This is a genomic window from Halopseudomonas pelagia CL-AP6 (genome assembly GCF_000410875.1).
GTDB lineage: Bacteria > Pseudomonadota > Gammaproteobacteria > Pseudomonadales > Pseudomonadaceae > Halopseudomonas > Halopseudomonas pelagia.
In genome coordinates this window covers 1-115,343 of sequence record NZ_AROI01000010.1, presented here as the reverse complement: position 1 = coordinate 115,343, position 115,343 = coordinate 1, and the positions used below count along the sequence as shown (strand labels likewise).

General features: G+C 57.2%; 103 protein-coding genes, 2 tRNA genes and 1 pseudogene (1 of these 106 running past the window's edge). 62 read left to right on the top strand and 44 right to left on the bottom strand.

Features of this window, described 5'->3' with window-relative positions; all coding sequences use genetic code 11:
- Positions 1–779, top strand: partial view of a DUF2855 family protein gene (locus tag K787_RS0110345; RefSeq protein ID WP_022962733.1) — the 3' portion only. Its footprint begins 343 nt before the window's first position; only the last 779 of its 1,122 coding nucleotides appear in the window; its start codon lies off the left edge, out of view; the stop codon is at positions 777–779.
- Here the strand turns inward: K787_RS0110345 and K787_RS22760 are convergent.
- Complete coding sequence (locus tag K787_RS22760; RefSeq protein ID WP_022962732.1) at positions 758–1,402, bottom strand: TetR/AcrR family transcriptional regulator; 645 nt, start codon at positions 1,400–1,402, stop codon at positions 758–760. The genes K787_RS0110345 and K787_RS22760 overlap by 22 nt on opposite strands.
- Positions 1,403–1,591: 189 nt before the next feature.
- Positions 1,592–2,539: an AraC family transcriptional regulator gene (locus K787_RS22755; protein ID WP_022962731.1), complete on the bottom strand. Its 948-nt coding sequence runs from the start codon at positions 2,537–2,539 to the stop codon at positions 1,592–1,594.
- Positions 2,540–2,748: 209 nt separating this feature from the next.
- Between K787_RS22755 and K787_RS0110330 the strand changes: the two genes are divergently transcribed.
- The 3 genes from K787_RS0110330 (at position 2,749) to K787_RS0110310 (ending at position 6,728) form a co-directional block, all read left to right on the top strand.
- Positions 2,749–3,486 carry an SDR family oxidoreductase gene (locus K787_RS0110330; RefSeq protein ID WP_022962730.1) on the top strand — a complete coding sequence of 246 codons (738 nt, stop codon included), beginning with the start codon at positions 2,749–2,751 and terminating at the stop codon, positions 3,484–3,486.
- A 24-nt stretch (positions 3,487–3,510) separates the two neighbouring features.
- Positions 3,511–3,993 (top strand): nuclear transport factor 2 family protein, encoded by a 483-nt coding sequence (locus K787_RS0110325; RefSeq protein ID WP_022962729.1) that lies wholly within the window; start codon positions 3,511–3,513, stop codon positions 3,991–3,993.
- Between the two features lie 569 nt (positions 3,994–4,562).
- Positions 4,563–6,728, top strand: coding sequence for a methyl-accepting chemotaxis protein (locus K787_RS0110310; protein WP_028614825.1), 2,166 nt, complete (start codon positions 4,563–4,565; stop codon positions 6,726–6,728).
- Positions 6,729–6,817: 89 nt separating this feature from the next.
- On the opposite strand, the gene K787_RS0110305 is transcribed toward K787_RS0110310, so the two are convergent.
- On the bottom strand, positions 6,818–8,053 hold the full coding sequence (locus K787_RS0110305) for a cyclic di-GMP phosphodiesterase (protein ID WP_084672021.1): 1,236 nt from the start codon (positions 8,051–8,053) through the stop codon (positions 6,818–6,820).
- A gap of 235 nt (positions 8,054–8,288) precedes the next feature.
- On the opposite strand from K787_RS0110305, the gene K787_RS0110300 reads away from it, so the two are divergent.
- The 7 genes from K787_RS0110300 (at position 8,289) to K787_RS0110270 (ending at position 13,673) form a co-directional block, all read left to right on the top strand.
- Entirely contained in the window at positions 8,289–8,972 is a 684-nt protein-coding gene (locus tag K787_RS0110300) for a class I SAM-dependent methyltransferase (RefSeq protein WP_022962724.1), read from the top strand.
- Between the two features lie 332 nt (positions 8,973–9,304).
- Entirely contained in the window at positions 9,305–10,684 is a 1,380-nt protein-coding gene (locus K787_RS0110295; protein WP_022962723.1) for a trimethylamine monooxygenase, read from the top strand.
- Positions 10,685–10,766: 82 nt separating this feature from the next.
- Positions 10,767–11,168 carry an MbcA/ParS/Xre antitoxin family protein gene (locus tag K787_RS0110290; RefSeq protein WP_022962722.1) on the top strand — a complete coding sequence of 134 codons (402 nt, stop codon included), beginning with the start codon at positions 10,767–10,769 and terminating at the stop codon, positions 11,166–11,168.
- Positions 11,168–11,860 carry an RES family NAD+ phosphorylase gene (locus K787_RS0110285; protein ID WP_022962721.1) on the top strand — a complete coding sequence of 231 codons (693 nt, stop codon included), beginning with the start codon at positions 11,168–11,170 and terminating at the stop codon, positions 11,858–11,860. The genes K787_RS0110290 and K787_RS0110285 overlap by 1 nt, the downstream gene beginning before the upstream one ends.
- A 108-nt stretch (positions 11,861–11,968) precedes the next feature.
- Entirely contained in the window at positions 11,969–12,640 is a 672-nt protein-coding gene (locus tag K787_RS0110280; protein ID WP_040640938.1) for a CsgG/HfaB family protein, read from the top strand.
- Positions 12,641–12,660: 20 nt separating this feature from the next.
- Positions 12,661–13,023, top strand: a complete 363-nt coding sequence (locus K787_RS0110275) for a DUF4810 domain-containing protein (RefSeq protein ID WP_022962719.1) — start codon at positions 12,661–12,663, stop codon at positions 13,021–13,023.
- Positions 13,020–13,673: a DUF799 domain-containing protein gene (locus tag K787_RS0110270; protein ID WP_022962718.1), complete on the top strand. Its 654-nt coding sequence runs from the start codon at positions 13,020–13,022 to the stop codon at positions 13,671–13,673. Before K787_RS0110275 ends, K787_RS0110270 begins: the two co-directional genes overlap by 4 nt.
- A gap of 64 nt (positions 13,674–13,737) precedes the next feature.
- Here the strand turns inward: K787_RS0110270 and K787_RS0110265 are convergent, their stop codons facing one another.
- The 6 genes and pseudogenes from K787_RS0110265 to K787_RS0110240 all read right to left on the bottom strand — a co-directional run bounded on the left by K787_RS0110265 (position 13,738) and on the right by K787_RS0110240 (position 22,652).
- A complete protein-coding gene (locus K787_RS0110265; RefSeq protein ID WP_022962717.1) occupies positions 13,738–15,300 on the bottom strand; it encodes a GTPase family protein in 1,563 nt (520 codons plus the stop codon).
- Positions 15,278–16,390, bottom strand: a complete 1,113-nt coding sequence (locus K787_RS0110260) for a YcjF family protein (RefSeq protein WP_022962716.1) — start codon at positions 16,388–16,390, stop codon at positions 15,278–15,280. The genes K787_RS0110265 and K787_RS0110260 overlap by 23 nt, the downstream gene beginning before the upstream one ends.
- A gap of 145 nt (positions 16,391–16,535) precedes the next feature.
- A complete protein-coding gene (locus K787_RS0110255) occupies positions 16,536–18,644 on the bottom strand; it encodes a sulfatase-like hydrolase/transferase (protein WP_201765103.1) in 2,109 nt (702 codons plus the stop codon).
- 302 nt (positions 18,645–18,946) lie between these two features.
- Positions 18,947–20,341 (bottom strand): annotated as a pseudogene (gene eat / locus K787_RS0110250) (ethanolamine permease); the annotation flags it as partial.
- Positions 20,342–20,365: 24 nt separating this feature from the next.
- Entirely contained in the window at positions 20,366–21,247 is an 882-nt protein-coding gene (gene eutC / locus K787_RS0110245; RefSeq protein ID WP_022962713.1) for an ethanolamine ammonia-lyase subunit EutC, read from the bottom strand.
- Positions 21,240–22,652: an ethanolamine ammonia-lyase subunit EutB gene (locus K787_RS0110240; RefSeq protein ID WP_022962712.1), complete on the bottom strand. Its 1,413-nt coding sequence runs from the start codon at positions 22,650–22,652 to the stop codon at positions 21,240–21,242. The genes eutC and K787_RS0110240 overlap by 8 nt, the downstream gene beginning before the upstream one ends.
- Before the next feature lie 221 nt (positions 22,653–22,873).
- Here K787_RS0110240 and K787_RS0110235 point away from each other — a divergent pair, with 221 nt between their 5' ends.
- Both K787_RS0110235 and K787_RS25215 read left to right on the top strand, forming a co-directional pair.
- Positions 22,874–23,854: a helix-turn-helix domain-containing protein gene (locus K787_RS0110235; RefSeq protein ID WP_028614817.1), complete on the top strand. Its 981-nt coding sequence runs from the start codon at positions 22,874–22,876 to the stop codon at positions 23,852–23,854.
- A gap of 67 nt (positions 23,855–23,921) precedes the next feature.
- A complete protein-coding gene (locus K787_RS25215) occupies positions 23,922–24,092 on the top strand; it encodes a hypothetical protein (RefSeq protein ID WP_022962710.1) in 171 nt (56 codons plus the stop codon).
- A gap of 78 nt (positions 24,093–24,170) precedes the next feature.
- Here the strand turns inward: K787_RS25215 and K787_RS25055 are convergent, their stop codons facing one another.
- Complete coding sequence (locus tag K787_RS25055; protein WP_152486818.1) at positions 24,171–24,779, bottom strand: hypothetical protein; 609 nt, start codon at positions 24,777–24,779, stop codon at positions 24,171–24,173.
- 151 nt (positions 24,780–24,930) lie between these two features.
- The gene (locus K787_RS0110220) at positions 24,931–26,853 is read right to left on the bottom strand and encodes a methyl-accepting chemotaxis protein (RefSeq protein WP_022962708.1); all 1,923 of its coding nucleotides are present in this window, start codon (positions 26,851–26,853) and stop codon (positions 24,931–24,933) included.
- 152 nt (positions 26,854–27,005) lie between these two features.
- On the opposite strand from K787_RS0110220, the gene ypfJ reads away from it, so the two are divergent.
- Positions 27,006–27,905 carry a KPN_02809 family neutral zinc metallopeptidase gene (gene ypfJ / locus K787_RS0110215; protein WP_022962707.1) on the top strand — a complete coding sequence of 300 codons (900 nt, stop codon included), beginning with the start codon at positions 27,006–27,008 and terminating at the stop codon, positions 27,903–27,905.
- On the opposite strand, the gene K787_RS24300 is transcribed toward ypfJ, so the two are convergent.
- The 3 genes from K787_RS24300 to K787_RS0110200 form a co-directional block, all read right to left on the bottom strand.
- The gene (locus K787_RS24300) at positions 27,889–30,150 is read right to left on the bottom strand and encodes a putative bifunctional diguanylate cyclase/phosphodiesterase (RefSeq protein ID WP_022962706.1); all 2,262 of its coding nucleotides are present in this window, start codon (positions 30,148–30,150) and stop codon (positions 27,889–27,891) included. The genes ypfJ and K787_RS24300 overlap by 17 nt on opposite strands.
- A gap of 76 nt (positions 30,151–30,226) precedes the next feature.
- Positions 30,227–32,539 (bottom strand): ATP-dependent DNA helicase, encoded by a 2,313-nt coding sequence (locus K787_RS0110205; RefSeq protein WP_028614816.1) that lies wholly within the window; start codon positions 32,537–32,539, stop codon positions 30,227–30,229.
- Positions 32,536–34,167, bottom strand: a complete 1,632-nt coding sequence (locus K787_RS0110200; protein WP_022962704.1) for a VRR-NUC domain-containing protein — start codon at positions 34,165–34,167, stop codon at positions 32,536–32,538. Before K787_RS0110200 ends, K787_RS0110205 begins: the two co-directional genes overlap by 4 nt.
- Positions 34,168–34,278: 111 nt before the next feature.
- On the opposite strand from K787_RS0110200, the gene K787_RS0110195 reads away from it, so the two are divergent.
- Both K787_RS0110195 and K787_RS0110190 read left to right on the top strand, forming a co-directional pair.
- Positions 34,279–35,364 carry an Lnb N-terminal periplasmic domain-containing protein gene (locus tag K787_RS0110195; RefSeq protein WP_306361138.1) on the top strand — a complete coding sequence of 362 codons (1,086 nt, stop codon included), beginning with the start codon at positions 34,279–34,281 and terminating at the stop codon, positions 35,362–35,364.
- 28 nt (positions 35,365–35,392) lie between these two features.
- Positions 35,393–35,770 (top strand): hypothetical protein, encoded by a 378-nt coding sequence (locus K787_RS0110190; protein WP_022962702.1) that lies wholly within the window; start codon positions 35,393–35,395, stop codon positions 35,768–35,770.
- A 30-nt stretch (positions 35,771–35,800) separates the two neighbouring features.
- Here K787_RS0110190 and K787_RS0110185 read toward each other — a convergent pair whose 3' ends face one another.
- A complete protein-coding gene (locus K787_RS0110185) occupies positions 35,801–36,862 on the bottom strand; it encodes an AI-2E family transporter (RefSeq protein ID WP_022962701.1) in 1,062 nt (353 codons plus the stop codon).
- A 264-nt stretch (positions 36,863–37,126) separates the two neighbouring features.
- Here K787_RS0110185 and K787_RS0110180 point away from each other — a divergent pair, with 264 nt between their 5' ends.
- The 9 genes from K787_RS0110180 (at position 37,127) to arfB (ending at position 46,172) form a co-directional block, all read left to right on the top strand.
- Positions 37,127–37,567 carry a nucleoside deaminase gene (locus K787_RS0110180; protein ID WP_022962700.1) on the top strand — a complete coding sequence of 147 codons (441 nt, stop codon included), beginning with the start codon at positions 37,127–37,129 and terminating at the stop codon, positions 37,565–37,567.
- Positions 37,568–37,662: 95 nt separating this feature from the next.
- Positions 37,663–38,172: a TRAP transporter small permease subunit gene (locus K787_RS0110175; protein ID WP_028614814.1), complete on the top strand. Its 510-nt coding sequence runs from the start codon at positions 37,663–37,665 to the stop codon at positions 38,170–38,172.
- On the top strand, positions 38,169–39,494 hold the full coding sequence (locus K787_RS0110170) for a TRAP transporter large permease (protein WP_022962698.1): 1,326 nt from the start codon (positions 38,169–38,171) through the stop codon (positions 39,492–39,494). The genes K787_RS0110175 and K787_RS0110170 overlap by 4 nt, the downstream gene beginning before the upstream one ends.
- A gap of 129 nt (positions 39,495–39,623) precedes the next feature.
- The gene (locus K787_RS0110160) at positions 39,624–40,673 is read left to right on the top strand and encodes a TRAP transporter substrate-binding protein (RefSeq protein ID WP_022962696.1); all 1,050 of its coding nucleotides are present in this window, start codon (positions 39,624–39,626) and stop codon (positions 40,671–40,673) included.
- A 215-nt stretch (positions 40,674–40,888) separates the two neighbouring features.
- Positions 40,889–42,301, top strand: a complete 1,413-nt coding sequence (locus tag K787_RS0110155; RefSeq protein ID WP_022962695.1) for a glutamine synthetase family protein — start codon at positions 40,889–40,891, stop codon at positions 42,299–42,301.
- A 117-nt stretch (positions 42,302–42,418) separates the two neighbouring features.
- Positions 42,419–43,807 carry an aldehyde dehydrogenase family protein gene (locus K787_RS0110150; RefSeq protein WP_022962694.1) on the top strand — a complete coding sequence of 463 codons (1,389 nt, stop codon included), beginning with the start codon at positions 42,419–42,421 and terminating at the stop codon, positions 43,805–43,807.
- Between the two features lie 9 nt (positions 43,808–43,816).
- The gene (locus K787_RS0110145) at positions 43,817–44,980 is read left to right on the top strand and encodes an iron-containing alcohol dehydrogenase (RefSeq protein ID WP_022962693.1); all 1,164 of its coding nucleotides are present in this window, start codon (positions 43,817–43,819) and stop codon (positions 44,978–44,980) included.
- Positions 44,981–45,035: 55 nt separating this feature from the next.
- Positions 45,036–45,749 carry a glutamine amidotransferase-related protein gene (locus tag K787_RS0110140; protein WP_022962692.1) on the top strand — a complete coding sequence of 238 codons (714 nt, stop codon included), beginning with the start codon at positions 45,036–45,038 and terminating at the stop codon, positions 45,747–45,749.
- Positions 45,750–45,758: 9 nt separating this feature from the next.
- Positions 45,759–46,172, top strand: coding sequence for an alternative ribosome rescue aminoacyl-tRNA hydrolase ArfB (gene arfB, locus K787_RS0110135; protein ID WP_022962691.1), 414 nt, complete (start codon positions 45,759–45,761; stop codon positions 46,170–46,172).
- A gap of 142 nt (positions 46,173–46,314) precedes the next feature.
- Here the strand turns inward: arfB and K787_RS0110130 are convergent, their stop codons facing one another.
- The 3 genes from K787_RS0110130 to K787_RS0110120 all read right to left on the bottom strand — a co-directional run bounded on the left by K787_RS0110130 (position 46,315) and on the right by K787_RS0110120 (position 50,128).
- Positions 46,315–47,172: a PA4780 family RIO1-like protein kinase gene (locus tag K787_RS0110130; RefSeq protein ID WP_022962690.1), complete on the bottom strand. Its 858-nt coding sequence runs from the start codon at positions 47,170–47,172 to the stop codon at positions 46,315–46,317.
- An 88-nt stretch (positions 47,173–47,260) separates the two neighbouring features.
- Positions 47,261–49,018 (bottom strand): alkaline phosphatase D family protein, encoded by a 1,758-nt coding sequence (locus K787_RS0110125; protein ID WP_022962689.1) that lies wholly within the window; start codon positions 49,016–49,018, stop codon positions 47,261–47,263.
- A 72-nt stretch (positions 49,019–49,090) separates the two neighbouring features.
- A complete protein-coding gene (locus tag K787_RS0110120) occupies positions 49,091–50,128 on the bottom strand; it encodes a M14 family zinc carboxypeptidase (protein ID WP_022962688.1) in 1,038 nt (345 codons plus the stop codon).
- Positions 50,129–50,329: 201 nt separating this feature from the next.
- Here K787_RS0110120 and K787_RS0110115 point away from each other — a divergent pair, with 201 nt between their 5' ends.
- From K787_RS0110115 to K787_RS0110105, 3 genes are read left to right on the top strand one after another with little or no spacing between them, the layout of a single operon-like run.
- Complete coding sequence (locus K787_RS0110115; protein ID WP_022962687.1) at positions 50,330–52,006, top strand: carbon starvation CstA family protein; 1,677 nt, start codon at positions 50,330–50,332, stop codon at positions 52,004–52,006.
- Between the two features lie 3 nt (positions 52,007–52,009).
- Complete coding sequence (locus tag K787_RS0110110) at positions 52,010–52,294, top strand: cory-CC-star protein (RefSeq protein WP_022962686.1); 285 nt, start codon at positions 52,010–52,012, stop codon at positions 52,292–52,294.
- A 15-nt stretch (positions 52,295–52,309) separates the two neighbouring features.
- Entirely contained in the window at positions 52,310–53,317 is a 1,008-nt protein-coding gene (locus K787_RS0110105) for an ArsA family ATPase (protein ID WP_022962685.1), read from the top strand.
- Here K787_RS0110105 and K787_RS0110100 read toward each other — a convergent pair.
- Positions 53,314–53,952: a TetR/AcrR family transcriptional regulator gene (locus K787_RS0110100; protein ID WP_022962684.1), complete on the bottom strand. Its 639-nt coding sequence runs from the start codon at positions 53,950–53,952 to the stop codon at positions 53,314–53,316. The two genes, K787_RS0110105 and K787_RS0110100, sit on opposite strands and share 4 nt — an antisense overlap.
- Positions 53,953–54,090: 138 nt before the next feature.
- On the opposite strand from K787_RS0110100, the gene K787_RS0110095 reads away from it, so the two are divergent.
- The 3 genes from K787_RS0110095 to K787_RS24295 all read left to right on the top strand — a co-directional run bounded on the left by K787_RS0110095 (position 54,091) and on the right by K787_RS24295 (position 59,463).
- On the top strand, positions 54,091–55,149 hold the full coding sequence (locus tag K787_RS0110095) for an efflux RND transporter periplasmic adaptor subunit (RefSeq protein WP_022962683.1): 1,059 nt from the start codon (positions 54,091–54,093) through the stop codon (positions 55,147–55,149).
- On the top strand, positions 55,146–58,208 hold the full coding sequence (locus K787_RS0110090; protein ID WP_022962682.1) for an efflux RND transporter permease subunit: 3,063 nt from the start codon (positions 55,146–55,148) through the stop codon (positions 58,206–58,208). Before K787_RS0110095 ends, K787_RS0110090 begins: the two co-directional genes overlap by 4 nt.
- Before the next feature lie 70 nt (positions 58,209–58,278).
- Positions 58,279–59,463, top strand: a complete 1,185-nt coding sequence (locus tag K787_RS24295) for a GGDEF domain-containing protein (protein WP_022962681.1) — start codon at positions 58,279–58,281, stop codon at positions 59,461–59,463.
- 50 nt (positions 59,464–59,513) lie between these two features.
- On the opposite strand, the gene K787_RS0110080 is transcribed toward K787_RS24295, so the two are convergent.
- Positions 59,514–60,737, bottom strand: coding sequence for a substrate-binding protein (locus K787_RS0110080; protein ID WP_022962680.1), 1,224 nt, complete (start codon positions 60,735–60,737; stop codon positions 59,514–59,516).
- Between the two features lie 123 nt (positions 60,738–60,860).
- Entirely contained in the window at positions 60,861–61,289 is a 429-nt protein-coding gene (locus K787_RS0110075) for a hypothetical protein (RefSeq protein ID WP_022962679.1), read from the bottom strand.
- A 371-nt stretch (positions 61,290–61,660) separates the two neighbouring features.
- On the opposite strand from K787_RS0110075, the gene K787_RS0110070 reads away from it, so the two are divergent.
- Genes K787_RS0110070 through K787_RS0110030 form a run of 9 tightly spaced genes read left to right on the top strand, consistent with a single transcriptional unit; the run spans position 61,661 to position 69,845 of the window.
- Positions 61,661–62,770: a BMP family ABC transporter substrate-binding protein gene (locus K787_RS0110070; protein WP_022962678.1), complete on the top strand. Its 1,110-nt coding sequence runs from the start codon at positions 61,661–61,663 to the stop codon at positions 62,768–62,770.
- Between the two features lie 3 nt (positions 62,771–62,773).
- Positions 62,774–63,886, top strand: a complete 1,113-nt coding sequence (locus tag K787_RS0110065; RefSeq protein WP_022962677.1) for an ABC transporter permease — start codon at positions 62,774–62,776, stop codon at positions 63,884–63,886.
- Positions 63,879–64,799 carry an ABC transporter permease gene (locus K787_RS0110060; RefSeq protein ID WP_022962676.1) on the top strand — a complete coding sequence of 307 codons (921 nt, stop codon included), beginning with the start codon at positions 63,879–63,881 and terminating at the stop codon, positions 64,797–64,799. Before K787_RS0110065 ends, K787_RS0110060 begins: the two co-directional genes overlap by 8 nt.
- An 11-nt stretch (positions 64,800–64,810) precedes the next feature.
- Positions 64,811–65,818: a formamidase gene (locus tag K787_RS0110055; protein ID WP_022962675.1), complete on the top strand. Its 1,008-nt coding sequence runs from the start codon at positions 64,811–64,813 to the stop codon at positions 65,816–65,818.
- 5 nt (positions 65,819–65,823) lie between these two features.
- Entirely contained in the window at positions 65,824–66,513 is a 690-nt protein-coding gene (gene biuH / locus K787_RS0110050; RefSeq protein ID WP_028614812.1) for a biuret amidohydrolase, read from the top strand.
- 2 nt (positions 66,514–66,515) lie between these two features.
- Complete coding sequence (locus K787_RS0110045; protein WP_022962673.1) at positions 66,516–68,051, top strand: ABC transporter ATP-binding protein; 1,536 nt, start codon at positions 66,516–66,518, stop codon at positions 68,049–68,051.
- Positions 68,048–68,737, top strand: a complete 690-nt coding sequence (locus tag K787_RS0110040) for a cysteine hydrolase family protein (RefSeq protein WP_022962672.1) — start codon at positions 68,048–68,050, stop codon at positions 68,735–68,737. Before K787_RS0110045 ends, K787_RS0110040 begins: the two co-directional genes overlap by 4 nt.
- Positions 68,734–69,129 (top strand): oxalurate catabolism protein HpxZ, encoded by a 396-nt coding sequence (gene hpxZ / locus K787_RS0110035; protein ID WP_022962671.1) that lies wholly within the window; start codon positions 68,734–68,736, stop codon positions 69,127–69,129. Before K787_RS0110040 ends, hpxZ begins: the two co-directional genes overlap by 4 nt.
- 29 nt (positions 69,130–69,158) lie before the next feature.
- Complete coding sequence (locus K787_RS0110030) at positions 69,159–69,845, top strand: GntR family transcriptional regulator (RefSeq protein ID WP_040640933.1); 687 nt, start codon at positions 69,159–69,161, stop codon at positions 69,843–69,845.
- A 14-nt stretch (positions 69,846–69,859) separates the two neighbouring features.
- Here the strand turns inward: K787_RS0110030 and atzD are convergent, their stop codons facing one another.
- From atzD to K787_RS0109985, 9 genes are read right to left on the bottom strand one after another with little or no spacing between them, the layout of a single operon-like run.
- Positions 69,860–70,954, bottom strand: coding sequence for a cyanuric acid amidohydrolase (gene atzD, locus K787_RS0110025; RefSeq protein ID WP_022962669.1), 1,095 nt, complete (start codon positions 70,952–70,954; stop codon positions 69,860–69,862).
- Positions 70,955–70,989: 35 nt separating this feature from the next.
- Positions 70,990–71,415 (bottom strand): DUF3830 family protein, encoded by a 426-nt coding sequence (locus tag K787_RS0110020; protein ID WP_022962668.1) that lies wholly within the window; start codon positions 71,413–71,415, stop codon positions 70,990–70,992.
- Positions 71,416–71,452: 37 nt separating this feature from the next.
- Positions 71,453–72,055 (bottom strand): LOG family protein, encoded by a 603-nt coding sequence (locus tag K787_RS0110015; RefSeq protein ID WP_022962667.1) that lies wholly within the window; start codon positions 72,053–72,055, stop codon positions 71,453–71,455.
- Positions 72,056–72,074: 19 nt separating this feature from the next.
- On the bottom strand, positions 72,075–72,836 hold the full coding sequence (locus K787_RS0110010) for an ABC transporter permease (RefSeq protein WP_022962666.1): 762 nt from the start codon (positions 72,834–72,836) through the stop codon (positions 72,075–72,077).
- On the bottom strand, positions 72,833–73,717 hold the full coding sequence (locus K787_RS0110005; RefSeq protein WP_022962665.1) for an ABC transporter ATP-binding protein: 885 nt from the start codon (positions 73,715–73,717) through the stop codon (positions 72,833–72,835). Before K787_RS0110005 ends, K787_RS0110010 begins: the two co-directional genes overlap by 4 nt.
- Before the next feature lie 54 nt (positions 73,718–73,771).
- Positions 73,772–75,220: an allantoinase AllB gene (allB, locus tag K787_RS22740; RefSeq protein ID WP_022962664.1), complete on the bottom strand. Its 1,449-nt coding sequence runs from the start codon at positions 75,218–75,220 to the stop codon at positions 73,772–73,774.
- A 10-nt stretch (positions 75,221–75,230) separates the two neighbouring features.
- Positions 75,231–76,022 carry an SDR family NAD(P)-dependent oxidoreductase gene (locus tag K787_RS0109995; protein ID WP_022962663.1) on the bottom strand — a complete coding sequence of 264 codons (792 nt, stop codon included), beginning with the start codon at positions 76,020–76,022 and terminating at the stop codon, positions 75,231–75,233.
- Between the two features lie 19 nt (positions 76,023–76,041).
- On the bottom strand, positions 76,042–77,091 hold the full coding sequence (locus K787_RS0109990; protein ID WP_022962662.1) for an ABC transporter substrate-binding protein: 1,050 nt from the start codon (positions 77,089–77,091) through the stop codon (positions 76,042–76,044).
- Between the two features lie 5 nt (positions 77,092–77,096).
- Positions 77,097–77,906, bottom strand: a complete 810-nt coding sequence (locus K787_RS0109985) for a cysteine hydrolase family protein (RefSeq protein WP_028614810.1) — start codon at positions 77,904–77,906, stop codon at positions 77,097–77,099.
- Between the two features lie 318 nt (positions 77,907–78,224).
- Here K787_RS0109985 and K787_RS0109980 point away from each other — a divergent pair, with 318 nt between their 5' ends.
- The 8 genes from K787_RS0109980 (at position 78,225) to K787_RS0109945 (ending at position 86,393) form a co-directional block, all read left to right on the top strand.
- Positions 78,225–79,133, top strand: coding sequence for a LysR family transcriptional regulator (locus K787_RS0109980; protein WP_022962660.1), 909 nt, complete (start codon positions 78,225–78,227; stop codon positions 79,131–79,133).
- 74 nt (positions 79,134–79,207) lie between these two features.
- Complete coding sequence (locus K787_RS0109975; protein ID WP_022962659.1) at positions 79,208–79,753, top strand: hypothetical protein; 546 nt, start codon at positions 79,208–79,210, stop codon at positions 79,751–79,753.
- Between the two features lie 2 nt (positions 79,754–79,755).
- Positions 79,756–80,100 carry a winged helix-turn-helix domain-containing protein gene (locus K787_RS22735; RefSeq protein WP_022962658.1) on the top strand — a complete coding sequence of 115 codons (345 nt, stop codon included), beginning with the start codon at positions 79,756–79,758 and terminating at the stop codon, positions 80,098–80,100.
- 11 nt (positions 80,101–80,111) lie between these two features.
- Positions 80,112–80,990, top strand: coding sequence for a MotA/TolQ/ExbB proton channel family protein (locus K787_RS0109965; RefSeq protein WP_022962657.1), 879 nt, complete (start codon positions 80,112–80,114; stop codon positions 80,988–80,990).
- Positions 80,991–80,992: 2 nt separating this feature from the next.
- The gene (locus K787_RS0109960) at positions 80,993–81,427 is read left to right on the top strand and encodes a biopolymer transporter ExbD (RefSeq protein ID WP_022962656.1); all 435 of its coding nucleotides are present in this window, start codon (positions 80,993–80,995) and stop codon (positions 81,425–81,427) included.
- 407 nt (positions 81,428–81,834) lie between these two features.
- Positions 81,835–82,152 (top strand): TonB family protein, encoded by a 318-nt coding sequence (locus tag K787_RS24685; protein WP_084672015.1) that lies wholly within the window; start codon positions 81,835–81,837, stop codon positions 82,150–82,152.
- 19 nt (positions 82,153–82,171) lie between these two features.
- Complete coding sequence (locus tag K787_RS0109950) at positions 82,172–84,784, top strand: lysozyme inhibitor LprI family protein (RefSeq protein ID WP_022962654.1); 2,613 nt, start codon at positions 82,172–82,174, stop codon at positions 84,782–84,784.
- A 67-nt stretch (positions 84,785–84,851) separates the two neighbouring features.
- Positions 84,852–86,393, top strand: coding sequence for a phospholipase D family protein (locus K787_RS0109945; protein ID WP_022962653.1), 1,542 nt, complete (start codon positions 84,852–84,854; stop codon positions 86,391–86,393).
- Here K787_RS0109945 and K787_RS0109940 read toward each other — a convergent pair.
- Positions 86,388–86,567, bottom strand: a complete 180-nt coding sequence (locus tag K787_RS0109940) for a hypothetical protein (RefSeq protein ID WP_022962652.1) — start codon at positions 86,565–86,567, stop codon at positions 86,388–86,390. The two genes, K787_RS0109945 and K787_RS0109940, sit on opposite strands and share 6 nt — an antisense overlap.
- A 133-nt stretch (positions 86,568–86,700) precedes the next feature.
- On the bottom strand, positions 86,701–88,143 hold the full coding sequence (gene cls, locus K787_RS0109935; protein WP_022962651.1) for a cardiolipin synthase: 1,443 nt from the start codon (positions 88,141–88,143) through the stop codon (positions 86,701–86,703).
- A 97-nt stretch (positions 88,144–88,240) separates the two neighbouring features.
- Here cls and K787_RS0109930 point away from each other — a divergent pair, with 97 nt between their 5' ends.
- A complete protein-coding gene (locus K787_RS0109930; RefSeq protein WP_022962650.1) occupies positions 88,241–90,208 on the top strand; it encodes a CASTOR/POLLUX-related putative ion channel in 1,968 nt (655 codons plus the stop codon).
- Between the two features lie 2 nt (positions 90,209–90,210).
- Here K787_RS0109930 and K787_RS0109925 read toward each other — a convergent pair whose 3' ends face one another.
- The 5 genes from K787_RS0109925 to K787_RS0109905 all read right to left on the bottom strand — a co-directional run bounded on the left by K787_RS0109925 (position 90,211) and on the right by K787_RS0109905 (position 92,348).
- Positions 90,211–90,549 carry a TusE/DsrC/DsvC family sulfur relay protein gene (locus K787_RS0109925; RefSeq protein WP_022962649.1) on the bottom strand — a complete coding sequence of 113 codons (339 nt, stop codon included), beginning with the start codon at positions 90,547–90,549 and terminating at the stop codon, positions 90,211–90,213.
- Positions 90,546–90,845: a sulfurtransferase complex subunit TusB gene (gene tusB, locus K787_RS0109920; protein WP_022962648.1), complete on the bottom strand. Its 300-nt coding sequence runs from the start codon at positions 90,843–90,845 to the stop codon at positions 90,546–90,548. Before tusB ends, K787_RS0109925 begins: the two co-directional genes overlap by 4 nt.
- Before the next feature lie 28 nt (positions 90,846–90,873).
- Complete coding sequence (gene tusC / locus K787_RS0109915; RefSeq protein WP_022962647.1) at positions 90,874–91,227, bottom strand: sulfurtransferase complex subunit TusC; 354 nt, start codon at positions 91,225–91,227, stop codon at positions 90,874–90,876.
- A 1-nt stretch (position 91,228) separates the two neighbouring features.
- Positions 91,229–91,618, bottom strand: coding sequence for a sulfurtransferase complex subunit TusD (gene tusD, locus K787_RS0109910; RefSeq protein ID WP_022962646.1), 390 nt, complete (start codon positions 91,616–91,618; stop codon positions 91,229–91,231).
- Between the two features lie 64 nt (positions 91,619–91,682).
- On the bottom strand, positions 91,683–92,348 hold the full coding sequence (locus K787_RS0109905) for a Bax inhibitor-1/YccA family protein (protein WP_028614803.1): 666 nt from the start codon (positions 92,346–92,348) through the stop codon (positions 91,683–91,685).
- A gap of 165 nt (positions 92,349–92,513) precedes the next feature.
- On the opposite strand from K787_RS0109905, the gene K787_RS0109900 reads away from it, so the two are divergent.
- Positions 92,514–92,604, top strand: a tRNA-Ser gene (locus K787_RS0109900).
- A 190-nt stretch (positions 92,605–92,794) separates the two neighbouring features.
- On the opposite strand, the gene adhP is transcribed toward K787_RS0109900, so the two are convergent.
- Together adhP and K787_RS0109890 are read right to left on the bottom strand one after the other, a co-directional pair.
- Entirely contained in the window at positions 92,795–93,826 is a 1,032-nt protein-coding gene (gene adhP / locus K787_RS0109895) for an alcohol dehydrogenase AdhP (protein ID WP_022962644.1), read from the bottom strand.
- 68 nt (positions 93,827–93,894) lie between these two features.
- Positions 93,895–95,277, bottom strand: a complete 1,383-nt coding sequence (locus K787_RS0109890; RefSeq protein ID WP_022962643.1) for an NAD-dependent succinate-semialdehyde dehydrogenase — start codon at positions 95,275–95,277, stop codon at positions 93,895–93,897.
- Between the two features lie 313 nt (positions 95,278–95,590).
- On the opposite strand from K787_RS0109890, the gene K787_RS0109885 reads away from it, so the two are divergent.
- A complete protein-coding gene (locus K787_RS0109885; protein ID WP_022962642.1) occupies positions 95,591–96,349 on the top strand; it encodes a Crp/Fnr family transcriptional regulator in 759 nt (252 codons plus the stop codon).
- A gap of 275 nt (positions 96,350–96,624) precedes the next feature.
- On the opposite strand, the gene K787_RS0109880 is transcribed toward K787_RS0109885, so the two are convergent.
- Positions 96,625–98,559 carry a metallophosphoesterase family protein gene (locus tag K787_RS0109880; RefSeq protein WP_022962641.1) on the bottom strand — a complete coding sequence of 645 codons (1,935 nt, stop codon included), beginning with the start codon at positions 98,557–98,559 and terminating at the stop codon, positions 96,625–96,627.
- Positions 98,560–98,786: 227 nt separating this feature from the next.
- Positions 98,787–100,988: a heavy metal translocating P-type ATPase gene (locus K787_RS0109875; protein ID WP_022962640.1), complete on the bottom strand. Its 2,202-nt coding sequence runs from the start codon at positions 100,986–100,988 to the stop codon at positions 98,787–98,789.
- A 77-nt stretch (positions 100,989–101,065) separates the two neighbouring features.
- Between K787_RS0109875 and cadR the strand changes: the two genes are divergently transcribed.
- Both cadR and K787_RS0109865 read left to right on the top strand, forming a co-directional pair.
- Positions 101,066–101,524, top strand: a complete 459-nt coding sequence (gene cadR / locus K787_RS22730; protein WP_022962639.1) for a Cd(II)/Pb(II)-responsive transcriptional regulator — start codon at positions 101,066–101,068, stop codon at positions 101,522–101,524.
- A 284-nt stretch (positions 101,525–101,808) separates the two neighbouring features.
- Complete coding sequence (locus tag K787_RS0109865) at positions 101,809–102,060, top strand: YebG family protein (RefSeq protein WP_028614801.1); 252 nt, start codon at positions 101,809–101,811, stop codon at positions 102,058–102,060.
- Between the two features lie 118 nt (positions 102,061–102,178).
- On the opposite strand, the gene K787_RS0109860 is transcribed toward K787_RS0109865, so the two are convergent.
- The 3 genes from K787_RS0109860 to K787_RS0109850 all read right to left on the bottom strand — a co-directional run bounded on the left by K787_RS0109860 (position 102,179) and on the right by K787_RS0109850 (position 106,178).
- Positions 102,179–103,402 carry an OmpP1/FadL family transporter gene (locus K787_RS0109860; protein WP_022962638.1) on the bottom strand — a complete coding sequence of 408 codons (1,224 nt, stop codon included), beginning with the start codon at positions 103,400–103,402 and terminating at the stop codon, positions 102,179–102,181.
- Between the two features lie 128 nt (positions 103,403–103,530).
- A complete protein-coding gene (locus K787_RS0109855) occupies positions 103,531–104,247 on the bottom strand; it encodes a 3'-5' exonuclease (protein WP_022962637.1) in 717 nt (238 codons plus the stop codon).
- Positions 104,244–106,178 (bottom strand): putative nucleotidyltransferase substrate binding domain-containing protein, encoded by a 1,935-nt coding sequence (locus tag K787_RS0109850; RefSeq protein ID WP_022962636.1) that lies wholly within the window; start codon positions 106,176–106,178, stop codon positions 104,244–104,246. Before K787_RS0109850 ends, K787_RS0109855 begins: the two co-directional genes overlap by 4 nt.
- Before the next feature lie 128 nt (positions 106,179–106,306).
- Here K787_RS0109850 and K787_RS0109845 point away from each other — a divergent pair, with 128 nt between their 5' ends.
- From K787_RS0109845 to K787_RS25505, 9 genes are all read left to right on the top strand, one after another.
- Positions 106,307–108,232 (top strand): propionyl-CoA synthetase, encoded by a 1,926-nt coding sequence (locus tag K787_RS0109845; protein ID WP_022962635.1) that lies wholly within the window; start codon positions 106,307–106,309, stop codon positions 108,230–108,232.
- 122 nt (positions 108,233–108,354) lie between these two features.
- Positions 108,355–108,999, top strand: a complete 645-nt coding sequence (uvrY, locus tag K787_RS0109840) for a UvrY/SirA/GacA family response regulator transcription factor (protein ID WP_022962634.1) — start codon at positions 108,355–108,357, stop codon at positions 108,997–108,999.
- Positions 109,000–109,001: 2 nt separating this feature from the next.
- Positions 109,002–110,831 (top strand): excinuclease ABC subunit UvrC, encoded by a 1,830-nt coding sequence (uvrC, locus tag K787_RS0109835; protein ID WP_022962633.1) that lies wholly within the window; start codon positions 109,002–109,004, stop codon positions 110,829–110,831.
- Positions 110,832–110,864: 33 nt separating this feature from the next.
- A complete protein-coding gene (pgsA, locus tag K787_RS0109830; RefSeq protein ID WP_022962632.1) occupies positions 110,865–111,434 on the top strand; it encodes a CDP-diacylglycerol--glycerol-3-phosphate 3-phosphatidyltransferase in 570 nt (189 codons plus the stop codon).
- Between the two features lie 62 nt (positions 111,435–111,496).
- Positions 111,497–111,572: transfer RNA gene (locus K787_RS0109825), tRNA-Gly, on the top strand.
- 224 nt (positions 111,573–111,796) lie between these two features.
- Complete coding sequence (locus K787_RS22725) at positions 111,797–113,605, top strand: tyrosine-type recombinase/integrase (protein WP_022962631.1); 1,809 nt, start codon at positions 111,797–111,799, stop codon at positions 113,603–113,605.
- Positions 113,606–113,732: 127 nt separating this feature from the next.
- Positions 113,733–114,314 carry a hypothetical protein gene (locus K787_RS0109815; protein ID WP_022962630.1) on the top strand — a complete coding sequence of 194 codons (582 nt, stop codon included), beginning with the start codon at positions 113,733–113,735 and terminating at the stop codon, positions 114,312–114,314.
- Positions 114,311–115,039 (top strand): hypothetical protein, encoded by a 729-nt coding sequence (locus tag K787_RS0109810; RefSeq protein ID WP_022962629.1) that lies wholly within the window; start codon positions 114,311–114,313, stop codon positions 115,037–115,039. Before K787_RS0109815 ends, K787_RS0109810 begins: the two co-directional genes overlap by 4 nt.
- 2 nt (positions 115,040–115,041) lie before the next feature.
- A partial coding sequence (locus tag K787_RS25505) for a hypothetical protein (protein ID WP_235801920.1) occupies positions 115,042–115,343 on the top strand: 302 nt, incomplete at its 3' end.

Below are 115,343 nucleotides of genomic sequence, written 5' to 3'. Positions count from 1 at the left end.
TTGCGGACAAGGTCAGTGCTGGTGGCTTTGTCGAGGTATCAAGCCACCGCCAGAGTTTGCCGGCCGCCTACAATTACTACACCAATTACGCCGGTAAGGATGCCACTACCGCGGAAAGCGATTACCGGACCCTGCTGCGCCCGCTGTTTCTGACCTCGTACATGCTGGCCGATTACCTGATCGTCAATGACTTTTTCGGTGCTCGGCAGATCGTGATTTCCAGCGCGTCGAGCAAGACCGCCTTCGGCTCGGCATTCTGCATCGAGGGCACCAGCGATGCCCGCATCATCGGCCTGACCTCAGCTAGAAACCGGGGCTTTGTGCACCGTCTGGAGTGTTATCAGTCTGTGGTTACCTATGATGAGCTGGCTTCTATCGATGCCGATATCCCGACCCTGTATATCGACTTCTCTGGTGATAATCCCTTGCGCGAGCGTATTCACCAGCACTTTGGCGACAACCTGGTGCACGACTGCTATGCGGGGTCGGCATCCAATCTGGAATTCAATTTCGACAGCATTGGCGATGCCGAGCGCAAGACGCATTTCTTCTTTGCCGCGCCGCACTACCGCAAGCGTGTTCAGGAGCTGGGCGGGCCTGCTGTGCTGGGCGCCATGGATGCCAAACAGGCTGAGTTTATTCAGGCGTTGAGCAACCCGCAGGCGCCCTGGATCAAGTTGTGCTTCAGCGAGGGTTTTGAGCAGGCGGCGCAGGTGGTGGCGCAGTTATGCCACAACCAGGTTGCGCCGGACGAGGGTCATATTGTGGTGTTGCCCTGAGCGGCGTTTGCCCCGAGCTGGCTCAGGCACATGGCATAGGTGGAGTCGAGCCAGTCGCCTAGCTCTTGACTCTCGATCTGGGCCAGCAGCCGATAGCGCCGGGCACCCCATACCAGGGTGAACAGGTTGCGGATGCTGTCGGGTGTTGGCGGGTTGGTCAGATCTGGCCAGCCGGCGATGATCTCGACCCAGGTGTCAGAGAGCTTTTCAAAGGCGCGGCGGTGGTGGGTGTCGAGCGCTATCTGGCCTTCCTGCAGGAGCATGCTGCGGTCCAGGTAAGGCGCCTCTGGGTCGGCCCCCGCCGTTATCCGCACCAGCTCAAACAAGCGCTCTGTCCAGGGCGCCTGACAGAGCAGTTGGTCCCTGGCCCTGAGTCTGTCCATCTCCCATTCGATACAGTGCCGCACGTAGCCCGAGAGCAGCGCTGTGGCATTGGGGAAGTACTCGTAGATGGTGCCAACGGCGAAGCCAGTCTCCTCGGCGATCGCCCGGGTGTTCACCGCACTGGGCCCCTGCCTGCGCCAGATCTGCACAAAGCCATCATAAATAACCTGCACCGTGAACTTGGCCCGGTCCTGGCTCGCGCGCTTTCTGGGCAGATGTACCACAGGTTTCTTCTGCAATGTGTTTTGCCTCTTGGTTGCAGGGCCTTTGGCGGGCGATGAGCTCCTTTGAACCTTAACTATGCGTTTTGTTGGAGCCAACTGTCCGTTTCTGCAGATTTCAATGCGCATCTAAATGGGTTGATATTGATTGTGTAACTGCATAAAAAATAATATTAATATTAATTTATGAGCGCCAATATGCGGATTTTATTGCTGATGGTTTAGAGGATGCACCCTATTCCTGGCGCAGGAAAGCTGCTCGGCTGCTATTTCATTCACTGGCCCTGCAATTGCCAACACCTGCTTCAAATACCGCGCCTCCTCTACAGGGCTGCGGCCAAACAGACGCTTGAACTCGCGGCTGAACTGCGAGGCGCTTTCGTAGCCCACCCGATGCGAGGCCGTGGCGGCACTGGAGCCTTCGCGGATCATCAGCAGGCGTGCCTGGTGCAGTCGGATGGCCTTGATGTATTGCAGCGGCGAGGTGTTAGTCACCGCTTTGAAGTGGATGTGGAAGGTAGGAATGCTCATGTTGGCTTCCTTGGCCAGGGCGCCGACATTCAGGCTGTGCTCATACTGGGTATGAATGCTTCTCAGCACTTTGGCGATACGGCCAAAGTTGCCACTTTGCAGCAGCGCTGCGCGCAAACCGCCACCCTGTTCACTGATGAGTACGCGGTAGGTGATTTCCCGAAAGATCGAGGGTGCCAGCACTGCTGCTTCCAGCGGTGAGCTGAGCGCCTCGAGCAGCCTGAGCGTGGCGTCTTCCAGCTTGTCATCCAGGGGTGTTGCATAGAGGGTGGCCGGTTTGATCGGGGGTTGAGACAGGGTTTCATCTACGTCCATGGCCAATTGCGCGGTCAGTGTCTGGTTTATGCGCAAGGCTAGGCCAAGCATCGGTTCTGCCTCGCTGGCCTCGGTTTCGGTAACAAAGGGCAGAGGCACAGATAGCACCAGATAGTGCCCTGCGTCGTATAGGTATCTGTGGCCGCCATGAAAGCCGCGCTTTTTACCTTGCAGCACGATCACAATACTTGGCTCATACAGCGCCGGCGTCACCGGGATTGAGCGATTGGAGCGCATGAAGGTGACGCCATCGAGCATCGACTGGGTATAGCCTTCAGCCGGCGCCAGACGTTTCACCAACTCGATCATGCGCGCCCGCGGCAAAGAAACACTGTTCACCTGACCACTCCCGATTAGACAACCAGGCTATATATCAGCACATATTCCGGCGTTATGCAGGCCCGTTGATACAAATAGGCAAGACTCGAATACGAACAGGGCTTAGCACCTGGCGCTGCGCTCCCTAGCATGTCTTCTGTTGTGATTATTCACGTTCTTAACCGGCAGGAGTGCAAGTAATGAGCAATCTCATCGATGGAAAGGTCATCCTGATCACTGGCGCCAGCAGCGGCATTGGCGAGGCGACTGCGTGGTTGTTGGCAGAGCAGGGTGCGCGCGTGGTGCTTGGGGCGCGGCGTACCGAGCGGCTGGAGAAACTGGTGGCGGACATCACTGCCTCGGGTGGCGTCGCCAGAGCCTGCTGCCTGGATGTAACGCAGCGTGACCAGGTGCAGGCCTTCATCGACTACGCGCTGGGCGAGTTTGGCGGTGTCGATGTGCTGATCAACAACGCGGGTGTTATGCCGCTGTCTCCGCTGGCTGCACTGAAGGTGGATGAGTGGGAGCGCATGATCGATGTGAATATTCGGGGTGTGTTGTATGGGATTGCCGCCGTGCTGCCGGCAATGCAGGCGCAAAATCACGGGCAGATCATCAATATTGCTTCCATCGGAGCCCATGCGGTGTCGCCGACGGCGGCGGTGTATTGCGCCACCAAGTATGCGGTGTGGGCTATTTCTGATGGTTTGCGTCAGGAAAACTCAAAGCTGCGGGTGACCACTATCAGCCCTGGCGTAACCGAATCCGAACTGGCCGACAGCATTTCGGATGAGCAGGGGCGTGAAGAGATGAAAGCGTTCCGGCAGGTTGCTGTCAGCCCCTTCGCTATCGCCCGTGCGATCCGTTTTGCCGTCGAGCAGCCCGAGGATGTGGATACCAGCGAGATCATTGTGCGGCCTACCGCAAGTGCCCATTGAATATTTGATTCCGAGGAGAATGATATGAACTTCAGAACGTATTTCAGCAAGGTCAGATACCTGCTGCCAGTCTTGTTGCTACTGGCTTTTACCGCGCAGGCGGAAAGCCATAAATCGCTTGAAGACACCAATACTGCTCTGGTGCAGCAAGCCTTTGAGAACTGGCAGCAAGGCCGCGGCAGCGTGTTTGATTTGCTCGCTGAGGATGCGCAGTGGACGGTAGCGGGCGTTAGTCCGGTGTCTGACACCTACAACAGCAAACAGGCCTTGGTCGAAGGCGCGGTTGAGCCCATTCATGCCCGGCTGCAGACAGCCATCACACCGACGGTGAGGCACCTGATAGCGCAAGGTAACAGCGTTGTCGTTCTATGGGATGGTGCTGCCACGGCGATGGATGGTGCGCGCTATGCCAATAGCTATGCCTGGCACCTGGTAATGAGGGATGGAAGGATCACCCAGGTCACTGCGTTTCTGGATACCTGGGCACTGACAGAACTGATGAAGTGATATGGCAGGACATCTCCGACTTACACGAGCGCAGCTGGTCGGAGATGTCTGTCACTCGATCCCAGATATCGGATGTGGGCGGGTTACCCCTCTGAAACCTCTGGAATCTTGGCAATCATCTTGATCTCAAAATCAAAGCCATACAGCCAAGCTACCCCGATGCCACTCTATGTGGCCTATCCGCCCAACCGCCATATCAGCGTCAAACTGCGGGTGTTTATCGACTGGGTTGCGGAGCTGATGACGGAACATGCGCCTAGAGGAGATGTGATGCTAAAGGCGGTAATGCGTTGTTACTAAGTACTATGTCCGCCAAATTTTGCTCCTGATAATATCGCTGCGCCATCACAGGAGCCTCATAAAAGACTGATGTTGGTGATCTATAAATCCGCTTTGCCTGCCGCCCTGGCAGCGCTGTTTATTACCTTTTTCCTGCAGTTGAGCTGCCATTTAAAAGAATAGGTAATTATTAGAAAGCTGTTGATTTGATCGTAATTCGTTAATTGCTCTAAAGACACAAAGGGCCGTCGTATTTAACGTAGGCAAAAAAATAGTGGGCATGTCATATCATGAAGCTTAAGTCATTGCAGGCACGTATTTGTGTAACGGCAGGTCTATGCTTGCTTGTTTCATCTGCTAGCCTGGTCATATATGGGCTGTTTACCTCTCGGGCAAATGACCAGTATGTGTCTGTGGAAGTATCGGCGCTCGTTGAAGAGTCAACCATCCGCGAGATTCAAAATCTGGCTGAGTCCCGTGCGAATGCTATCCAGTCCAAATTGCAGAATGCCCTGGATGCTGCTCGCACTATGGCCAGTGCCTTTGCCGCAAGCAAAACCTCACAGAGCCCTTTAGATCTGGGGCGTGAACAGATTAATACTGTGCTGCTTAACGTCTTGAAGGATAACCCTGACTTCAACGGCACCTATTCATGCTGGGAGCCGAATGCGTTGGACGGGAATGATTTTGCGTTCACCAACGGCGAAGACGGCAGCAACCCGTCGACCGGGCGCTTCACGCCTTACTGGACACGCAGCGCAGACGGCCATGTTGCGGTGCAGCCTCTGGTGGAATATGACTCCACAGACCGCCATCCCAATGGTGTTCTTAAGGGCGGCTGGTACAGCGGCCCGCGCTCAACGCTGACAGAAAGTGTATTGGATCCGATTCCGTATGTTGTGCAGGGCAAAAAGGTCTGGCTGACAACCTTGTCGGTTCCGATTATCGCTGATGGCAAATTTTACGGTGTAGTCGGTGCTGATTTCGATATCGCCTTCATCCAAAGGCTGAGCGAACAGATGTCGGCGGACCTTTATGACGGTAAAGGCTCTGTGACCATTATGAGTAATCAAGGGTTGGTGGTGGCTGACAGTCAGCACATAGACCTTATTGGTCAGCCGATCAAAGCGTTGCTGCCTGAATCCTGGGAAGAGGTTTTAGCCAATATTCAAAGTGGCCGCGGTCAAAGCCTGCTCAATCAAGCAACTGAAAATATTGAAGTGCTGATGCCGATTCAGCTCGGGCGCACCGGTAAGCCATGGGCATTGTTGATTCGTCTGCCTAAAGCAGTAGTCATGAGTCAGGCAATCGCCTTGGATAGTGAGTTGGGCGCGCGCAGCGTCAGTAACAGTATCTGGCAGGTGATAGTAGGATTGGGCATTTCGCTGTTGGCTTTGGCAGTATTATGGTTTGCAGCAGCGAAAATCGTTGGGCCGATCCGGGACGCCGCAGCACTGGCAGCCAATATCAGTTTAGGTGACTTCTCCAGCCGTCTAGTTCAGCAATCTGAGGATGAAGTAGGGCAGCTGTCGCTCGCTTTGAACGATATGTCTGAAAGCTTGCAACGCCAGGTTAGGGTGGCAGAGCGCATTTCTGAAGGCGATCTTGATTTGGAGGTCAGGTTGTCCTCACCTCATGACACCCTTGGCAAGTCGCTAGAGAAGATGGTCAGCAACCTGAATAACCTTATATCCGAGGTACAGGGTAGCGCCACCCAGATTACCGGTAGTTCGGACCAGGTTGCCGACCTGAGTCAATCGCTATCAGACGGAGCGTCAAGTTCTGCCTCTTCCATTACCGAAATCAGTGCGGTCATGACACAGATGGCCGCTCAGACGTCGGATAACGCTGAGAACGCCAAAAAAGCCGATGAGCAATCCGAAGCTTCACGGGCTGACGCCGGCGAAAGTGACAAGCTGATGAGCGAACTCATTGCCGCCATGACGGAAATCGACAATTCGGGCAAAGACATCACTGCGATCATTACCACCATCGATAACATTGCTGCGCAAACTAACCTGTTGGCGTTAAATGCCGCGATTGAGGCTGCAAGGGCAGGCGAGCTTGGGCGTGGTTTTGCAGTGGTGGCCGACGAGGTGCGTAGCCTCGCCGCACGAAGCGCTGAGGCAGCCCAGCAGACGGCAGCGCTGATCGCCGACTCGGCGACCAAAACGCAACGCGGAATGATCATCGCTGGTCGAACTGCGGAGTCGCTTAAAAATATCGTCAGTGGAACCAGCGCGGTGTCTACCTTGGTTTCTCTAATCTACCAAGCTTCCAGTGAGCAGGCTTCTGGCTTACAGCAGGCCAGCATTGGCCTTGAGCAGATCGATGAAGTGACGCAGCAAAACCAGTCTAATTCGCAAGATTGTGCGGTGGCAGCAAGGGATCTTTCTGCGCGGGCTTCGGCGATGCAGCGCGAGCTAAGTCGCTTCAAAGTTAAAAAAGCATCATGACTGTGAAGTACTCAGTACTGTGCAAAATCGTTCAGACCTTTCATCCGGAAGCAGCACGCTGATTTCGATAAGATTCTCAGTTACCCTGTTTATAGATTGGCCGGGATTAGCAGGCCCTTGCGACGGTAGGCGTCGATATCAATACCAAAGGCACCACTGCTGTGTACCTCGTGAATCCTGTAAGGCTTGCCACTGGCATCGGCAGTCGTATTGGCCAGGTCGATAACGATTTCCCTGCAGATTTCTTTGTTGGCATCCAGCACGCGCAGTATTTTCGGTTTGAGTTTGTTACTGGGTGGGCAGCCAATAATGATGCCCACCTCGCCATTGGTCAGCTCGACAATTTCCCCGGGTGGGTAGATACCTATCAGACGGATAAAGTGACCTACTATTTCTTCATCGAAATGACTGTTGGCGGCGTCAAGGAGAATGCGTAGCGACTCCAGGCTGGACTTGCCTTTGCTGTAGACCCGGTCGCTGTTGATGGCGTCATAGGCATCGACTACCGCGATAATTTTCGCAAAGTAGGGGATTCTGCTTGCGTCGAGGCCGCGTGGGTAACCCTTGCCATCCAGGCGTTCATGGTGGGAGTAGGCGACATCTACTGTGGCTGGGGTGATCTGCTGATTACTCATTAATAGCTTGCGCCCTTCAAGCGCATGGCTCTGCATAATGCGCAGTTCCTCTGCGGTGAGTGCGCCGGGTTTGTTGAGAATCTCGTTAGGTACTTTAATCTTGCCAACATCATGCAACATGCCACAGACACCAATCTGTTCGAGTTGGTAATCCGGCAGTCCAAGTTCTCTGGCTAAGGCTATAGCGAGTATGGAGACCCGCAGCGAATGTTCGGCGGTGTAATCGTCGCTGTGTTTGATTCTGGCCAACCAGAGCATGGCAGCAGGGTTGCGAAGAATACTGTCAACGCATTCCTTGACCACGGCTTTCACCGCCTGGACGTCCAGCTCTTGGCCCATCCTGACTGCGTCGAGAATGCGCAATGATTCTTCGCGTGCAGCATGCCAGGCGGGGGAGGCCTGATCGACCTCTTGATTGAATTCGACCTTGCCAACAATAGGCTGCAAACTGGCTGACTGAGCATGGTTTTCTATCAGTTGCTGTTTCACGCCTACGGTACGTCTGGAATCAACCCAGACATGTTTACACACTTCCTGCAGCAACCATATTTCCTGCTGCTGGCGAATGCGAAAACCTTGAAATAAAAAGCTGGTGTCTGTCCAGGGACGGTCCAGTTCGAATACATACATCCCAATGGTGAGTTGGGTTACGTCGATTTTCATGCGGTCCGTTCTGGCGTTTTCGGACATGGGGTTTCTCGCTGAGGGCGCTAGGACTTTTTTTTGTTCTTTATAACCTATCAAGCGTCGAGTTGCCTGAAGCAGTAAACCTCTGTAACAAAAGGGCCAAATTGATGGATGTCTTTACTTCGGCCAAACTGGCAAACCCGCGTATTACGCGAGTGTATTTGTCATACGGTTGAGCATGTTCGGCTCTAACGCGCTAGTCTATGACCGATGATTACAGCTGGAGCCAAGCCACCCCATGTCTGACCGCCATAGCCTGCAACGCCTTATCGACGCGCAATCCGACACCCACGCCAAACCGCAGGATGAGTTGGCCGGGCTGGCCCGGCAGACGCTGAAACACTATCAGCAGAATGCCGAGGGCTTTCGCGAGGGTACGCGCGATCATGATGTAAGCCAGAACATTGATGCCTTGCTGCGGCATATTCAGGCGCCCGCGCCGCTGCAGATACTGGATATGGGCTGCGGGCCGGGGCGGGATCTGCGCACCTTTACGGCGCTGGGGCATGTGGCGGTGGGGCTGGATGGTTGCGAGCGCTTTGTCGAGATGGCCAAGCAGGACAGTGGTTGCGAAGTATGGCTGCAGGACTTTCTGATGCTGGATTTGCCGGCGGAGCGTTTCGACGGGATTTTTGCCAACGCGACGCTGTTTCATATTCCCAGCAAGATATTGCCCGCCGCGTTGCGGCAGTTGCATCACACGCTGAAACCGGGCGGCGTGTTGTTTAGCTCCAACCCGCGCGGAGATGATCAGGAAGGCTGGACGGGTGATCGCTATGCGGCCTATTACCGGCTGGAGACCTGGCGCGCGTTTATGCAGGCGGCGGGTTTTGTCGAGATTGAGCACTACTACAGGCCTGCCGGTTTACCGCGTGATCAGCAGCCGTGGCTGGCGACCGTATGGCGGCGTGCCCCGGCCTGAGGCCGCATCTGTGTTACCATAGCCCCTCGCTTATTCACTAGAGCGCCACGGAATACAGTATTGCGCTGCTTCTTCCGGTCATCTCGAGCCCGTCTTTCTGGCGCGGTTTCGACGTTATGCGACACAGCCCCCGCGGCTTACAGTTCGACTTTTATCTTGATGCTCCTTGCCTTTGTAGACTCTGGTTCACATGGCCTGGGAGCGTTAACTATCCGCAGTTAATCCTGCTTTTTTGCACGCCACTGCGTGCATCTTTCTCGTTGCCGAGAAAGTCGTCTGCCCGCTGGTTTTATGGGTGGGTTGGACCTTGCTAATTTGAATAGAGGAATACCATGAGCTTACGAATCGCCATTCTTGGGGCTGGCCCAAGTGGATTAGCCCAAATTCGCGCTTTTGAAGCGGCCCGCCTTGGCGGCGCCGAGATACCCGAGATTGTGTGTTATGAAAAACAGAGCGACCTGGGTGGGATGTGGAATTACACCTGGCGCACCGGCCTGGATGCCTACGGCGAGCCGGTTCACGGCAGCATGTACCGTTACCTGTGGTCCAACGGGCCGAAAGAATGCCTGGAGTTTGCTGACTACAGCTTTGAAGAGCATTTTGGCCGGCCGATTCCCTCGTATCCGCCGCGCGCCGTGTTGCGTGATTACATCATGGGTCGGGTCGACAAGAGCGGCGCTAGAAAATACATCCGCTTCAATACCGCAGTGCACTGGGTAGATTACTCAGAAGACACCGGCAAGTTCGCGGTGACCGTGCGAGACCTGAAGCAGGATGTGCTGTGCACCGAAGAGTTCGATTATGTGGTCTGTGCCACCGGGCACTTTTCCACGCCTAATGCGCCCTGGTTCGAAGGCCTGGAGCAGTTTCCAGGGCGGGTGATGCACGCGCATGACTTCCGTGATGCCTGCGAATTCAAAGGTAAGGATCTGCTGCTGGTGGGTAGTAGCTATTCCGCTGAGGACATAGGCACCCAGTGCCACAAGTACGGAGCCAAGTCGGTCACTTTCAGCTATCGCACCCAGCCTATGGGTTTCGACTGGCCCGATTCGTTCAAAGAAGTACCTTTGCTTATTAAAGTGGTAGGCAAAACAGCCTATTTCAAGGACGGTAGCAGCCAGGACGTGGATGCAATTGTGCTCTGTACCGGTTACCAGCATCACTTTCCGTTCCTGCCCGATAACCTGACGTTGAACACGGCGAACCGCTTGTATCCGCAGAGCCTGTATAAGGGCATCTTCTTCGAGCAGAACCCGAAGCTGATGTTTCTCGGCATGCAGGATCAGTACTACACCTTCAACATGTTTGACGCGCAAGCCTGGTACGCACGGGATGTGATCCTGGGGCGCATTGCGTTGCCGGACGAGAACCAGCGCGCTGCCGATATGGCGACCTGGGTGGCGCGTGAAGCGCAGGTGGAAGATCCGTTCCAGGCGATTGATTTTCAGGCTGCCTATATCCGCGATCTGGTGCAGCCCACGGATTACCCGGACTTCGATGTAGAAGGCGTAGCGGTGATCTTCAAGGAATGGGAGCACCACAAGGAGCAGGACATCCTTGGCTATCGTAACAAGAGCTACCGTTCAACGTTGACGGGCACCCTGGCACCCACGCACCACACACCGTGGATGGATGCGATGGATGACTCGCTTGAGACCTTCTTGAGCGAGAAGGTTGATGTTGCTGTGAAAGAGCCAATGCTCGATCGCTGATGGCATGTGCGCTTGATGTATTTACAGATATTATTATTGGCGTATAGTGTTTGTAGATACATTTTTAGTCGGAGTCATTGCCATGCTGACTGCACTCGCCACATCCGAGAACAAAGCTACCTCTGCCACTGGCCTGCGGGCCGCTGTCGCCATCCTGGATAAATGGGGTGCGACGGGGGAGCAGGGGGAGGCAATACTGCGGGTATCGCATAGCACCTATGCCCGGGCCAAGCGCAAGGATGGGTTGGCGTCGATCAATCTGGATCGCGATCAGCTTGCGCGGGTGAGCTTTGTTTTGAATATGCACGCGGCGCTGCGGACGATTTTTGATAACCCGGAGAACCTCTACGGCTTTATGCGCATGCCCAACGACAACGCGTTTTTCTTTGGACGCTCGCCGCTGCAGGTGATGGGCGAGGGCGATATTGTCGCGGTGTATGAAACCTTCCGGCGCATCGATGCGTTGCGGGGCGGGCAGTGGTAGTGGCGGCTGATCTGCAGGTGTTGCCTGGCAATACCGTGCGGGCCTATCGCCTGGTGCATTCCAAGTTTCCGCCGATTGCGATCTTTGATGACGTGGCCAGCGAGGAAGAGTTTGAGCAGCTGTATGCCCTTCAGGCCTTGACCAATCCGCGTATGCTCAGCCAGGCCGGCCGTTTGGAATTGTTACCGCGCGAGCAAATCCCCTTTGGTATACAGGGCTGTTCCTATGCGGCGGCGCCTTTTACCCATGTGAACCCGGAAGGCTCGCGCTTTAGCGATGGCAGCTTTGGTGTGCTGTATTTGGCGGACTCGATGGAGACCGCGATTGCTGAGGTGCGCTATCACCAGCAGGCCTATTGGTCGCACGTGCCGGATCTGCGTTACGAGCGCTTTGTGTTTCGCGGGCTGACCACGCGGTTTAATGAGGCGGGTGCTTTGGATGCCTTGACCATTCCCCGTAACGATCCGATCTACTCGTCCACCGACTACAGCGCATCACGCTTGCTGGGCCGCAGCGCCCTGGATGCTTCGGCTACGGCTCTGCGTTATCACTCAGTCCGCCAGCCGGAAGGCGTGTGCTGGGGGCTGTTTACACCCAAGCAGGTCAAATCGATAGTGCAGACGGCGCATTACGAAATGATTTGGAGCGGTGAGATTGCGGCGGTGCACAAGTTGTCTACGCATATTGGCTAGTGTCGCTTGCTGAATAGGTTATCTACCCTAGAGCGTATTCCCGCGGGACAAGGGACCTGATAATATCGCCCGGCCACTACTCATTTACAGAAAGGACTCTTATCCGTGATTTATAAATCCGCGTTGCCGGCCGCACTGGCAGCTTTGTTTGTGCTTGGTGGTTGTGCCACCGAATCCTCCCGTACACTTGAAGTCCCCAAAGTCACCAGCTACGGCACCGCTTATCAGGGCGAACGCTCCTTGATTGCTGTGGGCCAGTTTGATAACCGTTCCAGCTACCAGCGCGGCATCTTCTCAGATGGGGTTGATCGTCTGGGTAATCAGGCGAAAACGACGCTAGTGACGCATCTGCAGCAGACCAACCGTTTCAATGTGCTTGAGCGGACCAATATGGCCCAGTTGCAGAGCGAAGCTGGCTACAGCGGCGTGACGCAATCGATCAAAGGTGCAGCCTACGTGCTTACCGGTGACGTGACTGAGTTTGGCCGCAAGACGGTTGGCGATCAGCAGTTGTTTGGGATTCTCGGCCGGGGCATGTCGCAGGTGGCCTATGCCAAGGTCAATCTAAACGTGGTGAATGTGGCTACGTCCGAGGTGGCTTACTCGGTTCAGGGTGCTGGCGAGTATAGCCTGTCGAATCGTGAGGTGATTGGCTTTGGCGGTACTGCCGGGTATGACGCCACACTCAACGGCAAGGTACTTGATCTGGCCATCCGCGAAGCGGTGAATAATTTGGTGCAGGGTATGGAAACCGGTGCCTGGAACCCTTCCAGGAACTGATCAACACAAAAGGATTTGTAATGAACGCTATTTTTTCCAAAGCGGTTCTCCTGGCGGGCGCTTGTCTGTTGGGTGCCTGCGCGCCGGTTCAACAACCGCTCTACCACTGGGGCAGCTACCAGCCGGCACTCTATCAGCACCATAAGGATGGCATTACCGACTATGCCGCGCAGATAGATGCACTTGAGGCGACGCTGCAACGCGCTGAGGCGCAGGGCCAAAGTGTGCCTCCAGGTCTTCATGCGCACCTTGGCATGCTCTATTTCAATACTGGCCGTGAAGTTGAAGCGCGTGAACAGTTTGGTATGGAGAAACAGTTGTTTCCTGAGTCGGCACATTTCGTCGATTACGTGATGAAAGCCCAGCCGGAGGTATCCCAATGACGTTACGCATGATGGCCGTTGTGGCTGTGCTGACTGGCTTACTGACAGGTTGCGCGACAACCACGCCGTATGATTACACGGCGTTTCGCGAGAGCAGTCCGAGATCGATTCTGGTATTGCCGCCGGTCAATGAATCCTTGGACACCAGCGCCAGCTACAGCTTTCTGACCCACGTCAGCTTGCCGCTCGCCGAAGCCGGTTACTATGTTTTTCCGGTTGCGGTGGTGGAAGAAACCTTCCGTGAAAATGGTTTGACTAACCCAGAGGAAATTCACTCATTGGGTCTGGATAGGCTCAACGAGGTTTTCGGCGCTGACTCGGTGATGTATATCAAGATCACCCGATACGGTACCAGTTATCAGCTGCTGGCCAGTGATACGCGCGTCACTGCCGAGGCTTCCTTGGTTGACAGCCGCTCCGGGCAGCTGTTGTGGAAGGGGCAAGCAACGGCCTCCAGCACCGAGCAGAACAATAATAGTGGTGGCGGGTTAGTCGGGCTGCTGGTTGTCGCTCTGGTGGAGCAGGTAATTAACTCGACCACGGACCGTAGTTATCAAATCGCTGGCATGACCAGTGGGCGTTTGTTGTCCGCGCATGCGGTCAACGGCGTACTGCCTGGGCCGCGTTTGCGGGACCGGCAGTTGCAGTAACGACATGGGCGCCCTGGAAGTAGCTGATCTCTCAGCTGCTTCCAGGTTTACCCAGCCCGCTTGGTTAGTCCCGTTTTTTGATCAACTCCACCAACGACCCTGCCGCCTTACGGGCACGCTTCCATTCCCGCGATGCGGAAAAACGGCTGGCTTCGCGCCTTTTGCGATTCAGTTGCACGTTGATGGCTTTGTCATAGCGCTTGCTCAGTAGCGCGCGCAGGGTGTCGACGTTGTATTGCTCGCGCTCGGGTGAAACGCAGAGCGGCAGTATGTCATCCAGCTGCAATACATCCTGATTGAAATCCAGTGCTTCGCGAATCAGCTCGGCCTTGCTGCCGGGCTCGGGGCTGTCCAGATCATAGGGCGGCTGCCAGTCGTTCGGGAGGCCCAGACGGTCGACCTGATTGAGCAAGCCGATCAGCGGTGGTGGTTGGTAGTTGATGCGTTTGCTGTGCCATTGGCGGAAATGCTCGCCGAACTCCTGGTCGAGTTTGCGCGCGGGCTGGTTGGCGCGCAGGACCCAGAGCACCATATCGGCCTGGATCATTTCCTCGAACAGCACCTTTTCGATCTTCGCATCACCATTCAGGCCGGGTAAGTCGAGCAGGCGCAAGAACGGAATGCCATCCACCTTGCATTCATAGACCAGGCCGCGATCGGTTGAGGGCAGGGCGCTGGTTTCGGCTTGCCAGCCTTCGGTCAGGGCATTAATGACTGAAGATTTGCCAGCGCCAGTCTGGCCAATCAGGCACACGCGCACCGGTTCGGGCCTGCCGACGGTGCGCTCGTCATCCTTGCGAGTGGCGGCAGTGATGGTCAGCTCGTCATCGTCAAAGCGGAAGTGGCCGCCGTACAGGTCGATTGCCGAGCGCAATACTTCAAGCAGCAGCAGGCGTTTCATGCGTTGCTGCATTTCATCGCTTAGCCCTTCAAAGGATTGCCCTAACGCCTGGCTGCCGAGTTCAGCGAGCATGCCTTCCGGGGTGAGCATACGCACCTTGCGGTAGACGTTAACCAGGGTCATGGCCGGCGCGAACTGGTCGACCTTTTCTTCCAGCCAGAGTACGTGGGAGACCTTCAGATGATTAATCCCGGGCACGTTGTTCTTGAGCGTGCTGCGGTAGCGCTGGGTCAGCTGTTCGGTGATCGCCAGCAGCGCAATGGGCGAGAAGGCCCACTCGGAATGGCGTTTGCCCTTGCCGTACTGCGCAGCTACGCTGCGGGCTAGCTCGAGGGCGCTTTCAGGCACATCGCGCCAGGTTTCGGTGCGCTGCACCAGGGTGATAACGTCAGGCAACAACGTCTGCTGGACTTGTTTGTCCCAGGGCGTCCAGTAGGCGGGGGTTTCCATCTCCTTTTCCAGGCTCGCTTCCAGGCTGGCTTCGAGCTGTGGGGCTTTTTTGCGCCGTCTGCGCGCGGCCAGAAAGTAAGGCAGCATGGCGGCCAATGTCGACAGCCCGAGCAGACCAACGAACGTCAGAATGTAGTTGTAACGCAAGATCGCATACAGGCCAAAGAGCGCCAGCAGCCCGATAGGCAACAGTATGGCGATCAACAGAAAGGGCGTCAGCCGGTCAGAGAACTGGGTGGCGGCGCGTACCGCGCTAAGCGTCGTTTTTAACGTCATTTTTCGCCACTGGCATGATGTGTTCGAAGGCTTTGCGGTAGGTCGCTTTAAGCTCTTGCGCAGACGTGGGCTCGCCGCGTTTCTTGTTGAAGAAATAGATGCAGCCGACCCGGCCCAGGGCGTAGGTGACGCAGTAGCTGGTAACGGCGGCGGAGGCGGCGCCAACCGTCTGGCCGTAAACCGGGATCAGCTTGACCAACTGCTGAATACCCAGCCGTGAGGCGTACTGCACGCCAAAGCCGACGCCCAGGGTACTGACCAGCTCGGTAATCAGGCGTTTGTCCCACTCCAGGCCGTACTCGTTGGCCAAGCTGTGCAGCATCTTGGTCTGGATGGTGGGTACTGTGACCAGGCCGAGCACCGGCACGGCATCCGTGGCACCGGCCGCGCCGGCATACCACATGATCTCGCTCTTGAGTTTCTGGAAGTTGGCTTCTTCGGCGCTGCTGTTGCCCTGGCGCTCGAATAGTTCAGCGACAATTGGCAGAAAACTGCCGAGCTTTTCAATCAAGCCCTCAATGCCTACCGGGGTGCCATCGCGGCCAACCAAATCGACTGCGGCATGCTCAATCTCGCCCCAGACTTTTTCTATTGCCTGCTGATTGTGCAGTACGCAACGGCGTTGCTCATCCGGGGTGTCGAGCAGTTCGATCCCGGTATGCACTACCAGAGCGTTGTTGATCTTGCCGGAGCGCTTGATCTGTTTGATTGCGCGGAGCAGTTCCGATTGCTCGGGGTCATCGGCGCGCATGATGATCACCAGCGCGTGACTGCTGCCTTCGCAGGCCTTGATGTCGGCCGAGGCGTCATAGCCGGCCTCGGCCAGACCGCGGGTGTCCATAAAGGTCATTACCGGGGTGTTGGCGGGAAAGTCGTAGCGCACGGCGGTCTCGGTGCAGGGGCGAAAGCCGCGCCCGACCTCGATGTCGCTCTGGCCGGTGACCGCGCGGATAAACGAGGACTTGCCCGCGCCGGTCTTGCCGATCAGCCAGAGCGCCGGCAGGTGCTCAGCGCTGTAGCGAAAGGCGGGTTCCAGATCAGCCTTTTTCTCCGGATTGAGCCGGCGGTAGGCCCGTTGCAAAAAACTCATCGGTGCTCCTGGTTGCGGGTGACTCGCGGTGTTGCCCTGGGCTGATGATGCCATCAACGCAAGACTACCCTATGTATGACCGCGATAACCCGCAACATTTCCTTGCGAATGCGATAACAGAGCTGTTTGCAACGCTTCGTTCAGCTTATAGGCAGTCCAGCCCCAGGTTGTCTTCGATGATCTGCAGGTCTGCCGCATCGGTCAGGCCATCCAGATTGAAGTCGTACCAGCTCGAGCGTCCGCCGTTGAGCTGCGAGAAGTAGGTCCAGCCCTCCACATCCTGCTGGTCGATAACGCGATCCAGATTGCCGTCGCCAGGGCAGCTGGGCTCCGAGGCGACAATGCTGTCGAGCTCGGCCAGTAGGGCGTCGTAATGCTGCTGTTGTTCTGGCGTCAGTGCAGGGCGGGTCAGCAGGTCCTGGGCCGCCAGGTTATCCAGCCCCAGCGGTGAGCCGCTTTCGTTGATGGCATAGAACTCGAAGCGCTCGGTCAAGCCGCCGGCATCGCAGTTGGGTTCTTCCAGCTGCAGCAGCTTGAAGCGGTCGTCACGCACGGTGCGTTGGGTTTCGGCAAGGATGTCGAAGGGTGCTTCACCTTCGTTCACCCGATAGGTGTTGACTGCACAACAGGAGCTGAACGACTGGCCGGGCACTACGCCTTCGTCGCCGTACCAGGTGCCGCCTTCGGATAGGCACAGGCCTTTTTGCGGGAACAGTTGCAGGCAGATATTCACGTCAGTCAGCACGCAGGGCTGTGGAATGGCACCGGCCAGGTTGCGGCCGGACATGGAGAAGTTAGTGTCGCGTATCGGTGCAGCGTCAGCGCTGGCGAGGTAATCGTCCATGGCTTGCGCATCCAGCCGATCGGCCACTTCAGGCGCGCTCAGATCAGCACCGCCCAGTGTCGCGAACAGGTGATAGAGATCGGTGGAGTTAATCATCGCGGCGACTGAGCGGCCGGGCTGCTCGACCGCTGCACCAGTGACGATCAAGGGCACCCAGATACCGCCCTGGTAAACCGTGCCTTTGCTGCGCGCAGGCAGAAACGGTGCCTTGACCACGGGACCGTAGGTACCATTATCGCCAATAAATGCCACTACGGTATTGCTCGCCGGATTGTATTCCAGCTCACCATTGGCGTTCTCGATGTACACGCCTACCGACAGCAGTACGCGGCGAATCTCGGTATCCATTGCCTCCATGTTCTGGTTCATCAGTTGCCGGGTATCGGCGCCGTTGTCACAGGCGATGCCGCTATCCAGCGCGCCGGTTTCCGGTGCCAGGCTGGCCGGCGCTGGTTGCAGCGGCGCGTGCGAGGCGGAATAGCCGAGCGAGAGCATCCACGGCTGATCATCCGAGTGTGACTGAATCCAGTCGATGGCGAAGTTGGATTCCAGCTGCGTGCGGTACAGGCGGCTGGCGGGATTATCCACATCCAGCCGCTGCGAGCCACTCTCTTCACTGATCACTACCTCAGCAGTGTAATAGGCGTTCTGACGGGTGAAGTCCAGATACGCCGGCAGTGGCGAGGCGCATTGCTGGTTGGGATCAAACAGGCCGCCGCGCTCCAGGCACATCTTGCCTGGTACCGAGCTGCCGTCGGTGCTCAACGCTTCGCACGCGCCGCTGGGCTGATAGCAAGCGCCGTTATCGGCTCCTTGCGGGTGGTCGGTAGCCAGCGGCACAAAACCGCAGGTGAAGGGCTCGGCGCTGCTGTCGAGATTATCTAACCCGGCGGTCACGTCGATCGGCCGTGGGCCGCCGTCAAAGTAGCCGGCAAAATAGTCAAAGCCCAGAGCCCTGATGGCTTCGTCGCCAAAGGGGTGGTTGGCCGGATTCACATCCGAGCCGGTGACATGAATCTTGCCGATATAGGCGCTGACATAACCCTGATCAGCCAGTACTTTCGGCAGCGAACGCTCGAAGGGCGACATCTGCGAATTGGCGAAATCGGTAGAGACAATAGCGGTGTTTACATTAGTGCGCGGCGGATAGCGCCCGCTGAGCAAAGCTGCGCGCGTGGTCGAGCAGGTGGGCATGGACCAGGTATTACTGAAGCGCACGCCGGTGGCTGCCAGACTATCGATGGTCGGCATGGCCGGTGGCTGCACGCCGCCGAAACCGAAGCTGGCTAGCTGATCCACACCCACATCATCGGCGATGATCAGAATCAGGTTGGGTTTGGCGCTGGCCGGTGGCGTTGCGGCGCTGTTGTCTGATGAAGAGCCGCTCCCGTCAAGGCACGACGTCAGCAACAGAGAACAGGCGACAATGACAAGTGAGTGTAGAAGAGGGGCGTTTTGTTGTTTTTGTGAGGTGCCTGGCTGGCTGTTCAATTGAGCTCTGCTCCGCAGCGGATGTAAGTCCCTTGATAGTAGCCCTATGCCAGATGAATGTAATGAGATACTTGAACGCGCAAAGTCCAGCGGCGAATAACCAGAACGATCCCGAGCGCGATCTTTCTGCGCCCAGGGTCATCCTGAATAGGCTATCAGCCTTGGCTAACCACTGTGGCTCCTAACAGCGGCGTAGCATCAGTATCCGCAGCATCAGTATCCAATGCCGATTCCGCATCAGCCAGCAAATCGAACTCTTCCTCGGCAGTCTTGGCGACCAGATGGTGCTTGCTGTAGAAAAAGTAGTAAGCACCGCCGATCGCGAACAGGATCAGTGTGTAGTTGAATGCGCGCGGGTCGAAGGCGTATACGCCAGTGAGTGCGACCAGCGACAGCATCAGCGCAATACCGGAAGTGACCACGCCGCCGGGGGTTTTGTAAGGGCGGGGCATGTTCGGTTGGCGGATCCGCAGCAGGATATGACTCAGTGCCATTAGCGCATAGGAAACGGTAGCACCAACTACGGCCATGGCCAGTATCAGATCGCCTTCACCGCTCAGCGATACCAGAAAGCCGAAGATGCCAGGCACAATCAATGCGCGGGCCGGCACTTTGCGCGCGCTGGTCAGTGACAGGCTGCGTGGCAGGTATCCGGCGCGGGACAGGGCGAACACCAGCCGGCTGTAACCGTAAATAATCGAAAAGAACGAGGCGACCAGACCGGCCAGACCCAGTACGTTGACCACGGTAGCCAGGGTGCTGTTACCGTTGGCGTTCAGCGCATCGACCAGGGGCACGGCGCTTTGGCCGATCGCGTCGGCACCGGCGGAGCCGGCGGTTAGTACCACCACCAGCAAAGCGGTAAACAGCAGAAAGATCATGGCGCCGATAATGCCCTTGGGCACGTCTTTGGCCGGATCCTTGGCTTCCTCGGCGGCCAGCGGTACACCTTCTACCGCCAGGAACAGCCACATGGCAAAGGGCAGGGCGGCCCATACACCGTACCAGCCGAGCGGCAGTGCAGTAGACGCACCAACAGCATCGGTCACGGCCATGTCGAACAGGTTGTTCACGTCAAAACTGCCGATCAAGGCCACACCGGTCGCGACAATCGCGAATACGGCGAGACCACTGATGACCATCATGGCTTTCAGCGCCTCACCCACACCGGCCAGATGCACGCCGATAAACACCAGATAGAACGCGGCATAGACCCAGGGACCGTTAAAACCCAGTAGCTCCTGCACTGCTGAACCGATAAAGATGACAATGGCCGCAGGCGCCAGTGCGTATTCAATCAGTACCGCGAGGCCGGTCAGATAGCCGCCGGTCGGGCCCATGGCCTGGCGGGCGAAGCTGTAGCCGCCACCCGCAGCCGGAATCGCCGCGGACATTTCCGCCAATGACAGCACCAGCGTGAAATACATGATCGCCATCAGCACGGCGGCAATCGCAAAGCCGCCCCAGCCGGCCTGTCCGATACCGAAGTTCCAGCCGGCGAAATCGCCGGAAATCACGTACGACACCCCAAGGCCTGCCAACAGTAGCCAACCTGCGGTGCCTTTCTTCAACTGGCGCTTGGCCAGATAGTCACTGTCAATCTGCGTTTTTTGCATGGTTTGTCTCTTAAATGGACGGTTTTAGTTGGTCAGGAAGTTGCTGCTTTTGTGCTGCTGATGCTCGATAACCTGGGACTCGCTGCGGTCTTTCAGCTTGACGCCCGACAAGCCCAGACGCCGGGCCTCCTGCAGCAGGTAAAGGGTGCGTTGCGCGGCGTCGGTATAGCTCTGGCCGGCGGGGCGAATGTTGGATATGCAGTTGCGGGCGGCGTCGTTGAGACCCTTGCGTGGCCCCCAGGTCAGGTACAGTCCGAGGCTGTCTGGCGAGCTGAGGCCAGGCCGTTCGCCAATCAGTACCAGCACTGCATCGGCGCCCAGGCGCTCGCCGATGTCATCGGCAATCGCCACGCGGCCCTGCTCGACGATGCACACCGCACTCAGCTGCCAGTCGGTCTGGCTATCGGCGCTCAGTTCCTTGCACAGTGCCTGCAGAAAGGGCGCGGCGTTCTGTTGCACGGCATGGGCGGACAAGCCATCGACGATGACGATAGCCAGGTGACGGCTGTTGTTGCCGGTTGCCGCACGATGATTCAATTTGGCTTGCGAGGTCTGATCCAGCTGGCGGCCGAGATCCGGGCGTTGCAAATAACTCGTACGGTCGGGTGCCTGGCTGCTGAGTTGGTAAGGTGCGCAGGCCGGCAGGCCATGAATGTCGCGCAATTGTGCACATAGCTGCAGGATACCCAGCGGCATATGCACTGCGTCTTTGGCGCGGGCATGGGCCAACTGGAACGCCAGCAACTCGTTGGTTGGCAGGCTGATACCGGTACGGCCCAAACCAATGCGGGCATCGGTGAACTCGCGTAGCTGGCGCCACGGGTTGTGCACCACGCCGGTGTACTGCTCGGGGCTGGAAGCGCTGTTTGGCTCGGGTGCGACCAGGACATTGTCGAGTTCACGCATGGCCGGTCCCCCTCGGCAGGCTCGCCAGTGAGCGACTGAAGGCGGGCGGCAGCTGATCATGCAGGACATGCCCTGCGCCCTTCTTGAAGATCGCCATTTCGCGTAGCCAGCGCTCGAATTCCGGCGCGGCCGCCAGCCCCAGTACGCGACGGGCATAGAGCGCGTCGTGGAAAGAGGTGGTCTGGTAGTTGAGCATGATGTCGTCAGAACCGGGGATGCCCATGATGAATGAGCAACCGGCTACGCCCAGTAACGTCAGCAGGTTGTCCATGTCGTTCTGGTCGGCTTCAGCGTGGTTGGTGTAGCAAACATCGCAACCCATCGGCAGGCCGAGCAGCTTGCCGCAGAAATGGTCTTCCAGCCCGGCGCGGATGATTTCTTTGCCGTCGAACAGGTATTCCGGGCCGATAAAGCCGACTACGGTGTTGATCAGCAGCGGATCGAAGCGCCGGGCCACGGCATAGGCACGGGTTTCGCAGGTTTGCTGGTCTAGCCCGTGATGGGCATTGGCCGACAGCGCGCTGCCCTGGCCGGTCTCGAAATACATCACGTTATTGCCCACGGTGCCGCGTTTGAGGGCCAGCGCGGCTTCCTGGGCTTCGGCGAGGATCGCCAGGTCGAAGCCGAAGGAGCTATTAGTGGCTTCAGTACCGCCGATGGACTGGAAAACCAGATCGACCGGCGCGCCCAGCTCGATCGCCTCGAGCGTATTGGTTACGTGGGTCAGCACGCAGGACTGGGTGGGTATGGCGTACTTCTGGATTACGTCGTCCATCAGCTTGAGCAGCTTGACCGTCTGCGCCACGTTGTCGGTGGCGGGATTGATGCCGATCACCGCGTCGCCACTGCCATACAGCAAGCCGTCGAGCATGCTGGCGGCAATGCCGTTCATGTCATCGGTGGGATGGTTGGGCTGCAAGCGGGTAGATAGGTGCCCAGGCAAACCTATGGTGTTGCGAAAGGCCGTAGATACATGGCATTTCTTGGCCACCAGAATCAGGTCCTGATTACGCATTAGTTTGCTGACGGCCGCCGCCATCTCCGGGGTGATGCCCAAGCGGATACTGGCGAGCACTTCAGGTGTGGCGCGGTCGCTGAGCAGCCAGTTGCGGAAATCGCCAACGGTCAGGTGCGCGATAGGAGCGAAGGCATGCAGATTGTGACTGTCGATGATCAGCCGCGTGACTTCGTCGCTCTCATAGGGGACCAGCGCTTCGTTCAGAAAAGTCTTCAGCGGCAGATCGGCCAGGGCCATCTGCGCCACGGCGCGCTCCTCTGCAGACTCTGCGATAACCCCCGCCAGCCGATCGCCAGAGCGTGCTGGTGTGGCCTTGGCCATCAAGTCGGCGAGGTTGCGAAACTGATAGGTGCTGCTGCCCAGTACGTAGCGGTATTGCGTGCTCATAGGCTGAAGACTCCCGCCATAGGTGTTCAATTTGACTAAATAAACACTACGGGAAGCGCCTGAAGGCCCGCTATCGAGTTTTGGCAAATCGTACAGCGGCCGCAGTGCCATGGACTGTGAATTGCATGATTACGGGCATTGCAAACCCGCATTCCAACGTTTTTTTGCCCCAAGGGCAGGGCTGGCGGGTGCTGAACGCTTATGCCGTTACGGAGACAAACATGCTTTGGGCGCAACCGGATGCACCGCCACATCGCAGCTACCCACATGCTGCACTAGATAAGTGCATTGCCGAGTCGCGGGATGCAGATAAACACGCGGGCAATCTGACCAATTGGCTGCAGGAATATGATCAATTGGGCGAGGGTGAATTCTATGGCCGCGTTGAAGAGCTGACGTTCGATCGTCTGCAAGTATTCAGTGAGCACACCAGCAAGGCACTACGCCAACAATGCAATGTTTGGCCGAATGCGCTCTGGCTGGGCATTCCGGCTAATGACCAGGAATGCCGTATCAATGGCATGCCGGTCAGCGATAACACCATCATGTGCCGCCCGGGCAACCGGGATTTCGAGCTGGTGACGCCGGAGGCCTTTGATATTCTCGGTATTGTGGTGGATCGCGACTTGCTGCACCGGGCGGCCGATATTCAGGGCGTGGCGCTGCCGGAGCAGCGGCTGGAGCAGCCGCGCCTGGCCTTGCCTGAAGGCACTGTCAAGGATCTGCGCTATGTGCTGACGCGGCTGATTGATTCGGACATGCCGCTGGCGGCGAAAAAGCACTCGCAGGACCTGGTGATGATGGCGCTGCTCCAGGTGTTGCAGCGGGAAGGGCCGGCGCCAGAGCAAATCCCCAGCTATGCCCATCGCAAAGCCGTGGTGGACCGGGTGAAGGGGCATATTGCCGAACATGGCGAAGCGCCGGTGACCATGACCGAACTATGTGAGCTGGCACATGTCAGCCGGCGTACTTTGCAGTACAGTTTCGAGACCATTCTAGGCGTTAGTCCTTTGCGCTTTCTGCGGGTTACGCGCCTGAACCAGGTACGCCGGGCTTTGGGCGAGGCGGGAGCCGGACGTACGGTGACCGATATCTCGGCAGAATGGGGCTTCTGGCACGCTGGCCAATTCGCCAAGGATTACAAACAGCTGTTTGGGGAAAGCCCGTCGGATACGCTGAAGCGAGGTCAGCGAACCAATTAAATCGAACTTGCCGCGCGTTCCTGCATCCCATTATTAAGGCCAACCCATTTCCGGCCTGGGAGAGATAATGATGAGCAATGAACAGAAATTGCCTGGCGAAAAGGGCACTATCGACGAGAAATTCCCTGGCAAGGATCAGGAGAAAGACCTGGAAGGCCCGGTGGAAGGTGATGATCTGGATGTGATTGACGCCGAAAAGATTGGCGAGAACATGGATGAGGTTGAGCGCGGCAAATAATCCGCTCACCTGGTCTGAAACGAGAAAACCCGCGCTCGGCGGGTTTTCTGCTATCTGAGTCTTGGAACCCTTGCCTATTCAGCGGCGCTCTAAACTCTGCTGTCGGCTGCCGCTACCGTAATTGCGATTCTTGTTGCCTTGCCCCTGGTTATGACCCTGGCGCTGCTGCTCACGACGCGGCTGCTGAGTTATGCGCTCGCGGTTCTGGCTCCAGGTTTCGCGCTTTTCAATACGCTGAGCGCGATTCTGCTGTTGCTGGGCGCTGTAGTCCGGCCGTTGGTACTGTTCGTGGCGTTGTTGATTGGGGCGCTGCTGCTGCGGCCGGGTGTCATGGTATTTGTTGTAGGGCTTGTGTTGCTGCGCATTTTTTGGTTGTTGGTATTGATTTGGCCGTTGTTGATGCTGCCTTGGCTGCTGATATTGGTAGCCTGGGTAATAGTTATACTGGCGCACCTGATGCGGCTGGGTATATACCCGCGAAGACTGGCTGTAGGTCTGGCGGTGCGGCTGTTGCACGACAATCACCCGGGGCTGCGATTGATAGGCTTGCGTGTGATGAGGATATACGCCCTGATTGTACCCACCATGGTGCACAACCGACTGGGGGCTGGCATAGGGATTATTCGCGCAGGCACTTAACACCAGCGTTGAAAGGCCCACAAGAGCGGCCGTACGGAGTATATTCATGTGGCTGTCTCGCTTGGGTCGGACTGCTTGATTACCGGCGTTGCAGCGCGGGGATTATTCATATGACCGCAAAATGAAGCTGAAAACTGCATTGTAAATAGAACTTTACATAGATTTACTCTGCGCTTGCGCTAGGTAGGTGCTCAGGCGTTTATACCTTGTAGTAAGCTAGAAGGGTGCGCAGCTTCTCGGCCAGTTGCGTCAAGTTCTGGCTGGCATCCCGAGTTTGGACCACTAACTCGCCATTCTTGAGCGCTTCATCGCTGATACGCAGCACATTGCGGTTGATGTCCTCGGCAACGTGGCTTTGTTCTTCTGCTGCGCTGGCGATCTCGGTATTCACCTGATTGATACGCGAAACTGCTTCTATAACATCGCCAAACGCTTTGCCTACGTCCTGAGCAGCGTCAGCATTACTGACGGCTAGCTTGTGGTTTTCAGCCATCATGGTCGAAGATCGTTTTACGCCCTGTTGAACGCGTTCAATCATACTGTGAATTTGTTGCGTCGATGCCTGCGTACGCTGGGCCAGTGAGCGCACCTCATCAGCCACTACCGCAAATCCGCGGCCTTGTTCGCCGGCTCGGGCTGCTTCGATTGCCGCGTTGAGCGCCAACAGATTGGTTTGGCCAGCAATATTCACGATGACTTCCAGCACTGAACCAATGTCTTCGCTTGCAGAAGCCAGCTCTTCGATTACCGCCATCGAAGCCGAGATTTCCTGGGCTTGTATCTGGATGCTAGTGATGGTCGTGGTAAGCGTTTCTCTGCCCTCTAGAGCCTGGGTGCTGGCATGATTGGCAGCGTTTTCACCAGTTGCGGCGCTTTGCGCAACGTTTTGCGCAGTCAAGCTCATCTCATGCATCGCGGTGGCGACCATCTCGGTCTCGCGATTTTGCACGCCGATTGATTTGCTTGACTGCTCTGCAACCTGTGCCAGTTCAGTGGCTTGTTGCAGAAGCGTATTGGAGGAGGCTAGTGCCTCACGAATGGTATGTTGAATACGATCAAGCAAACGATCAAACGCGCGGGCCAATATGCCGAACTCATCCTTGTTGGTACTGTGAAAACGCACGGTCAGGTCGCCATTACCATCGGCGATGTCCTCAATCGCCTTGATGTTGGCATGCAGTGGGCGGCTGATCATCAGGTTCATTAAAAGGCTGATACAGATGGCCAGTACAACGCCCGCTAGAATGATCATGCCGGCGACCGATAGCGAATTGGACATCACCTGCTGACGCACCTCGGCGACCGAGTGCCCGGTAATGATGTCGTAACCCCATGGTGCGAAGGTGCGTTGTTGGATATGCCAAACGCTGCTGTCGCTCTGTAACGCGTCGTTGATTTGCTGCTCGTCCAGATGACTTGAACGCGCCCGAATATTGCCCTGGGAGTCGCGTAGAGCAACAAACCCAGTGTCCAGAATACGTGCGCTGGAGATTGCCTGCGAAAGCGCGCTAAGGTCGGCTGAATATCCGACGTACCAGATGCCAAGCGTCTCGCCTTGCGCATTTCTGATCGGCTCATAGCCGGTTAGGTAGGGCTGCCCCAAAATGTCGACCTGGCCATAAAATGCATTGCCAGCCAGAATGGACTTGATGGCGGCACCGTTGGGATCAAGCTGAGTGCCAATTGCTCGCTTACCGTCTCGTAATACGTTGGTGGAGATACGAATGAACTCGTTGCCCTGCCGTGAGAAGAGCGTTGCGGTTCCCCCCATAATATCGGTGAGACCATCAACCAGGTCAAAACGGTTGGCCTGTGCTAGTCCGCCTAACAATAGCTGTGGGGCTGTTGCTGTACCTACGCTGACATTGCCGCCCAGTTCTGCCTCGCCGAGCTGCTTGCCACGCTGAATAAGCAGCTGCATGCTATTTTTTACGCGTTCGCTCATGATCTCGTCAGTGAGACCAAGAAGCCGCACTACCTCTTCCTGGCTACCAGACGCTTCAGACTTGGCCTGAGTGTTAATTTCTCCACTTTGTGTGGCTGAACTGAGCATGACGGCGGCAGCGATGAATACCAGCAACAGGCACGTCAGGGTTAATACGAATTTCTTTTGTAGTGTCATGATGCATCCAGGCTCTGACAATGCGCGAGGCATTACACGTGGCAAGTAGAAGGGTGAGTGATGGGGCATGGCTTATACATATAACGTGCCATTTTGTATATCACGCTATCATCGAGCCAATACATAACGATTACAAAACACGGAGTAATAAAATGGATTGGCGTGGCCGGCGGCAAAGTCGCAATGTGGAAGATCGCCGGGGGCAACCCATGCGCAGCGCAGGCGGGGCTGGGGGCGTTTTATTGTTGCTCAGATTTCTGCCAATGCTGCTGCGCAGCAAAGTCGGGCGTGCGGTGCTGGTGCTGGGCGTTCTGGTTTTTTTTGGTGCCCGCCTGCTCGGCATCGATTTGCTGCAAATGGTTGACGGCGGTGCGCAAACCACAACTCAGCCAACCCGAGAGTTCACGCCGCAGGAGCAGGCGTTGGCAGAATTCGTCGCGGTGGTGCTGGCTGATACCGAGGATACCTGGAACGCTATTTTCACCGCCTCCGGCCAGCGCTACCAGGAGCCGCGCCTGGTGCTGTTTTCCAACCGGGTGAACTCGGCCTGTGGTACCGCGAGCTCAGCCGTCGGGCCTTTTTACTGCCCGGCAGATAATCAGGTTTATCTGGACCTGGTGTTTTTCCAGGATCTAAAGTCGCAGCTGGGTGCGCCCGGCGATTTTGCCCAGGCCTATGTGATCGCCCATGAAGTGGGGCACCACGTGCAGAACCTGATGGGCATCAGCCAGAAGGTGCGTGCCGCCAGCGCGGGCAAGAATCCGCGGCAGGTTAACGCGCTGTCGGTTCGCCAGGAGCTTCAGGCGGACTGCTTTGCCGGTGTGTGGGGTCACAATGCGAATAATCAGCAGTTACTTGAGCCTGGCGATCTGGAGGATGCGTTGAACGCAGCATCTGCTATCGGCGATGATCGGCTGCAGCGGCGGGCGGGTCAGGACGTGGTGCCGGACAGCTTTACCCATGGCACCTCGGAGCAGCGCATGACCTGGTTCACGCGGGGCTTCGAGAGTGGCGATGTGGGCCAGTGTGACAGCTTCAGTGCGCGGCTCTAGGGCTATGCGCGGCCTCACCGTTGACCTTGCGGATAAACTGGCGAAGCTTGCTAAAGCTCATGGGTTTGGCGAATAAATAGCCCTGCATGTCGTCGCAGTGATTTTCTTGCAGAAACACGCGTTGGCCTTCACGCTCAACGCCTTCTGCCACAACACGCAGACGCAAGTGATGCGCCATTGAAATTATACCTTGGCAGATGGCGGCATCCTGCTCATTGTGGTCGGTACCATTGATGAAGCTGCGGTCAATTTTGATCTTGTTGACGGGTAAGACTTTCAGATAGTTCATGCTGGAGAATCCGACGCCAAAATCATCGATAGCCAGTCTTACGCCCATTTTTTTCAACTGCTGCAAGGTGTGCAGCGCGCGGTCGGCGTGATTTAACAGCACCGTTTCAGTGATTTCCAGCTCCAGCTGAGCGGCGTGCAGACCATGCTTGTTCAGCGCAGCCTTTACGGTCGATACGAAGCTGGCGCGCAAAAGATGGGTGGAGGAGATATTTACTGCGATACAGGGCAAGAATGTACCCTCGTCAGCTAACTGACGAAGATGGCAGCAGGCGGTATCGAGCACCCATAGCGTAATCGGAATAATCTGCCCGGTGGTTTCTGCAAGGGGTATAAAAGCGGCGGGCGACACAATGCCGCGCACAGGATGGGTCCAGCGCAGCAAGGCTTCCGCACCCACGATTTCTCCGGTGGTGCTGTTGACCTGGGGCTGGTAGTGCAGCTTAAACGCCTGGGTTTCGATGGCACGCTGCAGATCATTGCGTAGGCCGGCCATCTCATGCATCTGTTGAGAAAGCCCGGCGGTATACCAGAAAGCGTTGTTGCGACCCTCTTGTTTAGCCTGATACATGGCTGAATCTGCATGCTGGATCAATTCTAGCGGCTGCTCGATGAGTCCATTACTCACGACGACACCGACACTGGCGGTCACGCGCAGGTCGATGGAGTCTATATGGTAAGGGGCAGCAATATCCTCCAGGAAGCGCTCGGCTATCGCCGAGACGGCTTGCTCATCCAAAACACCGGGGAGTATGACTATAAACTCGTCTCCGCCCATCCGCGCGACGGTGTCGCCCGGCCGCACTATTGCCAGCATGCGCTTTGCAACTTCGACCAGGACTTGATCGCCCAGGTGATGACTGAAGTTATCGTTGATGGGCTTGAAGCCATCCAGGTCAATCAGCATGACCGCCACCTGGGTGCCGCTTTGCTGAGCAGTCACACAGGCTTGTTTTAGCCGTTCTTCTAGTATCGATCTATTCGGTAGGCCAGTCAGGCTGTCATGGGTCGCCTGGAACACCAGTTCAGTTTGATAGCGCCTGACTTGGTTGTGGCTGGCGTCGGCTTTGCGCGCGGCGGCAAGCGTCGCACGGAAGTTGAAACGGGTAATGTAAATGAATACCAGCAGGCACAGGAGCAGAATGGGCAGCAGCCACAGCAGCATGGTGTTACCGGGCTGCGGCGGCTCCCAGCGCAGGATGATAGGTGTGCCAGCCATGGTTTCTACCGCTAACGCGGGAGCCCGGTGAGCGTCATCAGTACTGTCGGCTACACGTAACTGGCTGATGCCGTAGCTCTCGCCCAGCGCTGCCAGCTTCACCGGACCCAACTGATCAACCAGCACCAGCACGGCTGCCGGACCTGGCAGCTCCTTGACGTAGGGATCCCCGCCGCTGGTAAATGCGGCGGCTGAAATCAGTACGGGTAGGCCCTGGTTGCCGGTTATGGCGAACGCCACGTCCTCTTCGTCTGCGAGGGTGCGGGCTTCTGCGAGCAGGCTATCTATGTTCAGGCTGTCCAGGTCCAGGCCAAGCCAACTGGAGAGTGACAGATCTTCAGTCACCTCGCCATTGATGACAGCGTAAGTCGTGACATTGTTGCCGTTGACGACAAATACACCCTCGTGCCCGAAGCTGTCATACATGTGCCGGCCTAGATTGTTGCGCGTGTAGGCCCAGTCAAGATCAACCACGCCGCTCATACGCTCGTAGGCGTCGCCCCAGAAAGCATAGTCACCGATGACAGCTACTAACGCCCCAGTGCGTGACTCCATGGCTTTATTGACATAAAAAGTAGTCTGCTCACGGCTGCTACTATTAAATTGCAGTGCCACCAGAACCAATGCCGAGCCAGCAATCAGTAACAAACCGAACAACAAGCCGGACATACACATCAAGGACTGGCGGATATACCGCTGATGGGTAGTGAGCGGGCTTGGATCGGGTGATAAGGGCATGGGACATACCTGGCAGCTTTAGTTGCATAAATGAGGCTGAAGTCCTTATCACCGGCTTGGTAATATCATTATGGCACTATGTGTCCCCTATTAGCGTATTTGGCTGACGAACAGTCAGTTTTAATAGTCTGTGCACTTCGGGTTGCCACCATTGCGGGAGAAGTTCTCGAACCGCCTGCTGGTTATAACGGTCGTCCAGTAGGTAGACCACGCCTTGGTCCTCGGTGGTACGAATCACCCGGCCGGCAGCCTGCACGACCTTCTGCAACCCAGGATATAAGTAAGTGTAGTCGTAACCATTGCCAAACATCGCTTCCATGCGAGTACGGATTTCTTCGTTAATGGGGTTGATCTGCGGCAGGCCCAGCGTGGCGATAAAAGCGCCGATAAGACGATCCCCGGGCAGGTCGATACCTTCACCAAAAGCGCCGCCCAGCACCGCAAAGCCAATGCCCTGTGACTCAAGGTGAAAGCGCGAGAGGAAATACGAGCGCTCGACCTCGTTCATGCTGCGCGACTGAGCCCAAACCGGTATCTGCGGGGAGTCTTTGGCAAACTGCTCCATAGCCTGTTGCAGGTAGGCGTAGCTGCTAAAGAACGCCAGGTAGTTGCCGGGCCGGCGCTGGAACTGATCGGCCATCAACTGGCTAATGGGTTGCAGACTGGATTGGCGATGCAGGTAGCGAGTCGACAGGTTGCTGACGCTGAGCACCTGCAATTGCTCGGCGGCGAAGGGTGACTCCACATCGATCCATTGCGTGCCTTCGGGCAAGCCCAGCAGGTTGGCATAGTAATGCGCCGGGCTCAGGGTCGCGGAAAACAGCGTGGCACTGTGCGCGGCATTGAAGCGCTGGGCGAGAAAGGGCGCGGGCACGATATTACGCAGGCACAGAATGGAGGTGGTGCACAGGCTGCTTTCTTCATCGCGGGTAATATCGAATAGCGAGTGCGGGCCGTACGCTTCCGCCAGGCGGCAGAACAGCATGGCTTGCAGATAGAAATCCAACAGCAGCGTATGGTTGCCGGTCGGCTGGTCGGTCAGATGATCGGTGATGGCACTGACGCATTTCTGCAGGGCCACGACAAACAGATCGGCCACGGCCGGATACACCTGGTAGGGCATGACCTGATCCCGGTGCAACTGCTCCCAATGCCGGCTGACCCGTTCCAGCGCGCCCTTGACTCGACCCGGCACGATCCGGCTCAGGGCGTGCAACTCAGCCTGCCCCAATTCGGCGGTATACATGCTGCGCCCGCGTTCGATCAGGTTGTGTGCTTCATCGACCAGCAGTGTTACTCGCCAGCCGTTCAATTGGGTCAGGCCGTAGAGCAGGGCGGTCATGTCGAAGTAGTAGTTGTAATCGCAGACCACGACATCAGACCAGCGGCACAATTCCTGGCTTAAATAATAGGGGCAGATCTGATGCGCCAGCGCGACCTGCCGCACTGCCGCCTGATCCAGCCACTGCAGTTCTACTGCGGCCTGCCGTGCCGCCGGCAAGCGATCAAAAAAACCCTGGGCCAACGGGCAGGAATCGCCATGGCAGGATTTGTCTGGGTGCTCGCACGACTTGCTGCGGGCAACGTGTTCCAGCACACGCAGCGGCATGGCCTGTTCCTGGCTGCGTAGCACCTGCAGCGCATCCAGCCCCAGCTTGCGCCCTGGTGTTTTAGCGGTGAGAAAAAACAGCCGGTCGAGCTTCTGCTCCGGGAAGCTTTTCAACTGCGGGAACAAGGTGCCCAAGGTTTTGCCAATACCGGTGGTGGCCTGGGCCATCAGGCTGTAACCGTCGCGGGCAGCACGATAGACATGCTCCGCCAGTTGCCGCTGACCACGGCGGAATTCGGCATAGGGAAAGCGCAACTTGTCTAAACTCTGGTCACGGGCGCTGCGGTGCGCGGTTTCCTGCTCGGCCCAGGCGACAAAGCGGCTGCACAGCAGATCGAAGAAGGCTTTCAGGTCCGCGGCGCTGTGCTGTTCCTGGAACGTGCTTTCCTGCTGGGTGACCACATTAAAGTACACCACCGCCAGGTTGATCTCAGTGAGCTCCTGGCTGCTGCACAGCAACCAGCCGTAGACCTTGGCCTGGGCCCAATGCAGTAGCCGGTGGTTCTGCGGAATGCGAGAAATATCGCCGCGGTGGGTCTTGATCTCTTCCAGCAGATTCTGCTCGGGATCATAGCCGTCGGCTCTGCCCGCAACCTGGAGACCGGGGTATGCGCCGCTCAGGGGGAGTTCGGCAACATAGCCGACCCCGCGCCGGGCGACTACCGCGTGGTGTCCGTTGATGCCTTCCTGTGCGGTAGGTGAGGGGGTGAAGCGCAGGTCGAGGTCGCCTTGCTTGGCGGTAAACTCGCACAGCGCCCGCACCGCCACGCGATAGCTCATGCGCTGGCCCATTGCACGTAACACACATCTACGGGCATGGCGTGCTCAGCGCAGACGGCCAACCAACGGCGCTGGTTATCCTGCAGGCGATCACCAGGGCCCTTGACCTCGATCATCCGGTAGCGTTGCTGTTCTGGCCAGAACTGGATCAGATCCGGCATGCCGCTGCGGTTGGCGCGGATATCCGTTAGCAGACGATCGAACCAGATGTGCAGGTGCGCCGCCGGCAGACAATGCAGGGCCTGGTCTAACAGTGTTTGGTCTAGCAAACCCCAGAAGACGAAGGGTGACTGAATGCCGTATTTGTCCTGCCAGGTGCGCCGGATCACCTGGTGGTATTCGCCGGAGGCCAGAAGCGCGAAACACGCATTGAACTGCTCTGCACGGCGGGCGCGAAAGTGCGGCTCGTGCAGGTCTATTGGCCCGGTTTGAAAGGGGTGGAAGAAGGCGCCAGGTACCGGGGCGAAGATCGCATCCCAGCAGAGCAGCCCGAACAGGCTGTTGATCAGACCGTTTTCAACGTAGTACACCGGCGCGTCTGGAGTATGCATATGCGCGCGTACGCGATGCTCAACGCTGCCGGGTGCAGGGGGAAGCAGTAGATCAATCCTGCCCGTGGCTGGTTCACCTTTGCGCCGTAGCGCCGGCTGACCGACTTTGCGTGTTAGCCGCTGCAAAGCGCGTTCGACTAATTGCAGTTCGCTGTCACTTTCGGGCATCTGCGCGGCCGCGCTGGCCAAGGCATGGGCGCTGACGTAGTCAGCCTGCTTCTCCAATACCCGAATTTGCCGCTGCCGTGCGCCGGGATAATCGCAACGCTGGTACAGCACGGCAGCAGAGGCTAGCTGATCCTCTCGTTCGAGTTGGCGCGCCAGTTTGAATAGCAGGCGCCCATGACGGTAAGCCAGATAGGGGTTGTCGCTATGGAATTCGCCCAATTGCTTGAGAACCTCAGCAATCGGTAGCCCGGCATCAAAAGCGTCTCGGCAGGTACGCAGGTGCAGGTATTGGTCTACTTCGGCGCGCGAGCGAAAACCCCGCGACTCCGGCAGGATAGAGACCTGCTCGTAGCGAAAAATGCCCAGCTCGGCGAGCACAAACTCTGACCAGGTCTGAGCTAGGTTGCCAAAAAACAACAGCCGCAGGCGTTCGCAGAGCGGGTTTATGGTCAGGCTATAAAGCGAGTCAGTCAGTTGCGGGCACCACTGACTCAAAGAGCGGGCGGCATGCTCGTCAGCGCTCAACTTTTCCAGCAGAGCAGCCTTGTTCAATGAGCGTGGAGCTGTGGCAAATACCCGCTGAATTTCATCCCTGCGCAGCACAGCGAAGAGTTCAGGCAGACTGAGCGGGGCGTCATCGCGCACCCAGCCCGCGTGCAGCAGGGGCGCTACGACATCGCCGGGATCGCCGATCTCGGCGTACTCAAGCTTGCTGGCGCGGAAGTGGTCGCCTTTGCGCATGATCATACGCACCAGCAAGGCCTGACTGGGCCGTGCCGCCAACTGGAAGCTGCGGATAAAATCGCACTCCTGGTCGTCGAGCAGGTCGGCATAGCGCTCCCGCACCCAAAGCAGGGCACGGAGGAAATTGTCCAGATAGTAAAAGGGGGCTATCGACGTGGGTTGCATGGCGCTCAGTGTACTAGCTATCTATACAGTAGTCTGCCTGTCTATCGCGTTGCCGGCAAGGTTGCAATCGCCCTGATGTGGTGCTCGCTCACCTGGGGCAATCAGAGTAAAGTGCGCAAAGTTTCTTATAACGAGGTACCCGCATTGCGCATCCTGCTGTTTCTGCTGAGCATTGTGGTCGTATTGAGCAGCCTTTGGGCTGTGCTTGCGTTCTGGTATCAGGCCCCAGGGAAGTCAATCGGACGTTACCTACTGATCATTGGCTGGGTGCTGGCTGCGGTGCTGGTACTGGTGCTGCTGTGGCGCGGCCTGGCTCGGCCTGACTTGGCTCGGCCTGACCTGGCGTGGCAATCCATGCTTGTCTATGCGCTGATGTTTATACTGCTGCGGATCTGGTGGGCCAGCCTGGAGCCCTCTAATGAGCGTAATTGGTCCGACGATCTGGCGCGCACTACGCATGGCGTCGTTCAGGGTGAGCAGGTCACGTTGCACAATGTGCGCAACTTCACCTGGCGCAGTGAAACGGATTACGACATTGCCTGGGAAACACGTGAATATGATTTGAGCCGTCTGCGTTCCGTAGACATGACCACGTCTTATTGGGATTCGCCAGCCATTGCCCATGTGCTGCTGTCGTTTGGCTTTGATGATGGCCAGTTTGTGGTGTTTTCAGTGGAGATCCGCAAGGAGCGCCATGAAGCTTTTTCCGAACTTGGCGGCTTTTTCAAGAAATTCGAGTTGAGTGTCGTCGCGACCGATGAGCGCGACGCCATCCGCGTGCGCACCAATGTCCGCGATGAGGACGCCTATCTGTACCGCACGCGGCTGGACCAGGACGCCGCGCGTCAGTTGTTTCTGGCCTTCATCGCCGAGGCGAACGAGCTCGCAGCGGAACCACGTTTTTACCACACGGTCACGGCCAACTGCACGACGCTGGTATTCAGCATGATGCGGCGGATCATAGGTAAATTGCCGCTGGATCATCGCTTGTTGTTGTCTGGCCACTTGCCAGCCTATGTACAGAAACAGCGCGGTTTGCAGCTTGGCTACAGCCTCGAAGAGTTAAGGGCGCAGGGGCGCATTACCGATCGGGCCATCGCGGCTGATCAAGCTGCTGATTTTTCCCAGCAGATTCGCCAGGGGGTGCCAGGCTGGGAGGCGGAAACTTTACCCCTCGGGCGGGCTCCAACAGAGTGACCCCTTACCGTTGGCAGAGGCACGGCTCATGACCAGGTTGACCTATTTGCTGGTGACCGCAACGTTGCTGTTACCCGGTGTGGCGTGTGCGCAATACGCGCCACAGGTGTCGGATAACCCTATGGATATCATCGGCGACCCAGGTCTTGATCCAGGCGAGCGTATCCAGCGCGCTACTGCGTTGCTTAATTCCTTGGCCGATGTGCACGACAATAGCGGTGACCTGGAGGCGGCTGATCAGTTACGCAATGCAGCCTATACCCTGACCCGCGCACCGCACAATCGAGAAGCGTCCGAGCTGGCGGTACAGGCAGTGATGGCAGCGGAACAGGGCGCACTGGCCGAGGCGCAGGTTCTCGCGGAGAGTGCCGCAGCCCTGTCACCTGACTGGGCGCCGCCGAATTGACAGCCCGAATAGACTGTCTGAACGTATCGCCTAGTCGCGCAGGCGTTTGACTGAGTCACTCATCAAGATGCCTGCCCATCGGGTTTCCGGTGAGGCATCAAGCGCGAGCTTGGCGATCATGGTCAGCGGTACCGCCAGCAACATGCCGATCGGCCCGAAGACATAGCCCCAGATCAATAGTGATACCAGAACGACCAGCGGTGATATTCCCAAGCTACTGCCCATCAACCGCGGCTCGATAATGCTGCCGATACCCGTATTCACTGCCACGTATAACAGCAATACCAGCAAACCCTCAACGATACCCATGCCCATAAAGGCGATGATCACAGCAGGAATGGCGGCGATGATCGAGCCTATGGTCGGAATAAAATTCAGCAGGCCGGCAACGATGCCCCAGAGCAAAGCAAAGTCCACTCCCATAAACGTCAGGCCACTGCCAATAATCACGCCGGTGGCGGTGCTTGCCGCGGTCTTGATCAGCAGGTAACGATAGACCGAACGCAGAAAACGCCGAGTCCGTACCCGGGCCCGGCGACGGCGGGGGAACGCAGCATCGAGTTTGTCCGACAGGTAACGCTCTTCCAGCAGCAGAAACATGAACGCCAGCAGAACCAGCAGGGTGCTGGCGGTAAACTGGCCGAGGCCACCGGCCAGGCCACGGGCGATGCCGGTAATGGTCGCCGCCGCAGGCAAGGGCAGGGTGCTGGGCAGTAGCTCTGCAGGCAGGCCGCGGGCGGCAATCATTTCGCGCAACTCGATCAGCCAGCCATTGAATCTGGCCTGGTACAAGGGAGCCTGCGAAGCCATGCCTTCGGCCGCATCCTTGAGTGCGAGAAACAGTAGAAAGAAGGTCAGCCCCACCACCGAGAACAGCACCAGTACGGCCAAGGGCCCCGGTAACTTGCGGCGTTGCATCCAGTCTAGTGGCGGCGCGCAGATAATCGCCAGAAACGCTGCCAGCAAGAAGGGTGTGACGATATGGCTGATGGCCTTCAAGCCGCCAAGCACGATGACCAGCGCCGCAGCGCCGAGTAGCCATTGGATAGCGGAAGAAAAACCTTTGATCGGCGCAGGAGACAGAGAGTGCATGATGGTCCTGTAAAAAAAGGGGGAGTTCGCCGCAGCACGGGTGGCTGAGCGAAGGGCGTAATGATAATGGCATTTGGGCAAAGACCGTAGCGCGTTCAGCGGGAAATCGGTGATTTCGCTTGCGCGGCGACCAAGGCTTCTATTGTTGCTGCAGCCACTTCTCGGGTGCAGTGCCGATGTGGATCAATCCTGGCACTGCTGGACAGCCGGTAGTGCCAGGGTTTAGCGTGAAGTTGCTTTTACTTTTCGTTATGGAGATTACAGATGGATCCTTTTATGCGTGCAACCGTCGATGAGGCCCGTACCGGTCTGGACGAAGGCGGAATCCCGATCGGCTCGGTGCTGGTACACGATGGCAAAATCATTGGCCGCGGGCATAACCGCCGCGTTCAACAAGGCAGTGCGATCCTGCATGGCGAGATGGATGCGCTGGAAAATGCTGGGCGTTTGCCGGCATCGGTGTACGCAGAATCCGTGCTGTATACCACGCTGTCTCCTTGTGCGATGTGCAGTGGGGCGATTTTGCTTTACGGCATTCCCAAGGTGGTTATTGGTGAGAATCACACCTTTATGGGTGAGGAGCAGTTGTTGCGTGACCGCGGCGTAGAGGTCGTGGTATTGCAGGATGCTGAATGTATTGCCCTGATGCGCGAGTTTATCCAGGCGCAGCCAGCGCTCTGGAACGAGGATATTGGCGAGGAGTAACAAAACCGCACCTCCCGTTTTAGCGTTTTTTATTAGCGTTAGCTGAAAGCTCGTCTATATTTTTGTAATACCTCTTTATTGTGACGAGTCGCTTCATGCCCAGGACGATCAGGATGTTCGTGCGAGCAGTGGATGCTATGAACCGGTTTGTTGGCCGGTGCGCGATGTACCTGATTTTCGTCATGATGGCTGTGTTGCTGTATTCCTCCGTTAGCAAAACCTTCTTCAATCCCTCTATCTGGACGCTGGAAGTGGCGCAGTTTCTGATGGTCGCCTATTTCCTTCTGGGCGGCGCCTATTCCATGCAGCTCGACGGTCATGTGCGCATGGACCTGCTCTACAGTAAATGGTCGCCCCGTACCAAGGCGATGGTTGATGCGGTAACGGTGCTGTTGCTGATCTTCTACCTGTCCTGGCTGCTGTATGGCGGCATCTCTTCCACCCAATACGCGCTGCAATATAACGAAACCAGCTATTCAGCCTGGTCGCCGCGCATGGCGCCGATCAAGATCGTAATGTGCATTGGTGTGGCGATGATGCTGTTGCAGGCCCTGTCCACGCTATGTCGAGATATCGCCGAGGCGCGGGGGGCTCCGCTGGAATGAGTTACAACGTCATAGCGCTGTTGATGTTTTCCAGCATGATGCTGCTGTTGCTGACCGGCAAGCGCGTGTTTGGCGCCATTGGCTTTGTCGCGGTTGCTGCGGCCTTGCTGTTGTGGGGCGACGGCGGCTCGGAAATAGCCTTCAGTGCGGCCATGAAACTGATGAAGTGGTACCCGCTGCTGACGCTGCCGCTGTTCGTTTATATGGGCTATATGCTTTCTGAATCGGGCCTGGCCGAAGACCTGTATCGCATGTTTCATGTGTGGATGGGGCCGGTAGACGGCGGATTAGCCATTGGCACCATAGCTCTGATGGTAGCGATTTCAGCAATGAATGGTCTGAGCGTGGCGGGGATGGCGATTGGTGCCAGTATTGCGCTGCCGGAGTTACTGCGCCGCGGTTACGACAAGATCATGGTCACTGGCGTCATCCAAGCAGGCAGCTCGCTGGGTATTTTGATTCCACCCAGCGTAGTGCTGGTGCTCTACGGCATGATTGCCCGCCAGCCGGTCGGCCAGCTGTGGCTTGCTGGCGTGTTTCCCGGCTTGTTGATGGCCGGCCTCTTTGTGCTGTACATCGCCATTCGCTGCCGCTTGCAGCCACAACTCGGGCCGGCATTGCCGGAAGAAGAGCGCCGGCAGATCAGCCGGGCAGAGAAGTTCAAGCTGCTGCAGGCGGGCATCGTTCCGGTATTTATCTTTTTCTCCATGACCGGCCTGTTTCTGCTTGGCTACACCAGCCTGGTGGAAAGCTCTGCCGTCGGCGCTGCTGCAGCCACCTTAGCCGCTTTGCTTAAGAGGCGGCTGAACCGCAAGGTGATGGAAGAGACCCTGCGCAAGACGCTGGCGATCAGTTGCATGTTTATGTGGATCATCCTCGCGGCGCTGTGTTTCGGTGCGGTGTTTGACGGTCTGGGCGCGGTGCGTGCGATTGAGTCGTTCTTTCTGGAGGATCTGAAGCTGGGCCCCTGGCAGGTGCTGGTGCTGATGCAACTGTCATTCATTATCATGGGCATGTTTCTCGACGATACCGCGATGCTGGTGATAGTCGCGCCGCTGTATATCCCTCTGGTCGGGGCGCTGGGCTTCGATCTGGTCTGGTACGGCGTGCTGTATACCATCACCTGCCAGATCGCCTACATGACCCCCCCCTTTGGCTACAACCTGTTCCTGATGCGCGCCATGGCACCGCCAGAGGTGACGCTGCGGGATATTTACGTGTCGGTTACACCCTTTGTGCTGATCATGATCCTGGCGCTGGTGCTGGTCATGACTTTTCCGCAGATTGCGCTGTGGTTGCCGGAGTTGCATTACAACCGTTAGCCACCTTTGCCGAACAACAAGCCAGCTCCGTTTGAGTCGGCTTCAAGGAACACTGCATCGACCATGCTGGCCGTTGCAGGGTAATGCGGTTGTTGGACAACAAAATCGACATTAAAGGGAGTGACCAGCATGAGTTCAAGACGCAATTTTCTAAAGAACGCGGCTATCGGAGCGGTAGGCGCATCCACACTGGGCAGTGCGCATATTTATGCCCAGGAGCCGAAGAAGATCACCTGGCGGCTGCAGACCTATGCCGGCCCGGCACTGGCGGAGCACGTGATCAAGCCCTCTATCGATGCCTTTAACAAGGCGGCCAATGGTGAGATGGAGATTCAGCTGTATTACGCCGACCAATTGGTTCCCACTGGCGAGCTGTTCCGGGCGATGCAGCGCGGCACTATTGATGCGGTGCAGAGTGATGACGACTCCATCGCTGCACCGGTAGACGTGTCGGTATTCGGCGGCTATTTCCCCTTTGCCTCACGTTACAGCCTGGACGTGCCGGTGCTGTTCGAGAAATACGGCCTAAAGGAAATCTGGGAGGAGGCGTACGGTGAGGTCGAGGGTGTGACCTGGCTGGGCGCCGGCGCCTGGGACCCGTGCAATTTCGCCACGGTAAAGCCGATTAATTCCCTGGAAGACCTCAAGGGCAAGCGCATCTTTACCTTCCCGACTGCGGGCAAATTTCTGTCGCGCTTTGGCGTGGTGCCAGTGACCCTGCCTTGGGAAGATGTGGAAGTCGCCATGCAGACCGGTGAGCTTGACGGCATCGCCTGGTCCGGCATTACCGAGGACTACACCGTCGGTTGGGCCGATGTGACCAACTACTTTCTGACCAACAATATCTCCGGCGCCTGGTGTGGCTCGTACTTCGCCAACGAGGGCAAGTGGAACGAAGTGCCTGAACACCTGAAAACCTTGTTCAAGCTGTGCATGGACAGCTCCAACTACTACCGGCAGCACTGGTATTGGGGTGGCGAGGCAGATCTACGGGTTAACGGCAGCAAATTGCAGCTGACCACAATACCCGAAGCCGAATGGGCTACAGTTGAACAAGAGGCCATGAAGTTCTGGGACGAAATTGCCAAGACCAGCCCACGCTGCGCCAAGGTGGTGGAGATCTTCAAGCAGTACAACGCGCTGATGGCCAAGGCCGGCACACCTTACCGCTGCGGTTAAGTGGTTTGCTTTGGGGTGTTGGAGTGCACTGACTTGTGGGGGAGCTGCTGGTCTTTGTAGGGGCTGTTGTTTTGGTGGGAGCGCCGGCCTCGGCGCGATGGCTTTGGGTATATATAGAAAAGCCCATCGCGCCGAGGCCGGCGCTCCCACCGGAGTAAACCGCCCACAGGTCAGCATTCCTACACACACCCGCGCCCCAATAGGCGTGAATAACCATGCCGGCTAACAATAAAAATCATCCGCTGGAGACTGAAATGCTCAAGCCGCGGGAAGTGAAAACCGTCGAGGATGCCAGGCGCATCGTTGAGGAGCGTGGCATCAGTCACGTTAAGGTCGGGCTGTTCGATAACGATGGTGTCATGCGCGGCAAATATATGAGCCGCGAGAAGTTCTTCTCATCCCTAGACGATGGCTTTGCTTTCTGCGACGTAGTGCTGGGCTGGGACGTCAAGGATCAGCTCTACGATAACGCCAGCTACACGGGCTGGCATACCGGCTACCCGGATGCGCCGGTGCGTATTCTCCCCGCCAGTTGCCGGGATATTCCTTTTGAAGACGGCATGCTGCTGTTTCTTGCCGAGTTTGATAAGCAGGCCGAAGCGGTTTGCCCGCGCGGCACGCTAAGACGGGTTATCGAACGCTGTCAGGCGCTGGGCTTCGAGCCCTATGCAGCGCTGGAGTATGAGTTTTTCATGTTCAAGGAGACGCCTGAGTCGGCCCGCGCCAAGGGGTTTCGCGACCTGATCCCTTATACGCCGGATTGGTTCGGCTATTCGATGATCCGCAATTCGGTGCACGCCGAGTTGTATCACCAGATCCTCGAGATGTCTGAGGCCATGGACTTTCCGATTGAGGGGTTGCACACCGAAACCGGCCCTGGCGTGCTGGAAGCGGCAATCGCGGTGGATCATGCGGAGGCGGCCGCAGACAAGGCCGCGTTGTTCAAGACGTTTATGAAAGTGCTGGCCCAGCGGCAAGGGATGATGGCGACTTTTATGGCCAAGTGGTCTGGCAAGTATCCGGGCCAGAGTGGTCATATTCATGTTTCATTGAGAGATAAAAAAACAGATAAATCAGCGTTTTACGATGCCAATCAAAAGTATTATATGAGCAAAGTTCAGCGGCATTTCCTGGCGGGTCAGCAGCGCCTGATGCCGGAAATGCTGTGCATGGTTGCACCCACGTTGAATAGCTACCGGCGGATGATTCCAGGTTTCTGGGCACCTACGGACGCAACCTGGGGGGTGGAAAATCGTACTGCTGCTTTGCGCGTTATCCCGGGCAGCGACAAATCGCAGCGTCAGGAGTATCGGCTGGGCGCGGCTGACGGTAATCCTTATCTGGCGCTGTCAGTGGCGCTGGCGTCGGGTCTTTACGGGATCATGCATGAATGGGAGCCCAGTGAGCCGGTGGAAGGCAACGCCTACGACATGAAACACGCACCCGAACTGGCCTTGCCCAGAACCTTGTGGGATGCGGCGCAGCGGTTGCGCGCCTCGGACGCCGCGCGCGAGCTGTTTGGTGATGCTTTTGTCGAGCATTTTGCCGCCAGCCGTGAGTGGGAAGAGCGCGAATACCGCAGGCATGTGAGCGATTGGGAGCTGGATCGGTACTTTGAGATTATCTGACCCTTCGCGGCGGGGCCGCCGCTCGCACAGGGGTGCGCTGGAACAGGTCTAGTGTTTTGCTGGGGGGCCCGCCCCTGGCGCGAATAACAAATGCCTATCCGAACTCAGGAGCATGACATGAGCAAAACCCTGCAAACAATCTCGCCGATCGACGGCTCGGTTTATGTAGAGCGGCCGCTGGCGAGCGAGGAACAGATCAATGCGGCCCTGGATCTTGCGGTCAAGGCACAGAGCCGCTGGAAACAAGCGCCCTTGTCCGAGCGCGTGGAACTCGTCCGCCGGGCTATTGCCGCGTTCAGCGCCCGGGAATCGGTGCTGGCGGAGGAGCTGTGTTGGATGATGGGTCGGCCGATTCGTTATGCGGCGGGTGAGATCAAAGGCTATGTTGAGCGTGCGACCCATATGGCCGACATCGCTGAAACCGCACTGGCGGATATCGAATTGCCGGAAAAAGCCGGCTTCAAGCGGTTTATCCTCCGTGAGCCGCTGGGTGTATCGCTGGTCATCGCGCCGTGGAATTACCCCTATTTGACTGCCGTTAATGCGGTAGTACCAAGCTTACTGGCTGGCAACTCCGTATTGCTCAAGCATTCAGCACAAACGCCGTTGTGTTCCGAGCGCATGGTCGCGTCCTTTGCCGAGGCTGGGCTGCCTGAAGGCATCTTTCAATATTTGCATATGAGTCACGCTGAAACCCAGGCGCTGATCTCGCGCCCCGGTGTCGCTCACGTCGCCTTTACCGGCTCAGTGGCCGGTGGGGAAATGGTTGAAAAAGCAGCGGCGGGCCGCTTTATTGCAACCGGGCTGGAGTTAGGCGGTAAGGACCCGGCCTATGTACGAGCCGATGCCGATCTGGCTCATGCGGTGGAGACCTTGGTAGAGGGGGCTTTCTTCAATTCCGGGCAATCTTGTTGCGGCATTGAGCGCATCTATGTGCACGAGGACTTGCACGATGAATTTGTCGAGTTGGTAATCGGGTTGGTTCGCCAGTACAAACTGGGTCGTTCGGACGATCCAGAAACCACTCTTGGGCCTGTGGTACGTCCTGAGGCGGCGGCTTTTATTCGCGCTCAAATCGCCGAAGCCATTGCCCAGGGCGCTGAAGCCCATATCGATGCCGACGATTTTCCACTGAGTCGTTCCGGCAGTGCCTATCTGGCACCGCAGGTGCTGACCGGGGTCAATCATGGTATGCGGGTGATGACCGAGGAATCCTTTGGGCCGGTTGTCGGTATACAGAAGGTCAGCAGCGATGCAGAAGCCATCGCCCTCATGAACGACAGCGAATACGGCCTCACCGCCGCGATCTTTAGCCAGGACGTAGACACTGCTCTGGCGATTGGCGACCGCTTGCAGACGGGCACGGTGTTTCTCAACCGCTGCGATTATCTGGATCCGGCGCTGGCCTGGACCGGGGTGAAAAGCTCAGGCCAGGGCTGTACTTTGTCCAGCGTCGGTTATGAGTACGTCACCCGACCAAAATCCTTTCACTTCAAGATTCTGTAGGAGCTCGCCATGCAGGCGTATCGCATGAACTGGAACTATCCAACATCGGTGCGTGTTGGCGCGGGGCGGATTGCCGAATTGGCAGATGCGTGCAAGCGGCTGGGCATGCAGGCGCCACTGTTGGTCACTGACCCTGGGTTGGCGGCGCTACCTATGATCGACAGTGCCTTGCAACAATGCCGTGACGCCGGGCTGAATGCCGAGGTATTTTCTTCGATCAAGGGTAACCCGACCGGGCAGAACGTCATGGATGGCGTGGTGGTGTACCGCGTGGGTCATCACGATGGCGTGATTGCCTTTGGTGGTGGTTCGGCACTGGATGCGGCCAAGGCCATAGCCCTGATGGCCGGGCAGGACAGGCCAATTTGGGATTTTGAGGACATTGGCGACAACTATTTACGAGTTAATGTCGCGGGCATGGCGCCGGTGGTGGCGGTGCCCACAACTGCCGGTACCGGTTCCGAAGTCGGTCGTGCGTCAGTCATTACCGATGACGAAGCACATATCAAGCGCATCATTTTCCATGCCCATATGTTGCCTGCCTTGGTGATTCTTGACCCCGAGCTTACGGTCGGGTTGCCGCCCGGGATTACCGCTGCCACCGGCATGGATGCACTCTCGCATAATCTTGAGGCCTACTGCTCGCCACTGTTTCATCCGATGGCCGAAGGCATCGCGCTGGAGGGCATGCGCCTGATCAAGGACTATTTGCCCAGGGCTACCGCTCAGGGAGCCGATATTGAGGCGCGGCTGAAAATGCTCGTGGCCTCGAGCATGGGGGCAACCGCTTTTCAGCGCGGGCTAGGCGGCATGCACGCACTCGCGCATCCATTGGGCGCACTCTATGACGCCCATCACGGTACTTTGAATGCGATTCTGATGCCCTATGTGTTGCAGGCCAATCGCAGCAGCATAGAGCCGCAGATGCAGCGCCTGGGGCGTTATCTGGATCTGCCTCAGCAAGATTTTACCGGGGTGCTGGATTGGGTATTGGAGCTGCGCAGTGAGGTCGGGATTGCGCACAGTCTGGCCGAGATCGGTATTGATGATCGGCAGATTGAGCGGGTCGGTCAGATGGCAGTGGAGGATGCCGCATCCGGTACTAATCCGATTCAGTTTGATGCCGGCCAGTACAGTGCTATTTTTACCCAAGCGTTGCACGGGCAACTGTGATCTTGGGTAGGGCTGAAAAGGCTCTGGAATAACGGTATTGGTAAAAGGGCGGGTTATGAGAATCGGGCTGCTGCAATGTGATGATGTAATGGAAAGCCTGCAGGTGGCGCATGGCAATTACCCTGAAATGTTCAACGATCTGCTGCTCACACAACACCCCGACGCGCAGATTCGCGTGTATCGCTGTATGGACGGTGAGTTGCCGCAAACCCTGGACGAATGTGATGCGTACATTACCAGCGGTAGCAAGTTTGGCGTCAATGATGGCTTGCCATGGATTGATGCTTTGCAGGACTGTATGGCGCGTATGTGGGAGCAGGGCACGCCTCTGGTGGGTATCTGTTTCGGCCACCAGCTGATGGCCAAGGCGCTGGGCGGCGAGGTCATCCAATCGCCCAAGGGCTGGGGCGTGGGCATGTCGTTCAATCAGGTGCTGGTACGCAAAAGCTGGATGAATCCTTGGCAAGACAAGCTCGATCTGATTGTCAGCCATCAGGACCAGGTCAGCCTACTGCCACCCCAGGCCGAGATCCTGGCAGGGAGCGAGTTCTGTCCGTACTACCTGGTGCAATACGGCCAGCATTTTATGAGCGTGCAAGGGCATCCGGAGTTCTGCAAGGGCTACTCGGCTGATCTGATGGCCGCTCGGCGTGGGGTGATTGCCCATGCCCGCCTGCGCGAGGGGCAGGCGTCATTATCTGCGCAAGTGGATGCGCCAGTGATGAGTAGCTGGATTATCAACTTTATGCAGGCAGCGCTAGCGGGTTAAACTGCGGGCATGATCAAGCTATCGAACAATGTCGAGCTGGGCGATTGGGAGGTGGAGATATCCGCCATCCGCTCACAGGGTGCGGGCGGGCAGAACGTCAACAAGGTCTCCAGCGCGATCCATCTCAGGTTCGACATCAACAGCTCCAGCCTGCCGCCGTTCTACAAGGAACGGCTGTTGGCGCTGTCTGATCAGCGCATCAGCAAGGATGGCGTGATCATCATCAAGGCGCAGTCCTATCGAAATCAGGAACAGAACCGTGAAGATGCCATCAAGCGTCTTCAAGAACTGATCAACGATGCCGTGGTAGTACAAAAACGCCGCCGCCCGACCAAACCCACCAAAGGCTCGCAAACCCGACGCATGGACAGCAAGACCAAGCGCGGCCAGTCGAAATCCTTGCGGGGCAGGGTGGATATCTGATCCAACGCTAGTGCCTGTGTGGCCGTTCCAATGGATTCCCGCTTTCGCGGGAATGACTGGATAGGGTGGGAGTGACTAGATAGGGTGAGAATGACGGAATAGGGCGAGAATGACTGGGGTGGGACTGATCGGGGTTATACGATCAGTCCTCTTCCTCAGCCTCGCGCAGCCGTTCCTGACGTGCCCGTTCTTCGGCCATTACAGCCTTGATCTCTTCAACCACCGAATCCACATCGGCCGCTTCATCACTCTCTTCAAAGTAACCGGTCAGCTCGGTATCTGGCGTTAGCTCGCCGTCTTCATACAGTGCCCACATTTCTTTCGCATAACGGGTTTGCAGCAGCTCCGGAGCATATTGGCCGTAATATTCGGTTATGTTATTGACGTCACGGTCCAGCATCGAGCGTGCATTGTTGTTGGCCGCAGCGTCCACAGCCTGGGGCAGGTCGATGATCACAGGGCCGTAGGCGTCGACCAGTACGTTGAACTCGGACAGATCACCATGCACCAGTCCAGCGCAAAGCATCAGCTTGACGTAATGCATGACCGTGGCATGGTCTTCAATCGCCTGCTCGGCATCCATGGACACATCGTTCAGGCGCGGTGCGACTCCGCCTTCTTCGTCGGTCACCAGCTCCATCAGCAGCACGCCTTCGAAGCACCCGTAGGGTTTGGGAACGCGCACGCCGGCGGCATCCAGGCGGTATAGCGCATCGACTTCGGCATTCTGCCAGGCTTCTTCCTGCTGATTGCGGCCAAACTTCGAGCCTTTTTCCATGGCTCTGGAGCGCCGGGTGTTTCTGACTTTGCGACCCTCCTGATAAAGCACGGCTTGTTTGAAGCTGCGTTTAGCTGCTTCTTTATAGACTTTGGCGCAGCGGATCTCCGAACCGCAGCTCACTAAATAGACAGCCGCTTCCTTTCCGCTCATGAGCGGACGGATCACGTAATCGATCAGGCCATCTTCGACCAGGGGTTCTAAACGTTTTGGGATTTTCATAGCGCCCTTATACCGCAAAATGAGGCGTTATGGGTAATGGGAAATGGGTCTGTGGCGGTGTTCGGCCAGACAGACCCGGTATCAGACTTCAGCTGGGTGTCTGCAGGCTTCGGTTCGCGGCGCCAGGCAAGCATATGCGTTGCTGGCTGCGCAGGTTGTCGACCTGGTAGCGGGTGGATTTGATGGTATCGACGAACTGCCACTGGGCGCGGGCTTGTTCGGCGGTGAAGGTCACCAGCATATAGCCGCGCTGTGCGGCATTCAGGTAATCCAGTGGCTCTACCAGAAGGGTGATGACCTGCTCGATCTGCGGTATCAGCTCGGCTGGTACGCCGAGATACTCCTCCAACCCGGGAGACGACACCGAGGCCGTAGCGAATTCAACGCCTACCTGCTGACCGGTGACAGTGGCCAGGTCGCTGGCCCAGGCGTTGTGGGTATCACCGGCCAGCACGACCAGGTTCTTGTCCAGCGAGCGGGCCATTTCCAGCACCAGCTCGCGTTCGTGGGCATAGCCGTCCCAGGCATCGAGATTGTAGGGCACCACCGTAGTGATACGTGCGCGCTCCTGGTCGGTGAGCGTTGGGTCATTGGCTTGCATGCGCAGTTTCAGTTCGACCAGTTCGCTGAAGGCGCCGATCAGGTCGCTGCTGGCCGGGTCCAGTAGCGCGCCCAGCAGTTCAGCGGGTAGCAGCATGCGCCCCATCAGGACCTGCTGACCAAGTACCTGCCAAGTGGCGTTGGAGTTGGCCATGCGGGCTTCAAGCCAGTTCAGCTGCTCCTGACCAAGCAGGGTCCGGCTGTTGTGGTTGACGTCCGCATTGAAGCCGGCGAAGTCAAAGCCGCCGGGACCAAGGTAGTTGCTGTAGTTGAGCTGCTCGTTGCGGCCAATGATGCGGGTGTCGAGCATGTGCAGGCTGACCAGATCGCCAAAGTCAAAGCTGCGGTAGATGGTTTCCACGTCATCCGGGTTGGCGGGGCGGATAGGCATCCATTCAAAGTAGGCCTGCAATGCGGCCAGTTTGCGCTCGGTGAAATCGCCTTCGCCTTCATTATGATTCTCGGCGCCGTCGGTCCAGGTGTCGTTAGCGATTTCGTGATCATCCCACACGGCAATAAAGGGCGCGGCGGCATGCAGGGCCTGCAGGTCGCTATCGCCCCGGTACAGGGCGTAGCGCTTGCGGTAGTCCTCCAGGACAAAGAGCTCACTATTGTTGTCTGCGTTCAGGGTTCTGCCCAGGGCGACGGCGTCTTCGCTGGCGTATCCACCCTCGCCGTATTCGTAGATGTAATCACCCAGATGCACGACTGCGTCCAGGTCGGCCTGGCGTGCGGCTTCGGCGTACACGTGGAAATACCCGGCAGGGTAGTTGGAGCAGGAGAGCACGGCAAAGCGTACCTGATCGATACTGCCGACCGGCAAGGTCTTCATCTGGCCTGTGGGGGATTGGGTTGCGCCCGCACTGAAACGATAGAAGTAGGTCTGGCCTGGCGTCAGGTTGAGCACGTCGACCTTGATGGTGTAATCACGGCTGGCGTCGGTCTGGGTGTTGCCGTCGTGAAGCAGGCGAGTGAACTTGGCATCTTCTGCGACCTCCCAACTGACCTCCACAGCATCCTGCTGGCCTTCTGCAGGGCTGACCCGGGTCCAGATCAGAATGCGGTCCTGCAGCGGATCGCCACTGGCTACGCCGTGGTTGAAGGCAACTACTACGGGGGCAGCTGGGTCGTCATCGCGGCTGCTACTGCTGCTGCTCAGGCAACCTTGCAGGCCAGTGGAGATGACCACGGTACCCATGGTCAGTGCGGATACCCGCAAAAAATCGCGCCTTGTCATTCCCTTCATTGCCTTGCTCCGATTGAGGTTGGAAAAAGAACAATTAGTTTGCCAATCGCGTGTGACAACTCTGAGCAAGGCTTACAAAAACCATTCGTTAATCGCCTCCTGGGTCAGCAGATCACGCTGGCTGGGACGGGGCATCCAGTTGCGCCATGACTGGGCGGCATTCAGCAGGAAGTCGAACAACGGCAGATGCTGGCGCAGCACTCGGCGTTTACGGTGGTCTATCACCGGGTTGAAGTAACCGAAGTAGTCGAGCATTTGCCGCGGGTTCTTGCGCACCCAGAGCCAGGAGCCCATCTCCAGGGTGAAGGGCAGGAAGGTGTTGTCTGGGAAGAGCTCGGCAGATTCGTCGTACAAATAATCCCAAAGGTCACCATGGGTGGTGTAATGGATCGACTGGGGCTCAATGATGTAGGGATGATGGTGCGGGTAAGTGTTTTGGTACAGCCGCTTCAGCGCGAGCACTTCAGCGATGTTATGCATCGGCTTGTGGGTACGGGCATAGCTGCACCACAGGCGATCCTGTCGGCCAAAACCGCTGTGACAATCCACGCTGATGGCAAATGGGGCATTGAGTAATCGTTGGCGTACGGTCTCCACCAGCGCAGCGGCTTCGGCTTCCATCGGATCACCCCGACGGCCGCGGTACCAGGGCAGGCGTGGGCTGATGCGATGACCGCTGACCAGCCAGGGGGCCGGGCCCATGGCGTCCACTGGGGCATTGCGCATCAGATCCACCCCGTTGAGATTGCTGCGCCGGTGCTTCCAGATGCCTCCAGGATTGATCATTGGCATAAATACCAGGCGCACGCGTTCGAGCTGATGACGTAGCTGATCATCCCAGTCCAGGCGATGGATCAGGCTGTGCATCCAGGACAGCAGTACCTGTGTACCGATGCGCTCGACGCCATGCACACCGCCAAAGAAGCCGATAACCGGCACCAGGGGTGAGCGACTGCCAAGCTCTATAGCTCGGACCGGGATGGCAATATTGTCTACCATTACGGTATGCACGGTCTGACAGCGCAAGTGTCGCGCTCCCTGGCGCAGCAAGCGGTCTAGCTCAAGATGTTCAGGCAGGTGTCGTTGAATCAGTTGCAGAGTTTCTGGCATACCGAGGCTTCACGAATGATCTGTGACAGAACGGTGACACGCAGGTATTGCAGTTGGATGACAATGCGGCTTGAGGTGCTGGGCAAGTAGCTCGTTAAATCAACGCTGGTTGCACAATAAGACCTTGGTCTATATTGATCCCAGGCGGCGTGGGCTAGATGCTGACCTATTACATAAAAATAGAATAATCAGGAGCCTTGCATGAGTGCCGTAATCTTGCTCTTCGTAGGTCTTGGCATGATGGCGTTGGGGTACTTTGTTTACTCTAAGTTTATTGCCGAAAAGATCTTCAAGCTTGACCCGGACTTCCGTACACCTGCACACGAGTTTGAAGATGGGGTGGACTTCGTCCCCACCAATAAATTTGTGCTCTGGGGTCACCATTTCACCTCCGTAGCCGGTGCCGCGCCCATCGTCGGGCCAGCCATTGCGGTGATCTGGGGTTGGGCTCCGGCTTTTGCCTGGGTAGTGCTGGGTACCATGTTCTTTGCCGGCATCCATGACGCTGGCGCTATCTGGGCCAGCGTGCGCAACAAGGCCAAGTCGGTTGGTTCGCTGACCGGTGATGTAGTGGGCAAGCGTGCGCGCAGCATCTTTATGATCGTTATCTTCCTGGTGCTGTTGATGGTTAACGCCGTGTTCGCGGTGGTGATCGCGCGGCTGATGATGACCTTCCCGAGCGCCGTTGTACCGGTTTGGGGTGCGATTTTCGTTGCGCTGATTATCGGCCAGTTGATCTATCGCCGCATTCTGACTCTGCCGGTGGTCTCGATTCTGGGTGTAGTTGCGCTGTACGCGTTGATCTTTATTGGACCTTCTGTGCCGATTCAGATGCCAGCGGAAGTAGCCCCTGGCGTTTCCGGTAATGCTGCCTGGATTGTTCTGCTGTTCCTCTATGCCGCTATCGCATCGGTGCTGCCAGTATGGATGCTGCTGCAACCGCGTGACTACATCAACGGCTTGCAACTGTTCATTGGTCTGTTGATTCTTTACGGCGCCATCGTGGTACTGAATCCGGTCATGATCGCACCGATGTTCAACGTCGATGTGCCAGCGGGCACGCCGTCGCTGATACCCTTGCTGTTCGTCACTATCGCCTGCGGCGCGATTTCCGGCTTCCATGGGTTGGTCGCGTCGGGCACGACGTCCAAGCAATTGAATCGTGAAACCGACATACGCTTCGTCGGTTTCTTCGGGGCGATCGGTGAGGGCGGTTTGGCGCTAGCAGCGATTCTGGCGGCCACGGCGGGCTTTGCCAGCCTGGCTGACTGGCAGGCCATGTACAGCGCCTTTGGCCAGGGTGGCGTGACTGCGTTCGTAGAGGGCGGCGCCTATATCATTCACAACGGTCTGGGCCTGCCGCAGGTAACTGCTGCCACTCTGTTGACGGTAATGGCTGCGTTGTTCGCGGGTACCACCATGGATACCGGCCTGCGTCTGCAGCGTTACATCTTCCAGGAGTGGGGCGAGATCTATAACCAGCCGTGGATGAAAAAGCCATTGCCGGCGACCTTGCTTGCGGTGGGCAGTTGCCTGCTACTGGCCTTTGGTGCTGGTGGCGCCGATGGTTCAGGCGGCATGATCATCTGGCCGTTGTTTGGTACTACCAACCAGTTGCTGGCCGGTCTGACCCTACTGGTTATCACTGTGATGCTGGTGCACCTGCGCCGGCCGATGTGGTACACCTTGGCGCCACTGTGCTTCCTGCTGGTGATGACGGTAACGGCGCTAATCTTCCAACTGCGCACCTTCTACGAGCAGCAGAACTGGTTCCTGCTGGGGTTGGATATCGTGGTGTTGGTAGCAGCCATTCTGGTCGCGATGGAATGTGCCGCCGCGCTCAAGCGGCACCGTGCTCAGGTCGCCGCGGAGGACTGAGTCATGACGCAGGGTAAACCCCCGTCAGGAAAAGGGGCTTGGCTCAGCCAGGCCCGCTTTTTTCTTGAAGAGGCGTACAGCGCTCGCTATCGCGGTGCCATTGCCCGTGCGCGGCGGGATGAGGACGACCTCTTCATGCTGCTGGTCTTTGCTGAAATGATGGGCTTGCCGAACCCGGCGGCTTATTACACCCTCGAGCTCCAGCCATTGCTGCTGGAGCGCTTTCATCAATGGCACCTGCGCATGGGTATGGAGCGCTCGCCGCTCGACCATTGCCGCTGCTGCTGAAACTCAAGGCCAATCATGTTTGATCTATTACAACGTCGCCTGATCTGGGTAGGCGGAAAGGGTGGCGTGGGCAAAACCACAGTATCTGCTGCGCTGGCGGTGTTGGCTGCCAGCCGCGGGCAGCGCTGCCTGGTGGTGTCGACTGATCCGGCGCATAGCCTGGGTGATGTGTTCGCTCGCGAACTGGACGACACTCCCAGGCGCTTGCTGCCGAACCTGGATGCCATGGAGATTGATCCGGATATTGAGGTGGAGGCACATCTGAAGCGGGTAACCGAGCAGATGCGCCGGTTCGCGGCTCCAGAAATGATGAAGGAGCTGCAACGGCAGATGCAGCTCACCCGCCAGTCTCCGGGTACTCAGGAGGCGGCGTTACTCGAACGTATTGCGCGGCTAATTAATGATCCGGACAGCCCCTACGATCAGATTATTTTCGATACCGCGCCCACTGGGCATACGCTGCGACTGCTGACGCTACCTGAAGCCATGGCAGCCTGGACCGATGGTTTGCTGACGCATAATCGCAAATCCGAGGAGCTGGCCAAGGTGCTCAAACACCTGACACCGAAAAGCGGCCGCGATGTCGCCACGCCCTTCGATGATCCGGCCGAGAATGCGCTGAGTGATCTGGACGAGCGGACCAAGGACATTGCGCAAACCCTGCTCAAGCGTCGGCGGCTGTTTATGCAGGCGCGTCGGCATCTGGAAGACCCCAAGATCAGCGGGTTTCTGTTTGTATTGACGCCGGAGCGGCTGCCGATTCTGGAAACCGTGCGGGCGGTGGCTACACTCAAGTCGGTAGGCATTCCGGTGGTCGCCACTTTGGTCAATCGCGTTATACCTGAGGAGGCTGATGGCGAGTTCCTGCGCCGGCGCCGAGAGCAGGAGGCCAGTTGGCTGGAACGTATTGACCGGGAACTAGGCGATCTTCCACGCCCGCGACTACCCTGGCTGGAAACCGATGTGCAGGGCATGGAGACGCTTGAGCTGATAGCTGAAAAGTTGGCAGAAGCCGGTTTTTAACCTGTCCAGTTAAGCCCGCGAAGCAGCAGATCAACTGCGGACTCCACACGGTAGCGCTTTTCTGCTTCATCCGGCCTTGCCCGGCCGTTCATCCACAGGCCCGTCACCAGGCCGCCTTTCCACATCCCGATCAGCTGCTCGGCGGTGAGCAGGGCGTCCTGCAGTTCAATGTGGCCGCGCTCATGCTCCATATTCAGGCAGGCTGCAGCGCGTATAACAAAGGCCTGAGGGCCGTCGCGATAGATCAATTCGCCATGCTCGGCCTGCCGTGCGCCATGGGCAATAACGGTGCGCATGATGCGTACGCCCTGTTCACTGGTCAGAAAGTCCAGCAGTTGCGTGCCGAGAATGATCAGTTGTTCGCGCAAGCCGCCGGCACATTCTTCTATATCAGGCAGATTGCCCAGCATCTTCAGATGCAGCCGCGACAGTACGGCTGCCAGCAAAGCGTCGGCGTTGTTGAAATGCCTATAGATCGTACCTTTGGACACGTCAGCACGCCGCGCCACCCCTTCGATGGTGAAGTGCATGTCGCCTTCGGCAAAGCTATCGAGCACTGCATCCAGAATACGATCAAGCTTGTCTGGATCTACTGGTCTGCCGGGGCCGGCAGTGGCCAGCGGTCTGTCGCCCATTGTGATTACCTTGTTGATCTACCTGTATTCACCGCACGCATATCCGACCTGAAAAGTATTTACTGAACGCACCCGTTCTGTAAATATGCGAGCACAGTATTTTCTAAAACAACATTCCAAATTAAAGGTTAACAGGCCATGCGGGTTTTATCCCTTGCGACCTTGGCAGTATTTTTCCTGTACGGCTGCGGCGCTGAGCAGAATAACGCACAACGTGAGCCGAATTCGTCGGTCAAGGTCAGAACGGCGGTAATTGAGTCGGCAGATCATCAGACCTGGACGCTCAGTGGTACGGTGCAATCACGCAACGAAGCCGAGCTGGGATTCCGCTTGGCGGGTCAGATCAACGAGCGTTTGGTGCAGGCCGGCCAGCACGTTGAGGCCGGTGATGTGCTGTTGAAGCTCGATCCCGCTGATATTCGACAGCAGCTTTCTGCTGCGCAGGCTGCGCTGCAGTCGGCTCGCGCTCAAGCAGACAACGCTGAAGCCAATCGCCGGCGTCTGGATACTCTGCGCCAGCAGGACCTTGTCCCGCAACAGGCCTACGAAGATGCACGCGCGACCGCCAGCGCGGCCAGCGAAAGCGTCAAGGCAACTCAGGCACAACTTGCTCAGGCGCGCAGCGCCAGTGGCTACGTAGAGCTTAAAGCGCCGGCCAGCGGCATATTGCTGGAGGTCAGCGGTGAGATCGGTCAGGTGGTGTCCGCAGGTATGCCGGTAGCCCGGCTGGCCTATGATGGGCCCCGTGATGTGGAAGTCTATGTGCCAGAGCGGCGCCGCAGTGAATTGCCAAAGACCGCACGCGTACAACTGTACTCCCACGATCAGCAGGCCAATGCTAGCTTGCGTGAAATCTCAGGCTCAGCCGATCCGCTGACCCGCAGTTGGCGCGCCCGCTTTGCCATCGAGGGCGACCCACAAGCCTGGTCGCTGGGCAGCAGCGTCACCCTGGAGTTGGTTCAGGCGTTGAATGGCAAGGCGCTACAGCAGGTCCCTGTTGGCGCCTTGATTGATAGGGGCCAGGGGATGGGTGTGTGGGTGGTGGCGGAGGGGCATGTGCAGTTCCAGCCCGTTACGCTGCGGCGCATGGATACCGAGCAGGCCTATATCCACAGCGATCTCCCCAGCGAGACCCGTATTATTGCTCTCGGTGCACACTTGCTGGAGCCAGGGCAGGCGGTTGAGGTTATGCCATGAGCCTGGATCCGCTGCGCTTTAATCTCTCGGCGCATGCGGTGCGGGAGAAGTCGGTCACGCTGTTCTTTTTACTGCTGGTGGCGTTGGCGGGATTGTATGCTTTCTTTGCCCTGGGCCGAGCTGAGGATCCGCAATTCTCGGTGCGGGCCATGGTCGTGTCGGTCAGTTGGCCGGGTGCCAGCGCCGAGCAGATGCAGCAACAGGTCGCTGATCCGCTAGAGAAACGTATCATGGAGGTGGCCTATTTTGACAAGATAGAGTCCACCTCGCGGCCGGGCCTGCTAACCATGCAGGTATCCTTCGAAGATTTTACTCCCTCTAAGGAGTTGCCCAGCCTGTTCTATGAAGTGCGCAAGCGCATGCAGGACGAGGCGCCGCAGTTGCCCCCAGGCGTACAGGGCCCGTTCGTCAATGATGACTTTTCCGATGTGTACTTCTCGCTGTATTCCCTGACCGCTCCGGGTATGCCGCAACGCCAACTGGTGCGTGAAGCAGAGACGCTACGTGATCGTTTCAACCGGGTTGAAGGTGTACAGAAGGTCAGAATTATCGGAGAGCAACCTGCCCGTGTATTTGTGGATTTGGACGCCTACCGACTGGCCCAGCTGGGGCTGACCCTGGAACAGATTGCCGACGCGCTTGAAGCCTACAATCGGCTGTTACCTGCAGGTTTGATCGAGACCCAGGGTAGCCGTCTGTACTGGCGGATCGATGCTGACCTGGCCGATCTGGAAGCGATACGTGATGTTCCCTTGCGCGTCGACGGCCGCTTGATTCGTCTTGGTGATGTGGCCGAAGTGGTGCGCGGTTATGAGGACCCACCGAGCTATATGGTCAGAGCTTTCGGTGACGATGCGCTGCTGCTGGGTGTGGTTTTGCGGAAAGGTGAAAACGGTCTGGACGTAGGCGAGCTTCTGTCCAATACCTATCACGAGCTGGCCGACTCGCTGCCGCTGGGCATGGAACTGCGTCAGGTCACCAACCAGCGCGAAGCCATTACTCGGGCGGTTGAGCTGTTCCAGATCAAGTTCCTGATCGCAGTGCTGGTGGTTATGCTGGTGAGCTTTGTCAGCCTGGGGCTTCGCCCTGGGCTGATTGTCGGCATCGCGGTGCCGCTGACGCTGGGCATCACCTTCCTGTTGATGCTGATGCGCGGCATGAACCTGGACCGGATTACCTTGGGCGCACTGATCATTGCATTGGGCCTGCTGGTGGACGATGCGATCATTGCCATCGAAATGATGCTGGTGAAGATGGAGGAGGGCTGGGACAAGGTGCGTGCTGCGGCGCACGCCTGGACGGTGACGGCCGCGCCGATGCTGTCCGGCACGCTGGTGACGGTAATCGGCTTTGTGCCTATCGGGTTTGCCAAGTCAGGGGTCGGAGAATACACAGGTAACATTTTTTGGGTGCTGGCCTTTGCATTACTGGCCTCTTGGTTCGTCGCTGTGGTGTTTACGCCCTGGCTGGGTGTGGCGCTATTGAAAGAGGTCAAGACGCCACACACTGATCATGCGCAGACCTACAATACACGCGGTTACCAGCGCTTCCGGCGACTGATCGAGGGCTGCGTGCGCTATCGGAAAAGCGTGGTGCTGGCGACTGTGGGGCTGTTCGTGTTGGCGGTGCTGGCGATGGGTGGGTTGGTGCAGAAGCAGTTCTTTCCGTCATCGGATCGGCCTGAAGTGCTGGTCGAGGTGTTTATGCCCGAAGGCACTAGCATTGCGGCGACTGATGCGGTCGCCCGGCGTCTGGAAGCCGTACTCAAGGGGCAGGAAGAGGTCGTGTCGCTGTCTACCTATGTTGGCGCCGGCGCACCGCGGTTTTTCCTGTCGCTCAATCCCGAACAGCCTAATCCGGCGTTCGCCAAGCTGGTAGCGATTGCCCGCGATGATGCCGGGCGTGACCAACTGATTCGCGCCTTGCGCGAACGGGTCGCTGCTGGGGAGTTCCCCGAAGCACGGGTGCGGGTTCACCAACTGGTGTTTGGACCCCCAGTCGTTTGGCCGGTCAGCTTTCGCGTCATGGGCCCTGACACCAACGTGCTCAGGGAACTGTCAGGCCAAGTACGGCAGATCATGGCTGCGCATCCTGCGGTCTTCAACGCCAATCTGGACTGGGCGGAGCGGGTGCCGGTTGCACGCTTGAAGCTGGATAATGAGCGCCTGCGCTCGATTGGCCTGACGCCGCGCGAGCTGTCACGGCAGTTGCAGTTTCAATGGGGCGGCATGCCCGCGACGGTATTGCGCGAGGACGTACGTAGCGTGCAACTGGTGATGCGTGGTCTGCCTGAGGGCATCAAGGACTTTGCCGACCTGCCACTGCGCACCGCTGATGGGCGCAATATTACCTTGCAACAGGCTGGCCTGATTGAGATGGTCAGCGAGGATCCCGTGCTCAAACGCTATAACCGCGAGCCCTTTATTACTGTCCAGGGCGACGTGCGTGGTGCGCAACCGCCGGATGTGACCTGGGCATTGTGGGAGCAATTGGCCGAGTTGCGTGAGCAGTTACCGGCCGACTACCACCTGGAAATCGGTGGTTCGGTAGAGCAGTCGGCCAAGGGGCAGGCCTCAATCAGCAAGGTACAGCCGATCATGATTGCCCTGATGATGATCGTTATCATGCTGCAGATGCGGAGCTTTTCCGGCACTTTTATGGTGTTGGCGACGGCGCCTCTGGGTGTTATCGGCGCGACTCTGGCACTGATCGTGGGCAATCAGCCTTTTGGTTTCGTCGCGCTGCTGGGGTTGACCGGGCTGGCGGGAATTTTGATGCGCAATACGCTAATTCTGACCAAACAGATTGATGACAACTTGGCTGGAGGGATGGGTCAGTTCAACGCGTTGATCGAGGCGACCGTGCAGCGTACCCGGCCGGTGCTGCTCACCGCACTGGCTGCAGCGTTAGCCTTTGTGCCCTTGGCACAAGACGCATTCTGGGGGCCGATGGCATATGTGTTGATTGGCGGAACCCTGGTGGGCACGCTGATCACCTTGCTGTTTCTGCCCGCACTCTATGCCCTTTGGTTCAGAGTCAGAATCGAGGGAAAGGCTTAGGCTTGCTAGCCAGAAAATCGGCTTTACTCTATCCTCAGTGCATGGATAAGCAGGAGTTGAGTAGATAGGAATGCTGGACGTAACTACCCTGATGCTGGTGCTGGCCTTTACGACGGCCCTGTCGGTGTCAGGGTTGTTTGTTGCGGCGGCGCTTAATCGCCAGATAAGGGCGATACGCTACTGGACACTTGGTTTGGCCGTGTTTGTTGTCGGCCTGATCCTCCAGGTGGCCAGCCCGCCGTTGCCGTTATGGGTCAGCGCCGCCGTTATTTCCCAAGCCTATTTCATACTCTGGTGGGGCACCCGGGTTTATCGGGACGGGAACGAGTACTGGGGCTTTGCCAAAGTGATGCTGGCAATTCTATTAGTACAAGGGTTGCTGTTCTTCATTTTGCGTGATTCTTTTCGCTTCAGCACGCAGCTTCACAGCGTTATTGTCGTTGTGATCTGCGTCCTATCTGTGCGCGAAATGCGGCTATTGTCTGGCTTTCAGCGCTCATTGTTCTGGCTCTGGACGCTATTGTGGTCAGTACATGGGCTGGTTTATCTCCGACGTTTTTTCATCTACCTGCTGGACCGCTCGCTTATCGGCGCAGAAAGTTTTCAGGCTGCGGCGGAGATCGAGTCACTGAACTATATGGAGGGGATTGCCTTTGTTTACGGCTTCACTCTGCTGTGTATCGTCCTGACCACTCGCAGCCTTCAGGATGTTCTCCGGCGTCAGGCGGCGGTCGACCCCTTGACGGGTCTGTTTAACCGTCGGGCGTTCGAAGAGGCAGCAGTCAGAATGCTAATGGCCGGGCAGCGCAATGGTCGGCCGGTAACCTTGTTGCTGATGGATCTGGACCATTTCAAGTTGATCAACGATGATCACGGTCACAAGGTCGGTGATGGCGTGTTGGTAAAATTCGCGCAGCATCTCATCGACCATACGCGGGTAGCTGACCTCGTTTGCCGCTTCGGTGGCGAGGAGTTTGTTGTGCTGCTCCCAGATACCCCGCAGGATCAAGCACTACACCTAGCAGAGCGTATCCGTAAGGGATGGCAGCAGGTCGCTATCGCGAACAAGGGGAAGCAGTTTGAGGTGACCGTATCCATTGGCGTGGCGGAGGCGACGCTGGATGAACGAGAGAATCTCTATGATCTGGCCGACCGCGCCGATCAGGCCTTGTATGCGGCCAAACAGCAGGGCCGCAACTGCACATTCAGTTGGGAGCGGGGCTTGCGTTTGGCGGCTATCGATAGCTTGGTCTGATTTTAGCGCGGGCCAACTGCTTAGCTGCGAACTATGTAATAGCGAACCAGTTAACGTAGCTGCTCCGGCTCATTATGAGCGCGCCGTTCAGCCCCCCATTGTTCTCTGGTGATGGCTGCGTCTTCCCCCGGCATCGCAGCCAGTAGCTCAAAGTAGTCCTGACGCAATGGATTTTTCATGACCTGAGCACGCGGGTTGATTTTGACTGCATAAACCGTCTGTACATTCTGGTGATCAAAGGCGCGCCATGTTTGAGGGTCTTTCAAGAGCTGGTATTGGTGATCCTCCAGAGCGGTGATCAGGCGCTCACTATCCAGACTGCGGGTGCGTTCGACTGCGTCAGCCCATTGGTAAACGATGCTGTAAGCAGAGGCGGCCGAGGTCGAAGGGTAGGTTTGATAGAGCTCGACAAAACGTTCTACAAAGGCTTGCCCGCGAGGGTGGTCGTATACGTAAGGAACGTTCCAGGTCCAGGGTGATGCACCCAATACGCCTTCCATCAGCGCAGGCCCAGCCTGTTCAACCATACTCAACGTCAGATTAGGCACCACCACCTGGGTGCTCTGCGTGAGGCCCATCTGGTGTGCCATGCGCATACCCTTAACCATTTGATCACCGAACAGTACCAGAACCAAAACATCAGGCTTGCTGTCAAGGGCCGCTTGCATCGCCGCCCGCAGGTCTTTCTGCATCGAACCGGGGAAGGGGATCAGTGCACGGCCATGGTCCTGGACGTTATCAGTCGCGGTAAAATGGCGCATGGACTGTTCGGTAGTGTGCCCCCAGGTGTAATCAGCGGTGACGTAGAAATAGTTCTTGTCGGGCATGTGTTCATTCAAGTGCTGCGCGAGCACTTTGGAGGCCATCCAGGCGTTATAGCTTTCGCGAAACATATAACGATGCGCATCCTTTCCGGTCGTATCATTGGAATAGGTTAGCGTCCCGAAATAAATCAGCCCATAGTCACGAGCACGTTTACCTGCAGCAATAGCTACTGCGCTAGACGCACCGCCAAACAACATGCGGGCGCCTTCGGCGGCTAATTCATCGACATTGGTAACGGCTTTTGCAGGCTTGGACGCGGTATCACGTTCCAGAAGTGCCAGCGGGCGCTGTAGCACACCCCCAGCCAGATTAATCTCGTCAATAGCCATCATGGCACCGCGCGTCTGCATCAAACCTTCCTGCTGGTACTCACCTGAACGCGGTGCGTTAAGGCCCAGCAGCAGGGGTTCTGCGGCAGCCAATCCTTGGGGTAGCAGGCTGCTTAACAATAGGGTCGCTAGAGCGACTGTTCCTTTAGTATTCACTTGACCATTCCTGTTTTATTGTTATTGGGCAAGGTATAACTCAGAGACGCTGCCCGTTGGCATTAGCTATTGGTCGATAATGGATCATCAGAGGGTAGTTGGTCTAGGGAGGAGCTGGGCTATTTCAGCCGAGTTCTGCGGCTGGACCATCCGACCAATCAGTTTACCGTCGCTATCAATCAACGCCAGATCTCCGTCCTGGGTTTGGTATTTGCGGGCAAACGCCTGGCCAGCGGGTTGGCCTTGGTGGGCAATCCTGAACGGGATGGCTTCCCTGTACTCGGGCTCCATCTCGCGCAACAGATCCAGCACCCCAGCACCATTCAGAAAATTTACATCCCGAGTCAACACCAGTACCGGTTTGTCACCACCAACAACTGACAGGTCGGTGGATATGCCTGAACGCGGTAGCTGGGTCCATATAACAGCCGCCATGGCCACGATCAGTACTATCAAGAAAAACGCTTTTAGCCAACCTGGGAGCGAAGCCTTGGATTGTTTTACATTGCTAGTCATACGCACTCACTCATTATTTACAGGCACACAGTGTCTCACGACCTCCGTCATCCGGGGTGCCGGGAAATGTCTTTGAACATAATCGCGAGGCAGAACATCCGTCAGCATATCGACTACATGAACGGAGCGTGGAGGCGAGTAATGGATTATGGCTTGAAATAACGTTTATGACGTTTACGGAATGCGGAGGGGGGCTCGCAACTTGAACGCGCGCCCCAATGCCGTGCAAGTATTTCAGATGTGCCCCGTTATGCAGCAAAAAAATACGTCGAAATGCCTATTCTAGAGGGCTTAATGCTGGCACATATCCTGCTTTGCAGCATGTATACATGATTGAACACATGACTACATCAAGCTAAGGATACTCTGCCATGTCGGATCTAAATCGTCGTAAATTCCTCAAACTTGCTAGCCTTATCGGCATCACTGCGGCCATGCCGTTCAGCTTTGCCCGTGCTGCGGACAAGCCACTCGTGGTCGGTTTTGTCTATGTGGGCGCCCGGGATGACTTCGGTTACAACCAAGCTCATGCTCAGGCCGCACGCATCATCCGCAGCATGCCCAATGTCACGGTGATTGAAGAGGAGAACGTGCCGGAAACCTCCGCCGTGCAGCAGGCTATGGAGGCGATGATCCGCCAGGATGGTGCCGAACTGATCTTCGCCACCTCTTTCGGCTACTTCGACCCCCATGTCCTACGTGTGGCTCAGCGCTACCCGGATGTGCGTTTCGCACATTGCGGCGGTCTGTGGGACGAGAGCAAGCACCCAAAGAATGTTGGCAGCTTCTTCGGTTATATCGATGAGGGCCAGTACCTAAACGGCGTGGTTGCCGGGCACATGAGCAAATCCAAGCGCATCGGCTTTATTGCTGCGAAACCGGTTGCCCAGGTACTACGCAACATCAACGCCTTCACCCTCGGGGCCCGTTCGGTCGATCCGGAGATTACTACCACCGTGATCTTTACTGGTGATTGGTCGCTGCCGGTGCGTGAAGCGGAAGCCGCCAACGGTCTGATCGACCAGGGTTGTGATGTACTGACCTGCCATGTGGACGGCCCCAAGGTAATCGTCGAGACGGCCGAAAGGCGCGGCGTGATGAGCTGCGGCTACCATGCCAGCCAGGCGGCACTGGCCCCCAACGGTTACCTGACCGGTGCCGAATGGAATTGGGAAACGCCTTACCGTGCCCACGTCGAAGCGGCTCAGCAAGATCGCACCATGAATAATTTCCTGCGTGGTGGTCTGGCCGAAGGATTCGTCAAGGCCTCGGACTACGGCAGCAACGTGACTGCTGCGGCGCGCCAGCAGGCCGATGCGGTCAAGGCGTCGATGATTGCCGGTGAGTTCACCCTGTTTAAAGGACCGCTGAACGATAACAAGGGCAATGTGATACTGGCCGAAGGCGAATCACTGGGTCAGACCGATGTGGTACTGGAGCAGATGAACTATCTGGTCGAAGGCGTGCGCGGCGATATCTGACCCATGAATCCACACATTCTTGCATGCAGGTTGGCCAGGCTGGCATTGCCCGGCCTGCCTACCCTGTTGTCAATCATCAGCTCATTTGTGCTGTTTGTGCTGTTCCTGGCCTTTCAGGGCAAGCCGGCGGTGGAGGCTGTGCGGCTGGTATTTGAAGGGGCATTCGGCTCTTCCTTCGCCTGGGAGAGCACCCTGCAGCGTGCTGCGCCGTTGATGCTGACAGCGCTGTGTGTGGCGCTGCCAGCGCGCGCCGGCTTGATCATCATCGGCGGCGAAGGCGCGCTGGTACTGGGCGGGTTGGCGGCCGCAACTGTGCCTTTATGGCTCACCGGTCTGCCACCGATGGCCACGCTGATCGCCATGGGGATGGCGGCGATGTTGGTTGGCGGCTTCTGGATCGGGCTGAATGGCTGGTTGCGGCAGAAACGCGGGTTGAACGAGACCATCGGCAGCCTGTTGCTGTCCTACATCGCCATCGCACTGTTCAACCATCTGGTCGAAGGGCCGCTGCGTGATCCTTCGAGTCTGAACAAACCGTCCACCGTGGGGCTGGACTATTCGTTGATGATCGGAGTGATCAGTGAGGATTCCTTCCGCGTTCATTGGGGGCTGGTCGCCGGCATCATTGCCTGTGTGATGGCTTATGTACTTGTTCGCCACAGCGTCAAAGGCTTTGCCCTGGATGTGGTGGGTGGCAACGTGCGCACTGCGCGCATGCTGGGTCTGCCGGTCAACCGCCTGGTGATTCTGACCTGCGTGCTCGGCGGTGCGGCGGCGGGCTTGGCCGGCATGTATGAAGTCAGCGCGGTGCAAGGAAGTGCCAACGCCTCACTGATCGTCGGTTATGGCATCAGCGGCATTCTGGTGTCCTTTGCCGCTCGGCATAATCCGCTGGCCATTATCGTTTGCGCCACGCTGGTGGGTGGTATCGAAGCCAGTGGCAGTTTGCTGCAGCGCCGACTGGACCTGCCCGACGCCACCACGCTGATTCTGCAGGGCCTGCTGTTCACCAACCTGCTGGCCTGGGAAGCCCTGGTGGGGAGAATGACCCAATGGCGTATTGCACTTGAAGAACATGCCAACAAGGTCAAGGGCGTAGAGGTGCAACATGGGTGACCTGGATCTGGCAACCTTTCTGCTTGCCCTTTTGGCCGGCGCGGTGCGGGTGGGTACTCCCTTCCTGTTCGTCAGCCTGGGCGAGTGCCTGACGGAAAAAAGCGGGCGTATCAACCTGGGCCTGGAAGGCATTCTGGTGGCCGGCGCGATGACCGGTTATGCCGTGGCCTTTCTATCGGGCTCTGCCTGGACCGGCGTACTCGCGGCGGGCGGCGCCGGACTGTTGCTCGGCTTGCTACACGGCATCGTCTGCTCTCTACCGCGGGTCAACGACATTGCCTTCGGCATCGCCTTGATGCTGCTAGGCACCGGGCTGGCGTTTTTTCTGGGCAAGGCCTTTATCCAACCTCAGGCTCCGATGCTGCCGTCCATCTCGCTAGGCGCCTGGAGTGATAATCCCAGCATCCGCTCGGCACTGAACATCAACATGCTGTTTTTTATCGGCGTGGTGCTGGCGTTTTTCCTGCACTGGGGCTTGCGCAGTACTCGCTGGGGGTTGGTATTGAGGCTGGTAGGAGATCACTCGGAATCGGCCCAGGCGCTGGGCTACCGACCCCTGCGGGTGCGTGTTATGGCGACGGCAGTGGGCGGCTTTCTGGCTGGCGTTGGTGGCTCCTACTTGTCGCTCTATTACCCCGGCAGCTGGAATGAAGGGCTGTCCAGTGGGCAGGGTCTAATGGCTGTTGCGTTGGTGATCTTTGCCCGTTGGCAGCCGCTGAACTGCCTGTGGGCCTCGATGGTCTTCGGCGCTGCCGGTGCTATCGGCCCGGCTTTGCAGTCGGTAGGCATCAGCTCGGGCTACTACCTGTATAGCGCTGCACCCTACATCCTGACGATGGCGGTGATGCTCGCCACCTGCCGTCCAAACCGCACACTGACGGGAGCTCCAGGTGAGCTCAGTCTCAATCGATAGAGGTAACTGATATGGCTAGTGGATTAGGTGGGTTGAACAAATCGCCCAATGGCGTGGTGATCGGGTTGGCACAATTAACCTTGCCCGACCCGCATACCCGTAACGAACTCTGGACCCAGACACAGAAGGTCGTGGCGATGGTTGGCAAGGCACGGCGCAGCATGCCGAACATGGATCTGATCGTGTTTCCCGAGTACTCGCTGCACGGTTTGTCGATGGACACCTCGCCAGACATTATGTGCACGCTGGACGGGCCGGAAGTGGCGGCGCTGAAACAAGCCTGTATCGAGCACCGCATTTGGGGCTGCTTTTCAATCATGGAGGCCAACCCGCACGGCAATCCCTACAACAGCGGCATTGTCGTCGACGATATCGGCGAAGTCCGCCTCTACTACCGCAAGCTGCACCCCTGGGTGCCGGTCGAACCATGGGAGCCAGGCAACTTGGGCATTCCGGTCTGCGACGGTCCGCGCGGTAGCAAGCTGGCACTGATTATCTGCCATGACGGCATGTTCCCGGAAATGGCCCGCGAGTGCGCCTACAAGGGTGCGGAGATCATGATCCGCACCGCAGGCTATACCGCTCCCATTCGACATTCCTGGAAAATCACCAACCAGGTCAACTCCTTTACCAACCTGATGCAGACCGCGAGCGTATGCATGTGCGGCTCAGATGGCACCTTCGACTCCATGGGCGAAGCCATGTTCGTCGATTTCGACGGTACGCCCATGGCCGAAGGCGGTGGACGAGCAGACGAGATCGTGTCCTGCGAGCTGCGTCCGGATCTGGTCCGTGAAGCGCGCAAGCACTGGGGCGTGGAGAACAATATCTATCAATTCGGCCACCGCGGTTATGTGGCGGTCAAAGGTGGCGCGCAGGATTGCCCCTACACCTATATGCACGACCTCGCGGCCGGCCGGTACCGGCTGCCATGGGAAAGCGAGATCGTCCACACCGATGGCAGCGCCTGCGGTTTTGCCACACCCGAGCGCACTTACCACCCGGATAGCCAGGAGTGATCAACTTGAGCCAGCGTTTTCTATCTTCCGACCCCTATCCCTGGCCGTACAACGGCCAGTTGCACCCGGCCAATACTGCGCTGATCATCATCGACATGCAGACTGATTTCTGCGGTGAGGGTGGTTATGTTGACACTATGGGCTACGACCTGGCAGCGGTGCGCGCGCCGATCGAGCCGATTAGCCGCGTGCTCAATATGATGCGTGAGCAGGGCTTCCATATTATCCATACCCGCGAGGGGCATCGCCCCGATTTATCTGATCTGCCGGCGAACAAGCGCTGGCGTTCCCAGCGGATCGGTGCCGGTATCGGCGACGCAGGTCCCTGCGGCCGCATTCTGGTGCGGGGCGAGCCAGGCTGGGAGCTGATTCCAGAGCTGCAGCCGCTGGACGGCGAAGTGATCATCGACAAGCCCGGTAAGGGTTCGTTCTGCGCCACCGACCTGGAGCTGATCTTGCGCGTTCGCGGCATCGAGAACCTGATTCTGTGCGGCATTACCACCGACGTCTGCGTGCACACCACCATGCGCGAGGCGAACGATCGCGGCTTCGAGTGCCTGTTGCTGGAAGACTGCTGTGGTGCCACTGACCCAGGCAATCACCTGGCGGCGGTGCACATGGTCAAGATGCAGGGCGGCGTGTTCGGTGCGGTCTCAGACTCGACGTCGCTCGTCGAGCTGCTGAGCGAGCGTTGAGCATGCGTGCGCTCAGCCTGGAGATTATCGGCGCGAGCAAATCCTTCGGCAGCTTTCAGGCGCTGGCGGAGGTAGACCTGTCGGTGCGCGCCGGTACCGTGCATGCGCTGCTGGGGGAGAATGGCGCCGGCAAGAGCACGCTGGTAAAAGGCATTGTCGGTTATGGCCCGCTGGATGACGGCGAGTTGCTGGTCAACAACCGTCAGCAGCAAATTCGCACGCCGCGCGACTCCCATGCCTTGGGTATCGGCATGGTCTACCAGCATTTTACCGTGGCTCCGGGTCTTAGCGTGGCGGAGAACCTAGTGCTATCACGTGGTGACCTGAACTGGCGGATCAACTGGCCACTGGAGCGCAAACGGCTCAACGAATTCATGCAGCGCATGCCGTTCCGGCTGGATATCGAGCGTCCAGTCAGCTCCCTGGCCGCAGGCGAAAAGCAAAAGCTGGAAATCCTCAAGCAGCTGTATCTGGAGCGGCATCTGATTATTCTGGATGAGCCGACCTCGGTACTGACGCCCCAGGAGGCTGAGGAGGTGCTGGGCCTGATGCGTGACATGGCCCATCGCGGTGACATTTCGGTGCTGATGATTACCCACAAGTTTGCCGAGGTATCGCGCTTTGCGGACGATGTCAGCGTATTGCGCAAGGGGCGTCTAGTCGGCAGCGCTCAGGTCAGCGCTACCTCGCAAGAGGAGCTGGCCACCTGGATGATGGGTGCTTCCGAGGCGGCGGCCGAGCCAGTCCGGCAACAGCCGGTTGACCGCAGCGCTGCACCCCGATTGGAGGTGCGTGAATTGAGCGTGGCCAATGATAAGGGCACGCTGGCGGTGAGCACGCTATCGCTGGACGTACGCCCCGGCGAAATCGTCGGCATTGCCGGCATTTCCGGTAATGGTCAGCGTGAGCTAACCGAAGCGTTACTCGGGCAGCGGCAAACCGTCAGCGGAGAAATTCGCATCAGTGGCGCACGCTACAAGGCCAGCCGTGAGGAAATGCAGCGGGAGAAGGTCTTCAGTCTGCCGGAAGAACCGCTGCGCAATGCCTGTATCGCCAGCATGAGCGTGGCCGACAATCTGGCTCTGCGCAATTTCGACCAGGCGCCGCTGTGCCGCCAGGGCTGGCTGATCAATCGAAGGGCCATCCAAGCGCAGGCTGCACAACTGATCGAGCGCTTTAACGTGCGTCCGGCGGACCCGCTTCGGCCTGTCGGGACGCTGTCTGGCGGAAATGTACAGCGTACGGTATTGGCCCGGGAGCTGACCCATGACGTGCGCACGCTGATCGTTTCCAACCCGGTGTTCGGTCTGGATTTCGCCTCGGTGGCGATTATCCATCAGCGTCTGCGCGATGCCCGGGCTCAGGGGGCGGCGGTGCTGCTGCTGAGTGAGGATCTGGATGAACTGCTGGAGATGTCCGATCGCATTCTGGTGATCCATGAGGGTGAGATTAATTTCGAGGTGGCTGCCGAGCATGCAGACCGTGCCACCCTGGGCCGCTATATGGCCGGCGGTGACCACGCGGCAGGTGCGGCATGATTGCCGTGGCGGCCAAACCCGCGACATTCAGCTTCGATCCCGCGCGCACCGCGTTGGTGATCATCGACATGCAGCGCGATTTTCTCGAACCGGGTGGCTTCGGGGCCGCCTTGGGCAACGATGTCAGTCTGCTACAGGCCATTGTGCCCACGGTAGAGTCGCTGCTGGTGTTGGCTCGGGAGGAAGGCATGCTGGTAATCCATACCCGCGAGTCGCACTTGCCGGATCTGTCGGACTGTGCCGCCTCCAAGCGTACAGCGGGCGCTGCCGGACTCCGCATCGGCGATCCGGGTCCGATGGGGCGCATTCTGGTGCGCGGCGAGCCGGGCAATCAGATTATCCCTTCACTGGCGCCGATCGCCGATGAATGGGTGGTCGATAAACCGGGCAAGGGGATGTTCTACGCGACCGGCCTGGGGGACAGGCTGGTTGCGCAGGGCGTCGAGTATCTGATCTTTGCCGGCGTGACCACCGAAGTCTGCGTGCAGACCAGCATGCGGGAGGCCAATGATCGCGGCTATCGCTGCCTGCTGATCGAGGACGCTACCGAAAGTTACTTTCCCGCATTCAAGCAGGCGACGCTGGACATGATCGTAGCCCAGGGCGGGATTGTCGGGCACACCGCCACGTTGGCGGCACTGCACGATGCATTGACATACGATGCATTGAACGAGGGTAAACGATGAAAACCGATCCGCAAATCAACTTGCCCCATGTAGTCGAAGCGGTCAGATTAGCCTTTGAAGAATACGAACGGGCACTGCTGGACAATCAACTGAGCGTACTCGACGGTTATTTCTGGGACAGCGAGCAGACCGTGCGCTACGGCGTGGCAGAAAATCTCTACGGTGCACAGGCTATCGCCGCGTACCGCCGGGTATGCACCCGCGTCGGGCCTGGGCGCACGCTGCGTAATACGGTGATTTCCACTTTTGCTGAAGCCTATGCCACGGTCAGCACCGAATTCAGTGATGGCGAAACCGATCGTACTGGCCGGCAGATGCAGACCTGGGTACGTTTTACCGATGGCTGGAAAGTGGTTGCAGCGCACGTTAGTGTTGATCTCAGTACCCTTTGACAAGGCATTTTTGCCCGACAGGTGACGCCATTCCTAAGCCCCAGACCAATGCCTTGGCGCAACAGATCTACCTACGGTTGAAGCAGGAAATCTTCGACTACCAACTGTTGCCCCATGACCGCTTCAGCGAAACCGAACTGGCTGCACGCTACCAGGTCTCGCGTACGCCTGTGCGCGACGCGCTCTACCGTCTGGAACGCGAGGGGTACCTGGAGGTAGGGTTTCGTCGCGGCTGGACGGTCAAGCCATTGGACTTTGATCAGATCGACGAGCTCTACGATCTGCGTGTGGCACTGGAGAGCGTTGCGATTGAGCGCCTGTGCGGGCTGCCGGATCCGGCCAGCGCGCTGGCGGAGCTTAACCGTGTATGGATGGTGCCGCCGGAGCAGCGCGAACATGGCATGAAGCTGGTCGCCGACCTGGATGAAGCCTTTCACTGCGGACTGCTCGCGGCTGCCGGTAACCGCGAAATGATGCGTGTGCACGCCGAGGTGTGTGACCGAATACGCATTGTGCGGCGGCTGGACTTCCTCAAGAGCGCGCGAATTGAGGAAACCTATAACGAACATGCACGCATCCTGGCCGCGCTGGTTGCTCGTAAGCGGGACGAGGCGCAGATGCTGCTGCGTTCGCATATCGAGCACAGCAAAATAGAGGTGCGCAAGATTAGCCTGTCGATGCTGTCCGAGGCGCGCAACAGCGTTCAACAGGCCTGATCTCGCTGCGGTGATCAGGTGCGCACGATCAAGGCCAACGGCCCGCCACCATTGGGGCCCTGATGTTCCGCACCGCCAGATACGAACAGTTGCGTATCACCTAGACGACCTGCCAACACGCCGCCGACCAGCGCCCGCGCATGGCGCGAGCCGTTGATGTCGCTGTCGTCGCTCATTACGTGCCTATTACCGCGAATATTGCCCGAGGCCGAGGGTTCGGCCTTGACCAGCAGCCCGGCGAGACGCTCTGGAGTCAGCTCGATGCTGCCGCCGTCCGGCATGCTGGCCAACGCCCGATCAATCGCCAGCACATCCAGTGCATCGTTCATCACCGCATGGCCGATCCGGAATTCTGGATCCCAGCCAGGCGCATTGCCGAGCACCAGGACTTCGTTGCGCAGCAGTTCGATTCCGGCCGAGGTGCTGGCTCGGGTGGAGTAGAGTGACCAGTCGCGGCAAATTTGCTCATCGCTGACCGCACCGTCCGGTAAGTCGCCCAGTGCTGCCGCCACACCAAGGGCCGAGGCGCCACGCGAGTAGCCCATGGACTCGTAAGTATCGTGGCAGGCGACGCTATGGCCACGGGTCGCGGCATTGTTGATGCGTGCAGCGGTTAATAGTGGGCACTTGATCTGGACAAAATGCACATCCTCTACCCTTTGAATTCCGGCTGCCGTCATGGCCTGTAGCACCGCTTCGCGGGTCAGCGATACCTGCGCGCTGCGGCCTATTTCCTCCGGCTTGAAATCGCGGGTGAAGGCCACTCCGGCGGCCAGACCGGGCAAGCCGTCCGCCACGGAGGGGCTGTTGCTGTCGACTTCGAATACCAGCCAGTGCGGGCTTAGGCCACCCTCGGTGCCGCCGGACATGACAAAGGCAATGCGCTCGTCGACCTGCGACTCCTTTAGCTTCAGTTGCCGAGCAAAGAAGGTTTTCAACGTGCTGGTGGCGAAGGCGCGGGTAAAGTCATTTACGCAGCCGTTGCCCTCGGTCTTTCCGAGTACGGCAATGACCTGGTTGGGGTCGATCTGCTGTGCCTCAATGGCCTTGACCAGCGCGGAAGTATCATCCGGGGCGCTGGCAGGCAGCCGTGTTACGCGTGTTTTCATGGTTTTGCTACCTTGTTCAAAAAATGGCTTCGGCCTCAGGCCAATTCGAAAGTGACGTCTTGAGCGCCGTCCCACAGCGCCTTCAAACCGAGCGCCCGCAGGTTCTCGCGGCCCTCGGTAATGGTCAGGAAATGATTGCCAGCTAACGGACCAAGCTTGCTGGAAAAGCTGCAGGCGCCGTAGGCCATGATGATTTCCGTTTCGCTATAACCGCCGGGGTAGAACAGAATGTCGCCCACCGAGGGGTGGCTGGTATGGTTTTCGAAGCCCACCGGCTGGCCGGCATTGTTCAGTTGATACTCACCCAAAGGCACCCAGCAGCCTTCGCCACTCCAGCGCACATGGATGAATTTCTGCCGATAGGGTAGTAGTCGCAAAAAAGCCGCCAGGGTGTCGGGTGCGTCTGGGTGGCCTTCGGCGAGAAATTCGAAACCGCCGGCAGTGATCTTGATCGTGGTCATGCTGTTTCCTGTTGGCTAAGAGGTTCCCGATTCGGGCTCAGGAACCGGGCTGGTCTATCCACTTGGTCACGGTCGGCGCGCGCCACTCGGCCAGTTGGTCCAATAACTGGCCCGGGTCGGATTCGATGATGATCATCTCGGCGTGCTCAACCTTCATGAAGCCTTCCTGCTGGGCGTGGCCGAGAAGAGCGCGTAAGGGCTCAAAAAACTGCCGTACGTTTAAGCAGGCAAAAGCCTTGCTGTGATCACCGAGCTGGGTCAGCGTGGCCACCTCGAACAATTCTTCCAATGTGCCGAGTCCGCCAGGCAGCGCGATAAAGGCATCAGCCAAATCGCTCATGCGTGCCTTGCGCATACGCATGTTCTCGGCAACTTCATGGCCGCTGAGCCCGGGATGCAGATGCCCCCGGTCGAATAGGCGCTGATTGATCACACCAATCACTTCGCCGCCCTGGGCGAGGGCAGCGTCGGCCACCACGCCCATCAGACCTTTGGTCGTGCCGCCGTAGACCAGCGTTATACCGCGTCGGGCGATTTCGCTGCCCAGCGCTCTGGCCTGTTCGGTGTACTCAGGTGACCCGCCAAAATTGGAGCCGGAGAACACGGCAATACTGCGCAGCGGTGTAGTTGAATTCTGCATTACGAAGCTCCCTGGCTGCTTAGCGTTGAGTCCAGCGGGTAAAGTGGTTTTCCACCAGTGCGGAGATGGAGTAGAGCGCTACACCCATAGCCGCCAGAATGAACAAGCCGGCAAACACCAGAGGTACATCGAAGTTGCCGCTGGCGATCATCATGACGTTGCCGATGCCCTTGTTAGAGGCGATGGTTTCCGCCAGCACGGTGCCGATAAACGCCGAGGTCAGCGCGATTTTCAGTGAGGCAAACAGATAGGGCATGGTGCGTGGCAGGCCCACGTTCCAGAGGATGTCGCGCTTCTTCGCGCCCAGTACGCGCAGCACGTCCTCCAGTTCCGGCTCTGTGGTGGCCAGGCCGGTGGCTACATTGACCACCACCGGGAAGATGCCGATAACCATGGAAGTAAGAATGGCCGGAATAGTACCGGAGCCGAACCAGACAACAAAGATGGGTACTACCGCGACCTTGGGAATGCTCGAAAAACCCACCAGTAGCGGGTAGGCGATATCGTAGGCGATACGTGAAGAACCGATGATTACGCCAATGAACAGTCCGATGACCACCCCCAGGAAGAAGCCGATCAAGGTTGTCATCAGCGTCTGCTGAGCGTGCGGCCAGAGGATCGGCATCTTGTCGATCAATACCGCCGCAATCTGGCTGGGCACCGGCAGTACTAGTTCGGAAACACCGAATACCCGGCAGATCAGCTCCCACGCCAGAAAGAAGAAGACCATGGCGGAGAACGACAACATATTGCGTCGAAAACGCGACATTTCATGGTTCATAGCGAAGCCTCCTTGATACGCGGTGTCGCCGCTGGGGTTGTGGCCGCGGGCGTGGTCGTATCGGCGTCTGAGCGCGCATGGGCGATGCTCATGCGCAACTCCTGTACCAGCGTGGTAAAGCTTTGTTCATAGCTGGATTCCAGCGTACGCGGGCGGGCGAACTCAACGCTTTGATCCTGAATGATGCGACCGGGGCGTGAACTCATGACACAGATACGGTTGGCCAGGTAGGCCGATTCGCGCAGATCGTGGGTGACCAGCAATACCGTGGGGCGTTTGGCCATCCACAGTGCCTGCATGGTGTCCCAGAGCTCCTCGCGGGTAAATTGGTCCAGCGCGCCGAAGGGTTCATCCAGCAGTAGAATGTCCGGCTCGTGCACCAGGGCACGGCACAGCGAGGCGCGCTGTAGCATCCCGCCGGACAGCTCCCACGGGCGTTTCCCGCCAAAACCGGCGAGGCCGACCTGTTCCAGCAACGCTTCAGCCCGTTCGCGAAACTCGCCATTTTTCTTGCGTCGATAGTCCTGACGGAAGGGCTCAACGATCTTCAGCGGGATCATCACGTTGTCCAGAATGCTCAGCCACGGCAGCATGGTGGGATTCTGAAACGCCAAGCCCAGCCTTTTGGCATGGCTGCCGATGGCGCCCACCTCACGACCGCCGACAATAGCAGCGCCTTCGGTAGGCTCCAGTAGGCCGGCAACCAGTTTGAGAATGGTTGACTTGCCGCAGCCACTCGGACCGACCAGGGCAACAAAATCGCCTTTGTCGATGTGCAGACGGGTCTTGTCCAGTGCGACCATATCGCCGCCGTAGCGCACCGTCACATTAGACAGCTCAATTACCGTATTCGAGGTGCGTGCTGATTTGCCTTCAAGCATGGGCGGTACTCCTCATGGCCTGTCTTCGCTGAATTGCTGTAGATGATGCGGTTATCATCGCGTCGGCTCGGCAGTAAGCCGCACGCCGTCCGGCGTTTTAAGAATGGCGCTGGTGTAATGCTCGGTATTCAGCGGCTTGGCCTTGGGCATGGCTTGAATACCCTTGACTGAGCGCCCCCATCCGGCGGTCTCGGGCACCAGTTTGCCGTTGCGCATTACAAAGCGGCCGCGCAGCAGGGTATGGATCGGATAGCCTTTGACCGCACGACCGTCCCAGGGCGAGATTTTACTGATGCTCTGCAGCTCGTTTTCGGACAGGATGCCGGTCTTGTTCATGTCGACCACGGCGATATCTGCATGTGCACCAGGTGCGATAACGCCCTTGGTGCCATAAATGCCCCAGGCCTTGGCCGGGTTGACCGAGCTCCAGCGCACGTAATCCATTAGCGTCGCGCGCTCGCGATTGACTTCGGTAAGCATCAACGCCATCTGGGTTTCGATTCCGGGAAAACCGCAGTCGCACTCCCAGATGTTGGCACGGGTCTTTTCCTCTGGCGCATGGGGTGCATGGTCGGTGGCGATCATGTCGATGGTGCCGTCGAGCATGGCATCCCAGAGTGGCTGGTTGTGGCGCGGTTCGCGGATCGGTGGGTTCAGGCGCAGAATGCCGCCCAGATGATCGGCATGGTCGGTGTTGAGCAGCAGATATTGCGGGCAGGTTTCCACCGTTACATCAACACCGCGTCGCTTGGCTTCACGAATCAGAAATAGCGAATCGGCAGCGCTGTGGTGGGCAATATGCACCCGCGCTCCGGTCCATTCCGCAAGCGTCAGCACGCGGCCGATGGCTTCGATTTCGGCGACCACGGGGCGCGCCGCCAGGTGGGCCAGCGCATCGATGCGACCTTCTTCCTGCATACGTTTCTGCCGACGAGCCAGAATCGACGAGTTTTCCGCGTGCACGACGGTACGAATACCCAGTGGCGCGAGCTTTTCAAACCCTTCCAGGAGGGCGCCGTCACTGGGGGAGGGCAGGTTGCCGAAGGTGTTGCCGACAAACGCCTTGAAGCTGGTCACGCCGGCGTCAATCAGCTCTTCAAGATGGCCGACGGTGTCGTCACCCAGCAGCCCATGAATACCGAAATCCACGTAGGACGATTCCGCCGCCTTCAACTTCAGATTCAGGGCCTCGACCGTGCCGGTCGGCGGGTTGGTGTTGGGCATCTCGAATACGGTGGTTACGCCACCACAGACTGCCGCAGCGGAGCCGGTCTTCCAGGTTTCCTTGTGCGGGTAACCCGGGTCACGGAAATGCACATGGCTGTCGATAGCGCCGGGCAGCAAGTACATGCCGTCGGCTTGCAGCACTTCGCGTGCAGAAGGCATCAGGTCATCGTGACCGACAGCAACGATAATTTCTCCGTCGATGGCAACCGAAGCCTCGATTATCTGATGGTCGGACACAACGCGCGCACCGCGTATGACCAGATCTACTTGACTCATGACTTTCCTCCTAGAGCAGAGCCCATCCGCCATCTACTGGCAGATCGACTCCTGTAATCTGACGGGCGACGTCGCTGGCCAGAAACAGGCAGGCGTTGGCCACGTCGGTATCGGTTGAAACGCGTTTGAGCGCGTAATCCTCGGCATGGCGGACAGCTGCTTGCTCGGCGGTAATGCCGAGCTTTTCGGCCATGTTGGCGCAGACCTTGTCGCGGAAGCGCGGGCCATCGACCATGCCCGGCGCAACGCAGTTGACGTTGACGCCGTAGGCACCGGCCTCCAGGGCAAAACTCTTGGTAATGCCACGCAGGCCCCATTTGGACGCCGAGTAGGCCATGCGCCCAGCACGTCCGCGCATGCCGAAAGTGCCGCCCACGTTGACAATCTTGCCGGCGCGTTGCTCGATCATTGCAGGCATCACCGCACGCATGGTGTTGAAGCAGCCGGTCATGTTCAGTTGCACGATGTCGTCGAATTCAGCCTGGGTGGTTTCCCACCCGGTTTTGCCGATTGGGCCGGAGCCCCCGGCCACATTGACCAGTACGTCGATACGACCGAAAAGCGCGAGTGCTTCTGTCGCCAGACGTTCGGTCTGTTCACTGCAGGTCATGTCGCATTTGACTACCAGCGTTTCGGTACCCATCGCGTTAAGTTCCTGTGTGACCTCTTCGATGGCGGCGGTGTCGCGTCCGGCAAGCACTAAGTGCGCGCCTTCACGGGCAAAGGCCAGTGTCACGGCCCGGCCCATGCCCTTGGCGGGGCCGGTGATGACCACTACCTTGCCTTTCAGATCAAGATTCATGCGGGTCTCCAGGCCAGGTTCAGAGTTCGCTCGGGCGCATGGCGCGCTCGGGAAGAAAACGACGGTCGAAAATCTGATTCACCTCGGGAGTGCTTTCCAGCGCGTTGGCGGCCACGACGATTTCGATGTTCTTTTTCAGACGTTCGTCATCCACATCACCCAGGCCGATCTCGGCGATTTCCGGATGGCTCATATCGTTACGCACGGTAGTAAGCATCTTGTCCATTTCTACGCTGCGATTGAGCAGTGGCTCACGTTTCATCAGCGCGTCCATGGCTTCTTCCGGATTGGCTATTGCATCCTGAATGGCCTGATTAACTGCCGCCAGAAAGCCCCTCACTGCATCGGGATTGTCTGCAATAAACTCTTGCGAAAAGAAGATCGAGTTGGAGTACAGGTCCATACCGTGCTCGCCATAGCGGATAAAGCGCAGTTCTTTTTCCGGATCAAGACCCATACCTTTGGCGCTAAAGCTGACGGTGGTGATGTAACCGAATGCTGCATCTATCTGGCCACGCATCAGCAATTGCTCGCGCAGGTTGGGAGCCATGTTGTTGATGGTAACTTTCGACTGATCGATTCCAGTCATCTCGGCAAATGCCGGGAAGAGCTTGAGCGCCGCATCATTAGCCGGAGCGCCAATGATCTTGCCTTCGACGTCCTTGGGCTCCTTGATCGGACTATCAGACTTAACGGCAATCACGAAAGGCGGGGTGTTGTAGATCATGTAGACGCCTACTGGTGCACGCTCTGGCTGCGTAGCGGCCAGTTGAATCAGTGCGTTAGTGTCGCCGAATCCTGCGTCATAGACGCCAGAAGCTACCTTGGGCACCGAAGCTGCCGATCCCTCACCCTGGTCAATAGTGACGTTCAAGCCATGCTCCTTGAAATAGCCCTTGTCCTCGGCCAGGAAGAACCAGGCTTGAGCACCTTCGTATTTCCAGTTCAGGACCAGGTCGATGTCGGTAGCCGCCGACGCTGGCGCTGCGCTGACGAGAGCCAGACCAAGGCTAAGCGTGGCGGCAGTGAGTTGTTTCCAGATGCGGGGCCGATATGAAAGTAGATTCATGCTCATTACTCCTGATGACGTGATGCAAGGGATTGTTGCAGGGCAGCGGCGGTGGCGACGAAGCCATGGCACTGCTCCACGAGATAATGAATTGCGCGGGAAACATACGCAGGGGAGGGCGTGCTGCAGGCGTCCTTGAGCAGGATGCAGTCGTAACCGAGAAATGCTGCATCCTGCAGCGTGGAAAACACGCAACGGTCGGTATTGATGCCAGCGAACAACAAGGTGGTAATGCCCTTGGCGCGCAGCAGTGAATCCAGTTCGTTATCCCAGAAGCCGCTGAGACGATGTTTGTTCACATGGATGTCTGTCGGTTCAGTCGCCAGCTCCGGGATGATCTGCGCGCCCCATTCTCCCTGTACCACGGAGCAGCCATGGTCGATTGGCGAGCGCTCGCCATAGCCGACGCCGTCGGCCGTGCGCTTGCCCTTGTAATGCACGGTGGCAGGCAGATTTAGCAGATCGTCGCGGATACCCCAGTTGAGCCACAGCACCTGCGCGCCCACTTGTCGCCAGGCGGGTAAAAGCTTTCTCAGCACCGGAATCGGCCGGCGAGTGGCACGCATGCTCACTCCTTTTTGTGCGAACCAACCCTGCGGATGGCAGAAGTCATTCTGCATATCCACAATGATGAGCAGGCTACGAGTCAGGTCCAACTCGAGCGTGCAGGTGTCGGCCTCGATCTGCAGGGGCTGCGCAGGCTGGGACTGGCGTACCAGGCTGATGCCCGACGCGTTCACGCGCCAGGCATTGCATCGCGTCGGACCGAAGGTGGCGGGTGCAGATGATTTGGGACTAACCGATCGTTTATTCATGCCATAGCTAAAGCAGGCGGCATGCCATTTGCGTTGCTACAAAGCGACCTTATGACGAGCATTGCGTTGCCGATTTGGCAACGCATGGGTTGAATCCCGCAGTGTGAGGGAAGCCTGGCCGTTACCGGGATCGCACGTGGCGCTTGTGATGCGGCTTAGTGGTGACTAGGAACTGATCCAGCCCCAGGAACTGGCGTCCGTGTCAGTGCGAAACCGCACCGCAGGAGGGCGCGCATGCGCGCAAATGTGGCATGCGCTTGGCGGTAAACCATAGGAACGTCTGCATCAGTTACCACAACATGTTCACAGGAGCTGAAATTGAATCATCTTCGCTTTTTACATTATCTGGACGAGGTGGCGCGCGTGGGCTCGATTCGCCAAGCGGCCGAGCGCCTGCATGTGGCGCCATCAGCGGTGAATCGACGCATACAGGACCTTGAGGCAGAGCTAGGCATGCCTCTGTTTGAGCGACTCCCCAGAGGCATGCGTCTGACAGCCGCGGGCGAACTTTTCGTGCACTACATCCGTAGCCGCGCAGCTCACCTTGAACAGGTGCGCTCCGAAATAGAAGACTTGCAGGGGCTGCGCCGCGGTTGCGTCCGGATTGTCGTCAGTCAGGCCGCAGCCGCAGCCTTTCTGCCTGAAAGAATTGCCGGCTTCAAGAAAAAGCATCCCCTGGTTGAGTTCCAGGTACAGGTGGGCGATCACAGCAGGGCTCTGGATTCACTGCGCACCTTTGAGTCCGATCTGGCACTTATTTTCCACCTGACCCCGGAGACAGATATTCTGCGTCTGGATGAGCTGTCTCAGCCCCTGTGTCTGGTCATGCATCGCGACCACCCGCTGGCCGTGCAGAAAGGCGCGGTTAAACTAAGACAATGCTTGGACTACCCCCTGGTGTTGCCTGCACGTGATATCGCCGGTCGCCAGTTACTGGATGCGTTTCTGGCGCAGCGCTCAATCAAGTTGCGGCCAACCATCGAGAGCAACAGTTTTGAATTTCTTCTCGGTTATTTGCGCTATGAGCAAGCGCTGACTTTTCAGATTGAAATCGGGGTGTCACGCGTGGAGAGCGATCTGGTTAGTCGGGAAATTGAAGACCGCGGCTTCCCGTCGGCCAACCTAGTACTGGCGTCTCTGCAGAACCGTCAGTTACCCGTTGTGGCTTACGCTTTTGCTGAATATCTGAGGACTACTTTTGCCAGTTTTTCCCGTCACCGCGAATGATATGGGTCTCTTGTATTTTTTTACTCTGTGAAATAGAGTACTTTGCATACAAATAAGAAAAACAGAGATATACCATGTCACCTTCCGCTCAAGAGGCCGCCCAGGCTTTGCGCGATATCGCGGCGATCAATGCGCGTGCCGCGGGGTTCCAAGACTACCAGGCAGAATCCAATCAGCTGATTCTGTGGGGTAGCATGCACGTTATCGGTTTTATCCTCACGGCGCTTTTCCCCCAACAGATTCTATTTATTTGGATACCCCTTATTCTGTTGGCTCTGGCCATTGGCTGCATCTTGGCTGTGCGTGCGGTGCCATTGGTGCAGGGCGTCGCTTGGCGTTACCTGGTATTGATTGGCAGTATCCTGCTGTTCCATATCGTCATTAATACCATCATGTGGCCGGTCTCTCCGCAGCAGGGCACTTTGGTAGCACCTTTGTTGGTGTGCACGCTGTATGTGTTTCGCGGCGTGCATCTGCGCCCTCGCTATCTGCTGATCGGCGTATTGGTCGCCACGCTGTGCCTGCTTGGGTACGCGTTCTTCACCGCCTTTTTCTGGTGGTGGATGGCTTTCGCCTATGGTGGCGTATTTGTGCTGTTCGGCCTGTGGCTGAGGCGCTGAGTATGCAAACTCCGGACGAGATCATTCACCAGCCGGTTCGCCTGAAAATCATGGCTGCACTCAATACCCTGGGACCCAATCAGTGGCTGGAGTTCGTATCCTTGCGGGCCATCGTGAAAACCACCGACGGCAACCTGGGTGCGCATCTGGTAACCCTTGAAAGCGCGCTTTATGTGCGGATCAAAAAGGATTTTGCTGGTAAAAAGCCGCGCACCCGGATTTGTCTGAGTACCTGCGGACGCGACGCCTTCGCCCGCTATGTAGCGACATTGCACGCCATTCTTGCAATTGACTCCCTGGGGCCCGAAGACGATGGCGCCAGCATTCCTCCCAACAACAATCAATAATCGGGGTTTATATGGACATGCGTTCTCTAGGTCTTCATTCATCACGCTGGCAATCGCGCTTGCGCCTGGCGGCGTTGCTGGTTTTTATGGGCTTAGCCGGAATGACAGCCAGCCTGGTAATGGCGCAAACACCTAGCGAAGAGGCAACGCCGGCTGAGGTAGAGCGAAGCGTTATAAGTGAGCCAGTGGCCGGCCCCGTTGCATCGGTGATCCCTGTTGCCACTGAGCGCTTTGGCGTGCGCGAAATGTTCGTGCAGGCTGACATGGTGGTCAAAGGGGTGATGATCTTTCTGGTGCTCTGCTCGCTGCTGACCTGGGCAGTGCTGATAGAAAAATTAATTGTTTTCGCGCGTGCTCGGCGTGCCAACCAGCGTTTTCTCGAGGCCTTCCGCCAACAGGACGTGGGAGTCTTGCAGGAGCAGGCAGAGCAGAGTTCGATGGGGCGTATGTGGCAGGTGGCGCAAGCCGAAGTGACGCATTTCGGTCGCCATCGCCAGGCCGATGCGGATCAGATAAACCGGCTTTTGCAGCGCATGTCGCTGACCGCCAGCATCGTTCAGGAACGTGACTTGGCGCGCTTGGGCAGCATGATGGGTGTACTGGCGACCATTGGTGCGACGGCGCCCTTTATCGGTCTGTTCGGTACCGTGTGGGGCATTTTGAACAGCTTCGCCAGTATCGCCACGATGAAAACGGCGAGTTTGGCGATTGTCGCCCCGGGTATCGCCGAAGCGCTATTGGCGACGGCTTTGGGATTGTTTGCCGCGATCCCGGCGGTGATGATCTTCAACAAATTTGCCCGTGACATCAACGGCTTTGTCGGTGGTCTGGATAATTTCTCTGCGGAGATGATTGCCGACGTGTCGCGCAAGCTTGACGAGGTGAAATAGCCATGGGCATCCAGTTCAATTCAGGCCCCATGGTCAAACGTCACAACTACCAACAGAACGCCGAAATGAACATCACGCCCTTTGTTGACGTGATGCTGGTGTTGCTGATTATCTTTATGGTCGCGGCACCCTTGGCGACTGTAGATGTGCCTGTGGATCTGCCGAGCAATTCGGCCACCGCCAGTCCGCCGCCGACGGATCCTGTGTATGTCAGCGTTCAGGCTGACGGCCTGTTATTCGTGCAGGAGCAGGAAGTGCTCTTGAGTGAATTGTCGGCCTTGGTTCTGGGTATCACCGGCAGTGACCGTGAAACGCGGCTGTTTTTGCGCGGCGATCAGGCGGTGGATTACGGTACGCTGATGCGGGTGATGAATACGTTGCAGAAAACCGGCTATACGCGCATCAGCCTGGTGGCCTCGGAAGAGCTGGAGCCCTGATGAACAGCCCGACAACGACGATGACATGGTCGGGCAGGCTGCTGATCATCTTGATCTCCGTGTTGGTTCATGGGGCGCTGTTTGCCTGGTTGCTCAGTGGCCGCTTTTCTCAGCCTGTGATGCTTGAGGAGCCAATGGTGGTAGCAGTGGAGTTGGTGGAAATGCCACCGGAGCCGGAACCTCTACCAGAACCAGAACCAGAGCCAGAACCAGAGCCAGAGCCTATACCCGAACCCGAGCCGGCACCCACTCCGAAACCAACGCCTGAACCGCTGCCACGGCCGTCTCCACCGGCTGTTGCTCCTGCACCTGCCAGGCCGGCGGGCCCCCCGGTGCATTCGTTCGGCGCCAACACGCAATTCTCTGCGCCACCGACGGTGCCTGCAAACGCTCCTACGCGGGGACGCATGGCACCTTCTGGTTACGCCGATACGGTTAAAAATAAGGTGATTGCCCAGATAAAACGGCCCGAAGGGGCGGTCTACAAGCCACCACCGGGCTACAAGGGTGACCCCAATGACTTCAAACGGCAGTGCTACATCCCATACGAAATCACCGTCGATGCCCAGGGCCGTATGCTGTCTTATGAAATAGATCGCTGTGGGGATGAGTTGCTGGATGCTGCGGCAGAGCGCGCGATACGCCAGGCCGGGCCGTTTCCGGCACCACCTGCCGGGGGCGCCGCGCAGTACACCATTTATGGCACGGCCATTTTCATAAAATAATAATGATCAGGAGCATCTGATGAGTGTCCCGTTCTGCTTCAAACCTGCTGTACCAGCTGCGTTAGTGGTTCTGATCAGCGGCTGCGCCGCGCCCGTATCGGGGCCGGTAGCTTTTCACGACACTACACCGCGCCTGGCGCAGACGCAGGTGGAGACCCGGGCTAGCTTCGAGTGCGGGGGGGCTCTGCCCGCGGTACATCGCCAGATCTGTGCCAGCGAGATGCTGTCGGCGCAGGACAAGCAACTGGCTGATCAATATCGGACCTTGGTGCAGAACCTTGACACTGCGGGCGGATTGCTCCTGGAAGCCAACCAGCGTCAATGGATGCTTAGCCGAGCAGCCCAATGCGGTATGGACAATCAAACGGGCACGGATGTGCAAGCCGACGCTGCCGCTGTCGCTTGTCTGCAGGCATCTTACCGCGACCGCGCACAGCGCCTCGCTACCTGGGCACTTTCGTCTCGACCACTCGCCCAACAACAGGCAGCGCACCCGTATTCCGCCTATGTTGACTACCGATTGGCGGACGGACGTGAGCCAGGGCTATGCTCGCAGTTGGCGGATCAATTGAACGACGATTTGCAACGCAATGGTCTGCCAAACCCTGCACGGCTGCCCGGTACCACTGTATTGGCAGGAAGTAACAGCGCTACCTCGGTTGCCTCTCTGGATGGTCGAGAAATCCGAGTGGATCTATACAATGCCGGGCCTTACGCCGGCTACCAGAATCGGGCGCGAGGCCTGCTGATTAATGGCCAGGTGGTAATGGATGATCGCACCTTGCCGCGTTGGGTTGCCGAGCTGCCTAACTACGGCGGCCGGGCTTATGTGTCGTCTTCGCAGACAAGCGATTACGGCTCCATTGATGTATTCCGCCGCGCGGGCAGATCGCTTGTGCTGGTCAATGAAACCTGGGGCTTCTATTCCCCGGCTGCTCGAGGCGAGTCTGCATTCAGTGGGCTCTATGAGCTGTCAGCTCAAGGTTTGCAGCCTTTGTGTCTATTTCAGACCTATCTCACGCCGCCACGCACTAATACCCTGGCAGGCATGCCAGCATATGCCGCGCTGGAGGCGGAGTTGAACAAGATCGCTGGCGACCCGTTGCCCGGTTACGCGCAGCACGAACGTCGCGATAATTTCCAGCGTTGGAAGGAGCGCCAATGGACGCTGCTGAACTTGCCATTGCTCGGTGCCGATGCGCTTTCACGCTATGGCCGCGAAGCGGCGGTTTACCAGCGCAATGACCAGGCGTTGGAAGCTTTATTTAACTGGTCAGAACGCAATCTGGGCAGTAAAACCGGGTATCGCAAGGTCATGCCGATGTTACGTCCGGCCCACCAGGAGCTGGTTCAAATGTTCCTCGCGCAGGGATTAGACGCCGCTCAGAGTCAGGCAGCTGCGGATTTGCTGTTCCACGAAACATTGGCCAGAAGCATGGAGAATCTTGCCCCTCCGGTTGAAGCCCCTGATCTGCCATTGACACCCCAGGATAGCTACCCGGCGCGATACGCTATCGCCCCAGCGGCAGGTGCGCTAGAGCAGGGTAGACACTTCGCCACTCTGTACAGCGTGCTGCTGAATGATGCACCAGCCAATGTGATCAACGACTTTGTTAACTATGAAACCGACACCTTCGGTGCCCGACGCGGCTTGGGGCCAGACCAGAGCCCGGCGCTGATGGCTGCGGTAGCCAGCCCGGCCAGCCTGGAGCTGTTACTGCAAAGAGGTTTTGATCCTGATGCCGCCAACGCATGGGGCAAAACGCCGTTGATGAGCGCCGCCGAACTCAATCTGCTGCCCGCCGCGCGCCGCTTGATTGACGCCGGTGCGAACGTGCATGCACAAACCAGACAAGTCGCTTTTGCTGGGGTCGGTGGGCCGGACCGGCAGGAAGCCGAAGCAGGCCGCAGCACCGCATTGTTGATCGCCGCCAGGCAGGCCGAAGCGCCCTTGATTGATCTGCTGATCAACGCCGGCGCCGCCGCACAAGCCTGGGATGGTTACCATCAGCAGGTCTGCGTGGCTCTGGATGTCAACGGCCGACTCTCAGATGCAGAGCGAAGCCGGGTAAAAGGACCGCTGTGCACCAGCGTATACACCGCGCCACCACCTTCGCAGCAGACGGTAGCTGATATCCGCGCTGGCGATACTTTGATCCTTCGTGATACCGGAGTGGACTATCGAATCCGACTGCTGGAGCGGCCAGCAATGGTCTTGTTTGGTCGCAACATGCAACTGACACCAGAACGTTTGCGTAACGACATGGGCAGTATCGCTCGCCAGGTTGGCATGGCGGCTGTGCGGCGCGGCAAGATGAAGATTGCTGGCCCGCTGACACTTGCTATTCAAGATATGAGCGCAATGACTGATACCCAGCTGCCGATGCTGGTGAGCTTTCCGGTAAATGCCCTCGGCGGCGCTAATGTGGCCAATTACGTTTTGGAACGAACGCCGCAGCAGCAGGTCTTGAGTGTTAACTTTGATCCGCAGCAGGCTGATGTGGAGAGCACCTGGCGGGCACTGTTCAGTGCTGCATTGACCCAGGGCTTTACTCCTTCTCAGCAAGGCTACGTGGTGATGCACACACAGGGTGTCCGGCGTACCGAATACCAACTGGTGGTCTCTGAATAGTGGTTCGCGCGAGCGGCTGCTAGTATGAGCATCCAAGCAGCCCTTTCCTGAATATAACGAGAGCGCCATGCGCCTGACAAAATACGTAGTGGTGGGTAGTGTGTGCGCGCTGCTGGGCGGGCTGACTGCTTGCGCAACCCCACTGCCCAAGCATGATATGCCGGCCAGTTACGCCGTTGAAGTGCCGGACCAGGGTTCGTTGAGCGCCTATATGCGCCAACAGCCAGTGGATGACTTGCAAATGTCAGGGTTTCACCTGCTTGATCGCGGAGTCGATGCTTTATCCGCCAGGTTGCAGCTGATCGACATGGCCCAAACCAGTATTGATCTTCAATACTATATTTACAGCGGAGATGTCACCGGTGGCCTGATTGCAGATCGACTCTTGGCGGCAGCAGATCGAGGTGTACGGGTACGCATACTGCTTGATGATATTGGCAACAGCATGTCCGATAAGGCAGTGGCGACGTTGGATCGGCACACCAATATCGAACTGCGTCTATTCAACCCCGTTAGTGTTCGTAACAAGTGGTTCAAATTGCCCAGCAAAATCGTTGAGTTCGGGCGTATTAACAACCGCATGCACAACAAGCTGATGGTCTCCGATAATCTGGCGATGATCACCGGCGGGCGGAATATTGGCGATGAATATTACGCCCTGAGCGAACTGGACTTTCAGGATGTCGATCTGCTGGGAATTGGGCCGATCAGCCGGGAAGCCTCCGCCAGCTTTGATGCGTTCTGGAATAGCCCTAACGCCATACCCGCCAGTGTGATCTATGCGAATGCCAAGCAGGGTACCCTTAATCGTATGCGCAAAGGCTTGGCTTTCCATCGCGACAAGCAGGCCCAACGGCCTTATATCCAGGCAATGGAAAAAGAAAGCTTCAGCCGGGATCTGATTGAGGGTCGGTTAAAACTGTATTGGGGCCATGCAGACTGGCTGGCTGATCCGCCGGTCAAGGCTGATGCCCAGTCGGAGCATAATGAAGTACCCTATCTGGCGCGGATATTGGCGAACCACCTACGTGACGTGCAATCCGAACTGCTGATCAAGTCAGCCTATTTGATCCCCGGCGACCGCGGGGTCGAACTACTCGGGCGTGTCGTCGAACAGGGGGCTGATGTGTCCATGCTCACCAACTCGCTGGCCACTACCGACGTACTGGCGGTGCATAGCAGCTATGCTGCGTATCGCATCCCCATGTTAAAAAAAGGTATCCGGCTATGGGAACTGCAACCCATGGCGGCCAAGCAGGAGCGTCCCAATACCTTCATCGGTGAGTCGGTAGCGAGCCTGCACGCCAAAAGCTTTGTGTTTGATCGTTACAAGCTGTTTGTTGGTTCGATCAACCTTGACCCTCGATCCATTACGCTGAACACCGAAGCGGGCGTAATGGTGTATCAGAAAGATCTGGCGATCCGTATGGCGGATTTATTTCAGGCCTGGACCGCTGATGATTACGCCTTCGAATTGCGTCTTGGCGAAGGCGATCGATTGCAATGGCATGCCGAAGGCCGGCAATGGAATAGCGAGCCCGAGGCGAGCAGAGCCCGCCGATTTATGGCCTGGATGCTTAACTGGCTACCCATTGAAGATCAGTTATAGCGCGGTTGCGGGGCCATCAGCACGCGTCTTGGCAGTGCCGGTGCGCTCTAACGTGTTGTGGCTCTGCGCCTGCGCTGAAGAGTGGGCTTTGTAATGATATATCCGCTCAGCCTGCACCGCATTGGCGGACATGAGAGTGGCAGTGATGGTCAGTGGCAGCATGTAGATGCGCATGGAGTAGCCTCGCGGTCTTAAACAAGAATCAATCTCATTGGCAGACTAGCACTGGCTAGATTCGATAACAATAAGCATTTAAGAATTATTTGTATTTACTGGCTGAGGCGTTATAGCTATAGCCCAGGGGCAGTTATAGCAGCGGGCTCATGAAAAACATCAGTCTTTCCAGCATACGGGCAGGGCGGCTGCGTTGCTTCCAGTGCGCTAGATCTAACGGTGTACAGCTGCTCATGTAGGATTCCAAAAGCGCCTTGATCCCGGTACAGCTGTCGTGCCCAAACAGTGCCACCGTCAATTCGAAATTCAATTGCAGGCTGCGAATATCCAGATTAAGGCTGCCTACCAGCGCCAGCTCGTCGTCCATCAGCATGGCTTTAGTGTGCAACAAGCCGCCCTCAAACTGCTGGATAGTCACGCCCGCCTCAAGCAGCAGCTCGAAATAGGATCGGCTGGCCCAGCCGACCATGACCGAATCATTCCGCTTGGGAAGCAGCAGGATGACTTCCACCCCGCGACGCGCCGCCTGACAGAGAGCGTCGAAGATCGCTTCTGACGGCACGAAATAGGGGGTGCTGATCACAATGCGGTGGTTCGCCCGATAAATGCTCGATAACACCGCCTGACCAATAAGATCTTCACCCACCCCAGGGCCGGAGGGGATAATCGACAGCCATTGGTTACATTGATCCGGCGCCGGATAGTAGTCAGGCAGGCAACGTTGACCGGTTTCTACCTCCCAGTCCCAGGCGAACACCTTGGCCAATCCCGAGGCTGCCTGACCGTCCAGCCGCAGCATGATGTCTACCCAAGGGCCAGATTTGGATTTGCGCTTGAATACTAACGGGTCTGCCATATTCATGGAGCCGGTAAAGGCGATGCGGTCATCGATAATCAATAGCTTGCGGTGCATGCGCAGATCAATACGGTGGACTAATGCGCGCAGCAATTTAACCGGCAGGGCGGGAACCACTTCAATGCCGGCGTCGACCATTGCCTTGCGCCATTTCGAACGAAAAAACGGCCGGCTACCGGCGTGATCGATCAGCACGCTGACCTTGACGCCACGACGACTGGCGGCGATCAGCTCATTGGCTACATCATCGACCCGGCCACCGGCATGCCAGATGTAGGTCTCCACGCGAATGCTCTCGCGCGATTGGCGGATATCCTCGATAACCTGCATGAAAATAGCGTCTGGCGACTTCAGTACCTGCATGCGTGAATAGCCGAGGGTGCCCAACCCCATTCTGGATGCCAACAGCTGGTGTACCGCTAGCGCCAGGTGGCCGCCAGGCATAGGTATGCTATCGACATCGAAACGGCTGTTGAGATTGTCCAGGTAGGGTTCAATCATAGCCTGGGCGCGTGCCGCGCGTTTGCGGCCCAGGTTCAATTCGCCAAGCAGCAGATACAATATTGCCCCAAACACCGGCAGTATGTAGATCACCAGTAGCCAGGCTAGCGTGCCACTGACGGGCCGCCGGAAGATGACCACCCGTATGGTGACGGCTGCCGTTAAAAGCCAGTAGAGCACGGCAAGAGTAAGGCCGATAATATTATGCAAATTGTCCATCGGGATCCGTGTTGGTGCCTTGCCCAGTGTTATCGGATGGCCAATCTAACAGGCTTTCGGTAGGCTTGTAAGTATCTGATCCTGAGAGAGAACATCCATGCTGCCTTTTACCCTTGTGGGTCGCCTGCGCTACATTCTAGAGCGGCAATTGGTCAAGGGCGCTCATTATCAGCTGATGGTGGTGGCGATTTTTATCGGCCTCATTTCGTTGATCGGCGGTTGGTTGGCCTGGCCCTCGGCCGCTGCGGATATGCCCCTGGCTGATTCGGTCTGGTGGGCGTTTTTGCGCCTGACTGATCCCGGTTATCTGGGCGATGATGAGGGCATCTGGCGACGTATTGTGTCTACCGCGCTGACCGTCATGGGTTACGTGGTATTCATGGGTACGCTCGTGGCCATTATGACCCGCTGGTTGATCAGTAGTATGACCACGCTGGAGCAGGGTCTGACGCCAGTGACCATTCGCAATCATGTGGTGATCCTCGGCTGGACCAACCGGACCATTCCATTGATCAGAGAGATCCTAGACACCTCAGGTGGGATTCAGCGTCTGCTGCTGGCCAAGGAAACCAAGCGCGTGCGCCTGGTGATTCTCGCCGATGAGGTGAACACCGAACGCATGCAGGAATTGCGTGATGAACCAGGTATCGGCCGTCACGGCAAGCACATCATATTGCGTTCCGGCACCGCTCTGCAGCCTGAGGCGCTGCACCGCGTCGCCTGTATGCAAGCTGCAGTCGTGATGATCCCTGGCCGCTCCCAAGGCGGCAGCGATCTGGTTACCGGCGATATGGAAACCATCAAGGCTTTGCTGACCTTGCAGGCCCACGCTCACCTGACCAAACAACCCCCGCCTTATGTGGTCGCCGAAGTAGATGATGTGCGCAAGGTCAACATCATGCGCCGGGCCTACAAGGGGCCGCTGGAAATTCTGGCCAGTGATGCGATCGTCAGTAGACTGATGGCGCAATCCATTATTCATCCGGGGTTGCCCGAGTTTTTCGGTGAAGTCATGTCGGTGCATGAAGGCAACGAGTTCTATGTACGCTCCAGCGACGGCTGCCAGGGCATGAGCCTGGCAGAGGTGGCTGCTGCTTGCCCAGCAGCCATTGTGTGCGGGCTAATGCGCCCTGATGACGATGAGTGGGTATCAATGCTCAATGCACCCTCAAGCGAGACTGTTGGCCCGGGGGACAAACTGGTCATGCTGGCAAGGGAGTACGCTGATGCCAATCCGGTTCAAAAACGTGGCGACAAGCTGCGTCTGCTGGAACGTCCAGCGATCAGCTATCCCTCCGTCACCGCGGGCGTCAACCGGGAAGTGAGGGTGCTGATTCTCGGCTGGAACAACCGGCTGCCGGCGCTGATCGACGAACTGGCCTCTTACAGCCCACAGCGCTTTCGCGTGCAGTTGCTCTCTACGCTTGATGAAACGAAGCAACGCGAGGCCATGAGCCGTTATAGCGAGCGGACGGCATTGATAGGCTGTGAGCACATGCAGGGTGACTTCATGTTGGAGAGCCTGCTCAAACCGGTGTTGACGCGGGACTGGGACAGCATTCTGCTGATTTCAAGTGACCAGCTTGGCTCTGGAGAGGAGGCCGATGCGCGGGCCATGGTCGGGTACATGGTGGTCGATGAGCTGCTCAAGGGCCTTGAGAAGAAGCCACAATTATTGCTTGAGCTAAGCGACCCCTCCAACGAGGCGCTGGTAGCACGCAATCGAGGCGAGTGCATCATCAGCCCCATGATCCTCAGTCATCTGATGGCGCAGATCGCTCAGCGCAGAGAGTTGAGCCTGGTCATTGAGGAGTTGTTTACCGCTGGCGGGCCGGAAATACTCTATCGCTCCCAAGCGGATTATCCGATGCACAGCGTGAACAATTTTGCCGACCTGGAGGCGGTGGCTGCGCTGCAAGGTGAAACAGCCATGGGGGTCTATCGCCATGAGCCCGATGACGCGGGCCGTCGATTACAGCTCAACCCGGCAAGAGACGTCCCGCTGAAGCTCAAACAGGGCGATCAACTGGTCATACTCACCACTATTGCAGCCGTTCACGGTTGAGGTTAAAGACAGTTATCCGGCTTGGGCAAACCGGCGATCTTGCTCGCCAGTTTGGCCGGGCTGCCGGGGAACAGGCGTAGCAGATAAAGACTGCTGCCTTTGTCGACACCTAGTTGCTGGCCAATATATTTAACCAACGGGCGCATGGCTGGCGATAGCTGGTACTGCTGATAAAACTGCCGCAGCAGCCGAACGACTTCAAGATGTTCAGGACTGAGTTCAAGACCTTCGCGCTCGGCGAGAATGACTGCGACGGGCTCTGACCAATCGTCTAGATCAAGTAGAAAACCCTCTGGGTCCAGCGCTATACAGCGCTCGGCGAGCTGAATGCTGTGGTTCACCAGCTGACCACCTTGGGATACTCGCTACAGAGCCTAACCATACCGTTGTAATCGACCACCTTTACGCGGGCCGGCAGATCGTCCAAAGCCAGCCCGCGGGCCAGCATGTCGGATTCCAGCACATAGAGTTGCACAGAGGCAGGCAGTAGCCCAAGGCGACCGACCGAGGGGGAGTTAGGCAGTAGCGCGTAAATGGCTTCCTCTATCAACAGCAGTCCCTGCTGGCTGGCGAGTACGCGCAAACAGGTGGCAAAGCGATGATCCGTTTGGGGGGGGTGCCTGAGAATATGCAGCATGCGGTCTACCTGACTCCGATACAGGGGTTCACAACGATACTACCTGATCGTAATGCTCAAGCAGGCTGGCGATTTCGGCGCTGTCTACCACGCGGCTGTCCAGCAGGCATTGCCGGGCCTTGAGACCGCGCGCAGCCAGCGAATGCTGGCAAACCATCACATCTTCGACGCCGTAAAGCTCAAGCGCCTGCAGATTAGCCGACAGGGATTTTTGACCTGCGGCTTTTGCATCCTGACCTTTGAGCAGTTGGAGCACACCATCGTCCATAAACAGCAGTCCGGTGGGCACGCCAAAGGCCGTAGCAGCCAACACCAGGTCCAGCGCTTCACGGGCCGCCAGGCGGGCAGGGGGGTGGCAGCTGATAACCAGCAGGCTTTTCATGTCAGGTACCAAAGGTGACGGCCCGATCAGCCGTCTGCAGAACATCAACCCACTGGCCGAGGCCGGACAGGTCATAGGGCGTGCCGGTACTGGCTGCAGGCTTCTGCCAGCGCGTCGCTTCTGCGTCGTTTAGCACCCCACGGCGCAGAGCGGCCGCGATGCACACCACGGCATCAAGTTGTTGGCTGAGGATGAACTCACGCCATTGCGCGGAGATATCCTGTTCATCCTGCGGCTGCACGCTCAGGGCAGAAGCAATCTGCACCGCATCGCGATAGAGAAATAGCCGCGTGATCTGGTGGCCCGCCTGGATGACGGCACGTGCAAATTCCAGCGCACTACGGGCAGCTGGGTCCTGGGGGCCGGCTAGCAAAGTGATAGCAAAGTTCATGGTGGATACCCGGTCATGAAAAAGGCCCGCAATCAGCGGGCCTTTATTATAAACCCATCAAGGATCAATCTTCGCCGAAGATGCCCAGCAGGTGCAGCAGGCTGAGGAAGAGATTGTAGATGGAAACGAATAACGTGATCGTTGCCATGATGTAGTTGTCTTCACCACCGTGAATAATCGAGCTGGTCTGGTACAGGATGATAGCCGAAGAGAACAGTACAAAGCCGGCAGAAATGGCCAGCGAGAGCCCGCTGATATTCAGGAAGAAGCTGGCGACCACAGCACACAATAAGACAACAAAGCCCGCCATGATAAAGCCGGACAGGAAGCTGAAGTCTTTGCGAGTCAGAATCGCGTAAGCAGAGAGGGCAAAAAACACCATCGCCGTCATGCCAAGCGCCATGGCAACCAGAGATCCGCCGTTAGGCAGTGACAGGTAGGCGTTCAGGATCGGGCCTGTGGTGTAACCCAGGAAACCGGTAAATGCGAAGGTCAGCAGCAGGCCCCAGCCAGAATTACGCATCTTGGATGTCAGGAACAACAACCCGTAAAAGCCCACCAGCGTGATGATCAGGCCGGGGTGCGGTAGGTTCAAACTCATGGAAATGAACGCAACTACAGCGCTGAACGCCAGTGTTAGCGCCAACAGGCTATAAGTGTTGCGAAAAAGCTTGCTGACTTCAGCCTCATTCACGCCTGCGTGTTGCAGCGTAGTCTCGCGGTTTTGCATGTTCATCTTTGACGCTCCGGTAATAACAAAAAGGATGATCCCTCACTATTGACCCGATAATACCTGTTCAATGCGTCAAATCAAGGTTTTACGTGTGATGAATCATGTCAATTTGCGACCTTAGCCATTGACTAGCCAGAACTTTCCGGTAGTATTGCCGGCCGTGGAGGGATGGCAGAGCGGTTGAATGCACCGGTCTTGAAAACCGGCGTAGGTTAATAGCCTACCCAGGGTTCGAATCCCTGTCCCTCCGCCACATATAGCGTATTAAATGGGGTGCAGCGAAGAATTGTCGCTTTACCCGTTTAAATACCCGTCTAACAGAAAACGCTTTAGGTTTACTGCTAGACGCCGCAAGACAAAAAGGGGAGCCCATTGGCTCCCCTTTTTCTTTTTAGTGATCAGCCAGCCAAATGGGATGGCCATCAAGATAAGCTCGTTATAGCTTAATTCGAAAAGTCGATCACTACTCGTGAGGGTACATCGCCCTGTTCCAGACGCTCGAAGACGTGGTTGATGGCCGACAGTGGTTGCAACTCTATGTCGGCCTTGACCTTCCCTTCGGCGGCAAACGCCAGCGCTTCAGCCATGTCTTGGCGAGTGCCAACAAAGGAACCTCGAATGGTGATGCAGTTGGCGACGACGTCAAACAAGGGCGTCGGGAATTCTCCTGGTGGTAGGCCTACCAATACACAGGTTCCACGTTTGCGCACCATGGCAATGCCTTGATTGAAGGCCGTGAGCGAGGGGGCGGTGATTAATACGCCGTGTGCGCCGCCGCCAGTTACCTTAATAACCGCTTCGACGGCGCCTGGATGCTTGACGTTAACCGTGGCATCAGCGCCGAGTTGGGTAGCGTGAGTCAGTTTGCTGTCGTCTATGTCGACAGCGCAAACATGCAGGCCCAGCGCCTTGGCGTATTGAACGCCGAGATGACCGAGACCACCTACGCCTGAGATGACAATCCACTCGCCGGGTCTTGCGCCAGTTTCCTTGATGCCTTTGTAGGTGGTGATGCCAGCACAAATGAGGGGCGCGGCCTCTGTGGCAGATAGTCCGGCGGGTATGTGGGCTACATAGTTAGGGTCAGCGAGGATGTATTCGGCAAAGCCACCATTCTTGGTATAGCCGCCGAACTCGGCTTCGCCGCACACGGTTTCCCAAGCGGCAAGGCAGTGCTCACAGTGTCCGCAAGCTGAATAGAGCCATGGGACGCCAACCCGGTCGCCTTCTTTTACCGCAGTGACGCCCGTTCCCAGTGCAACCACAATACCGATGCCTTCGTGACCTGGAATAAACGGCGGTGTGGGTTTCAAGGGCCAGTCACCGCGTGCGGCATGTAGATCAGTATGGCAGACGCCACAGGCCTCTGTTTTAACCAGGATCTGGCCGGGGCCTGGAGTAGGAATGTCAACGTCTTGCAGGACAAGGCCTTGTCCGAATTCCTCGACAACGGCCGCTCGCATTTTTTTGCTCATGATTTAATTCCTTCGTAAAAGACTGTTTCAGTCAGAATTGCCTGGCTGTTCTATGATGAGTCCAACCCTTACTGTGGTGCGCTGAGGCTGGCCACACGCACTAACTTCTTGTTGACGAATTCTTGAATGCCCATGTTGCCGAGTTCGCGGCCATAGCCAGAGTTCTTTATGCCGCCGAAGGGCAGTTCTGGATCCGTCCAGTCGATGTTGTTGATGAACATCATGCCAGTTTCGACTTGGCTGGCGACACGCTTGCCACGTTCGATGTCTTGAGTGTAGACCGAACCGCCCAAACCAAAGTCGGAATCGTTTGCCAGTGCGATAGCCTGATCTTCATTTTCAACACGGAAAAACATCGCAACCGGGCCGAAGAACTCGCCGCGAAAAGCAGGATTGTCCGGGGTCACGCCGGTGAGGATGGTGGGTTGCATAAAGGCACCGGGGCGATCAATGCGTTTGCCGCCGATCAGTACCTTGGCGCCGTGAGCGACTGCAGTATCGACCTGTTTGAGCAAATCGGTCAGTGACGATTCGGTTGACAGCGGGCCGAGCGTGGTTTTCTCGTCCATGGGATCGCCGGCTTCAAGGGCGCTGAGGGCTGTCTGAAACTGATCAAGAAACTGATCTGCTAGTTCCTCGACCACGATAAAGCGTTTGGCCGCACAGCAGGTCTGGCCGGCGTTATACATGCGGCCCCAAACTGCCCACTTAACAGCGTTATCCAGGTCGGCGTCTTCGAGAACGATGAATGCATCGCTGCCGCCAAGTTCCATCGACGATACCTTGAGGTTTTGTCCTGCTTTAGCGGCAATGGCGCTGCCGGCCTCAAGACTGCCGGTCAAGGCCACTCCTTTGATCCTGGCGTCACTGACGAGCTTGTTGGATTGTTCGTGGGAGATGAATAAATTGGTATACAGACCAGCAGGGGCGCCAGCGTCCGCGAAAAGCTCATCAAAGGCGATGGCGCACTGGGGCACACAGCTAGCATGTTTGATCAGCAAGACGTTACCGGCCATCAGATGCGGACCGGCGACACGGGCTAATTGATAAAAGGGGAAATTCCAAGGTTCAACACAGAAGACCAGCCCAATTGGGCTGCTCTCCATATGCGCTTCGCCTTGAGTTGGGTCGAGTTTTACCGGTGCCAGGAAGCGCTCTGCGTTTTGCGCGTAGTAGGTAAGAATACGGGCGCTAAAATCCACTTCGGCGCGGGCTTCGTCGATGCGCTTACCCATTTCAAGGGTGGCAATTTTAGCGAATTCGTCGACGCGCGCGTGTAGCAGCTCGGCAGCCCTGGCCATAATGACGGCGCGTTCAGCGTAACTTTTTTGCCGCCAGACTTTATAGCACTCGGTAGCCGCCGCTACTTTCGCTTCAAGTTGCTGATCCGTCAGGGTGTCAAACGTCTGTTGAGTCTTGCCATTGTAGGGGTTAACGCTTTGATAGCTCATGATGCAACGCTCCAGATGATGGGTGTGGTCAGCGGTGCTGACGCTCGATCCGTATTTGGCTATTGCTGATCTTGGTCAGAGCTTAATCCTTTCGATACAGGGCGTCGGTGCGTTAACACACAGTCGCGGAGTAAGCGTTTGCGTGGGGGTGGATTGCCCGCGGCAGCTTCGACAGGCGCTGGATAAAGGTTATTCGCATAAGAAGCCCAACAGGTTCAGTATGGACAGCTCACTCTGTACGCTACCGAACGTAGCCTGGGGGTGTCCGGCGTATACACCTCAATTAAGTTGATTTTTTCGGATGGATTCCGCTATGCCCGAGTTATCACGACCGCAAACAAATCGTTTGCTGGCGGCCCTACCTATCGAGTCTCAACAGCGCTTGTTCGACCATCTTGAGCTGGTTTCACTGCCCCTGGGTCAGGTTATGTACGAGCCTGGCGAGACGATGCGTTATGTGTACTTTCCTACTGATTCGATCATTTCCCTGCTCTATGTAATGGAAAGTGGTGCCTCTGCGGAAATATCTGTAGTGGGTAATGAAGGGCTGGTAGGCATCGCTTTATTCATGGGAGGTGAGAGCACGCCGAGCCGCGCTGTAGTGCAAAGTGGTGGCTTTGCTTTTCGGCTTTTGGCGCAACGGCTAAAGGATGAGTTTAATCGCCACGGCGAGATGCTGGTGCTGATGTTGCGCTACACACAGGCCCTAATCACGCAGATGTCGCAAACGGCGGTTTGCAACCGTCATCATTCAATTGATCAGCAGTTGTGTCGCTGGTTATTGCTGTCTCTGGATCGTCTGCCAAGTAATCAGGTATCCATGACCCAGGAGCTGATTGCGAACATGCTTGGCGTACGCCGTGAAGGCGTCACCGAGGCCGCGGGCAAGTTGCAGAAGCTGGGTGTGATCGAGTACCGGCGCGGCAATATTCGGGTGCTTGATCGTCCCAAGCTTGAGCAGCTCAGTTGTGAGTGCTATGCCGTTGTGAAAAAGGAAACAGATCGCCTGATGTCCTATCGTCCTGGTATTGCCTTGCAAGACCAGCTAGCTTCGAGTCTGGAGAATGCATGAGGTTAACGTCATCTCCACCGTCGCGGTTTCTCGCTGGCTACTGAGTTGTGTACGTTGTTCTTCAAGTTGCCGGGGTTCTGCCAGTGCTCGCGGGGGAGGCGTAATCTGCAACTTGAGCCCTTTCCGCATTACTGATAGCCGATTCCACACCTTTTAGTGCGTTGGTGGGTGGCAGTGCTGGAGTAGCGCAGGCACTTAGAAGCAGCAGACCGCACCTGCCAAAGCAGGTGCGGGAGTAGCGCCAATAAAATAAGCTGAGAAGAGCTGAAACAGCCTTAGCGCTCAATCAAAGCATAGACGCCGTCCTGGTCCAGTTTGGCCCAGACATGCTGAACACCCACCGTCACTAGCCCCATGGCCGCAGCACAGCTGGCATCCACGTCGTTGGGCAGCCCCGTCAGGTAGCTGGCGTCGTAGCTCTGTTGGCTAATGCATTCAGCCGTTACCACTGGTGCCCATTGTTCAGACTGAGCATTCCAGCGCCCGAGTGTGATGTGCTCGGGGTTCATATTGGCCGCCAGATTAAACTGCAGCACATAGTCATCGCCACGGGCATCATCATCCAGAATCCAGTTGCTGTTAACCCGTTCGGCAGGCAAAACCACCGGTTGCTTACCCAGTTCACTGCCATCGCCATAACTACCCGGCAAGCCGGTGTCGGTTTCAAGGTTCTTTGGCACACCACGGGCGTTGATATAGGTACCATCCTGTCCCTGGATACCGCTGATGATCAAACTATCTGAAAGGGCTCCGGCAAAGGTATCAACCCAACTGAGCGACAGTTGTTTTTTCAGGTCGATGGTGGTCTCGCGAATCTGCACTTCTTCGTCCGCTGTACCCGCATTAATCAGTCGAACACGCTGGCTGTTGTTCAGGTTCGGACTGTAACTGGCGTGGGGAATATGCAACCAACGGTAGTAACGCGCGGCCAGCGCCGTATTGCTGGTAGCTGTGTTGATGCCCGGTTCGACGTCCGTTGTCCGGGTACGCGTTTCGTAGCGATTGAAGATATTGTTCTCGCCGTCAATGATCTTCGCTTCAAACCCGTTCGCCGAGACGCAGGCGTTGGTTTTATAGCGTTTGTCATGGGTCATATTCAACTGATTGCCTGCCGGGATGCTGGATGGAAACACGATCTTGTCACAGCGCTCAGTTGTGCGGCTGAAACGGTCGACCAGCTTCCAGTCCGGGCTTGCCAGTTCTTTCATGCCATCTTCGTTGGCAGTGATGGTGTGGTTTTCGAAATAAGACGCGTAGTCGACCCGGTCACCGCTAAAGTTGAGGATGGAGGCGTTCACATCCAGTTCGCCGGTGGCGCCGGAGTCATTAACCTTGACCATTACCACGTTCTGGATCTGTTCACTTTCACCGAAACGGCTGTCATAGCCCTTGTAGGACGCGCTGCCACTGACAATTTCGGTGTAGTGTCCACCGAAATTGCCGGATATCAGGCTGCGTGTATAACTGTGCTCATGGCCGGCAATGTAGATAACGTCGTTATCAGCAAATAGCTGACGATAATCTTCGTGAACCTGCAGGAATTGCTGATCTGAAGCTGAGGTGTCATAGGCTTCTACTGCTTTTTCGCGGATGTAACCGTAGCGCGAGCCAACCATGGTGTTATGCGTTGATACGATGATGTGGTCGACATCGGCACGATGCGTCTCGATCATCTGCCGAACAAAGTCGTAGGTGAACGGCATATGGCCATAGGAAATATTGATGATCAGAACATTGTCGCGCACCAAGGCATAGGTTTTGTATTCCTGCCCGGGCATATGCATGGCATCCGCAGGCACCAGATCTGAAACGTTATCGACCCAGTCCAGGTCGGTACCTTTGATATCGTGGTTGCCCTGCACCGGCAGCAGAGTAAAGTCATTTTTATAATCTTCTGCCACGCTACGCCATTGTGCGTATTCGGCAGGGGTGCCAGATTCAGACAGGTCGCCAACCACCAGTACCACGTCCACATCCTGCTCCCGATAAAACTCCAGCAATGCGCGCATGGGATGGATGGAAGTATTAAAACCGCCGCCCTGGGTATCGGGCAAAACCCCTACCTTCAGGCTTGTTACCTCGGCTACGGGAGGAGGCGTGACCGGCGGGGTAGTCGGCGCATCGTCAGAACTACTGCTGCCGCTGGATAAGCAGCCGCCAAGCAAGCTACTGCCAAGAAGTAAACCAATACAGCTATACCGTAATGTCATTTTTGCTCTCGATATGAAATAGTCGGAGCGCAATATGCTCTTGAAATGCTGTGAATCTATAGCGTCGCAGCGGTGACTCTTTTGTGGATTTTTTCTTACGCTCAGGCGGCATTTATAAGTCTTGGACGCCGTATCCTGACGGACCAGCGCCGGGGCTTTTGAACCGGTATGGCAGGTTTTGCTAGCGGCTTAAAGCTCACTCTCAGCAGTGAAGTGCGTGAGCACGCTCATTTGCGCAACAAGCGCAGCCCATTCAACACCACCAGTAGGCTCACTCCCATATCGGCAAACACCGCCATCCACATGGTGGCGTGACCGGTCAGGGTGATCAGCAGAAACACGGCCTTGATACCGATAGCCAGGCCAATATTCTGCTTGAGCACCGCACTGGTTTGACGGGAAATACGTATAAATGCAGGGATTTTGCGTAAGTCATCGTCCATGATCGCGACATCGGCAATGTCCATCGCGGTGTCGGTGCCTGCGGCGCCCATGGCGAAGCCTACGTCGGCGCGTGCCAGCGCTGGTGCATCATTGATGCCGTCCCCTACCATGCCCACCGTACCCTGATGGTTGATCAGGGTCTCAATAGCCTTGAGCTTGTCGGTGGGCAGTAGGTCACCCTGGGCGTCGTCGATGCCAACCTGGGCGGCAATGGCTTGGGCGGTATGGATGTTGTCGCCAGTCAACATCAGGGTTTTCACGCCCAGTTGATGAAGCTCGGCAATGGCGGTCTGGCTGCTGTGCTTGACCGTATCGGCTACGGCGAACAATGCCAGCGCTTGGGTCTCATCGGAGAGGATGACGACCGTTTTCCCCTGTCGCTCCAGCTGCAAGAGTCTCGTTTCTATTGCTGCCGAACACATGCCCAGCTCTTCCAGCAGCCGATGGTTGCCCAATTGGTAGCGATGCCCATCAATGCTGCCGTGTACGCCGAGCCCGGCCAGTGCGGCAAAATCGTCGACTTCCAGCATGGCTACCGCCTGCTCGGCGGCCTGGGTGGCGATGGCCTGCGATACGGGATGGTCCGAGCGCTGTGCTAGGCTGGCTGCGGTTGCCTGATAGTCTTCAGGCGCGCCTTTGCCTAACTTCAGGAAGTCGGTTTGCACCGGCGTACCATGGGTGATGGTCCCGGTTTTATCCAGGGCCAGATGGGTGATTTTGCCGCCCGTTTCCAGGTACACGCCGCCCTTGATCAGAATGCCTTTACGGGCCGCTGCGGCCAGCCCGCTGACGATGGTCACCGGCGTTGAAATCACCAGCGCGCAAGGGCAGGCCACCACTAGCAGCACCAAGGCGCGATAAACCCAATCAAACCAGTTGCCGCCCATAAGCAGCGGCGGCACTATGGCTACAGCTATCGAGAGTAGCAGTACGGCGGGTGTGTAGATGATGGCGAAGCGGTCGACGAAGCGCTGCGTCGGTGCCCGCGCTCCCTGGGCTTCTTCAACCGCATGGATGATACGGGCCAGGGTGGAATGGCTGGCTGGTGCGGTAACGCGGTATTCCAGTTCTCCTGCCTGGTTGATGGTGCCTGCGAAAACCGGGTCGCCAACGACTTTGTCCACTGGAAGGCTTTCACCGGTAATCGGGGCTTGGTTGATCGTTGAGCTGCCTTTGACTACCTCGCCATCGAGACTGATGCGTTCGCCTGGGCGCGCCCGGACTCTACGGTCTATCGACACGTCTGCCACGTCTGTTTCGGACCAGCTACCGTCAGCCTGCTGCACTGTCGCTCTTTCCGGCGTCAGGCTCATCAGTCCGCGAATGGCATTGCGTGCACGGTCCAGGGATCGGGCTTCGATCAGCTCGGCGATAGCAAAGAGGACCATCACCATGGCTGCTTCTGGCCATTGTCCGATGAGAATCGCTCCGGTAACGGCGATGCTCATCAGCGCATTGATATTGAGGTTGCGATGTTTGAGGGCGATCCAGCCTTTTTTGTACACAGCCAATCCGCAGATCAGTACGGCGGCAATGGAGATCAGTGCCACTACCCATTCAGGCGCCAGTTCGGTGAAGTGCAGTATTTCGGCCGCGACTGCGGCCACCCCCGACAGACCCAGCCGCCACCACTGGATATTTCCCGACGGGGTAGGCTGGCTGGCATCTGTCGCGTCTGCTGCAGCTACAGGGGTGAACCCAAGCTCCCGAATAGCGCCCAGGGCCGGAGCCAGGGAGTCAGGCTCATGCTTGATAGTCAGGGTGCGCTGTAACAAGTTGAACTGGAGGCCGGTAATGCCCGGCATTCCCGACAGGCTGTCGGTAATCAAGCTTTGCTCGGTTGGGCAATCCATCTGCTCAATGCGAAATTTGCTGGCGTGGGCGCCTTGCTCCGCAGCTGCGGAGTCTGCGCTGTTGCCGTCACTGGCCGCAGGCTCACTGCAGGCGGAACGGGTTTCAGCTGTGTTGTTGCAACAATCTGCCATAGTCGGGGTCTCCTTTGCTCTTGCGTAGTGAACACCCTATAGCCACTATAGGGTCAAGCCTTTTGCGGGAGACGATGATGAAAATCGGTGAGCTGGCAAAAATGACCCGCTGTCAGGTTGTGACGATTCGCTACTATGAAAGCGCAGGCCTGCTACCGCCACCTAGGCGCAGCGAGGCAAATTATCGCGTCTATGACGCTGTACATGTCGAGCGTCTGGCGTTCATCCGCAACTGTCGAGCCCTTGATATGACGCTGGATGAGGTGCGGCAGTTGTTGAGCTTTCGGGATCATCCGGCGGATGATTGTGGCGGCGTGAACGAGTTGATCGACCAGCATATTGAGCATGTGGCAAGCAAGATTGCTGCGCTGCAGGCTCTGAAGAAGCAGCTGAGCGCCTTGAGAAAGAGCTGTACCGAAGGCCGAGAAGCGGCGTACTGCGAAATACTGCAGCGCCTTACCATCACCGGCAGCAGGGCCCTATCGCCGAATCACAAGGCGGCATGCGGTACGACTAGGCCCTGTAAGGCAGGCTAAGAAGGCAGAGCGACTGGCCGGCGCGAGCGCGGCGCTGTCAGGCGCGATGGATTGGCCGCTCATCGGCGTGTCACTCAATGTGGCTATCATTCATGGCTGCTCGTGACAGCCTCCAGAGGTTTCATCTTTTGGCGTGCGCTATAGAGCGCCTACGGACGGGGCACTGTTTTCGCCAATTCGATTCTCCCATCAGCCTTTAATACTGTATTGATATACAGTATAGTGCTGTAACCCGGCACCTTGCGATAGGTGTCGAGGCATCCATTCAGCCTGAAGGTACCACTATGGCCGTTGAAGTTGTTTACCGCAGTAGCAGAGACCCGGAGCAGTTGTTCATGGATAAAGCCGAAGCCGACCGCCACGATAAGATGCTTGAGCTGGCAGAAACCTTGGGCGATGTCCTGCAGAAGGCAGTGCCGTCGTTGGGTGAAAAGACCGCAGAAGAAGTGAGCCTGTTCATGGCCCAGCACCGCGATGCGTTTGCCAAAGCGTTCAAGAACAATCTTGAGGCTTTGACGGAATTGATTCCGAAGTGAGGAGGCCGCGCGGACAACCGCTTTATACCGGTTGCTCTATCGGCTTTGCACAGTAAAAGTCAAAAAAGCGCCTCCACGAAGACGAGACGCTTTTGTTCAGGCACAGATCAACAGATCATCAATAGCGGTAGGTCACCTGTGTAGCCAGACCGTGGGCACTGTTACGGTAGTCCGAGCTGTAGTCCGCATAGCTGACGCTTGCCTTGTCTTCACGCAGATAAGCGTACGCGACGTCCAGCGTCAGGTTGTCGGTAGCTTCCCAGCCGGCGCCCAGTGACAGCACCTTGCGGTTCCCCACCGGGATACGTACGGTGCGATCGGCATCGGTAGTGGGGGAGCGGTCGAACGCAAGGCCCGTGCGTAGCACCACTTTCGGTGTGATCTGGTAGGCAGCACCGAAGGCGAAGGCCCAGGTATCCGACCAGTTAAGCTCTTCCTCAATGGTGCCGAACGGCCCGGGGCCGCCTTGATTCTCAATGACCAGTTGGTCGAACTGGCTCCAGCGTGTCCATGTGGTGCCGGCGTACAGAGTCAAGCGTGCATCGTGGGCATAGGTCAGAGAGACATCGACCGATTCCGGCGTGGTGACGTCCAGAGTGGCGTCGTATTTGCCACTGAGCGATGCCGGGGCGTCCGAGATCCGGGTTCTTCCTTCGAGTGTGTAGTCAACACTCGAGTGGTAGGTGACACCTAGTGCCACGCGGTCAGACAGGTCAACCAGCACGCCGGCATTGAAGCCGTAACCGATGTCATCACCTTGAATATTCACATTGCCATCGCTCGCGCCGAGCGCTACTGCGCTGGTCAGAGTACCCTCGAGATGATTGATGGTAGGGCCAAAGCCGACCGAAATACGGTCGTTAATGCGGTAGCTGAGGGTAGGCTGCAGGGTCACCACCTGCACTTCGCTTTTCAGTCCGTGATAACGGCCCTGAAAGCGGTCTTCGTAGTCGCTGATCACACCAAAGGGCACATATACGCCCAGACCGAAATGCCAGTCTTCATTCAACGGTCTGACGTAATAGCCGAAGGGGATGGCCGCAAAGGGCACCATGTCGCCGTCGTTGCTACCTGACGCAATACTGCTGGCATTGCTGATGTCGGTATTGGCGTGAATAACAGCAAAACCACCGCTGACCTCGACACGATCCAGTTTGGACATGCCGGCCGGGTTGCCGAATACAGTGCTGGCATCTTGCGCGGAGGAGGAGCGTCCAGCAAAGCCCGTACCCATGCTGCTGGCACTCTGTTCATTGATGGCTACGCCGTTGGCTGCGGCCTGAGTAGAGGCCGCGGCAACAGCAAACGCAAGTGCTGCTCTATAGGTTGTTCTTTTAATCATTTAAAACTCCGGGGTTGTTTGGGTCGCGGAGGCTACCGACGCCTCGGACACAAAGCAAACCCCAGTGTTCAACTTTTTTTTCTAAAACAACGGTTTATCAAGATGAATAGCGGATTGCTGGAGGAATATTAGATGCCGCCGAGACGCGCGCGCTTGAGTTTTCGCCAATGACCAAGGCGGGTATAAAGCGTGGCCAGGTCATGAATGCCCTGGGAGCGAGCTTTGCTCAGCAGTATCAGCGTGATTTCGGCCGTGGCCAAGGCATCGGCTGCGGCGTTGTGACGCTGACTGTTATTGAGCTGGAAATGGGTCTGCCAGTCATCCAGACCACCGCGCCCAACTTTGGCATCAGGGCAGAGCATCGGTGCCATTTCCGCTACGTCGATAAACTTGTGTTGCAGCCGATAACCCAAATCCTGACGCAGACTTCGCCCTAGCATGCGTTGGTCAAAGGCTGCGTGAAAGGCGAGAAAGACGCACTCTCCGGCGAACTCCATAAAATCGAGCAGCGCGTCCTGAGGCTCCATGCCTTGAGCCACCTCGCTCGGTGGTATGCCGTGGATAAGAATAGCCTCGGTCACCTTGTGGTTAGCCCGGTACAGCGTGCACTCGTACTGGGTGCCCATGTCAACGGCGCCACGCTCGATTACCACCGCACCAATCGACAGCACCTTGTCACGCTGGGTATCCAGGCCGCTGGTTTCAAGATCCACAACGACCAGCTTGGTTTCGTGCAATGGCGTATCGTCCAGCGGTTGCGGTAATGGCAGGTGGTCGCGGCGGTCACGCTGTGCATCACTGACATGGACGGTTCGGCGTCCCGGCAACCAGCTTAACGGACTCATAGTTGATACCTCAGGGCTAGACTCGCCTGCAGTCTTTTCGCCTGGCGGAATGATTCGCGCAAAATACGGCGGTCTAGGTGGTTGAGCGTGTCCGGGTCAATACGATTGCTGAAAGGCAGGCCCTGCCGGTCTTGCAATTGATGTTGTTGCATGCGAATCAGTTGAATAAAGTGATAAGCCTCCTCGTAAGCGGCGGCATCCTTGGCGTCAATGACGCCGCGTTCGCTGAGCTGGCGAAAGCGCTCCAGCGTATTGCACTCTGCAATACCGTGGGCAAGCGCTAGCAGTCGCGCGCCGTCGACAAAGGGCATCAGACCCTGTTTCTTCAAATCCAGCGTATCTTTTTCCGCACCGCTGCGCGCTACCACAAAGTCACGGAAGCGCCCAATGGGCGGTCGCTGTTCCAGTGCGTTGTGGGCAAGCATGTGCTGGAACAACTCATTGCTGCTCACTTTGGTGAGCACCCCGGCGAACAGTTTTCGTGCGCCGTCATCGTCGCCCCACACCACACGACAGTCGAAAAAAATGGAGGAAGACATCAGGTTTATGGGCGTCGTTGTGTGAATAAACTGATCGAATCGCTTGTCCCATTCTTGCCTCGACAGACACAGCTCGGGGTTACTGGCCATGATATTGCCCTGGCACAGGGTAAAACCACATTCGGCCAGGCCTTGGGTGATTTTCTCGGCCAGGGGTAGCAACAGACCGCGCATTCGGGAAGCGTCGGCGGCATCGTCAGCCTCGAACAGAATGCCGTTGTCCTGGTCGGTGTGTAATGTCTGCTCGCGGCGTCCTTCACTGCCAAAGCACAGCCAGGTAAAGGGGACACCGGGGTCGCCGTGTTCCTGGATGCACAGCTCAATCACCCGACATACAGTATGGTCGTTGAGCAGGGTGATGATGTGGGTAATCTGAGTGGAAGACGCGCCATGGGCCATCATGCTTTCGACCAGTTGGCGGATATCGGTGCGTAATGCCGCCAATGTACTGATCCTGCTGGATTGGCGGATGGTCCGCGCCAGATGGACCAGGTCGACGCGCTGCAGTGAGAACAGGTCGCGCTCGGACACCACGCCGACCAGCCGATCCTGATCCACTACGCAAATGTGGGCTATGTGTCGACCCGTCATCGCGATGGCTGCGTCGAATGCGGACGCGCCAGGGGACAGATAAAAGGGCGGGGACGACATGACCTTGTTTATGGGGTCTTCCATGTCGACTTCACCGAGCGCTACGACCTTGCGCAGATCTCGCAGGGTAAAAATGCCCAGCGGTTTTTCCTGTTCGTTAACGATGACAATACTGCCGACGTTGGCCAAATGCATGTTTCTGACAGCATCACGGATGGGTAACTCAGCTGTGCAACTGATAGGGCTGCGCACCGCAAGATCACCAAGCCGGGTATCCAGCGAGTATTGTGACCCTAGATTTTCCGCGGCCTGCATTTGCACCTGTTGATTCACCTGGTCAAGCAGGCTGCTAACGCCGCGCAGGGCAAAGTCGCGAAAAGACGCGGACATGGAAAACAGCCTGGCAAAATCTGCTCTGGGTAATGCCAGGCAGAAAGTGTCGCTGCCAGCTAGGTGCTCAGTACGGGTACCACGCTCACCGATCAGTGCGGCAAGCGGGAAGCATTCGCCCTGGGAAATCTCAAAGGTGGTCTCTGGGGTGTCCTGCCCCGACAACAGGCGTTCACCTCTAACCAAGCCCTGTTTGACGATATAAAAGTGCTTTACCGTCCCATCCTGGGGGCGGATGATGGCTTCGCCGTTGGCGAAAAAGCGTAGCTGGCAATGCTCGACCAAAAAGGCCAAATGATGCGTTTCCATGAGATTGAATGGCGGATAGTTCAGCAGAAAGGTCATGGTGCCGTGCACATTCTGCATCACTGCTGTTTTGCCTACCGCGGCGAAGGAATCATCCTTACTCATGAGCATGACCTTTTTGTATGTGTGGTAAGTATGGCTAGGCTGCTGCCGAGCACCCATCCGACGTAAGTCTAGTTCCCTTATAAACGCTGTGGTTTAGTCTGACGGCAAAATAAGAGGATAGATTACTAATGCCTTCGTCAAACGTGCACCCGGCAACTTACCGTCAGGCCTATACGCAGGCCAGTCAAGAACCAAACGTTTTTTGGGCTGAGCAGGCGGCAGGTATTGCCTGGCACACGCCACCAACCGCCATTGTGCAGCAAGATGCTGAAGGCAACTATCAGTGGTTCGCTGACGGCCGGCTGAATACCGCGTGGTTGGCGGTAGATGCCCATGTACTGGCGGGGCAAGGCGAACAGACGGCGCTGATTTACGACTCTCCGGTGACCCAAAGCAAGGCGCGCATCAGCTACCGTGACTTGGCCGGGCGGGTAGCACAGTGTGCCGGGATGTTGCGTGGTCTGGGTGTGGCGAAAGGCGACCGAGTCATCATCTATATGCCGATGATCCCTGAAGCGGTAGTCGCGATGCTGGCTTGCGCACGCCTGGGTGCGGTGCATTGCGTGGTATTCGGCGGCTTTGCCGCGCACGAGCTGGCCGTGCGTATTGATGATGCACAAGCGGATATTATTCTCACCGCATCCTGTGGGGTAGAAGTCGATCGTATCATCCCCTACAAGCCGTTGGTGGATGCCGCGATCAATGAGGCAACCCATCCCATTAGGCACTGCGTGGTCTATCAGCGGCCACAATGCCGTGCGGAGCTTTACAGCGATCGCGACCTGGAATGGCAGCGCGCCTTGGCCAATGCCGAGCCCGCTGACGCGGTGCCGGTGCTGGCCGGCGATCCGCTCTACATACTTTACACCTCAGGCACTACCGGCAAACCCAAAGGGGTGGTGCGCGATCACGGCGGGCACGCAGTCGCCATGCGCTACAGCATGCAAAGGGTTTATGACATGCAGCCCGGCGACGTGTTCTGGGCTGCGTCAGACGTAGGCTGGGTGGTTGGCCATTCCTATATTGTTTACGGGCCGCTGCTGGCTGGCTGCACCACTGTGCTTTACGAGGGCAAACCGGTTCGCACGCCTGATGCAGGGGCTTTCTGGCGCGTGTGCGCCGAATACGGCGTCAAGGCACTGTTTGCCGCGCCAACGGCGTTCCGCGCTATCCGCAAGGAAGATCCGCAGGCTCTTCTGGCCCATGCTGCTGATTTATCCAAGCTTGAGCGGCTTTACCTGGCTGGCGAGCGTTTGGATCCGCCTACTTGGGCCTGGCTTGAGGAACATTTCCAGCGCCCGGTGATCGACCATTGGTGGCAAACCGAAACCGGTTGGGCAATCGCTTCCAACCCTGCAGGTTATGGGCTTCAAACTCCGAAAATGGGTTCTGCCACCTGGCCAATGCCAGGCTTTGAGGTGGCGATACTCGACGATGAGGGGCAACCGCTTGGCGCCGGAGTCCAAGGCAATATTGCATTGAAGATGCCATTGCCACCCGGGTGTCTGACCGGAATATGGGGCAACCCAGCACGCTTTCGCGAAGGCTATCTCAATACCTTCCCTGGGTACTACCAATCCGGCGATGCCGGTTACCTGGACAGTGAGGGGTATCTGTTCGTCATGGGCCGTACCGATGACATTATCAACGTGGCAGGGCACCGGTTATCGACAGGTGAAATGGAAGAGGTGCTAGGCGCCCATAGCGCGGTGGCAGAATGCGCGGTCATTGGTATCCCTGATGAGCTCAAAGGTGAGCTGCCTCTAGGGTTGGTAGTGTTGAAAAACGATGTGGATATTGACCCGGGCACGCTCAGTGCGGAATTGGTGGCGATGGTCCGCCGCGACATTGGCGCGTTGGCTTGCTTTAAAGGGGCATTAATCGTCAAGCGTTTACCGAAAACCCGATCAGGCAAGATACTGCGGCGAATCATGCGCCAGATGGCGGCAGGAGAGCCTTTCGCGGTGCCCTCAACCATCGACGACCCGGCTTGTCTGGACGAACTGACTGCGCAACTGGGCAGCGCCGATACCAAGATCAGCCGTTCCCCTTGACCCGCTGATTTGCTATGGTACGCCCTATTGAATATAGGCCGAGCTTGTGCCGGCCAATCTGCCTGAACTGGATACCGGGCAGTTTTTGAAATGCCGCTCGCTCAACGCACAAGGGGTCGGATTTGATCAAGGTATTGGTAGTAGATGACCATGATCTGGTACGCATGGGCATCAGCCGAATGCTCAGTGATGTGCCCGGTCTTAGCGTTGTAGGTGAAGCCGATTCCGGAGAGGCAGCAGTCACCCAAGCCCGCCTATTGAAACCCGACGTAGTGTTAATGGACGTTCGCATGCCGGGCATCGGGGGTCTTGAGGCCACTCGCAAACTCCTGCTGCACGACAAGCATCTGCGCATCATTGCCGTTACTGTTTGTGACGAGGAGCCTTTTCCTACGCGTTTGATGCAGGCTGGCGCCGCCGGATATGTGACCAAGGGCGCGGCCCTGGATGAAATGGTCACGGCCATTCGCCAAGTGGCGAACGGGCAGCGCTACATCAGCCCAGAAATAGCCCAGCAATTGGCCCTCAAGGCATTTGCCCCCGCCTGCAACTCGCCCTTCGACAATCTTTCCGAACGCGAGATGCAGATCGCTTACATGATTGTCAGCTGTGAGAAGGTTCAGAATATCGCCGATAAGCTATGCCTGAGCCCGAAGACGGTCAATACATACCGCTACCGGTTGTTCGATAAGTTGAACATCAGCAGTGACGTCGAGCTGACGCTGTTGGCCGTGCGCCACGGCATGGTTGACGCCATCCCCCGTTGAGCATGAGCCTGCCTGCTTTCGATCCCAGCGCCTTTCTTTCGACTGCCAGCAACAAGCCTGGCGTATACCGCATGTTCGATGCTCAAGGCGAGCTGTTGTATGTCGGCAAAGCCAAACACCTGAAAAAACGTCTTTCCAGCTATTTTCGCAAAACCGGGCTGAGCCCCAAGACTGCCGCGCTGGTAGCCCGTATCCAGCAGATCGACACCACCATTACGGCTAATGAAACTGAAGCGCTTTTGCTTGAGCAGAGCCTGATCAAGGCGTCCAGGCCACCTTACAACATTCTGTTACGCGACGATAAGTCCTACCCTTATGTGTTCTTGTCCAGCCAGGACAGCTTCCCCAGACTCGGGCTGCACCGGGGTACGAAGAAGCTCAAGGGACGTTATTTCGGGCCCTATCCCAGCGCTGGCGCGATTCGTGAAAGCCTGAGTCTGCTGCAAAAAACTTTCAAGGTCCGCCAGTGCGAGGACAGCTATTACCGCAACCGCACAAGGCCTTGCCTGCAGCACCAGATCCATCGTTGCAAGGCTCCTTGCGTCGGATTGGTTGACGAGCAGGAGTATGCCGAAGATGTGCGCCACTCGATCATGTTTCTCGAGGGTCGCAGCAATGCGCTAGCCGACGAACTCGGCAAGACTATGGAGTTAGCCGCAGAACAGCTTGATTTCGAACGCGCCGCGGAACTACGCGACCAGATGGCGCTGCTACGTCGGGTGCAGGATCAGCAAAGCATGGACACCGAGCAGGGCAACGTGGATATCGTAGCTGCGGCAGTCTCACCCGGCGGCGCTTGTGTTCACGTAGTAATGGTGCGCCAGGGCCGAGTGCTCGGCAGCAAGAATCACTTTCCGCGCGTACCTATCGAGCAGACGCCGGGCGAGGTGCTGGCAGCGTTTCTGCCCCAGTACTATTTGGGCGGCGCAGAGCGTGAGCTCCCTGGGGAGATTATCGTCAACGCCGAGCACGAGGATATGCCCGTTATCGCCCAGGCCTTGGCCCAGGCGCGCGGGCATAATCTGAGCATAAGCCATCGCGTCAGAGGCACACGCAGCCGCTGGCAAAGTCTAGCGGTCAATAATGCCGATCTGGCTCTGGCGGGCATGCTGGCGAACCGTCAGAACGTGCAAATCCGCTTTGACGCCTTGCAGGAAGCCCTGCAGCTTGCCGAGCGGCCAACACGCCTGGAGTGTTATGACATCAGCCATTCCAGCGGTGAAGCTACTGTCGCCTCCTGTGTGGTATTCGGCCCTGAGGGGCCACTCAAAAGCGACTACCGACGCTTCAATATCGAAGGCGTGACCGCCGGTGACGACTATGCCGCGATGCGCCAGGCTTTGACTCGGCGCTTCAGCCGTATCAAGGAAGGGGAGGGCAAGATGCCTGATATTCTTCTGGTTGATGGCGGCAAGGGACAGATGTCGATGGCCCTGGAAGTGCTGCAAGAATTGGCCATTCACGGCCTGACGTTGGTCGGTGTTGCCAAAGGGGTTACACGCAAGGCCGGTATGGAGACGTTGTATCTGAATGATCCGCACAATGAATTGGTCCTTCCGGGCCATTCTCCCGCACTGCATTTGATTCAGCATATACGCGATGAGGCGCACCGCTTTGCCATTACCGGGCACCGCGCCAGGCGCGGCAAAGCGCGTAACACCTCGCCCCTTGAAGGCATAGCGGGCGTAGGTCCCAAGCGCCGCCGGGAACTGCTGAAGCACTTTGGTGGCTTGCAAGAATTAAAGCGTGCCAGCGCGGCGGAAATAGGTAAGGCGCCCGGCATCAGCAAAAAACTTGCAGAACAGATTTATGCTGCGCTGCATAGCGACTAGAATGCGTCATTAGACAGAGGTCGCTAATTACTCATGAACATACCGAATATTCTGACATTGCTACGGGTCGCGCTGATCCCTATCTTTATATTGTTTTACTACTTACCTTTTCACTGGTGTTATCTGGCCGCCGCGATTGTATTCACCGTGGCCAGCGTGACTGACTGGCTGGACGGCTACCTGGCACGCAAATGGGAGCAGAGCACGCCTTTTGGTGCTTTCCTGGACCCGGTGGCGGACAAACTCATGGTTGCGGTCGCACTGGTGCTGCTGGTGCAGAGTCATGCCAACTTCTGGGTAACCGCCCCGGCGATGGTCATCATCGGACGCGAGATCGTTATCTCGGCGTTACGGGAATGGATGGCCGAGCTGGGTAAGCGCGCGCACGTGGCGGTATCGCAGTTAGGCAAATACAAGACCGCGGCGCAGATGGTCGCGTTGATCGTATTGCTGGCCAATCCGCCGCTAATCAGCAACTGGGTGGTCCTTGGCTACGTGCTGCTGATGATATCTGCGGTGCTGACGTTCTGGTCAATGTATGTTTATCTGCGGGCTGCCTGGCCGTATATGAGCATGCATGCTGTGCAAAAGAGCGACAAATAACTTTTTCCGAATCAATGACTTGACAGGCCCGCGCAGGGCGATAGAATAGGCGCCGTTCCAAAGCGGGAATAGCTCAGTTGGTAGAGCACGACCTTGCCAAGGTCGGGGTCGCGAGTTCGAGTCTCGTTTCCCGCTCCATATTATGATCTACAGACTTCCATAGAGGTCTGTAAGTCATTGAAAAAATAGCGAAAGCTTGTTTTTTCATTCCAGTGAAATCCATCGAATTCTACCCCTGTATAAGGCTTTTAAGTCCTTTTTTAAGTCCATTTATACGGGTATCGGTGGTTGCGGTTAGTTGCTGGGAGGAAATGGGGGATGTGGTGATGATCGGGTTCTGACTCTACATAGGAGCTGGAATCATGGCACTCTCTGATCTCACTATTCGCCAAGCCCGGACGACGGGCAAAGACTATACCCTTCCTGATTTTGATGGTCTTTCATTGGCCATATCCGTCGTGGGCGGCAAATCCTGGCATTTCCGATACTACTGGGTTTCCAGACAAAAACGCATGTCTCTGGGCAGCTATCCAGAGATCAGCCTCCGAGAGGCTCGCTCACTACGTGATGAAGCACGCGCCCTCGTAGCAAAAGGTATCAACCCCAAAACCGACCGCAAACTGAGACTTCAAAACACGATCCTGGCGGAGAAGAACAGTTTCAAGGCTGTCTATTTGTTGTGGTTGGCACACCGCAAGCTGGAGCTCAAGGAGGGGAGGCAAAGCACTCTTTCTCAGATTCAGCGGGTCTTCGCCAAGGACGTACTGCCTCGCCTGGGCACCATTTCCATTTTTGATATCCGTCGTCCAGACTTGCTGGATGTATTGGCCAGGATAGAGCGGCGCAGAGCATTCTCGATTGCCGAAAAGGTGCGCACCTGGTTAAGGCAGTTATTCCGCTATGCAATGGTCAAGCTTGAAGGGGTGGAAAGTAATCCTGCATCCGACCTGGAGGCGGTTGCTATTCCCAAACCGCCGGTGGCCAATAACCCCTTTTTGCGATTGCCTGAAATACCCGAGTTGTTACGTAGGCTGCGTCATTATAGTGGCAGAACAACCACACAGCTCGGTGTTCGGTTACTGTTGTTAACGGGAGTACGAACCGGCGAGTTGCGCCAAGCGACCCCTGAGCAGTTTGATTTGGAGCAGGGGCTGTGGATTATTCCGCCCGAGGCGGTCAAGCAGCTTCAAAATGACATGCGTAAGAAGAAGAGGCGGCCCAAGGATATCCCTCCCTACATCGTGCCACTTCCTGTTCAGGCGATTGAGATCGTTCGCTATCTACTTGAGCAGGTCAAACCTGCACAGCGAAATTTGCTTGCACAATGCAGCGATTTGAAAAGACGTATCAGCGAGAACACGCTGAACGCTGCCTTGATCCGCATGGGTTACAAAAACCTCCTTACCGCTCATGGTATCCGAGGCACCCTTTCAACAGCACTCAACGAGATCGGCTACCCCAGGACATGGGTGGATGCCCAGCTTTCGCATGCGGATCCCAATAAAGTCAGTGCTACCTATAATCACGCCCTGTATGTAGAGCCTCGCCGTAGAATGATGCAGGATTGGGCTGATCGGCTCGACTTGTTGGAGCAGGGCGATGTGCAAGCAGCCAGTACACATTTGACTATTCGTATCGATGGGATTCCGATAGTGGATGAAGGGGCAGTAGCTTCTGCGGCCATGGCAAGGCCAGATGCGTCTCAGATTCTGTTGTCGTCTGTTACGGAGAACTCTAGCAAGCACCTTTCAGCGGTCTCCGCCCAGCACGGGTCAGTTTCAGTGGGGGAGGTACCTGTTTCGGATATCCAGCGGGAACGATTGGAAATGCTCGAAGCCTATGAGGCTCCTCATAATCTTCAAGTGGTCCAATTCGCCAAGCTGGCAGGTAAGTCTCGAGACCAGGTCAATCGCGAGATCAAGGCCGGGAAGCTGCTGACTTTAAGCGTGGGTAACCGTGGCCAGCGTATTCCCGACTGGCAACTCGATCCAGTCAAGCTCAGGCTGACACAAGCAACGATGGTGGAGGGTGGTTGTGAATCTAATTCGTGGCATCTTTATCGTGCGTTGCTTCGGCCCTGCGAGCAGTTGCGGGGGAAATCACCCGTGGAAGCCGTCTTCAGCAATAATATCCATAAAGTGACTAGGGTGGTTCAGGATGCACTTAGATGATTGTTTTCTTGCTGTCGTAACGGATGATGTGCTTCTATAAGGTTACTAGCCACGCCGGGTGTTGAGCCGCATCGGCAAGCCTGTCCGGTTGGCGGTTGGCGGTTGGTCAGTAGGAACAGAGGGCTGCTTGATCGTGGATCTTTTGGATATTCCATTGCCCCGTCGCGATGAACCACTCTTGATTCCTTGGCCTGTACAGGGAAATCCAAGTGGATTTATTCGGTTCGACCACGCAGAGCAATGGCGTTCCTTTATTGTCAATCTTGGCCTTGACCTTCGCATTCCTCTGGTGGTGCGCAAAAAATATGCTCGTGCACAGAAGCTCTACTTGCTTGGATGGATAGACGCAGATTTAATCAAAGCTGGTGAGCTAGTTGCTTTGACTGCGCTGGAGTTGACGTTGGTTGACCGCTATGGCGGATATTTCAAGAAGAATGACCGAAATTTCGCTGGCTTGCTCCGGCATTTAGCAACTGGCGATGACCTGGACGATGCGCAAATACCGCTTGCGGTTCGCTGCGGCAGCACTGCCATCGGCCAGCTTACTGGAGCTACCATCCCCACATTAGCCCAAATCCGAAATTCGATGGCCCATGGCGACCCATTCGACGGGCTTCCGTTTGCTGGCCTTCTTGAACTAGTGCGTGATCTGATTACCTTCGCGTACCGCCACTTCATCGCGGAGCATAGCCGTGGAGTGAGTGTATGAGCGTATTTCGCTGGAAGAACTGCTACGCCGATGTTGCGGCATCGAAGCATGGAATCAGTGCGCAATCATTCTTTGATGATGTAGTCGTCCCGGCAATCCAAACCCTTGAAGATAAAATTGTTGTCCTTGGTCGTAGCGGTGATCCCGGCGATGCTTTCGCCCAATCAGACGCGGAAGATGTGCTCCAGGTAACCAAGATGGCTTTTGCTCTGTCTATTCAGTCCGTCTGGGAACGCCAATTGCGCGGCTACCTATGTGGATGTGTCAAGGAACTGCGGCCGAACGACAACTTGGCCTCCAAGGTGGAGCGTGGGGACTGGAATAGGCTTTGCGAACTGTTCCTTGATCTGCGTGGAATAAGCCTCGAAGCTTTTCCGAGTTTTGATGAGTTGGATACGCTTCATCTGCTCGGCAACGCTTGTCGGCACGGTGATGGTCGATCTGCCATTGAGCTAGCTACACGTTGCCCCGACTTGTGGCGCGACTATTCGCCAATTTCGTTAGATGATGTCTCGCATGAAGTTGCGCATCCGCCTGTCGCATTGATGGATATATCCATCAATCGCCTTCAGGCATTTGTCGCTGCAATCGTCACCTTCTGGGATGACGCGGAATATATCTACAACGAGAGTATTGAGAGAAAGCATCCCAGCCTCCAAGCCAGGCTTGTGCGGGAGCGTGCTGAGCGAAGTTGGCGACCACAGGCCGTAGATGGTCGTGCCTAATAATGATCGTAGATCAGCAACTTCTCGATGCCTTGGCCGCTTTATGGCGTATCCCGTCACCAGGGCCTGACAATCAATTGTCTGCACCGGCCTTCACAGCGTTGAGCGAACTATGTGCTCAACGCTACGGCGGTGGCAGAGCCGTCTTTGCATTGAGTAATGCACTCAGGTCACTTGGCCTTCCATGTGGGCAGCATTTTAAATGCACAGGGGCCTGGGTTCGATTTGTCGACGGTGGCGACGAAACTAGTCGAAGCTTATTCACGAACAACGACAGTTCGGCACTGTCAATGGCCATTAATTT

Excerpts from the sequence above, each read along its gene's own strand:
- K787_RS22755 (WP_022962731.1), bottom strand. The coding sequence starts at position 2,539 with ATGATCGAGTTGGTGAAACGTCTGGCGCCGGCTGAAGGCTATACCCAG.
- K787_RS0110330 (WP_022962730.1), top strand. The coding sequence starts at position 2,749 with ATGAGCAATCTCATCGATGGAAAGGTCATCCTGATCACTGGCGCCAGC.
- K787_RS0110325 (WP_022962729.1), top strand. The coding sequence starts at position 3,511 with ATGAACTTCAGAACGTATTTCAGCAAGGTCAGATACCTGCTGCCAGTC.
- K787_RS0110310 (WP_028614825.1), top strand. The coding sequence starts at position 4,563 with ATGAAGCTTAAGTCATTGCAGGCACGTATTTGTGTAACGGCAGGTCTA.
- K787_RS0110305 (WP_084672021.1), bottom strand. The coding sequence starts at position 8,053 with ATGTCCGAAAACGCCAGAACGGACCGCATGAAAATCGACGTAACCCAA.
- K787_RS0110300 (WP_022962724.1), top strand. The coding sequence starts at position 8,289 with ATGTCTGACCGCCATAGCCTGCAACGCCTTATCGACGCGCAATCCGAC.
- K787_RS0110295 (WP_022962723.1), top strand. The coding sequence starts at position 9,305 with ATGAGCTTACGAATCGCCATTCTTGGGGCTGGCCCAAGTGGATTAGCC.
- K787_RS0110290 (WP_022962722.1), top strand. The coding sequence starts at position 10,767 with ATGCTGACTGCACTCGCCACATCCGAGAACAAAGCTACCTCTGCCACT.
- K787_RS0110275 (WP_022962719.1), top strand. The coding sequence starts at position 12,661 with ATGAACGCTATTTTTTCCAAAGCGGTTCTCCTGGCGGGCGCTTGTCTG.
- K787_RS0110270 (WP_022962718.1), top strand. The coding sequence starts at position 13,020 with ATGACGTTACGCATGATGGCCGTTGTGGCTGTGCTGACTGGCTTACTG.
- K787_RS0110265 (WP_022962717.1), bottom strand. The coding sequence starts at position 15,300 with ATGACGTTAAAAACGACGCTTAGCGCGGTACGCGCCGCCACCCAGTTC.
- K787_RS0110260 (WP_022962716.1), bottom strand. The coding sequence starts at position 16,390 with ATGAGTTTTTTGCAACGGGCCTACCGCCGGCTCAATCCGGAGAAAAAG.
- eutC (WP_022962713.1), bottom strand. The coding sequence starts at position 21,247 with ATGCGTGAACTCGACAATGTCCTGGTCGCACCCGAGCCAAACAGCGCT.
- K787_RS0110240 (WP_022962712.1), bottom strand. The coding sequence starts at position 22,652 with ATGAGCACGCAATACCGCTACGTACTGGGCAGCAGCACCTATCAGTTT.
- K787_RS0110235 (WP_028614817.1), top strand. The coding sequence starts at position 22,874 with ATGCTTTGGGCGCAACCGGATGCACCGCCACATCGCAGCTACCCACAT.
- K787_RS25215 (WP_022962710.1), top strand. The coding sequence starts at position 23,922 with ATGATGAGCAATGAACAGAAATTGCCTGGCGAAAAGGGCACTATCGAC.
- K787_RS25055 (WP_152486818.1), bottom strand. The coding sequence starts at position 24,779 with ATGAATATACTCCGTACGGCCGCTCTTGTGGGCCTTTCAACGCTGGTG.
- K787_RS0110220 (WP_022962708.1), bottom strand. The coding sequence starts at position 26,853 with ATGACACTACAAAAGAAATTCGTATTAACCCTGACGTGCCTGTTGCTG.
- ypfJ (WP_022962707.1), top strand. The coding sequence starts at position 27,006 with ATGGATTGGCGTGGCCGGCGGCAAAGTCGCAATGTGGAAGATCGCCGG.
- K787_RS24300 (WP_022962706.1), bottom strand. The coding sequence starts at position 30,150 with ATGCCCTTATCACCCGATCCAAGCCCGCTCACTACCCATCAGCGGTAT.
- K787_RS0110205 (WP_028614816.1), bottom strand. The coding sequence starts at position 32,539 with ATGAGCTATCGCGTGGCGGTGCGGGCGCTGTGCGAGTTTACCGCCAAG.
- K787_RS0110200 (WP_022962704.1), bottom strand. The coding sequence starts at position 34,167 with ATGCAACCCACGTCGATAGCCCCCTTTTACTATCTGGACAATTTCCTC.
- K787_RS0110190 (WP_022962702.1), top strand. The coding sequence starts at position 35,393 with ATGACCAGGTTGACCTATTTGCTGGTGACCGCAACGTTGCTGTTACCC.
- K787_RS0110185 (WP_022962701.1), bottom strand. The coding sequence starts at position 36,862 with ATGCACTCTCTGTCTCCTGCGCCGATCAAAGGTTTTTCTTCCGCTATC.
- K787_RS0110180 (WP_022962700.1), top strand. The coding sequence starts at position 37,127 with ATGGATCCTTTTATGCGTGCAACCGTCGATGAGGCCCGTACCGGTCTG.
- K787_RS0110175 (WP_028614814.1), top strand. The coding sequence starts at position 37,663 with ATGCCCAGGACGATCAGGATGTTCGTGCGAGCAGTGGATGCTATGAAC.
- K787_RS0110170 (WP_022962698.1), top strand. The coding sequence starts at position 38,169 with ATGAGTTACAACGTCATAGCGCTGTTGATGTTTTCCAGCATGATGCTG.
- K787_RS0110160 (WP_022962696.1), top strand. The coding sequence starts at position 39,624 with ATGAGTTCAAGACGCAATTTTCTAAAGAACGCGGCTATCGGAGCGGTA.
- K787_RS0110155 (WP_022962695.1), top strand. The coding sequence starts at position 40,889 with ATGCCGGCTAACAATAAAAATCATCCGCTGGAGACTGAAATGCTCAAG.
- K787_RS0110150 (WP_022962694.1), top strand. The coding sequence starts at position 42,419 with ATGAGCAAAACCCTGCAAACAATCTCGCCGATCGACGGCTCGGTTTAT.
- K787_RS0110145 (WP_022962693.1), top strand. The coding sequence starts at position 43,817 with ATGCAGGCGTATCGCATGAACTGGAACTATCCAACATCGGTGCGTGTT.
- K787_RS0110140 (WP_022962692.1), top strand. The coding sequence starts at position 45,036 with ATGAGAATCGGGCTGCTGCAATGTGATGATGTAATGGAAAGCCTGCAG.
- arfB (WP_022962691.1), top strand. The coding sequence starts at position 45,759 with ATGATCAAGCTATCGAACAATGTCGAGCTGGGCGATTGGGAGGTGGAG.
- K787_RS0110130 (WP_022962690.1), bottom strand. The coding sequence starts at position 47,172 with ATGAAAATCCCAAAACGTTTAGAACCCCTGGTCGAAGATGGCCTGATC.
- K787_RS0110125 (WP_022962689.1), bottom strand. The coding sequence starts at position 49,018 with ATGAAGGGAATGACAAGGCGCGATTTTTTGCGGGTATCCGCACTGACC.
- K787_RS0110120 (WP_022962688.1), bottom strand. The coding sequence starts at position 50,128 with ATGCCAGAAACTCTGCAACTGATTCAACGACACCTGCCTGAACATCTT.
- K787_RS0110115 (WP_022962687.1), top strand. The coding sequence starts at position 50,330 with ATGAGTGCCGTAATCTTGCTCTTCGTAGGTCTTGGCATGATGGCGTTG.
- K787_RS0110110 (WP_022962686.1), top strand. The coding sequence starts at position 52,010 with ATGACGCAGGGTAAACCCCCGTCAGGAAAAGGGGCTTGGCTCAGCCAG.
- K787_RS0110105 (WP_022962685.1), top strand. The coding sequence starts at position 52,310 with ATGTTTGATCTATTACAACGTCGCCTGATCTGGGTAGGCGGAAAGGGT.
- K787_RS0110100 (WP_022962684.1), bottom strand. The coding sequence starts at position 53,952 with ATGGGCGACAGACCGCTGGCCACTGCCGGCCCCGGCAGACCAGTAGAT.
- K787_RS0110095 (WP_022962683.1), top strand. The coding sequence starts at position 54,091 with ATGCGGGTTTTATCCCTTGCGACCTTGGCAGTATTTTTCCTGTACGGC.
- K787_RS0110090 (WP_022962682.1), top strand. The coding sequence starts at position 55,146 with ATGAGCCTGGATCCGCTGCGCTTTAATCTCTCGGCGCATGCGGTGCGG.
- K787_RS24295 (WP_022962681.1), top strand. The coding sequence starts at position 58,279 with ATGCTGGACGTAACTACCCTGATGCTGGTGCTGGCCTTTACGACGGCC.
- K787_RS0110075 (WP_022962679.1), bottom strand. The coding sequence starts at position 61,289 with ATGACTAGCAATGTAAAACAATCCAAGGCTTCGCTCCCAGGTTGGCTA.
- K787_RS0110070 (WP_022962678.1), top strand. The coding sequence starts at position 61,661 with ATGTCGGATCTAAATCGTCGTAAATTCCTCAAACTTGCTAGCCTTATC.
- K787_RS0110065 (WP_022962677.1), top strand. The coding sequence starts at position 62,774 with ATGAATCCACACATTCTTGCATGCAGGTTGGCCAGGCTGGCATTGCCC.
- K787_RS0110060 (WP_022962676.1), top strand. The coding sequence starts at position 63,879 with ATGGGTGACCTGGATCTGGCAACCTTTCTGCTTGCCCTTTTGGCCGGC.
- K787_RS0110055 (WP_022962675.1), top strand. The coding sequence starts at position 64,811 with ATGGCTAGTGGATTAGGTGGGTTGAACAAATCGCCCAATGGCGTGGTG.
- K787_RS0110045 (WP_022962673.1), top strand. The coding sequence starts at position 66,516 with ATGCGTGCGCTCAGCCTGGAGATTATCGGCGCGAGCAAATCCTTCGGC.
- K787_RS0110040 (WP_022962672.1), top strand. The coding sequence starts at position 68,048 with ATGATTGCCGTGGCGGCCAAACCCGCGACATTCAGCTTCGATCCCGCG.
- hpxZ (WP_022962671.1), top strand. The coding sequence starts at position 68,734 with ATGAAAACCGATCCGCAAATCAACTTGCCCCATGTAGTCGAAGCGGTC.
- atzD (WP_022962669.1), bottom strand. The coding sequence starts at position 70,954 with ATGAAAACACGCGTAACACGGCTGCCTGCCAGCGCCCCGGATGATACT.
- K787_RS0110020 (WP_022962668.1), bottom strand. The coding sequence starts at position 71,415 with ATGACCACGATCAAGATCACTGCCGGCGGTTTCGAATTTCTCGCCGAA.
- K787_RS0110015 (WP_022962667.1), bottom strand. The coding sequence starts at position 72,055 with ATGCAGAATTCAACTACACCGCTGCGCAGTATTGCCGTGTTCTCCGGC.
- K787_RS0110010 (WP_022962666.1), bottom strand. The coding sequence starts at position 72,836 with ATGAACCATGAAATGTCGCGTTTTCGACGCAATATGTTGTCGTTCTCC.
- K787_RS0110005 (WP_022962665.1), bottom strand. The coding sequence starts at position 73,717 with ATGCTTGAAGGCAAATCAGCACGCACCTCGAATACGGTAATTGAGCTG.
- allB (WP_022962664.1), bottom strand. The coding sequence starts at position 75,220 with ATGAGTCAAGTAGATCTGGTCATACGCGGTGCGCGCGTTGTGTCCGAC.
- K787_RS0109995 (WP_022962663.1), bottom strand. The coding sequence starts at position 76,022 with ATGAATCTTGATCTGAAAGGCAAGGTAGTGGTCATCACCGGCCCCGCC.
- K787_RS0109990 (WP_022962662.1), bottom strand. The coding sequence starts at position 77,091 with ATGAATCTACTTTCATATCGGCCCCGCATCTGGAAACAACTCACTGCC.
- K787_RS0109985 (WP_028614810.1), bottom strand. The coding sequence starts at position 77,906 with ATGAATAAACGATCGGTTAGTCCCAAATCATCTGCACCCGCCACCTTC.
- K787_RS0109975 (WP_022962659.1), top strand. The coding sequence starts at position 79,208 with ATGTCACCTTCCGCTCAAGAGGCCGCCCAGGCTTTGCGCGATATCGCG.
- K787_RS22735 (WP_022962658.1), top strand. The coding sequence starts at position 79,756 with ATGCAAACTCCGGACGAGATCATTCACCAGCCGGTTCGCCTGAAAATC.
- K787_RS0109965 (WP_022962657.1), top strand. The coding sequence starts at position 80,112 with ATGGACATGCGTTCTCTAGGTCTTCATTCATCACGCTGGCAATCGCGC.
- K787_RS0109960 (WP_022962656.1), top strand. The coding sequence starts at position 80,993 with ATGGGCATCCAGTTCAATTCAGGCCCCATGGTCAAACGTCACAACTAC.
- K787_RS24685 (WP_084672015.1), top strand. The coding sequence starts at position 81,835 with ATGGCACCTTCTGGTTACGCCGATACGGTTAAAAATAAGGTGATTGCC.
- K787_RS0109950 (WP_022962654.1), top strand. The coding sequence starts at position 82,172 with ATGAGTGTCCCGTTCTGCTTCAAACCTGCTGTACCAGCTGCGTTAGTG.
- K787_RS0109945 (WP_022962653.1), top strand. The coding sequence starts at position 84,852 with ATGCGCCTGACAAAATACGTAGTGGTGGGTAGTGTGTGCGCGCTGCTG.
- K787_RS0109940 (WP_022962652.1), bottom strand. The coding sequence starts at position 86,567 with ATGCGCATCTACATGCTGCCACTGACCATCACTGCCACTCTCATGTCC.
- cls (WP_022962651.1), bottom strand. The coding sequence starts at position 88,143 with ATGGACAATTTGCATAATATTATCGGCCTTACTCTTGCCGTGCTCTAC.
- K787_RS0109930 (WP_022962650.1), top strand. The coding sequence starts at position 88,241 with ATGCTGCCTTTTACCCTTGTGGGTCGCCTGCGCTACATTCTAGAGCGG.
- tusB (WP_022962648.1), bottom strand. The coding sequence starts at position 90,845 with ATGCTGCATATTCTCAGGCACCCCCCCCAAACGGATCATCGCTTTGCC.
- tusC (WP_022962647.1), bottom strand. The coding sequence starts at position 91,227 with ATGAAAAGCCTGCTGGTTATCAGCTGCCACCCCCCTGCCCGCCTGGCG.
- tusD (WP_022962646.1), bottom strand. The coding sequence starts at position 91,618 with ATGAACTTTGCTATCACTTTGCTAGCCGGCCCCCAGGACCCAGCTGCC.
- K787_RS0109905 (WP_028614803.1), bottom strand. The coding sequence starts at position 92,348 with ATGCAAAACCGCGAGACTACGCTGCAACACGCAGGCGTGAATGAGGCT.
- adhP (WP_022962644.1), bottom strand. The coding sequence starts at position 93,826 with ATGAGCAAAAAAATGCGAGCGGCCGTTGTCGAGGAATTCGGACAAGGC.
- K787_RS0109890 (WP_022962643.1), bottom strand. The coding sequence starts at position 95,277 with ATGAGCTATCAAAGCGTTAACCCCTACAATGGCAAGACTCAACAGACG.
- K787_RS0109885 (WP_022962642.1), top strand. The coding sequence starts at position 95,591 with ATGCCCGAGTTATCACGACCGCAAACAAATCGTTTGCTGGCGGCCCTA.
- K787_RS0109880 (WP_022962641.1), bottom strand. The coding sequence starts at position 98,559 with ATGACATTACGGTATAGCTGTATTGGTTTACTTCTTGGCAGTAGCTTG.
- K787_RS0109875 (WP_022962640.1), bottom strand. The coding sequence starts at position 100,988 with ATGGCAGATTGTTGCAACAACACAGCTGAAACCCGTTCCGCCTGCAGT.
- cadR (WP_022962639.1), top strand. The coding sequence starts at position 101,066 with ATGAAAATCGGTGAGCTGGCAAAAATGACCCGCTGTCAGGTTGTGACG.
- K787_RS0109865 (WP_028614801.1), top strand. The coding sequence starts at position 101,809 with ATGGCCGTTGAAGTTGTTTACCGCAGTAGCAGAGACCCGGAGCAGTTG.
- K787_RS0109860 (WP_022962638.1), bottom strand. The coding sequence starts at position 103,402 with ATGATTAAAAGAACAACCTATAGAGCAGCACTTGCGTTTGCTGTTGCC.
- K787_RS0109855 (WP_022962637.1), bottom strand. The coding sequence starts at position 104,247 with ATGAGTCCGTTAAGCTGGTTGCCGGGACGCCGAACCGTCCATGTCAGT.
- K787_RS0109850 (WP_022962636.1), bottom strand. The coding sequence starts at position 106,178 with ATGAGTAAGGATGATTCCTTCGCCGCGGTAGGCAAAACAGCAGTGATG.
- K787_RS0109845 (WP_022962635.1), top strand. The coding sequence starts at position 106,307 with ATGCCTTCGTCAAACGTGCACCCGGCAACTTACCGTCAGGCCTATACG.
- uvrC (WP_022962633.1), top strand. The coding sequence starts at position 109,002 with ATGAGCCTGCCTGCTTTCGATCCCAGCGCCTTTCTTTCGACTGCCAGC.
- pgsA (WP_022962632.1), top strand. The coding sequence starts at position 110,865 with ATGAACATACCGAATATTCTGACATTGCTACGGGTCGCGCTGATCCCT.
- K787_RS22725 (WP_022962631.1), top strand. The coding sequence starts at position 111,797 with ATGGCACTCTCTGATCTCACTATTCGCCAAGCCCGGACGACGGGCAAA.
- K787_RS0109810 (WP_022962629.1), top strand. The coding sequence starts at position 114,311 with ATGAGCGTATTTCGCTGGAAGAACTGCTACGCCGATGTTGCGGCATCG.